General features: G+C 43.7%; 119 protein-coding genes, 1 pseudogene and 2 riboswitches (2 of these 122 running past the window's edge). Of the genes and pseudogenes, 87 read left to right on the plus strand and 33 right to left on the minus strand.

The window, feature by feature from the left end:
- Positions 1 to 735, plus strand: the 3' portion of a protein-coding gene (locus DH10bf12_RS07025; RefSeq protein ID WP_471737803.1) for an EAL domain-containing protein. It extends 147 nt beyond the left edge of the window; 735 of the gene's 882 nt are visible here — the last part of the coding sequence; its start codon lies off the left edge, out of view; the stop codon is at positions 733 to 735.
- A gap of 47 nt (positions 736 to 782) precedes the next feature.
- Here DH10bf12_RS07025 and DH10bf12_RS07030 read toward each other — a convergent pair whose 3' ends face one another.
- The gene (locus DH10bf12_RS07030; protein ID WP_471737804.1) at positions 783 to 1,127 is read right to left on the minus strand and encodes a DUF3307 domain-containing protein; all 345 of its coding nucleotides are present in this window, start codon (positions 1,125 to 1,127) and stop codon (positions 783 to 785) included.
- Between the two features lie 105 nt (positions 1,128 to 1,232).
- Between DH10bf12_RS07030 and DH10bf12_RS07035 the strand changes: the two genes are divergently transcribed.
- The 7 genes from DH10bf12_RS07035 (at position 1,233) to DH10bf12_RS07065 (ending at position 10,237) form a co-directional block, all read left to right on the plus strand.
- Positions 1,233 to 2,366 (plus strand): HD domain-containing phosphohydrolase, encoded by a 1,134-nt coding sequence (locus DH10bf12_RS07035; protein WP_471737805.1) that lies wholly within the window; start codon positions 1,233 to 1,235, stop codon positions 2,364 to 2,366.
- A gap of 11 nt (positions 2,367 to 2,377) precedes the next feature.
- The gene (locus DH10bf12_RS07040; RefSeq protein ID WP_471737806.1) at positions 2,378 to 4,231 is read left to right on the plus strand and encodes an adenylate/guanylate cyclase domain-containing protein; all 1,854 of its coding nucleotides are present in this window, start codon (positions 2,378 to 2,380) and stop codon (positions 4,229 to 4,231) included.
- Entirely contained in the window at positions 4,228 to 4,596 is a 369-nt protein-coding gene (locus tag DH10bf12_RS07045; protein WP_471737807.1) for a response regulator transcription factor, read from the plus strand. The genes DH10bf12_RS07040 and DH10bf12_RS07045 overlap by 4 nt, the downstream gene beginning before the upstream one ends.
- A gap of 4 nt (positions 4,597 to 4,600) precedes the next feature.
- Entirely contained in the window at positions 4,601 to 7,360 is a 2,760-nt protein-coding gene (locus tag DH10bf12_RS07050) for an ATP-binding protein (RefSeq protein ID WP_471737808.1), read from the plus strand.
- A 123-nt stretch (positions 7,361 to 7,483) separates the two neighbouring features.
- A complete protein-coding gene (locus DH10bf12_RS07055) occupies positions 7,484 to 8,446 on the plus strand; it encodes an acetamidase/formamidase family protein (protein ID WP_471737809.1) in 963 nt (320 codons plus the stop codon).
- A 27-nt stretch (positions 8,447 to 8,473) separates the two neighbouring features.
- Positions 8,474 to 9,280, plus strand: a complete 807-nt coding sequence (locus DH10bf12_RS07060; RefSeq protein ID WP_471737810.1) for a GNAT family N-acetyltransferase — start codon at positions 8,474 to 8,476, stop codon at positions 9,278 to 9,280.
- Positions 9,281 to 10,237 (plus strand): Gfo/Idh/MocA family protein, encoded by a 957-nt coding sequence (locus tag DH10bf12_RS07065; RefSeq protein ID WP_471737811.1) that lies wholly within the window; start codon positions 9,281 to 9,283, stop codon positions 10,235 to 10,237.
- Positions 10,238 to 10,255: 18 nt separating this feature from the next.
- On the opposite strand, the gene DH10bf12_RS07070 is transcribed toward DH10bf12_RS07065, so the two are convergent.
- Positions 10,256 to 11,128, minus strand: a complete 873-nt coding sequence (locus tag DH10bf12_RS07070) for an EamA family transporter (protein WP_471738204.1) — start codon at positions 11,126 to 11,128, stop codon at positions 10,256 to 10,258.
- Between the two features lie 69 nt (positions 11,129 to 11,197).
- Here DH10bf12_RS07070 and DH10bf12_RS07075 point away from each other — a divergent pair, with 69 nt between their 5' ends.
- Positions 11,198 to 11,737, plus strand: a complete 540-nt coding sequence (locus DH10bf12_RS07075; protein WP_471737812.1) for a GNAT family N-acetyltransferase — start codon at positions 11,198 to 11,200, stop codon at positions 11,735 to 11,737.
- An 8-nt stretch (positions 11,738 to 11,745) separates the two neighbouring features.
- Here the strand turns inward: DH10bf12_RS07075 and DH10bf12_RS07080 are convergent, their stop codons facing one another.
- The gene (locus DH10bf12_RS07080; protein WP_471737813.1) at positions 11,746 to 12,120 is read right to left on the minus strand and encodes a hypothetical protein; all 375 of its coding nucleotides are present in this window, start codon (positions 12,118 to 12,120) and stop codon (positions 11,746 to 11,748) included.
- A gap of 130 nt (positions 12,121 to 12,250) precedes the next feature.
- Here DH10bf12_RS07080 and DH10bf12_RS07085 point away from each other — a divergent pair, with 130 nt between their 5' ends.
- Both DH10bf12_RS07085 and DH10bf12_RS07090 read left to right on the plus strand, forming a co-directional pair.
- Positions 12,251 to 12,622, plus strand: a complete 372-nt coding sequence (locus DH10bf12_RS07085; RefSeq protein ID WP_471737814.1) for a sulfurtransferase — start codon at positions 12,251 to 12,253, stop codon at positions 12,620 to 12,622.
- A 1-nt stretch (position 12,623) separates the two neighbouring features.
- The gene (locus tag DH10bf12_RS07090; RefSeq protein WP_471737815.1) at positions 12,624 to 12,920 is read left to right on the plus strand and encodes a rhodanese-like domain-containing protein; all 297 of its coding nucleotides are present in this window, start codon (positions 12,624 to 12,626) and stop codon (positions 12,918 to 12,920) included.
- Between the two features lie 226 nt (positions 12,921 to 13,146).
- Here the strand turns inward: DH10bf12_RS07090 and DH10bf12_RS07095 are convergent, their stop codons facing one another.
- Both DH10bf12_RS07095 and DH10bf12_RS07100 read right to left on the minus strand, forming a co-directional pair.
- Positions 13,147 to 14,103 carry a D-2-hydroxyacid dehydrogenase gene (locus tag DH10bf12_RS07095; protein WP_471737816.1) on the minus strand — a complete coding sequence of 319 codons (957 nt, stop codon included), beginning with the start codon at positions 14,101 to 14,103 and terminating at the stop codon, positions 13,147 to 13,149.
- A 2-nt stretch (positions 14,104 to 14,105) separates the two neighbouring features.
- The gene (locus DH10bf12_RS07100; RefSeq protein ID WP_471737817.1) at positions 14,106 to 14,612 is read right to left on the minus strand and encodes a metallophosphoesterase family protein; all 507 of its coding nucleotides are present in this window, start codon (positions 14,610 to 14,612) and stop codon (positions 14,106 to 14,108) included.
- An 82-nt stretch (positions 14,613 to 14,694) separates the two neighbouring features.
- On the opposite strand from DH10bf12_RS07100, the gene DH10bf12_RS07105 reads away from it, so the two are divergent.
- Both DH10bf12_RS07105 and DH10bf12_RS07110 read left to right on the plus strand, forming a co-directional pair.
- Entirely contained in the window at positions 14,695 to 15,414 is a 720-nt protein-coding gene (locus tag DH10bf12_RS07105; protein ID WP_471737818.1) for a GNAT family N-acetyltransferase, read from the plus strand.
- A 68-nt stretch (positions 15,415 to 15,482) separates the two neighbouring features.
- A complete protein-coding gene (locus DH10bf12_RS07110) occupies positions 15,483 to 16,031 on the plus strand; it encodes a YtxH domain-containing protein (protein WP_471737819.1) in 549 nt (182 codons plus the stop codon).
- A gap of 128 nt (positions 16,032 to 16,159) precedes the next feature.
- On the opposite strand, the gene chrA is transcribed toward DH10bf12_RS07110, so the two are convergent.
- The 3 genes from chrA to DH10bf12_RS07125 all read right to left on the minus strand — a co-directional run bounded on the left by chrA (position 16,160) and on the right by DH10bf12_RS07125 (position 18,308).
- Positions 16,160 to 17,329: a chromate efflux transporter gene (chrA, locus tag DH10bf12_RS07115; RefSeq protein WP_471737820.1), complete on the minus strand. Its 1,170-nt coding sequence runs from the start codon at positions 17,327 to 17,329 to the stop codon at positions 16,160 to 16,162.
- Positions 17,330 to 17,342: 13 nt separating this feature from the next.
- Positions 17,343 to 17,651, minus strand: a complete 309-nt coding sequence (locus DH10bf12_RS07120; RefSeq protein WP_404407344.1) for a PadR family transcriptional regulator — start codon at positions 17,649 to 17,651, stop codon at positions 17,343 to 17,345.
- A gap of 348 nt (positions 17,652 to 17,999) precedes the next feature.
- A complete protein-coding gene (locus tag DH10bf12_RS07125; RefSeq protein ID WP_471737821.1) occupies positions 18,000 to 18,308 on the minus strand; it encodes a DUF3243 family protein in 309 nt (102 codons plus the stop codon).
- 176 nt (positions 18,309 to 18,484) lie between these two features.
- On the opposite strand from DH10bf12_RS07125, the gene DH10bf12_RS07130 reads away from it, so the two are divergent.
- A complete protein-coding gene (locus DH10bf12_RS07130; protein WP_471737822.1) occupies positions 18,485 to 19,507 on the plus strand; it encodes a ThiF family adenylyltransferase in 1,023 nt (340 codons plus the stop codon).
- A 131-nt stretch (positions 19,508 to 19,638) separates the two neighbouring features.
- Positions 19,639 to 20,766: an MFS transporter gene (locus tag DH10bf12_RS07135; RefSeq protein WP_471737823.1), complete on the plus strand. Its 1,128-nt coding sequence runs from the start codon at positions 19,639 to 19,641 to the stop codon at positions 20,764 to 20,766.
- On the opposite strand, the gene moaC is transcribed toward DH10bf12_RS07135, so the two are convergent.
- The gene (gene moaC / locus DH10bf12_RS07140) at positions 20,763 to 21,263 is read right to left on the minus strand and encodes a cyclic pyranopterin monophosphate synthase MoaC (RefSeq protein ID WP_471737824.1); all 501 of its coding nucleotides are present in this window, start codon (positions 21,261 to 21,263) and stop codon (positions 20,763 to 20,765) included. The genes DH10bf12_RS07135 and moaC overlap by 4 nt on opposite strands.
- Positions 21,264 to 21,323: 60 nt before the next feature.
- On the opposite strand from moaC, the gene DH10bf12_RS07145 reads away from it, so the two are divergent.
- The 11 genes from DH10bf12_RS07145 to fdhD all read left to right on the plus strand — a co-directional run bounded on the left by DH10bf12_RS07145 (position 21,324) and on the right by fdhD (position 32,293).
- The gene (locus DH10bf12_RS07145) at positions 21,324 to 22,580 is read left to right on the plus strand and encodes a molybdopterin molybdotransferase MoeA (protein WP_471737825.1); all 1,257 of its coding nucleotides are present in this window, start codon (positions 21,324 to 21,326) and stop codon (positions 22,578 to 22,580) included.
- Entirely contained in the window at positions 22,574 to 23,089 is a 516-nt protein-coding gene (gene mobB / locus DH10bf12_RS07150) for a molybdopterin-guanine dinucleotide biosynthesis protein B (protein WP_471737826.1), read from the plus strand. The genes DH10bf12_RS07145 and mobB overlap by 7 nt, the downstream gene beginning before the upstream one ends.
- Complete coding sequence (locus DH10bf12_RS07155; RefSeq protein WP_471737827.1) at positions 23,082 to 23,531, plus strand: molybdenum cofactor biosynthesis protein MoaE; 450 nt, start codon at positions 23,082 to 23,084, stop codon at positions 23,529 to 23,531. Before mobB ends, DH10bf12_RS07155 begins: the two co-directional genes overlap by 8 nt.
- Positions 23,528 to 23,758: a MoaD/ThiS family protein gene (locus DH10bf12_RS07160; RefSeq protein ID WP_471737828.1), complete on the plus strand. Its 231-nt coding sequence runs from the start codon at positions 23,528 to 23,530 to the stop codon at positions 23,756 to 23,758. Before DH10bf12_RS07155 ends, DH10bf12_RS07160 begins: the two co-directional genes overlap by 4 nt.
- Entirely contained in the window at positions 23,755 to 24,363 is a 609-nt protein-coding gene (gene mobA, locus DH10bf12_RS07165) for a molybdenum cofactor guanylyltransferase (RefSeq protein ID WP_471737829.1), read from the plus strand. Before DH10bf12_RS07160 ends, mobA begins: the two co-directional genes overlap by 4 nt.
- Positions 24,350 to 25,357 carry a GTP 3',8-cyclase MoaA gene (gene moaA / locus DH10bf12_RS07170; protein WP_471737830.1) on the plus strand — a complete coding sequence of 336 codons (1,008 nt, stop codon included), beginning with the start codon at positions 24,350 to 24,352 and terminating at the stop codon, positions 25,355 to 25,357. The genes mobA and moaA overlap by 14 nt, the downstream gene beginning before the upstream one ends.
- Positions 25,358 to 25,372: 15 nt before the next feature.
- Positions 25,373 to 25,879 carry a MogA/MoaB family molybdenum cofactor biosynthesis protein gene (locus tag DH10bf12_RS07175; protein WP_471737831.1) on the plus strand — a complete coding sequence of 169 codons (507 nt, stop codon included), beginning with the start codon at positions 25,373 to 25,375 and terminating at the stop codon, positions 25,877 to 25,879.
- 552 nt (positions 25,880 to 26,431) lie between these two features.
- A complete protein-coding gene (gene fdhF, locus DH10bf12_RS07180; protein ID WP_471737832.1) occupies positions 26,432 to 29,395 on the plus strand; it encodes a formate dehydrogenase subunit alpha in 2,964 nt (987 codons plus the stop codon).
- Positions 29,388 to 30,095 carry a helical membrane plugin domain-containing protein gene (locus tag DH10bf12_RS07185; protein WP_471737833.1) on the plus strand — a complete coding sequence of 236 codons (708 nt, stop codon included), beginning with the start codon at positions 29,388 to 29,390 and terminating at the stop codon, positions 30,093 to 30,095. Before fdhF ends, DH10bf12_RS07185 begins: the two co-directional genes overlap by 8 nt.
- A 52-nt stretch (positions 30,096 to 30,147) precedes the next feature.
- The gene (locus DH10bf12_RS07190) at positions 30,148 to 31,422 is read left to right on the plus strand and encodes an L-lactate MFS transporter (RefSeq protein ID WP_471737834.1); all 1,275 of its coding nucleotides are present in this window, start codon (positions 30,148 to 30,150) and stop codon (positions 31,420 to 31,422) included.
- Positions 31,423 to 31,480: 58 nt separating this feature from the next.
- On the plus strand, positions 31,481 to 32,293 hold the full coding sequence (gene fdhD, locus DH10bf12_RS07195; RefSeq protein WP_471737835.1) for a formate dehydrogenase accessory sulfurtransferase FdhD: 813 nt from the start codon (positions 31,481 to 31,483) through the stop codon (positions 32,291 to 32,293).
- Between the two features lie 225 nt (positions 32,294 to 32,518).
- Here fdhD and DH10bf12_RS07200 read toward each other — a convergent pair whose 3' ends face one another.
- On the minus strand, positions 32,519 to 32,905 hold the full coding sequence (locus DH10bf12_RS07200; RefSeq protein WP_471737836.1) for a sporulation protein: 387 nt from the start codon (positions 32,903 to 32,905) through the stop codon (positions 32,519 to 32,521).
- A 47-nt stretch (positions 32,906 to 32,952) separates the two neighbouring features.
- Positions 32,953 to 34,170, minus strand: a complete 1,218-nt coding sequence (locus DH10bf12_RS07205; RefSeq protein WP_471737837.1) for an MFS transporter — start codon at positions 34,168 to 34,170, stop codon at positions 32,953 to 32,955.
- Positions 34,171 to 34,317: 147 nt separating this feature from the next.
- On the opposite strand from DH10bf12_RS07205, the gene DH10bf12_RS07210 reads away from it, so the two are divergent.
- From DH10bf12_RS07210 to asnB, 8 genes are all read left to right on the plus strand, one after another.
- Complete coding sequence (locus tag DH10bf12_RS07210) at positions 34,318 to 35,130, plus strand: STAS domain-containing protein (protein WP_471737838.1); 813 nt, start codon at positions 34,318 to 34,320, stop codon at positions 35,128 to 35,130.
- Between the two features lie 328 nt (positions 35,131 to 35,458).
- Entirely contained in the window at positions 35,459 to 35,722 is a 264-nt protein-coding gene (locus tag DH10bf12_RS07215; protein WP_471737839.1) for a metal-sensitive transcriptional regulator, read from the plus strand.
- Between the two features lie 57 nt (positions 35,723 to 35,779).
- Positions 35,780 to 36,256, plus strand: a complete 477-nt coding sequence (locus DH10bf12_RS07220; RefSeq protein ID WP_471737840.1) for a DsrE/DsrF/DrsH-like family protein — start codon at positions 35,780 to 35,782, stop codon at positions 36,254 to 36,256.
- A 30-nt stretch (positions 36,257 to 36,286) separates the two neighbouring features.
- Positions 36,287 to 37,066, plus strand: a complete 780-nt coding sequence (locus tag DH10bf12_RS07225) for a sulfite exporter TauE/SafE family protein (protein ID WP_471737841.1) — start codon at positions 36,287 to 36,289, stop codon at positions 37,064 to 37,066.
- A 467-nt stretch (positions 37,067 to 37,533) separates the two neighbouring features.
- Positions 37,534 to 39,099, plus strand: a complete 1,566-nt coding sequence (gene abc-f / locus DH10bf12_RS07230) for a ribosomal protection-like ABC-F family protein (protein WP_471737842.1) — start codon at positions 37,534 to 37,536, stop codon at positions 39,097 to 39,099.
- 58 nt (positions 39,100 to 39,157) lie between these two features.
- Entirely contained in the window at positions 39,158 to 39,541 is a 384-nt protein-coding gene (locus DH10bf12_RS07235) for a DUF302 domain-containing protein (protein WP_471737843.1), read from the plus strand.
- 63 nt (positions 39,542 to 39,604) lie between these two features.
- Positions 39,605 to 40,051, plus strand: coding sequence for a GNAT family N-acetyltransferase (locus DH10bf12_RS07240; protein WP_471737844.1), 447 nt, complete (start codon positions 39,605 to 39,607; stop codon positions 40,049 to 40,051).
- 47 nt (positions 40,052 to 40,098) lie between these two features.
- Positions 40,099 to 41,934, plus strand: coding sequence for an asparagine synthase (glutamine-hydrolyzing) (asnB, locus tag DH10bf12_RS07245; protein ID WP_471737845.1), 1,836 nt, complete (start codon positions 40,099 to 40,101; stop codon positions 41,932 to 41,934).
- Positions 41,935 to 42,247: 313 nt separating this feature from the next.
- Here asnB and DH10bf12_RS07250 read toward each other — a convergent pair whose 3' ends face one another.
- Entirely contained in the window at positions 42,248 to 42,739 is a 492-nt protein-coding gene (locus tag DH10bf12_RS07250; protein ID WP_471737846.1) for a GNAT family N-acetyltransferase, read from the minus strand.
- A gap of 124 nt (positions 42,740 to 42,863) precedes the next feature.
- Here DH10bf12_RS07250 and DH10bf12_RS07255 point away from each other — a divergent pair, with 124 nt between their 5' ends.
- The 3 genes from DH10bf12_RS07255 (at position 42,864) to DH10bf12_RS07265 (ending at position 45,599) form a co-directional block, all read left to right on the plus strand.
- Entirely contained in the window at positions 42,864 to 43,229 is a 366-nt protein-coding gene (locus tag DH10bf12_RS07255; RefSeq protein ID WP_471737847.1) for a VOC family protein, read from the plus strand.
- A gap of 114 nt (positions 43,230 to 43,343) precedes the next feature.
- Positions 43,344 to 44,858 (plus strand): UDP-N-acetylmuramoyl-L-alanyl-D-glutamate--2,6-diaminopimelate ligase, encoded by a 1,515-nt coding sequence (locus DH10bf12_RS07260; RefSeq protein WP_471737848.1) that lies wholly within the window; start codon positions 43,344 to 43,346, stop codon positions 44,856 to 44,858.
- A 108-nt stretch (positions 44,859 to 44,966) separates the two neighbouring features.
- Positions 44,967 to 45,599, plus strand: coding sequence for an HAD family hydrolase (locus tag DH10bf12_RS07265; protein ID WP_471737849.1), 633 nt, complete (start codon positions 44,967 to 44,969; stop codon positions 45,597 to 45,599).
- Positions 45,600 to 45,920: 321 nt separating this feature from the next.
- On the opposite strand, the gene DH10bf12_RS07270 is transcribed toward DH10bf12_RS07265, so the two are convergent.
- From DH10bf12_RS07270 to DH10bf12_RS07280, 3 genes are read right to left on the minus strand one after another with little or no spacing between them, the layout of a single operon-like run.
- Complete coding sequence (locus tag DH10bf12_RS07270; RefSeq protein WP_471737850.1) at positions 45,921 to 46,460, minus strand: M15 family metallopeptidase; 540 nt, start codon at positions 46,458 to 46,460, stop codon at positions 45,921 to 45,923.
- Positions 46,457 to 47,290 carry an endonuclease VIII gene (nei, locus tag DH10bf12_RS07275; protein WP_471737851.1) on the minus strand — a complete coding sequence of 278 codons (834 nt, stop codon included), beginning with the start codon at positions 47,288 to 47,290 and terminating at the stop codon, positions 46,457 to 46,459. The genes DH10bf12_RS07270 and nei overlap by 4 nt, the downstream gene beginning before the upstream one ends.
- Positions 47,291 to 47,320: 30 nt before the next feature.
- Positions 47,321 to 47,800 carry a hypothetical protein gene (locus DH10bf12_RS07280; protein WP_471737852.1) on the minus strand — a complete coding sequence of 160 codons (480 nt, stop codon included), beginning with the start codon at positions 47,798 to 47,800 and terminating at the stop codon, positions 47,321 to 47,323.
- Between the two features lie 148 nt (positions 47,801 to 47,948).
- On the opposite strand from DH10bf12_RS07280, the gene DH10bf12_RS07285 reads away from it, so the two are divergent.
- From DH10bf12_RS07285 to DH10bf12_RS07310, 6 genes are all read left to right on the plus strand, one after another.
- Positions 47,949 to 48,875, plus strand: a complete 927-nt coding sequence (locus DH10bf12_RS07285) for an AEC family transporter (RefSeq protein WP_471737853.1) — start codon at positions 47,949 to 47,951, stop codon at positions 48,873 to 48,875.
- A gap of 59 nt (positions 48,876 to 48,934) precedes the next feature.
- A complete protein-coding gene (locus DH10bf12_RS07290) occupies positions 48,935 to 49,963 on the plus strand; it encodes a lactonase family protein (protein WP_471737854.1) in 1,029 nt (342 codons plus the stop codon).
- A 400-nt stretch (positions 49,964 to 50,363) separates the two neighbouring features.
- Positions 50,364 to 50,744 carry a hypothetical protein gene (locus DH10bf12_RS07295; RefSeq protein ID WP_471737855.1) on the plus strand — a complete coding sequence of 127 codons (381 nt, stop codon included), beginning with the start codon at positions 50,364 to 50,366 and terminating at the stop codon, positions 50,742 to 50,744.
- Between the two features lie 536 nt (positions 50,745 to 51,280).
- On the plus strand, positions 51,281 to 52,216 hold the full coding sequence (locus tag DH10bf12_RS07300; protein ID WP_471737856.1) for a manganese-dependent inorganic pyrophosphatase: 936 nt from the start codon (positions 51,281 to 51,283) through the stop codon (positions 52,214 to 52,216).
- Positions 52,217 to 52,385: 169 nt separating this feature from the next.
- Positions 52,386 to 53,048, plus strand: a complete 663-nt coding sequence (locus tag DH10bf12_RS07305) for a uracil-DNA glycosylase (RefSeq protein ID WP_471737857.1) — start codon at positions 52,386 to 52,388, stop codon at positions 53,046 to 53,048.
- Positions 53,049 to 53,284: 236 nt separating this feature from the next.
- Positions 53,285 to 54,286, plus strand: coding sequence for a sodium:calcium antiporter (locus tag DH10bf12_RS07310; RefSeq protein ID WP_471737858.1), 1,002 nt, complete (start codon positions 53,285 to 53,287; stop codon positions 54,284 to 54,286).
- Positions 54,287 to 54,322: 36 nt separating this feature from the next.
- Here the strand turns inward: DH10bf12_RS07310 and DH10bf12_RS07315 are convergent, their stop codons facing one another.
- The 3 genes from DH10bf12_RS07315 to DH10bf12_RS07325 form a co-directional block, all read right to left on the minus strand.
- Complete coding sequence (locus DH10bf12_RS07315) at positions 54,323 to 55,000, minus strand: amino acid ABC transporter permease (protein ID WP_471737859.1); 678 nt, start codon at positions 54,998 to 55,000, stop codon at positions 54,323 to 54,325.
- A gap of 28 nt (positions 55,001 to 55,028) precedes the next feature.
- A complete protein-coding gene (locus DH10bf12_RS07320; RefSeq protein ID WP_471738205.1) occupies positions 55,029 to 55,868 on the minus strand; it encodes a transporter substrate-binding domain-containing protein in 840 nt (279 codons plus the stop codon).
- A 444-nt stretch (positions 55,869 to 56,312) separates the two neighbouring features.
- Complete coding sequence (locus DH10bf12_RS07325) at positions 56,313 to 57,293, minus strand: Gfo/Idh/MocA family protein (protein WP_471737860.1); 981 nt, start codon at positions 57,291 to 57,293, stop codon at positions 56,313 to 56,315.
- Between the two features lie 192 nt (positions 57,294 to 57,485).
- Here DH10bf12_RS07325 and DH10bf12_RS07330 point away from each other — a divergent pair, with 192 nt between their 5' ends.
- From DH10bf12_RS07330 to DH10bf12_RS07410, 17 genes are all read left to right on the plus strand, one after another.
- Positions 57,486 to 58,121 carry a FusB/FusC family EF-G-binding protein gene (locus DH10bf12_RS07330; protein ID WP_471737861.1) on the plus strand — a complete coding sequence of 212 codons (636 nt, stop codon included), beginning with the start codon at positions 57,486 to 57,488 and terminating at the stop codon, positions 58,119 to 58,121.
- Between the two features lie 34 nt (positions 58,122 to 58,155).
- Entirely contained in the window at positions 58,156 to 59,145 is a 990-nt protein-coding gene (locus DH10bf12_RS07335) for a DUF4003 family protein (protein ID WP_471737862.1), read from the plus strand.
- Positions 59,146 to 59,176: 31 nt separating this feature from the next.
- On the plus strand, positions 59,177 to 59,881 hold the full coding sequence (locus tag DH10bf12_RS07340; protein WP_471737863.1) for a type 1 glutamine amidotransferase: 705 nt from the start codon (positions 59,177 to 59,179) through the stop codon (positions 59,879 to 59,881).
- A gap of 404 nt (positions 59,882 to 60,285) precedes the next feature.
- A riboswitch (SAM riboswitch) is annotated at positions 60,286 to 60,383 on the plus strand.
- 77 nt (positions 60,384 to 60,460) lie between these two features.
- Complete coding sequence (locus tag DH10bf12_RS07345; RefSeq protein WP_471737864.1) at positions 60,461 to 61,576, plus strand: methionine biosynthesis PLP-dependent protein; 1,116 nt, start codon at positions 60,461 to 60,463, stop codon at positions 61,574 to 61,576.
- Positions 61,573 to 62,742, plus strand: coding sequence for a cystathionine beta-lyase (gene metC / locus DH10bf12_RS07350; protein WP_471737865.1), 1,170 nt, complete (start codon positions 61,573 to 61,575; stop codon positions 62,740 to 62,742). The genes DH10bf12_RS07345 and metC overlap by 4 nt, the downstream gene beginning before the upstream one ends.
- Before the next feature lie 94 nt (positions 62,743 to 62,836).
- The gene (locus DH10bf12_RS07355; RefSeq protein WP_471737866.1) at positions 62,837 to 63,634 is read left to right on the plus strand and encodes an SDR family NAD(P)-dependent oxidoreductase; all 798 of its coding nucleotides are present in this window, start codon (positions 62,837 to 62,839) and stop codon (positions 63,632 to 63,634) included.
- A gap of 13 nt (positions 63,635 to 63,647) precedes the next feature.
- Positions 63,648 to 64,835, plus strand: coding sequence for a cation:proton antiporter (locus DH10bf12_RS07360; RefSeq protein WP_471737867.1), 1,188 nt, complete (start codon positions 63,648 to 63,650; stop codon positions 64,833 to 64,835).
- Positions 64,836 to 65,088: 253 nt separating this feature from the next.
- Positions 65,089 to 65,472, plus strand: coding sequence for a GntR family transcriptional regulator (locus DH10bf12_RS07365; protein WP_471737868.1), 384 nt, complete (start codon positions 65,089 to 65,091; stop codon positions 65,470 to 65,472).
- Positions 65,469 to 66,374 (plus strand): ATP-binding cassette domain-containing protein, encoded by a 906-nt coding sequence (locus DH10bf12_RS07370; RefSeq protein WP_471737869.1) that lies wholly within the window; start codon positions 65,469 to 65,471, stop codon positions 66,372 to 66,374. The genes DH10bf12_RS07365 and DH10bf12_RS07370 overlap by 4 nt, the downstream gene beginning before the upstream one ends.
- Positions 66,346 to 67,089, plus strand: coding sequence for a hypothetical protein (locus DH10bf12_RS07375; protein WP_471737870.1), 744 nt, complete (start codon positions 66,346 to 66,348; stop codon positions 67,087 to 67,089). The genes DH10bf12_RS07370 and DH10bf12_RS07375 overlap by 29 nt, the downstream gene beginning before the upstream one ends.
- The gene (locus tag DH10bf12_RS07380; RefSeq protein ID WP_471737871.1) at positions 67,086 to 67,817 is read left to right on the plus strand and encodes a hypothetical protein; all 732 of its coding nucleotides are present in this window, start codon (positions 67,086 to 67,088) and stop codon (positions 67,815 to 67,817) included. Before DH10bf12_RS07375 ends, DH10bf12_RS07380 begins: the two co-directional genes overlap by 4 nt.
- Positions 67,818 to 67,909: 92 nt before the next feature.
- Positions 67,910 to 68,028, plus strand: a riboswitch (SAM riboswitch).
- A 114-nt stretch (positions 68,029 to 68,142) separates the two neighbouring features.
- Positions 68,143 to 69,444 (plus strand): O-acetylhomoserine aminocarboxypropyltransferase/cysteine synthase family protein, encoded by a 1,302-nt coding sequence (locus tag DH10bf12_RS07385; protein WP_471737872.1) that lies wholly within the window; start codon positions 68,143 to 68,145, stop codon positions 69,442 to 69,444.
- Between the two features lie 13 nt (positions 69,445 to 69,457).
- Positions 69,458 to 70,528 carry a homoserine O-acetyltransferase MetX gene (gene metX, locus DH10bf12_RS07390; RefSeq protein WP_471737873.1) on the plus strand — a complete coding sequence of 357 codons (1,071 nt, stop codon included), beginning with the start codon at positions 69,458 to 69,460 and terminating at the stop codon, positions 70,526 to 70,528.
- 52 nt (positions 70,529 to 70,580) lie between these two features.
- Positions 70,581 to 71,555, plus strand: coding sequence for an aliphatic sulfonate ABC transporter substrate-binding protein (locus DH10bf12_RS07395; protein ID WP_471737874.1), 975 nt, complete (start codon positions 70,581 to 70,583; stop codon positions 71,553 to 71,555).
- 13 nt (positions 71,556 to 71,568) lie between these two features.
- Positions 71,569 to 72,342: an ABC transporter permease gene (locus DH10bf12_RS07400; protein WP_471737875.1), complete on the plus strand. Its 774-nt coding sequence runs from the start codon at positions 71,569 to 71,571 to the stop codon at positions 72,340 to 72,342.
- Positions 72,343 to 72,356: 14 nt separating this feature from the next.
- Complete coding sequence (locus tag DH10bf12_RS07405) at positions 72,357 to 73,094, plus strand: ABC transporter ATP-binding protein (protein WP_471737876.1); 738 nt, start codon at positions 72,357 to 72,359, stop codon at positions 73,092 to 73,094.
- A gap of 78 nt (positions 73,095 to 73,172) precedes the next feature.
- Positions 73,173 to 74,048: a dimethylarginine dimethylaminohydrolase family protein gene (locus DH10bf12_RS07410; protein WP_471737877.1), complete on the plus strand. Its 876-nt coding sequence runs from the start codon at positions 73,173 to 73,175 to the stop codon at positions 74,046 to 74,048.
- Between the two features lie 145 nt (positions 74,049 to 74,193).
- On the opposite strand, the gene DH10bf12_RS07415 is transcribed toward DH10bf12_RS07410, so the two are convergent.
- A complete protein-coding gene (locus DH10bf12_RS07415; protein ID WP_471737878.1) occupies positions 74,194 to 74,328 on the minus strand; it encodes a hypothetical protein in 135 nt (44 codons plus the stop codon).
- A gap of 434 nt (positions 74,329 to 74,762) precedes the next feature.
- Here DH10bf12_RS07415 and DH10bf12_RS07420 point away from each other — a divergent pair, with 434 nt between their 5' ends.
- Positions 74,763 to 76,346 carry a long-chain-fatty-acid--CoA ligase gene (locus DH10bf12_RS07420; RefSeq protein WP_471737879.1) on the plus strand — a complete coding sequence of 528 codons (1,584 nt, stop codon included), beginning with the start codon at positions 74,763 to 74,765 and terminating at the stop codon, positions 76,344 to 76,346.
- A 993-nt stretch (positions 76,347 to 77,339) separates the two neighbouring features.
- Here DH10bf12_RS07420 and DH10bf12_RS07425 read toward each other — a convergent pair.
- Positions 77,340 to 77,879, minus strand: coding sequence for a YceI family protein (locus DH10bf12_RS07425; protein ID WP_471737880.1), 540 nt, complete (start codon positions 77,877 to 77,879; stop codon positions 77,340 to 77,342).
- Positions 77,880 to 78,111: 232 nt separating this feature from the next.
- Here DH10bf12_RS07425 and DH10bf12_RS07430 point away from each other — a divergent pair, with 232 nt between their 5' ends.
- Positions 78,112 to 79,218 carry an FxLYD domain-containing protein gene (locus DH10bf12_RS07430; protein WP_471737881.1) on the plus strand — a complete coding sequence of 369 codons (1,107 nt, stop codon included), beginning with the start codon at positions 78,112 to 78,114 and terminating at the stop codon, positions 79,216 to 79,218.
- 9 nt (positions 79,219 to 79,227) lie between these two features.
- Positions 79,228 to 80,373: a S1C family serine protease gene (locus DH10bf12_RS07435; RefSeq protein WP_471737882.1), complete on the plus strand. Its 1,146-nt coding sequence runs from the start codon at positions 79,228 to 79,230 to the stop codon at positions 80,371 to 80,373.
- 86 nt (positions 80,374 to 80,459) lie between these two features.
- On the opposite strand, the gene DH10bf12_RS07440 is transcribed toward DH10bf12_RS07435, so the two are convergent.
- Together DH10bf12_RS07440 and DH10bf12_RS07445 are read right to left on the minus strand one after the other, a co-directional pair.
- Positions 80,460 to 80,774 (minus strand): winged helix-turn-helix transcriptional regulator, encoded by a 315-nt coding sequence (locus DH10bf12_RS07440; RefSeq protein WP_471737883.1) that lies wholly within the window; start codon positions 80,772 to 80,774, stop codon positions 80,460 to 80,462.
- A 66-nt stretch (positions 80,775 to 80,840) separates the two neighbouring features.
- Entirely contained in the window at positions 80,841 to 81,755 is a 915-nt protein-coding gene (locus DH10bf12_RS07445) for a ketopantoate reductase family protein (RefSeq protein ID WP_471737884.1), read from the minus strand.
- 240 nt (positions 81,756 to 81,995) lie between these two features.
- Here DH10bf12_RS07445 and DH10bf12_RS07450 point away from each other — a divergent pair, with 240 nt between their 5' ends.
- Positions 81,996 to 82,934, plus strand: a complete 939-nt coding sequence (locus tag DH10bf12_RS07450) for a DUF1002 domain-containing protein (protein WP_471737885.1) — start codon at positions 81,996 to 81,998, stop codon at positions 82,932 to 82,934.
- 59 nt (positions 82,935 to 82,993) lie between these two features.
- Here DH10bf12_RS07450 and DH10bf12_RS07455 read toward each other — a convergent pair.
- Positions 82,994 to 84,154 (minus strand): annotated as a pseudogene (locus tag DH10bf12_RS07455) (IS3 family transposase).
- Positions 84,155 to 84,667: 513 nt separating this feature from the next.
- Here DH10bf12_RS07455 and DH10bf12_RS07460 point away from each other — a divergent pair.
- The 5 genes from DH10bf12_RS07460 (at position 84,668) to DH10bf12_RS07480 (ending at position 90,579) form a co-directional block, all read left to right on the plus strand.
- Positions 84,668 to 85,687 carry an ABC transporter ATP-binding protein gene (locus DH10bf12_RS07460; RefSeq protein WP_471737886.1) on the plus strand — a complete coding sequence of 340 codons (1,020 nt, stop codon included), beginning with the start codon at positions 84,668 to 84,670 and terminating at the stop codon, positions 85,685 to 85,687.
- Positions 85,659 to 86,687, plus strand: a complete 1,029-nt coding sequence (locus DH10bf12_RS07465; RefSeq protein WP_471737887.1) for an ABC transporter ATP-binding protein — start codon at positions 85,659 to 85,661, stop codon at positions 86,685 to 86,687. The genes DH10bf12_RS07460 and DH10bf12_RS07465 overlap by 29 nt, the downstream gene beginning before the upstream one ends.
- The gene (locus DH10bf12_RS07470) at positions 86,680 to 88,311 is read left to right on the plus strand and encodes an ABC transporter substrate-binding protein (RefSeq protein WP_471737888.1); all 1,632 of its coding nucleotides are present in this window, start codon (positions 86,680 to 86,682) and stop codon (positions 88,309 to 88,311) included. Before DH10bf12_RS07465 ends, DH10bf12_RS07470 begins: the two co-directional genes overlap by 8 nt.
- Before the next feature lie 335 nt (positions 88,312 to 88,646).
- A complete protein-coding gene (locus DH10bf12_RS07475; RefSeq protein WP_471737889.1) occupies positions 88,647 to 89,651 on the plus strand; it encodes an ABC transporter permease in 1,005 nt (334 codons plus the stop codon).
- A 31-nt stretch (positions 89,652 to 89,682) separates the two neighbouring features.
- Positions 89,683 to 90,579, plus strand: a complete 897-nt coding sequence (locus DH10bf12_RS07480; RefSeq protein ID WP_471737890.1) for an ABC transporter permease — start codon at positions 89,683 to 89,685, stop codon at positions 90,577 to 90,579.
- A gap of 36 nt (positions 90,580 to 90,615) precedes the next feature.
- Here the strand turns inward: DH10bf12_RS07480 and mscL are convergent, their stop codons facing one another.
- The 3 genes from mscL to DH10bf12_RS07495 all read right to left on the minus strand — a co-directional run bounded on the left by mscL (position 90,616) and on the right by DH10bf12_RS07495 (position 92,292).
- Positions 90,616 to 90,996: a large-conductance mechanosensitive channel protein MscL gene (gene mscL / locus DH10bf12_RS07485; RefSeq protein WP_471738206.1), complete on the minus strand. Its 381-nt coding sequence runs from the start codon at positions 90,994 to 90,996 to the stop codon at positions 90,616 to 90,618.
- 89 nt (positions 90,997 to 91,085) lie between these two features.
- Positions 91,086 to 91,880, minus strand: a complete 795-nt coding sequence (locus tag DH10bf12_RS07490; protein ID WP_471737891.1) for an alpha/beta fold hydrolase — start codon at positions 91,878 to 91,880, stop codon at positions 91,086 to 91,088.
- A 67-nt stretch (positions 91,881 to 91,947) separates the two neighbouring features.
- Positions 91,948 to 92,292, minus strand: coding sequence for a CHY zinc finger protein (locus DH10bf12_RS07495; RefSeq protein WP_471737892.1), 345 nt, complete (start codon positions 92,290 to 92,292; stop codon positions 91,948 to 91,950).
- 119 nt (positions 92,293 to 92,411) lie between these two features.
- On the opposite strand from DH10bf12_RS07495, the gene DH10bf12_RS07500 reads away from it, so the two are divergent.
- The 7 genes from DH10bf12_RS07500 to DH10bf12_RS07530 all read left to right on the plus strand — a co-directional run bounded on the left by DH10bf12_RS07500 (position 92,412) and on the right by DH10bf12_RS07530 (position 99,798).
- Entirely contained in the window at positions 92,412 to 92,549 is a 138-nt protein-coding gene (locus DH10bf12_RS07500; RefSeq protein ID WP_471737893.1) for a hypothetical protein, read from the plus strand.
- Positions 92,550 to 92,674: 125 nt separating this feature from the next.
- Positions 92,675 to 94,435 (plus strand): LytS/YhcK type 5TM receptor domain-containing protein, encoded by a 1,761-nt coding sequence (locus DH10bf12_RS07505; protein WP_471737894.1) that lies wholly within the window; start codon positions 92,675 to 92,677, stop codon positions 94,433 to 94,435.
- 2 nt (positions 94,436 to 94,437) lie between these two features.
- Positions 94,438 to 95,157: a LytR/AlgR family response regulator transcription factor gene (locus DH10bf12_RS07510; protein WP_471737895.1), complete on the plus strand. Its 720-nt coding sequence runs from the start codon at positions 94,438 to 94,440 to the stop codon at positions 95,155 to 95,157.
- A 138-nt stretch (positions 95,158 to 95,295) separates the two neighbouring features.
- A complete protein-coding gene (locus DH10bf12_RS07515) occupies positions 95,296 to 96,753 on the plus strand; it encodes a carbon starvation CstA family protein (protein ID WP_471737896.1) in 1,458 nt (485 codons plus the stop codon).
- A gap of 338 nt (positions 96,754 to 97,091) precedes the next feature.
- Positions 97,092 to 97,646, plus strand: coding sequence for a methyltransferase family protein (locus DH10bf12_RS07520; RefSeq protein WP_471737897.1), 555 nt, complete (start codon positions 97,092 to 97,094; stop codon positions 97,644 to 97,646).
- Between the two features lie 19 nt (positions 97,647 to 97,665).
- A complete protein-coding gene (locus DH10bf12_RS07525) occupies positions 97,666 to 99,165 on the plus strand; it encodes a phytoene desaturase family protein (RefSeq protein WP_471737898.1) in 1,500 nt (499 codons plus the stop codon).
- A gap of 150 nt (positions 99,166 to 99,315) precedes the next feature.
- Positions 99,316 to 99,798, plus strand: a complete 483-nt coding sequence (locus tag DH10bf12_RS07530) for a hypothetical protein (RefSeq protein ID WP_471737899.1) — start codon at positions 99,316 to 99,318, stop codon at positions 99,796 to 99,798.
- A gap of 48 nt (positions 99,799 to 99,846) precedes the next feature.
- Here DH10bf12_RS07530 and DH10bf12_RS07535 read toward each other — a convergent pair whose 3' ends face one another.
- Entirely contained in the window at positions 99,847 to 101,412 is a 1,566-nt protein-coding gene (locus DH10bf12_RS07535; RefSeq protein ID WP_471737900.1) for a BCCT family transporter, read from the minus strand.
- A 150-nt stretch (positions 101,413 to 101,562) separates the two neighbouring features.
- Here DH10bf12_RS07535 and DH10bf12_RS07540 point away from each other — a divergent pair, with 150 nt between their 5' ends.
- Positions 101,563 to 102,171 (plus strand): class I SAM-dependent methyltransferase, encoded by a 609-nt coding sequence (locus DH10bf12_RS07540; RefSeq protein ID WP_471737901.1) that lies wholly within the window; start codon positions 101,563 to 101,565, stop codon positions 102,169 to 102,171.
- Here DH10bf12_RS07540 and DH10bf12_RS07545 read toward each other — a convergent pair.
- Complete coding sequence (locus DH10bf12_RS07545; protein ID WP_471737902.1) at positions 102,149 to 102,658, minus strand: P-loop NTPase family protein; 510 nt, start codon at positions 102,656 to 102,658, stop codon at positions 102,149 to 102,151. The genes DH10bf12_RS07540 and DH10bf12_RS07545 overlap by 23 nt on opposite strands.
- Positions 102,659 to 103,117: 459 nt before the next feature.
- Here DH10bf12_RS07545 and rsgA point away from each other — a divergent pair, with 459 nt between their 5' ends.
- Positions 103,118 to 104,170, plus strand: coding sequence for a ribosome small subunit-dependent GTPase A (gene rsgA, locus DH10bf12_RS07550; RefSeq protein WP_471737903.1), 1,053 nt, complete (start codon positions 103,118 to 103,120; stop codon positions 104,168 to 104,170).
- A gap of 122 nt (positions 104,171 to 104,292) precedes the next feature.
- On the plus strand, positions 104,293 to 104,931 hold the full coding sequence (locus tag DH10bf12_RS07555) for a DUF4166 domain-containing protein (protein WP_471737904.1): 639 nt from the start codon (positions 104,293 to 104,295) through the stop codon (positions 104,929 to 104,931).
- Between the two features lie 233 nt (positions 104,932 to 105,164).
- Here DH10bf12_RS07555 and DH10bf12_RS07560 read toward each other — a convergent pair whose 3' ends face one another.
- The 3 genes from DH10bf12_RS07560 to DH10bf12_RS07570 are packed head-to-tail and all read right to left on the minus strand — an operon-like array spanning position 105,165 to position 107,546.
- A complete protein-coding gene (locus tag DH10bf12_RS07560) occupies positions 105,165 to 105,746 on the minus strand; it encodes a sulfurtransferase TusA family protein (protein WP_471737905.1) in 582 nt (193 codons plus the stop codon).
- A 20-nt stretch (positions 105,747 to 105,766) separates the two neighbouring features.
- Positions 105,767 to 106,114 carry a rhodanese-like domain-containing protein gene (locus DH10bf12_RS07565; RefSeq protein WP_471737906.1) on the minus strand — a complete coding sequence of 116 codons (348 nt, stop codon included), beginning with the start codon at positions 106,112 to 106,114 and terminating at the stop codon, positions 105,767 to 105,769.
- Between the two features lie 19 nt (positions 106,115 to 106,133).
- Positions 106,134 to 107,546 (minus strand): MBL fold metallo-hydrolase, encoded by a 1,413-nt coding sequence (locus DH10bf12_RS07570; protein WP_471737907.1) that lies wholly within the window; start codon positions 107,544 to 107,546, stop codon positions 106,134 to 106,136.
- A 188-nt stretch (positions 107,547 to 107,734) separates the two neighbouring features.
- Here DH10bf12_RS07570 and DH10bf12_RS07575 point away from each other — a divergent pair, with 188 nt between their 5' ends.
- From DH10bf12_RS07575 to DH10bf12_RS07595, 5 genes are all read left to right on the plus strand, one after another.
- Positions 107,735 to 108,532 (plus strand): amino acid ABC transporter substrate-binding protein, encoded by a 798-nt coding sequence (locus DH10bf12_RS07575; RefSeq protein ID WP_471737908.1) that lies wholly within the window; start codon positions 107,735 to 107,737, stop codon positions 108,530 to 108,532.
- The gene (locus DH10bf12_RS07580) at positions 108,519 to 109,220 is read left to right on the plus strand and encodes an amino acid ABC transporter permease (protein WP_471738207.1); all 702 of its coding nucleotides are present in this window, start codon (positions 108,519 to 108,521) and stop codon (positions 109,218 to 109,220) included. Before DH10bf12_RS07575 ends, DH10bf12_RS07580 begins: the two co-directional genes overlap by 14 nt.
- Before the next feature lie 12 nt (positions 109,221 to 109,232).
- On the plus strand, positions 109,233 to 109,982 hold the full coding sequence (locus tag DH10bf12_RS07585) for an amino acid ABC transporter ATP-binding protein (RefSeq protein WP_471737909.1): 750 nt from the start codon (positions 109,233 to 109,235) through the stop codon (positions 109,980 to 109,982).
- A 282-nt stretch (positions 109,983 to 110,264) separates the two neighbouring features.
- Entirely contained in the window at positions 110,265 to 111,044 is a 780-nt protein-coding gene (locus DH10bf12_RS07590) for an HAD family hydrolase (protein WP_471737910.1), read from the plus strand.
- An 82-nt stretch (positions 111,045 to 111,126) separates the two neighbouring features.
- A complete protein-coding gene (locus tag DH10bf12_RS07595; protein ID WP_471737911.1) occupies positions 111,127 to 111,588 on the plus strand; it encodes a DUF4064 domain-containing protein in 462 nt (153 codons plus the stop codon).
- 41 nt (positions 111,589 to 111,629) lie between these two features.
- On the opposite strand, the gene DH10bf12_RS07600 is transcribed toward DH10bf12_RS07595, so the two are convergent.
- Positions 111,630 to 112,343, minus strand: a complete 714-nt coding sequence (locus DH10bf12_RS07600; RefSeq protein WP_471737912.1) for a hypothetical protein — start codon at positions 112,341 to 112,343, stop codon at positions 111,630 to 111,632.
- Positions 112,344 to 112,594: 251 nt separating this feature from the next.
- Between DH10bf12_RS07600 and DH10bf12_RS07605 the strand changes: the two genes are divergently transcribed.
- The gene (locus tag DH10bf12_RS07605; RefSeq protein WP_471737913.1) at positions 112,595 to 113,020 is read left to right on the plus strand and encodes a pyridoxamine 5'-phosphate oxidase family protein; all 426 of its coding nucleotides are present in this window, start codon (positions 112,595 to 112,597) and stop codon (positions 113,018 to 113,020) included.
- Positions 113,021 to 113,029: 9 nt separating this feature from the next.
- On the opposite strand, the gene DH10bf12_RS07610 is transcribed toward DH10bf12_RS07605, so the two are convergent.
- Complete coding sequence (locus tag DH10bf12_RS07610; protein ID WP_471737914.1) at positions 113,030 to 113,158, minus strand: hypothetical protein; 129 nt, start codon at positions 113,156 to 113,158, stop codon at positions 113,030 to 113,032.
- 87 nt (positions 113,159 to 113,245) lie between these two features.
- Between DH10bf12_RS07610 and DH10bf12_RS07615 the strand changes: the two genes are divergently transcribed.
- Both DH10bf12_RS07615 and DH10bf12_RS07620 read left to right on the plus strand, forming a co-directional pair.
- The gene (locus DH10bf12_RS07615; protein ID WP_471737915.1) at positions 113,246 to 113,704 is read left to right on the plus strand and encodes a GNAT family N-acetyltransferase; all 459 of its coding nucleotides are present in this window, start codon (positions 113,246 to 113,248) and stop codon (positions 113,702 to 113,704) included.
- A 5-nt stretch (positions 113,705 to 113,709) separates the two neighbouring features.
- Positions 113,710 to 113,819, plus strand: partial view of a hypothetical protein gene (locus DH10bf12_RS07620; RefSeq protein WP_471737916.1) — the 5' portion only. The gene runs 52 nt beyond the window's last position; the window shows 110 of its 162 coding nt (coding positions 1-110); the start codon lies at positions 113,710 to 113,712; its stop codon lies beyond the right edge, outside the window.

Below are 113,819 nucleotides of genomic sequence, written 5' to 3' on the forward strand. Positions count from 1 at the left end.
ATAAGGGCCAATGAATTTAAGTTGTACTATCAGCCTCAGATTGATATTAACACCGGTGAAATAGTTGGAGCTGAAGCGTTGATCAGATGGGAGCATCCGGAAAGGGGAATGTTACTTCCGGAAAGCTTTATCCCGCAGGCAGAATATAGCGGACAAATCATAGACATTGAACGCTGGACGCTCAGTCGTCTGTTCAGACAACAGTCAGAATGGCAGGAGCAGGGAAGAAAACTTAAAAATATTGCACTGAATATTTCAGGGAACCATTTTTTGCAGGGTTCTCTGGTCACTGAAACGGCTCACTTATTGCATAGCTATCAGATAGATCCGGGTTGTATCACAATGGAACTGACAGAAAGGATCACCACAGACCTTGAAGTGTGGGTATCCCAGGTGAGTATGCTTCAGGACATGGGCGTAAAGATATCAATTGATGATTTTGGTTCAGGGTTTAATACAATTGCTCATTTATTAGATGTTGAAGTGGATTTTTTAAAGATTGATCAATCTTTTATGGAGAAAATGGTTCAGGACAATAGAGCATATAAGGTTGTTCAATCGCTTGTGAATATGGCAGATATACTTGGAGCCATTCCGATTGCTGAAGGGATTGAATCGGGTGAAACTCTTAATCTCTATAAGCAGACAGGCGGAAGGATAGTCCAGGGGCACCATTACAGTGCAGCGCTGCCGGCAGATGTATTTTTGTCCAAATATCTGACATACGAAAAATAACGTTTCTGCCACCGAAGCAGAAACGTTATTTTTATTCAACTGCCACATTATATATATAAAGCAATTCCCAATACAATCAGATGAAATATCTGGTCTACTACAATAGTCAGCCACTTCTGCTCACTTGCAGGTGGTTTCATTACATTCTGTACCCACCATTGCACGATATATTGCTTATCAATGACCACGTGCGTAACAAAGATAAATAAAATAGCAAACAGGGAAAGGCCGCCGAATGCAAAGAATGCAATACATGAAACCGTTAAGGTGTAGATAAAACAGTGAGTAAGCAAAGCTGTCCACCTATCTTTTTTATAAGCAGCCATCCAACTCGTTTGAAATAAATAGTCTCCGATCAAATGTGAGAGAAATAAAAATGAAAATGGTGTCATCTTTCACCTCTTGTAGTTCTTTAGTTCTATTCTTTAATTTGATATAATTAATATATCATATATTACTAAGGGATTATGAAAAATCATTTAAAGGGGACAGTAGGTATGGAAAAATATGCTGGGTCATCAGTTGACATCCCTGCAGAAGAACTATTGAAAATTATTTTTGACTTTGCTTCTAAGCTTGCCCATGAAAATGATCTGAACAAGCTTCATTTATTGATGGCAGAGATGGGGCGAAGCCTGACACTGGCTGATCGCTGTACATTATGGATTGCAGATACGGCAGAACAGAAATTGTGGACAAAAATCGCTCATGGAATCGATAAAGTTCAAATCCCAATTGACTCCGGCCTGGTAGGGGCTGCGTACCATTCTGGGGAAGCGATTTTAATTGATGATGCATACAACGACAGCCGTTTTAATCCGGAGGTCGATCAGAAGACGGGCTACCGGACTAAATCGATATTATGTATACCAATCCGTAACGATGAGCAAGAGGTTGTCGGTGTATATCAGGCCGTCAACAAACAGACCTCCCCATCACGTTTTACTGAAAAGGATGTCACCTACTTATCCCTTGCCGCCACCTATACCGGTCAATCAATGGAAAAAGCAATTCTTTATTCTGAACTGATCGAATCCCAAAAAGAAATGATTCTCACAATGGGGAATATCGGTGAAAGCCGATCCCGTGAAACCGGGCAGCATGTAAAAAGAGTAGCTGCATATTCATACCTGATCGCGAAGGGCTGCGGTCTATCTGAAGAAGAAGCACGTCTGATTGAACTTGCAAGTCCCATGCATGATATAGGAAAAGTTGCTGTCCCTGATGCTATTCTAAATAAACCTGGAAAATTAACCGATATAGAGTTTAATAAGATGAAAGAACATGCTGAAATTGGCTACAGTATTTTTCGTAAATCAAAGAGGAGAATTCTGCAGGCTGCAGCACTGATTGCAAGAGATCATCATGAAAAGTGGGATGGATCCGGTTACCCTGCAGGCCGCAGCGGAACAGATATTCATCTTTACGGCAGAATTGTTGCAATTGCTGATGTGTTTGATGCTTTAGGTTCAGAAAGACCTTATAAAGCTGCATGGCCGCTTGAAAAAATCCTGGAGCTTTTCCGCTATGAAAAAGGAAAGCATTTTGACCCTGTTCTGGTAGATGTGTTTTTTGAGAATCTGACTGCAATCAACGGAATAAGACATGATTACGCTGATGAAACTGGCTGAGGGGATGTTATATGAGAGAGCAACGCTACGTGTTTAAAAGGGAATATCCAATTCCAAAACAGAAGGCATGGGAACTTTTATCCGATACTGAACATCTGAACCGTGTATCAGGTTTATTTCCCGTGGAATTTTCAGATCCTGCCTTTGAAGGTCAGAAAATGTTTCGCTATGCCCGTGCAAAAGCACTTGGAATTGTTCCGCTGAAATGGAGAGAATACCCATTCGAATGGGTGAAAGAAGAAGTCTATTCAGTGGAACGCCGTTATGAAAGCGGACCAATTAAATTACTGCTATGGGAAATCAGCCTGAAAGATTCCACACTCCGGCTTCCTGACGGACAGCATGGTACAGAGATGACAGGGACGGCAATATTTATACCTGCAAACCTTCTCGGCTTCGCAGCGATTCCGACATTTGGTCTTAAGTCAATCAAAGAGATTATGAATTATCTGGATAAGTACATTAAAGCTAACCGTCATAAAAGCAGTGAAACACTGCCTGTAAAATCAGTTCCTGAGGTTGATCATAGACACCTGGAAAAACTGTCAGAAAAAATATCACGATTAAATCCAGATCCCGATCAGTTGAGCCGCCTGTGCCATCATCTTGAATCAGCCGGAGATGATGAAGTTCTTCATATGAAGCCTTATGTGCTTGCTGACAGATGGCGGTTTCCACGAAAAGATATACTCACCTTGTTTTTACATGCAGTGAAAGAAGGGATGCTGGTGCAGGAGTGGCATCTGATGTGTCCGAATTGCCGAGTGTCAAAGACAACGTCGTCTTCCATGCGGGGAATAAAAGACCAGGTTCACTGTGATCTTTGCGGTATCAATTATGAAATGAGCTTTGATCAATATATTCAAATGCAGTTTTCTGTACACCCTTCAGTCCGTCATGCATCTGACCAGACATTTTGCCTGACTGGACCTGCAAGATCTGAACACATTCTTGCACAAAAAAGAATTCCCCCAGGTGAGGAGTTGAAACTGACATACCCACCTTCTGAAGGGCGTACGAGAATAAGGCTGTTAAAGCACAATGCAGTCATGGAACAGAACGAATCCGGCACAAGTCAAACCTACAGTTTTGATGGACAGCAATGGAACAGCCCTATAGCTGCTGCAAGCCCATCTGGTGGTGAATTGTCCATTGCGAATAGGTCGCCAGAGGAAATAGTTGTTGTATATGAACTGACAGATTGGAGTAACCAGGCTGTTACGGCTGCAGAAATTACTTCACTTCAATTATACAGGGACCTGTTTTCATCAGAAGTACTTGCACCGGATCAGCAGATTGGTGTGCAGTCTATGACTGTGCTTTTCAGTGATCTGAAATCTTCAACTGCCCTTTATGAAAAGCAGGGTGATGCGTCAGCTTATTTTCAGGTAAGTGAGCATTTCAGATATTTGAAAAAACACATTCAGACTCATGATGGCACTATAGTGAAAACAATTGGTGATGCAGTAATGGCTGTTTTTTTCAGAGAAGAAGATGCTTTATTAGCAGCGTTCTGTATACAGGAAGGGCTAAGTGCATTCAACAGAGAGAAGAATCTACAGTTCACAATCAAACTCGGTTTGAATACAGGTCCAGTCATCGCAGTAAACGCAAATGATCTGCTTGATTATTTTGGCAGAACGGTTAACCTGGCAGCCAGAATTCAACAAAAAAGTAATGGTCATGATCTTGTCATGCTTCATGAAGATTTTATGAAGATTAAAGATCAGGTACAAGGATTTTCCTATCAGGAAGAGCGTGAGTCTGCAGAACTTGCAGGTACAGTAAATCTGCACCAGCTTGTCAGGCTGACCGGAATCAGTAAACAACAAATTTATCAATCCGAAGGAGGTAATATCAGTTGAATAAATTATTAATAGCAGATGACGAAGAAATTCTGAGAATGCTGATTGAAGATACACTAGAAGACCTGGAGATTGATATTGAAACAGCCGTTGATGGAAATGATGCTTTTCGAAAGCTGAACAGCGGTGAATATCATGTTGTGATTCTGGACTATATGATGCCTGGTCTTTCGGGGCGTGAGGTGCTTGAGCAGTTAAGTCCGGCAATCAAAAATGATTTGAAGATACTAATGCTCACAGCTAAAACCCAAAAAGAAGATCAGGAAGTCTTGAAGGCTGCAGGTGCTGAATTTTTTATGGCGAAGCCTTTCAGCCCTGTAGAGCTGTATGACTTTATAGAAAATTTGCTGAAGTCGGATGGTTGATCTGATGAACACAATGCGAAAAAAATACCTGCTGCTTTCAGCTACAGTCATTGGAGTCATTGCCATCATCTATGTTTCACTTTTCATCATTAACGAAAATCAGCAGCAAACACTCATTGAAAGTCAGAGTGAAAGCTTTGAAAAGCAAGTCGCAGCTTCTGAACTGTCAGATGCATTAAACAATGTGTTTTTCCGAGCCAGAGGGGTTTATGCATTTCAGGCTGAATTAGAGTATCAATGGCTGGAAGAGGCTTTACAGGATTATGATGGTGCTTATGAACGTTTTACGCAATTAGATCTTTCAGATGAAGAAAGACAACTCGCAGATGATCTTGGAACCTTCATGGAATTATATGAAAATGAGCTTTTACCTACAGCACTGGGTTTTGCAGAATCAGGAGACTATGAAGGGTTACAGGAATATTCCAGTACAGGTATTAACACAACAGTTAATGAGTTTTTGACATTTACTAAAAATATTGAACAGGAATCTGAAGCAGTCAGGGATGAAGCTTTCAGGAATTCAGTAGATGAAATATCACGCTCATTGACAATCTCAAGTATGATGACGTTTATCCTGATGGGCGTATTAATGCTGTTTTTGTGGCGTTTAATTGATTCGATTCTAAAACCGATAGAAAAACTTCATGTAGCAGCCGTAGACATTCAGCGTGGCATGACACCTCATATAGAGCAATCAAGCCGTAAAGACGAGATCGGAACCTTAACTTCCAGCTTTATTAGCATGACGAGTTATTTACAAAAAAATGAAGAAGAACTTCAGGCGCAAAATGAGGAACTGATGGCTCAACAGGAAGCCATGTACGATCAGCAGGAGCAGCTTGCGGCAACATTGATGGAGACAGAGGTGACGAAAAATCGCCTCGAACTATTTAATGATCTGAACCGTGTTTTATCAACAACTGCGAACCGCTATAAATTCTTAGATGAAATGGTTCAGTACATGGATCATCTATATAACTTTGATAAAATTATGCTTTATATGGCTGATAAATCAGCTTATTCTGCACTGAATGTGTCAACAGATAAAATAAATGAAATCCTGAATTTGCATATTCATTCTGATGAAAGAGGAATCAGAGTGAGTAAGAGACTTGCCAGACCGGAAGAGGATAGTCTGGATGTAAGAGCAAGCTATGTATATGATTTAACTGCAGAAATTATCAGCGGTTCAGGAGATACGATTGGTGTTTTTAAAGCAACCCGCTATGGAAGACCATTTGATGAACGTGAGTGCGAAGAGATCGAGGGATTAATCCAGCGTATGTCAATTGCATTTGAAAGACTCTTAGCATTCGATGAGATTAAATTCTCCAAAGAATTGACTCAGGATATGCTTGATAATATGACTGAAGGCATACAGTTAATTGATCAGAATAAATGTATGGTTCAGCATAATCAGGCATTATGCAAATTACTTGGTGTAGAAGACGCTGTACCGGATAAAGTTGAATGTAAAGATTGGCTTTCAAGAATCGGAGAAAGGGTTAATGAAGAAGGTCAATTGACGGCATTTTTTGAAGAGGCGATCAAAGCCTCATTTGAAGGAACCCGTTCAATCAGGTACACCTTAAATACAAACAATGATTTGTTGAAGGTTTTTGATGTTTACGGAATGTCTGTGTATAGAAATAACCAATGGACAGGCACTGTGTTTGTCCACCGTGATATCACAAAAGATTATGAAGTTGATAAAATGAAATCTGAGCTCGTCAGTACTGTCAGTCATGAGCTTAGAACACCTCTTTCAAGCGTACTTGGATTCGCAGAGCTTCTATTAACGAAGGAAATGAAGCCAGAGAAACAGAAAAAATATATTCAGACGATTCATAAAGAAGCAAAAAGATTAACCAATCTGATTAATGATTTCCTTGATTTGCAGCGAATGGAATCAGGTAGACAGGAATATCATATGCAGGAAGTTAAATTAAACGAATTAATCATGGAAGTGATTGAAAACATCAGCATTCCCAACTCTCATGCAGTCATTTTAAGAGATGAGATGGAGAATAATATTATTAGAGGTGACCGGGAAAGGCTGACTCAGGTCATGACTAACCTGCTGAACAATGCAGTTAAATTTTCACCGGATGGCGGCGATATTACAATCAGCCTGAAAAATCAAGATGGCAAAGCAATTGTGACCGTCAGAGATCAGGGGATCGGCATTCCTCAAAATGAAGTCGGAAGTTTATTTCAAAAGTTTAAGCGGATTGACAATGGTGAAAGCCGTAAAATTGGTGGTACAGGTCTCGGGCTTGCGATTTGTAAAGAGATCGTCGATAAACACGGGGGGATGATCTCAGTCGAAAGTGAACTGGCTAACGGGTCTGCATTTAAATTTGAATTGCCGCTTTTAAGAGAAAATGAGAGCACAGCTGTGATTGGAGACCATAAAATTATGGTGTTGGAGGATGATCAGAGTCTGGCGCTGCTCATTGCAGACGAACTGAAATCTAATGGCTTCTCCGTGGTACATCATTATCATCCTGAGCGGGCGGTTGAAGAATTAACTCATCAATCATTCTCAGGTATGGTTGTTGACATTATGCTCGGAGATAAGCTGAGTGGATGGGATGTCATTGAACGTGTCCGTCAGCATGAAGGGAATACAGAGTTGCCAATTGTTGTATCGTCTGCATTAGACGAAGACATTGAAAAGGTGCGTAAATATGACGTGAGTGCATATTTAACGAAGCCTTATCCTCCTGAAAAGCTGTCCGGTATCTTTAAACGGCTATAAAAAATAAAAATGTCCCTGCGGAAGCATTCAGCAGGGACATTTTTTATGAATATTCTATATACTTTTTTCAATTCCTGACTGTTTGACGTACAATGAAAGAAACGGACAGCTGGAGGGGATTTCATGGCAACGCATTACATAGAAGCATCAGACAGCGTACTTCACGGTTCGTTCAGCCCGGAACATAAGCCGGTCCTGACGATTGAAAACGGAGACAGTGTAACACTAAACACAATTGGACTTGAATGGGAACTGAAAAATAAAGATGGGAGTTCAGTGAAATTCCGCTCACGGACAAAAGAAAAAAAGCCGGGTCATCCGCTTGTCGGACCAATTTACATAAACGGCGCTCAGCCTGGCATGATGATTGCAGTCAGAATTAATAAAATTGTACCCGGATGGTATGGGTGGAATGTTGGAGGCGGAACTGAATCCTGGCAAAATGAACAGGCAGAGATCTCACTTGAAGAGAAGGTGCTTTTACATTGGGAATTGGACGCTGAAGCAATGACCGGCAAAACAACGATCGGCTCAAGAGAATTTCAGGTGCCCCTTTCTCCATTTATGGGCGTAATGGCAACTGCCCCTGCTGAAAAAGGGCTTCATTCTACAATACCGCCACGCTATTGCGGTGGTAATATTGACTGCAAAGAGCTTGTTGAAGGAAGTACAATTTATTTGCCGGTTACTGTAGAAGGTGCGCTATTTTCAACAGGAGACGGGCATGCAGCACAGGGGGACGGTGAAATTTCAGGCACAGCGATTGAATGTCCAATGGATGAAGTAAGTCTGACATTCACGCTATTTGAAAATCAGACACTAACCGGACCGCGTGCAGACACACCGTCGGGATGGCTGACATTCGGTTTTGATGAAGACTTAAATAAAGCTGCCGGCATCGCACTGAAAGAAATGGTGGACCTGATGCAGGAACGCTTTCAGCTAAGCAGGGAAGAGGCGATTGCGCTTGGCAGTACAGTCGTTGATTTACGGATTACTCAGGTTGTTAACCAGGTGAAGGGTGTCCATGCAGTGCTGCCACATGGTGTATTAGATGTGAAAACAAGTGATCACGCAATTAAATAACGGTTTTTGAGAAAAAGGGGAATGACGATGCAGATCAGGCAAATGGGAGAAAATGAATTTGAATTCTTTTTGGACATGCTGTATGAGTCGATTTATATTCTGTCAGATAAACCTTCACAAGAGGCACTGTTATCTTCAGACGACATGAAAAAATATCACGAGAATTGGGGAAGACCAGGGGATGAAGTGCTGGTCGCAGAGGAAGACGGCGAGTTGCTTGGTGCAGTCTGGTACCGTCAGTTCACTCAAGAAAATCCGGGCTACGGTTTTGTGAGTGCTGAAGTACCTGAGATTGGGATGGCGGTTAAAGCATCTGCAAGAGGGAAAGGGATTGGCAGAAAGCTGCTTGAAGAAGTGATTGCACATGCGATGGCACAGGGGTATGAGGCTTTGTCACTCAGTGTAGACCCGTTTAATCATGCGGCTTACAAGCTTTATAGAAACGTTGGTTTTTATAAAACAGGCACATCCGGTACATCTGTCACGATGCAGGTTCCTTTAACAGTAGCGGATCAGAAAGTCAGAGGGCTGACCACTGCAGCCGCAATGAATCATAATATGTCAGAAGGACAGAAGCAGTCAAGAAAAAATAAGCTGCTTATTGGTGTTGTCAGCCTGTTCTCCGGGATTTTACTGCTTGCTGCTTCCTGGATTACTTCAGCGATTTATGCTTCAGGTGTTACTGAGTGGTATACAAGCTACGGAAGGTTTTATACAGCTATGCTCGAAACAAGTATCATCCCGCTTATACTGAGTCTGATCCTTTTATTATTTGGAATTGTGATGATCGCCGGTGAACGGGAAATCTGGCAGGCAGAGAAAGGGGAATATTAAATGATAAAAGTAGCAATGTTAAGCCGCTGGCACGTTCATGCGGATGATTACATAAAAGAAGCACTGCAGCATCCTGGTATAGAAGTGACAGCTATTTGGGATGAAGATCGTAAAAGAGGCGAAGTCTGGGCAAGTGAACAGGGCATTCCGTTTGTTGCGGAACTGGAAGACGTATTAGGTGATCAGGAGATTCATGGTGTCATTGTAGACACCCCGACTACGATGCATAAAGAGATCATTGAAAAAGCAGCGGCACATGGAAAACACATTTTTTCAGAAAAAGTGCTTGGTCTGACAGAACGGGAATGTGAAGAGATTTTTCGTGCAGTTGACGGGGCGGGTGTTCACCTGATGCTATCTCTGCCAAGACTTTCAGCAGATTATTATCTTTTTGGCCAGCAGCTCGCTGACGAAGGAAAGCTTGGAAGAATCTCATCAGTCAGATGCCGCGTTGCACATGATGGAGCTGTACCGAAAGATGGTGGACAGGGCTGGCTGCCGTCTCATTTCTTAAAGCGGGAAGGAACGGCCGGCGGTTCACTCATTGACCTCGGCGCTCATCCGATTTATCTTGCGAACCGCATGTGCGGAGAGCCAGTTGAAGTGAAAGCAATGTTTCAACACGTATATGGTCATGAAGTGGATGATCAGTCAGCGGTGTTAGTGAAATATGAAAGCGGCCAGATGGCGGTACTTGAAACGGGATTTGTGACAAGTGGATTATTCCAGCTGGAGATACATGGCTCAGAAGGTGTTTATCTGGTAGAGGATAAAGCAGCACGGTATAAAAATCTTGAGACAGGCGGTCATTGGAAAGATGCAGTGTTACCTGAAGGACTGCCGAGTGCTATGGAACAGTGGGTGAATCAGATAGAAAAAGGTCAGGCGCCATTTATCACAAGACAGGATATGCGCAGGCTGACAAAAGTAAATGAACTTGCCTATCAGCAGAATTAATCAAAACAGAAGCAAGGTTTACGACATCCTTGCTTCTGTTTTGCGTTTGAACGATAGGATGACAATGGACATCATTAACAGTAAAACGCCTGTCCATGATAGCGATGACAGCGTTTCTCCGACAAGCATGACACCCAAAAGAGCTGCTGTCATTGGTTCTGCGAGAGACAGCGTTACTGCAGTGGATGATTTAATCCCTGTCAGTCCTCTTGCAAACAGCAGGTAAGCGACTGCTGTTGCAATGATTCCAATATAAAGACCTGTTCCAATACCTGCCGGCGTTGCAATCCAGCTCAGGTCAAAGAATAGGAGGGCTGGTGCAAGAATGCTTGCAGCAAGCGTGAACACAACTGCAGTAACAGTGTCAGGCGGGTGAGTATTCAGCAGTTCTTTGCTGACGATTGTGTAAGTCGCAAATGCGGTTCCTGCACCGAGTGCAAGCAGCATACCAATCGGATCAACCGTAATCGCATCAGGATTTGCAAATAATAAAACACATCCTGTAATGGCAGTTATTGTAGCAATCCACCACTTCCGGTCAGGAATTCTTTTATATAAAACCCATTCCAGCAATCCGGCAATCACTGGTGCAGAGCCGATTGCAGTCACAGTTCCGACTGCGACACCAGTCATCAGCACCGCGGAGAAGAAGAAGGGCTGATAAAAAGCCATGCACAATGCAGCAGCAATTAATGGCTGCAGCGGCCAGCCGGACAAAGAAAAATTTTTCTGCAGGAATGAAAATAATAGCAGTGCCGCGCCCCCAATACATAACCTGAAAGCGCCAAAGGCAACGGGATGCGTACCTTCAGGCGCAAACGACTGTGCTGTCCCGGTCGTTCCCCAGAGAACAGCAGCCAGTAGTACTAATAAAATAGAAGCAGATCGCATGTAACTCACCCGGATTTCCTTTTCTTCTCAGTATACGGGACATTGAGCCGATCTGTAAGAGGTGATGACATGAAAATTGAGATGGAAAGAATCACATTAAGACCACTTGAAAAAGAAGATTTTGCAGAGTATAAAAAGCAGATCAGCAGCAGGAAGCCTGCTCAGCATCAATACGATGAGGGCTATATAGATCTGACAGGCTTTACAGCTGATCAATATGAAGAAAAAATTGACCGCTTTAATAAATGGGCAGGAGACGATCATATTTACGTTTTTGCGGTTGTAAGAAAAGAAGACCAGGCGCTATTAGGTCATGTAGATATGCTGATTTTGCAGCGTGATGATACACAGTGGGCGTCAGGCGGTTACGCATTGCATAACCAGTTTTGGGGACAGGGTTATGGAGTTGAGAGTCTCAGAGGACTGATCCGCATGGCTTTTGAAAAGCTGAACCTGCACAGGCTTGAAGCGCAGATTAATCTGGATAACACAGCATCAGTTAAGACAGCTAAAAGAGCAGGAATGGAATATGAATGCACGCGAAAAAAGTTTATTCATGAGAACGGTGAATGGACGGATCATTTGATTTACGTCATCTATGCAAATTAAAAAAGCGCCTACGCGGCGCTTTTTTCTCTGTCTTTTTTATTTTTTCGTGTTCTTTTAATATCAAGCCAGATCCCAAGGGCAATTGCAATCCACAAAAATGGCTGGTCAATGCTGAGCGGGGTATCGGTTTCTCCGCCGATCAGCTGCAAGAAGACAACCAGCACTGAAAAGTAGATCGTGACCGGCAGACCGACCAGTTCATCACGCTTTGAAGCTTTTGGATCAAAGGTTACAATAGATACGGCTAAAAAGATAAAGAATAAAATAAACAGCAGTCCCGTTGTAAAAAACGGGGTAACATCCGGAAAGAAAAATCGCACAAATACCATTGTAAGTGCAGCAAGTGCGAGAATTGAGCTCATTCGGTTCATCCATAATTTCATCGTTCATCCTCCTAGCATTTCTGTATTTAGTATAGAAGAAAAAAGGGTCAATACGCAAAAACTTTCCGCTTGACTATATGCCCCTGGGGGTATAATATAATCAATGTAAACTTTAAGAGGTGGTGTTGGAGTGGAATTTTTACTCATTGCAGCAATTGTCATTGCACTTATTTCAATTTATAAACGCTATGCCCCGGTAGGCGGTGTTGAATGTGTACCTGAAGAACAGATGGATCAGTCAGAACTCATCGTGGATCTGAGACCATACAACGATTCAACTGTAAAAAGATACTCGCCGTTTCAGCATATTCCTTATGCTTATCTGAAACGATTTTATAAAGAATTGCCAAAAGAAAATATTTATGTCATCGCTTCAGACCAGGTAGACCTGAAGCTTGGCATCCGGTTTTTAAAAAGTAAAGGCTACCAGGTAAATAAAATGACATTACTTCAACAGTCTCAGGCTGGAATGATCAAATTAAAAAAATGTGGAGGTTACTAAAATGAAATCAATTATGCCAACAGAAGTGGAACAAAAGTTGAATGGAAACGAAGAACTTCAAATTCTGGATGTAAGAGAAGCGGAAGAAGTGAAGGGTGGTAAAATCCCTGGCGCAATGAATATTCCACTCGGCCTGCTGGAATTCCGTAAGCAGGAGCTGGATAAATCTAAAGACTATATCGTAGTTTGTGCATCAGGCGGCCGCAGCACAATGGGTACGCAGTATCTTGAAGGACAGGGTTATAACGTAACGAATATGTCAGGCGGAATGATGAACTGGCAGGGGAAGACTGAATAATTTTGATTAAAAGCCCGAGACAAATGTTTTGGGCTTTTTTATCGTTTCACTGCGCTTCAGGCGGACGCTTTCCGCGGCCGGGCGGTGAGCCCCTCCGGCTTCGCCGTATGGTCTCACCTGTCTCTTTCCGCCGCAGGAGTCGCCGCCTTCCGCTCCGTTACACTAAAGTTAATTCATTAAGCGGTATTCAATTTCGATCATAAGGTTTTAACGATATTAATCGTTTTTAATACCCTTTTTGATAATCCACTTCATTCACACTCAGTTTTTTATCTTTTGTAAAGGACTTCAGGTTAGGAATCAGGATCTCCTTAATCACGCGGTCATTATAATATTCAGTCGATCCGGCCGTATGCGGTGTGATGATGACGTTGTCCATTTCCCATAGCGGGCTTTCTTCAGGGAGTGGCTCTGTTGCAAATACGTCGAGTCCGGCACCGGCGATTTTTCCATCTTTCAGCGCATGAATCATCGCTTCTTCATCGATAATTTCACCGCGTCCGATATTGACGAGAAAGCTTTCAGATTTCATCTTGTTAAAAGTTTCTTTAATAAAGAGATTGTTCGTTTCTTTTGTCAGAGGCAGTGTGATGACTACATAGTCTGCTTCAGGCAAAATGTCATGAAGCTGATCAAGCTTATACATCTGATCAAAGTACTGTTCTTGTTCACCGCTCCTGCGGAATCCTGCAACTTCCATTCCAAATGCTTTGGCGATTTTCGCTGTTTCTTTTCCGATAGCACCGGCACCTAAAAGGGCAAGCTTCTTTCCGTGCAATTCAAGTTTTAGGCCTGCGTGATGCCATTTTTTCTCCTGCTGCTGACGTGTGTATGTATGAATATGTCTCGTCCAGCCAAGCATCAAGGCAAAGATCGTTTCAGCAATCGGGAAAGCGTGTACGCCGTTTGCACTGGTCAGTTTAATCTTGTGCTTTTCAAAATCTTCAAGTGGATGGCTGTCTATGCCTGCACTCCATGATTGAACCCATTCAAGGTTTTCAGCATGATCAAGGTAAGGGGTCATCGCTTTTTTCCACCCTGCCACAACGGATGCATCCTTCATATGAGGACCCCATTGTTCTTCATCTTTTCCTGTTACAATTTCCCAGCCTGGTGCGGCATCTTTTGCTGCACTTAGCAACTCGTCTTCAAGGTCATGCGCAATAATCATCTTTTTTTCCATGTTCATTCCTCCTGTATTTTACTGTCATAATAGATAAATTCCACATTTAATGTCTCTTCAATCGTTAATACAACAAAAGAAAACTGTTGTTGCCTCCTTTTATCTGTGGGAGAGCCCGGGTTTAATACATAAAGTCCATCGATTGTTTTAAAAGACGGGATATGAGAATGCCCATAGATGAGCAGATCAATCTGTTCATTTGAGAAAGCATCAATCGCTCTTTTTTCAGTGGTGTTTCCTTTACCGTGTCCGTGAACCAGGCCGATTTTATATTTCCCCGCTTTGATGATCTGCTTTTCGGATAGCATTCGGATGACATCTTCATGATCTGCGTTACCGTATACACCTCTGACCGGAGCAAACTGTTCGAGTTCATGGATAACGTCGATTGTGTTAAAGTCCCCTGTATGAAGAATCAGCTCAGCAGACACTAATTCTTTTAATAGACGGGGTGGAAGGGACTTAGCCATCCTGGGCATGTGTGTATCTGAGAGAACAATGATTTTCAAATCTTTCACACCTTTGATTTTTACGTGTTAAACTAACATTAATTATCAATCAATTCAGAAGGAACGTAAAGGAGATCAACTTATGGAGCTATATCAGGGAGAAGCTGTTCGGAAATCTGACAACGTGAAAATAAATTACGTGATGCGACAGCTGACAGACAATCAATTTGATGAATTTAAATCTTTTCAGCATAAAATTGTAGCAGGTCTTGAAGATCAGGTAACACTTCAGCCGCTGACAGATGAAGAAATTCAATATGTCCTGGGTGAAGGGGGCATTCTGATCGGGGTATATGTGGAAGAACAGCTGATTGCTGTTCGTGCATTGCTGTTCCCTGGAGATGATGAAGAGAATCTCGGCCGGGATCTTGGTCTTTCATATGAAGAGCAGATGAAGGTCGTCCATCAGGAAATATCACTGGTGGATCCGGATTACCGGGGCAATGGTCTCCAGCAGACAATGGCTAAAGTGATTATGCAGGAACTTAAATTCACTAGTCCATTTTTTGAGCACATCTGCTGTACAGTCTCACCAGCAAACCTTCCGAGCATGCGCGATAAGTTCAAACAGGAAATGATTGTTGCTGATGTGAAAAATAAGTATGGCAACATGCCACGTTATATTTTCTACAAACCGCTTAAACACAAGCTGTTTGTCGATAAAGATTCCTATATTTTTGTCAGAACCGATAAAGTTGAACGACAGAAAGATTTCATGGCTTCAGGCTACGTGGGCGTTGGAATCAGCAGGACTCCACTTGGTGTGTGGCTTGCAATGGCAAGACTAAAAGAATCAGTCTGAATGTTTAAATGAATATCAGAAGGGTAGAATCCTAAATATACAAAACATCATTAGGAGGCTATTAAATCATGGCGCAAAATTACAATTCTAAAAATGAAGGCAGCAGCAAATTATTAATGGGCGTTTTAGTCGGAGCAGCAGTTGGTGCAGCAATCGCACTACTGGACACAAATACAAGAGATCAGGTGAAAACAGGAAGTAAAAACATCGGGTCATCTACGGGCGGCTTCGTACGCAACGTAAAAGACAATCCTGGAGAATTCAAAAATGATCTTTCAGGTCGTTTCCAATCAGCTGTTTCAACTTTAAAAAATGCAATGACTGAAGCACAGTCATTATATGAAAAAGTAAACGAAGACGTTGTGCCACAAGTGGAATCAATCCGCGAAAGTGCATCTGAAATCGTTGATACAGCGAAAGAAGCGACTGAAGACGCTAGAGATATCGGCGGGCAGGTTGCAGATGCAGGATCTGAAGTTAAAGAAGGCGTTTCTTCACAGGCAGGATCAACTGACTCTTCAAACGACTCAGTTGTCCAGCTAAATAAAAAGAGTCAAAATACAGTGGATGCATCACCTCAGGGAGATATTCCGGGTGAGCTAGGCCGCGATAAATAATCATTAAAAAAGGAATCGCTCAGGCGATTCCTTTTTTTAGGCGTTAAAGTAGAGACAGAGTTCAGTGCATCACATTTAGCATCATTACAAAAATGAATCAGTTAACTCTGTCCCCGATGTGTCGCTCTTTATAGAAACAACAACCCTGCAATAGCACCGGTCAACACAACAACCCAGGGTGGAAGCTTCCAAAATACTAGCATACTGAAAAGGAAAGCAGCTAGTACAAAGTGAATCGGCTCTAAAATAGAGCTTGTCCAGATCGGGAAGTAGAAGGCTGAGATTAAAATGCCGACTACTGCTGCGTTAACGCCCATGAAGGCTGCTTTCATTTTCGGGTTTGTTCTGAGGGCATTCCAGAATGGAAGTGCTCCTAAGATTAACAGGAACGCTGGAAGGAAGATGGCTGCTGTTGCGAGCAACCCGCCCTGCCAGCCGCCGATGACTGCACCGATATAAGCAGCAAATGTGAACAATGGACCTGGAACTGCCTGCGCAGCACCATAACCAGCAAGAAATTCTTCTTCAGTCAGCCAGCCTGTCGGAACAAATTCCCGTTCAAGTAAAGGCAGAACCACGTGTCCCCCGCCGAATACGAGTGAGCCTGAACGGTAAAAGCTGTCGAACATTGCAATCCAATTTGCTGTCGTTATTTCCCGGGCAATAGGGAGAACAGCAAGTAAAACAAAGAACAGCGTCAGAAAGACTGCACCAAGCTTTTTAGATACAGGGAAAGTAAATGACGGATTTTTTTCTGATGTATCACCTTTGAACAGGAAGAACCCTGCAATACCGGCAATGACAATGACAACTACCTGACTGATTGTTGTCTGCCACAGTAATGTAACTGAAAGGGCAAGCAGTGCCATTGCTTTACGCTGAAGATCAGGCGTCAGGTTCTTTGCCATGCCCATAATGGCATGCGCTACAACTGCTACGGCAACAATTTTCAGTCCCTGCAGCCAGCCTGCATCTGCAACGTCAAAGCTTGATACAATCATGGCAAAAATGATCAGTACAATAACGGATGGCATCGTAAACCCGATAAAGGAAACGAGTCCTCCGAGCAGTCCGCCCCTCATCACGCCAATACCGATTCCAACCTGTGAGCTTGCAGGCCCAGGGAGAAATTGACTGAGTGCGACCAGGTCGGCATAGGTTTTATCTGACATCCATTTTCTTCTTTCGATATATTCATCTCTGAAATAACCAAGGTGAGCAATCGGCCCGCCGAAAGAGGTTAATCCGAGACGGAGTGAAACAAGTAAGATTTCAAGTAATGATCCTTGTCTTTTCATTTGAATCTCCCTTCTAATCTTTGATTTCCTTAAAGAGTTCGTACGCTTTGCTGCGCGCTTCTTTCAACACTTCTTCACCACGGGCAGTAGCGGTATAGTATTTTCTAATATGACCGTCGACTTTCCGCTCTTCTTTTAGCAGAAGGCCGTCTGCTTCCATTGAATGAAGAATAGGATAGAGTGTGCCGGCACTGATTTCATAGCCGTGCTCACGCAGTTCTTCTGTCATCCAGGCGCCGTAAATCGGGTGCTCTAGCGCGTGATGAAGAATATGAATTTGTATAAAACCAAGAAAAAGTTTACGCAGTATTTTGTCATCCATACACATATCCCCTTTATTGAAATCGCAAACCGATATCGGAAATCGATACCGTCATTCTAGCAGGGGGATGAGCGGTTGTGAAGGGATGGATATGGATCTTAACATTAACTTTACAAAGTAGTGTTTTGACTTGTGTGGGAAAGGTGGAATGTGTTTTGAGGTATATATGTAACAGGAAATGCGGAGAAGCGATTCACCACCCCCGGGAATTGGTCCACCTCCAGGCTTTATTAAATCACTAATCCATCTAATTAAACGCTGCCATCAGCCTGCAGTCGGGCTGTTGGGCAGGAAGTCAGCATAAAAAAGCCCCCCGCACTTCACATGCGGGGGGACCTGCATTCTTACTTAGTTGGTTGATTGCGCCAGTCTTACTAGTAAATGCGCGAGCTGGTGACGCTGTTCTTTATCGCCAAGCTTCCATAGTTCCTGAAGAAGCTTTTCTTCACGGTTACGGGGTTCTTCATTTTTAGCCAGGTAATCTCCGACTCTTTCAGCACCTTTTGCAAGTGCTTCTTCGCCGAGGCCCAGTTTTTCGCCTTTGGATACCTGATCGCCTAAGTAATCTTTAAAGCGGTCGAAGCTCTGTAAAATTTCTTCTTTCTTTTCAGGCTCTGTATGACGTGCTTCTTTTTCTACTTTGTTTTCGATATCCATGATAAAACCTCCTGTAAAAATTTACTTAATGTTCTAGTAGATGGTTTCCCGGGTCACATTCTTTTAAACATCCTTAAAAATAAGAATTATATGAATTCTTAAGCCGTTACCTTGTCGTAACATGCAATAACTGCTATCTTAGTAAAAAACTAATTTAAATGAAGGGGGCGGATCAGTTGCAGCAGGACCGATATTCACGACAGGAGCTTTTCAAGCCAATCGGGTCTCCGGGCCAGGAAGAACTCAGCCGGAAGCATGTACTCGTTATCGGCGCTGGTGCGCTCGGAACAGGGGCTTCAGAAGCGCTGGTAAGAGCCGGTGTTGGAAAAATAACCATTATCGACAGAGACTACGTTGAATGGAGTAACCTTCAGCGACAGTCTTTATATAGCGAAGAAGATGCGCGCAGGAAAATGCCTAAAGCGATTGCTGCTAAATACAGGCTTGAGCAGGTGAACAGCTATGTGGAGATCCAGGCAATCGTAGCAGACATTACGTATGAGGATCTGCTGAAATATGCAGAGAAAAGCAATTTAATGATCGATGCAACCGATAACTTTGAAACGAGGTTTGTCATTAATGACGTTGCACAAAAGTTGGCACTTCCGTGGATTTATGGTGCCTGTGTCGGCAGTACGGGGATGAGCTTTACTGTCGTACCTGGTATTACGCCATGCTTTAACTGTCTGTGGGAAACCACGCCTCCAACAGGACAGACATGTGATACTGCTGGCATTATCAGTCCGGCTGTGATGATGGTGACGGCGCACCAGACAGCGGATGCACTGAAAATCCTGACAGGGAATGCTGACGCACTCAGCGGAAAGCTCGTGACATTTGATGTCTGGCAGAACGATTATCAGGCTGTCGGCGTGTCGAGGCTAAAAAAAGCAGAGTGTCCTTCTTGCGGGGAAAACCCTACCTATCCATATTTATCAATGGAAACAGCAATGAAAACAGCTGTATTATGCGGAAGGGATACCGTACAGATCAGACCAGCTGAAAAAAAGAGTGTAGATCTAGGGGATTTACATACGATCTTTTCAACACAGGGACTTCCTGTTCAATACAACCAATTTTTAATCAGTATCACTTTTGATCCTTACAGAATGGTGATCTTTAAGGATGGTCGTGTACTGATTCATGGTACGAGTGATAAGAAAGAAGCTAAAAAAGTCTATCATAAAGTCTTTAACTGAAAAAAGCGGATTCCTAAATGTAACCAGGGGGATCCGCTTTTTATAATGGTTTTAAAAGTGCTGAGTTTTCACAAACTGATTAAGGGAATGGTAAGATTAACTCATAGTAAAAGCAGAAAGAAGATATGACCATGACAAAGATCATTTACTTTATCATTATCGTGACATTTATCGATACATTTATTCAGCTTCCGGTGATGACACCTTACGCAATCAGTCTTGGTGCTTCTGAGACGATGGCAGGGCTGATTATTGCTGTTTATTCAGCATTGAATGTCGTTGGAAATATAGCAGGCGGTTATGCAGTGGACCGATATGGCAGAAAGCCAATTCTGGTGATTGGTACAGTGCTTTCTGCGGCAGTTCTTTTATTTTATCCATTGGCGCAGGATGCAGGACAGCTACTTATCGTCAGAGCAGTTCATGGTGTGGTCAGCGGTCTGTTGATCCCATGTGTATTTGCAATTGCAGGTGACTACGCTGCGAAAAGAAGCACAAAACCGATGGCCTATATAGGTGCCGGAATTGGCAGCGCGGCAATTTTGGGGCCTGCAGCAGGCGGCATTCTTGCAGCTAACGGTTTAACGGATGCTGTGTTCTATTCAGTAGCGGTTCTTTTTACAATCTGTATCTGGCTCACCGTGAAGTATGTATCAGAGTCTTTCAGGGAAAGAGAGAGAAGAATTGTTACAGGGGCGCCGATCATGGAGCTCCTGAAGCATAAAAAGCTTCAGCAGGCATCACTTGCGGCGTTTGCTTTGATGGTCAGTAACGGTACACTGGCATTCGCATTACCATTGAAAGCGGAGGATCTCGGGCTGACACAGGCCTCCGCCGGCATCTGGTTAAGTGTGTTTGGTATCACTGCAGTGATTATTTTCGTGACAAAGCTGAATAAGATTTATGACCTTTATACGTCAGAAAAACTGACAGCAACAGGGCTGATTACAATTGGTCTGATCCTCGGCCTGATTCAATGGATCACGCTGCCTGTGGTTATTCCGGTGCTGATGTTTGTTTACGGGATTGGGTTTGCTTTGATCTTCCCATCAATGAATCAGATGGTGACGGATATGTCTAATAAGGCAACAAGAGGGAAGGCGTTCGGTATTTTTTATTCCTTCTTCTCAGGAGGTGTAGTTGCGGGATCGAGTTTAGCGGGTTTTGTCAGTGAAAGAGCAGGCCTCCCATTTACAGGCGGCGCTGCTTTGATTCTGACAGTCAGCCTGATCTTCATTGCGATTGGCAGACTGCGTTAAAGTTTCATCTCAGGGCTTCTGTCACGCTTGAAGTCACCGTTTTTTCCACCGGTCTTCTCAGCAAGGAAGGTTGGTCCGATCACCATTCCCTTATCAGAAGCTTTACACATATCATAAATCGTCAGTGCACACACTGAAGCAGCTGTGAGTGCTTCCATTTCAACGCCTGTGCTGCCTTTTGTTTTGACTGATGCTGAAATCTTCAGCTCATAGCGGGAAGTAAGATCCCATTCAAAGGACAGGTCAATCCCGCTCAAAGAAAGCGGGTGGCACATCGGAATAATCGTTGACGTCTGCTTGGCAGCCATAATGCCGGCTACCTGAGCAACTGCAAGGACATCACCTTTTTTTGAGGTGCCATTTTGAATATGCTGATAGATCTCTTCATTTACAATGATGCTTGAATGCGCTATTGCGATTCTGGCAGTTTCCTGCTTTTCAGAAATATCGACCATTCTGGCGCGGCCCTGGTCATTAAAATGTGTTAAATCTGACACTACAATCACCTCATACGATTAATATATCCATTGTAGCATGACATGAAAGGAGCGGATAACATGATAGAACAACGAAAACCAATTACCGTTGCTGAAGCAGTGCAGCGCGTCATTGAAAAAAAAGTCTTTTCCAAAACTGAAAAAGTACATATTGATAAAGCGCTTGGCAGAAGGCTGGCAGAGGATTTAATCGCCACACATCCGGTACCCCCTTTTGATCGTTCTCCGTATGACGGATTTGCGGTCCGCTCAGCAGATACCGAAAATGCTTCAAGAGAGAACCCGCTTGATTTCAAAGTGACTGAAACAATTGGTGCAGGGGCTGTGCAAAGTGTAGCGGTCGGAGAATTTGAAGCCGCACGCATTATGACAGGCGCGATGATGCCTGCTGAATGTGATGCAGTAGTCATGCTTGAACTGACGTCAGAACCTGAACCGGGTGTGGTGAGGCTCAAACGTACGTTTAAAAAGGGCGATAATATTTCGTTTCAGGGTGAAGATGCCGAAGAAGGGACAGTGCTTGTTGAAAAAGGAGCTGTCATTAATCCGGGTACGATTGCACTGCTTGCGACCTTTGGATATGAATACATAACTGTAGCGGCTAAACCGGTTGTCGGCGTACTTGCGACCGGGTCTGAGCTGCTTGAAGTAAATGAACCGCTTGAGCCCGGGAAAATCAGAAACAGCAATGCACTGATGTCAGCCGCTCAAATCGAAAGAGCCGGAGCGGAAGTGAAAATGCTCGGTAAACTTTCCGATGACCTTGAAGCCTGCTTTGAATCAGTAAAAGCAGCGCTGAGTGAAGTGGATATTCTGATCACAACAGGCGGCGTATCTGTCGGGGACTTCGATTTTCTGCCGGAAGTCTATAAGCGGCTTGAAGCAGAGGTGTTGTTTAATAAAGTAGCGATGCGCCCCGGGAGTGTAACGACGGTTGCCCATAAAGACGGTCAGTTTTTATTCGGACTCTCTGGAAACCCTTCCGCTTGCTACGTCGGCTTTGAACTCTTCACAAGACCGGTGATTCAGCAAATGCTTGGGAATCCAAAGCCACACCTGCCTTTAGAAGATGCCGTGCTCGGAGCAGATTTTACAAAACCGAATCCCTTTACGCGTTTTGTAAGGGGAGCGCTCACGATTAAAAATGGCCGGCTTGAAGCGAGTCCATCCGGGTTTAATAAATCAAGTGCGGTCAGTTCACTTGCTGCAACAAGCTGTCTGATCGTTCTGCCTGGTGGAACGAGAGGTTTTACAGCAGGGGACCATGTGAAAGTAGCGCTTCTTGAAACGTCTGAAAGCAGTGACCTGCCTTGGTAGCACCTGTATTGCAGGTCGTTGGCTATCAGAACAGCGGGAAGACGACGGTGATTAACCATTTAGTGAAGGCAGCTGCAGAGAGCGGTTTGAAAGCAGGTACGATTAAACATCACGGTCACGGCGGTGCGCCTGACTATCAAAATTCTGAAAAAGACAGCAGCCGGCACTTTCAGGCAGGTGCTGCAATCAGCGCAGTAGAGGGCGATGGAGCAGTTGTGATAGAGTCGGATAGCGGGTTGTCAGATTTAGAGAATCTGCTCACTTTTTACAGTACCCTCCCCCTTCATGTTATCCTTGTAGAAGGCTATAAAAGAGAGTCTTACAATAAAATCATTGTCATTCGAAATGAAAAAGAATTCGCACTGCTTGATCAGTGCAATCATATAAAAGCCGTTATTACCGGTGTGCCAATTGACCGTCCGGATCTGCAGGTATTTACATTTCAGGACGTATCGGGATATACAGGCTGGTTTAGAAACTGGTTAAAGGAGGGACAAGCCGATGTTTGAAGTTACATCTGAGCCGTTATCGATTGAAGCGGTTTCACAGAAAGTAGTGCGTCCTGAGGCAGGAGCAGTCGTAACATTTACAGGAACAGTCCGGGAGTTTACAAAAGGAAAACGTACGCTTTACCTGACCTATGAAGCCTATGCCTCTATGGCAGAAAAGCAGCTTAAGAGAATTGGAGATGAAATCGCTTCACGCTGGCCTGATGCTGTAACAGCGATCTCGCATAGAACCGGAAAACTCGGAATCTCTGACATAGCAGTCGTGATCGCGGTTTCCACACCTCACAGAAAAGATGCATATGAAGCAAATGAATATGCGATTGAACGTATTAAACAGATCGTGCCTATCTGGAAGAAAGAAAAGTGGGAAGACGGTGAGGAGTGGATAGGTGATCAGCTCGAAACCAATGCCGGGATCCCTCATAAGGAGGAAATCAAATGATTAAAGTAAACTGCTTTGCTCACCTGAAAGAGCTTGCAGGTGGTAACCATATAGAAATTGACCGTCAGGAAATGACAGTAAAAGAACTGCTCGAAGAAGTGCAGAATCAGTATCAGATTCAGTCTGACAGTATTCTAGTGGCAATCAATGAAGAATATGCGCTCCCTGAAGACCAGGTGACAGAGCGTGACACAGTGGCCCTGATCCCTCCGGTAAGCGGGGGATGAAGGTACTTGGAGCTGTCATGGCCGGTGGGGAGTCACGGCGATTTGGCCGTCCGAAAGCCTTAGCCACCTGGGAGGACAGCCGTTTTTATGAAAGAGCTGTGAATGCCCTTGAGTCTGTCTGTGATGAAGTTGTGCTGTCTGTCAGAGAAGATCAGCTGAATGATTTTCATGACTTTACCGGGAGACTTGTGACAGATCTTGCGCCATATCAATCGTGCGGACCGTTAGGCGGATTGTATGCCCTCATGTCACAAACCGATGCTGACATCTTAGTCACGCTGCCATGTGATATGCCGTTATTTGAGAAAAAGGACGCTGAAAGACTGCTGGGTGCTTTTAGTCAGCATCAGGCACTTGTTCCATCAGTGGGTGGCAGACTGCAGCCGCTATCAGCCATTTACTCCTATAGCTGTCTGCCAGTGATTAAAGCGCAGCTTGAAGAAGGAAACTTCCGTATGAGAAGCTTTTATGATCAGATTGACTGGTCGGAAGTTCCGCATCACAAACTCGGAATCAGTGAAGAAGCCTTCAGTAACATTAATGACCAGGAGGCTTACAGGCAACTAGTTCACGCACAGAGGAGGACAACGGATGGAACCGATTAAAGATTTTTATCAGCGGCCGCTGCATGATATCCGGATTTCCGTTACAGACCAGTGTAACTTCCGGTGCGGATACTGTATGCCGGCAGAAATATTCGGCCCGGACTTTGCTTTTATGCCAAAAGAGCAGTATCTGACTTTTGAAGAGATTGAGAAGCTTGTCAGAGCCATGAGTGAAATGGGCGTTGAAAAGGTAAGGCTGACTGGAGGAGAACCGCTCCTCAGAAAAGATCTGCACGAACTGATTGAAAAGCTCACTGCAATTGAAGGCATTAAGGATATCGCACTCACTACAAATGCAATGATGCTGCCAAAGCTTGCAGGAAAGCTCAAGGCTGCCGGACTGCAGCGTGTGAATATCAGTATGGATGCGATTGAAGAAGACGTATTTAAAAAAATGAATGGCAGAAACGTCAGCACAAAGCCTGTGATTAGAGGAATCGATGCAGCACTTGAAGCAGGACTTGAAGTGAAGATTAATATGGTCGTGCAAAAAGGTGTAAACGATGATCAGATTCTTCCAATGGCGCGCTACTTTAAAAAGCGGGGCATTATGCTCAGGTTCATTGAATTTATGGACGTCGGCAGCACAAATGGTTGGAAAATGTCATCTGTCGTCACAAAAAAAGAAATCATTCATCTGTTAAATGAAGAATTCGAAGTAGAGCCTGCTGATCCGAATTATTACGGTGAAGTGGCTGACCGCTATATTTATAAAGGAACGGATACCAACGTTGGCGTGATTTCTTCTGTGTCTGACTCATTCTGCTCAACCTGTACACGTGCAAGGCTGTCAGCAGACGGTAAAATGTATACGTGTCTGTTTGCAACAGAAGGGCACGACCTGAAAGAAGCGGTACAGACGAAAAATCACCCTGAACTGGTTGAAGCTGTATCTTCAATCTGGCGTGTACGGAAAGACCGCTACTCTGACGAAAGAACTGAAGAAACAGCGAAAAACCGTCCAAAGATTGAGATGTCTTATATCGGCGGCTAAAGGAGCTGAAATCATTTGCATGAAGAACATAAAAAACAGGCACCACGCTCAGTTGCCTGTAAAGTCATCACAGTGAGTGATACGAGAACAGAAGAAACAGATAAAAGCGGTAAAAAAATGAAAGAGATGCTTCAGGCATCCGGTCACGAAATTGCTGCTTATGAAATCGTCACAGACGAAATCATCCTGATTCAGCAGGCGGTCAAAGCCGGTCTGATGGATGAAGGGATCCAGGCAGTGCTCATTAATGGAGGAACCGGATTAGCTGCACGGGATGTCACGATTGAAGCGGTGACGCCATTATTTGAAAAAGAGATTCCTGGATTTGGCGAGTTATTCAGGTTTTTAAGTTACACAGAGGATATTGGTTCAGCGGCAATGATGTCACGTGCTGTAGCCGGTGTTGCCGGCAAAACAGCCGTCTTCTCAACGCCAGGGTCAACAGGCGCAGTGAAGCTTGCCATGGAGAAGCTGATTCTGCCTGAGCTCGGACATGTAATGCGTGAATTGAATAAGGATTAGCATGGAACCGTGGCCCTGGGCCGCGGTTTTTCTTTTTGGCCGGGGGAAGTTGTCGATGTTTCGTGCTGAGATGTTTCTATTCCCGTCTGAGTTGTTGCGATCCCCCAGGAAGTTGTACCAATCCCCCGGGCGTGCGGTAGCAATCCAGACTGAAGTTGTACCAATCTGCCCCAATCTTCTGTATGCTTCACAAGCATAATGATCGCACGCACTCTCTTCATGCCCTTAAGAAACAAAAGACTTTTACTTAAGGGCATGAAAAGGGATTCGTTTTGTGCAGATGTCGGTGTTTCATGCCGAGTTGTCGCAATACCCCGGGGATTTGTACCATTCCCCCCGGGCGTGCGGTAGCAATCCCCACCGGCTGTGTGTCAATCTTCAACGCTCTACTCCTGCACCCGCCACCAAAAAATTTGTCGAAAATATGTCTTTTTTTAGAGAATCTAGTTTTACGAAAGATTCAAAAGGGTATTTATGACCAGGTGCGAAAACTGAATATTGTTATAAGAAGCTGTTTTCTCAGCAGAAATCCATTACGGGGGAGAGATCGATGTGTCAGGTCAAATTAACGTAACGATTAACGGCAAAACGGCTGTAATCAGTGAACATTTGTCTGCAATGCAGGCATTAGAGGATCACCAGACTGAAGTACCGTCTGTTTGTTATCACCCAAGTCTCGGAGCGATTGAGACGTGTGATACGTGTATTGTGAAAGTGAATGGTGAGTTTGTCCGTTCATGCTCTACACAATTGAAAGAAGGGGACGCAATTGATGGCGTGTCAGCAGATGTAAAAGAGGCACAGGTCGTAGGGATGGACAGGATTCTCAGAAATCACGAGCTGTATTGTACAGTTTGTGATTATAACAATGGTACGTGCGAAATACATAACACCGTCAAGGATATGAAAGTCAATCACCAGAGCATGCCATTTGAAGACAAGCCTTATGAAGTAGACGATTCAAACCCGTTTTACCGCTATGATCCGGACCAGTGTATTTTATGCGGACGTTGTGTTGAAGCGTGTCAGGACGTTCAGGTAACAGAGACACTGACAATTGACTGGACACTGAAAAAGCCCCGTGTCATCTGGGATAAAAACTCCAAGATTAATGAATCTTCCTGTGTGTCATGCGGCCACTGTTCGACAGTCTGCCCATGTAACGCAATGATGGAAAAAGGAATGGAAGGAGAAGCAGGATTCCTGACGGGTCTTGCGAAAAACACCCTCCGTCCGATGATAGAAATTACGAAAAATGTCGAAACCGGTTATGGTTCAATCCTTGCAATTTCTGATGCGGAATCAGCTATGCGTGAAGACCGTATTAAAAAGACGAAAACAGTCTGCACTTACTGTGGAGTCGGCTGCAGCTTTGATATCTGGACAAAGGACCGTAAAATCCTTAAGGTCGAGCCTTCAGTTGATGCACCTGCAAACGGAATTTCTACGTGTGTGAAAGGTAAATTCGGATGGGATTTCGTCAACAGCGAATCAAGAATTACGAAACCTTTAATCCGTGAAGGCGATGCATTCAGAGAAGCTGAGTGGGATGAAGCGCTGAATTTGGTTGCTTCAAAAATGAAAGAAAATAAGAAAAAGAATGGTGCAGATTCAATGGCATTTATCAGTTCTTCAAAATGTACAAATGAAGAATCATATGTGATGCAGAAGCTTGCGCGAGGTGTAGTTGGTACAAATAACGTAGATAACTGTTCAAGATACTGTCAGACACCGGCAACAATGGGTCTATTCAGAACGGTTGGTCACGGCGGAGATTCAGGCTCAATTACTGATATTGCGCAGGCTGGACTTGTACTGATCGTCGGATCGAATACATCTGAATCCCACCCGGTTCTTGCTACACGTGTAAAACGTGCCCATAAGCTGCATGGTCAGCGTTTACTCGTTTCTGATATCAGAAAGCATGAAATGGCAGAACGCGCGGATCTGTTTTTCCAGCCAAAGCCGGGATCTGATCTTGTCTGGCTGTCAGCTGTAACGAAATATATCGTTGATCAGGGCTGGGCGGACGAAACATTTCTGAATAACCGTGTGAATGGACTGCAGGAATACGTCGACAGTCTTGAGAAATTCACACTGGATTACGCTTCAGAAGCAACCGGTCTATCAAAAGAAACGCTGATTCAGATTGCTGAAGAAGTGCACAATGCAAAAACCACATCAGTCCTTTGGGCAATGGGTGTAACGCAGCACTCAGGCGGAAGTGACACGAGTACAGCGATCTCCAACCTGCTCTTAATTACAGGTAACTACGGGAAGCCTGGCGCAGGAAGCTATCCGCTGCGCGGTCACAATAACGTTCAGGGAGCAAGTGACTTCGGCAGTATGCCTGACCGCTTCCCTGGCTATGAAAAAGTGGCTGATGATGAAGTCAGAGCGAAATACGAAAAAGCATGGAATTCAACAATCCCTGCTGAACCTGGTTTAAACAATCACGAAATGATAGATGCAATCCATGACGGCAACCTGAAGATGATGTATCTGAAGGGTGAAGACATGGGGATTGTTGATTCTAATATCAACTATGTGCACGAAGCATTTGAAAAGCTTGATTTCTTCGTCGTACAGGATATCTTCCTTTCAAAAACAGCTGAGTTCGCAGACGTTGTACTGCCGGCAAGTCCAAGTCTTGAAAAAGATGGCACATTTACAAACACTGAAAGACGTGTACAGCGTCTGTATCAGGCACTTGAGCCGCTTGGCGATTCAAGACCTGACTGGGAGATTATTCAGGATCTTGCAAACCGTCTTGGTGCAGATTGGAATTACACGCACCCGGGTGAAATCATGGAAGAGGCTGCATCACTTGCACCACTTTATGCGGGTGTTACGTACGAGCGTCTTGAGGGCTATAAGAGTCTTCAGTGGCCGGTCGCTGCTGATGGCACTGACTCACCGCTTCTGTTCCTAGAAGACTTCCCGTTCCCGGATGGAAAGGCAAGGTTGTTCCCTGTGGACTGGACAAAGCCGCTTGAATTTGACGAAGAATATGATATTCATGTCAACAATGGCCGTCTGCTGGAGCATTTTCATGAAGGAAATATGACATACAAGTCAGAAGGAATTGCTTCTAAGACACCTAACGTCTTCCTGGAAGTATCTGAAGAGCTGGCAAAAGAAAGAGGTCTGGAGGATGGCACACTTGTCAGACTGACCTCTCCATATGGTGCAGTGAAGGTTGAATGTCTCGTGACGGATCGTGTGAAAGGCAAAGAAGTTTATCTGCCAATGAATGATAACAGTGAAGGTGCGATTAACTTCCTTACCAGCTCACAGGCTGATAAAGACACAGATACGCCTGCATATAAGGAAATCAGCGCAAAAATGGAAGTGCTGAAGGTGAAAGGTGAGAGGCCAATTCCAAGAACGAATCATAGAAACGGAAATCCTCAGCCGCAGCTTGGCGTCAGAGTAGATAAAAAGTGGGCGCGTAAAGATTATGTGTTCCCTGGAGACCTTGTTAAACTTCGGAAGGAGGCGTCTAAGCGTGGCTAAAGCGACGAAAGTCATTCACCGTATGGAAATCAGCGAAGAGGAAATCCGTCAGCGTGATTTAGAGGAAATCAAAACAAGACTTCTTGAAAATAAGACAGCAATTCATGAGATTTTTGACTTGATTGAGCACCTGCAAAAAAGAGGAGTGCTTGATATGGGCACCTCACTATTCGCACAGGGTGACAAAGTCCTTGATGTGATCGTGAAAACACTTGATTCTAAGGAAACAACAAACAGCATTAAAAATCTCCTGCTGATGGTTGGTACACTTGGCACACTGAATGTTCAGCAGCTCGAACCACTGATTCTGAAAGTGAATGCGGGTATTGCCAAGGTAGCAGAGCTGGATGAAAAGCGTGAACAGGAAGGGTACTTTACCCTCCTGCGCTCGCTGAATGATCCGGAAGTAAAGCGTGCAATGGCAGTAGGAGCGGCATTTTTAAAAGGGCTTGGTGTAAAGCAGGATGATTATGAAAGAACGACGCAGAAGCCTGAGGATCAAAAAATGGAAGAAGATAATGAATCAAAAGAAAACGAAGACTGGAACGGTGATATTTTCACGACTGAATATCACGAGCTTAATGGCGGCCCTTCTCCTGTCAAAAAAGAGTCGCGTTCCTCCGTTAAGAGCAGCTGGCTTGTACCGGCAGGACTTGCGCTGGCCGCAATTCCGCTCTACTTCTTAAACAAAAAATCATAATTCAAAACCCCGGGTACTCAAGCCCCGGGGTACAAACTGAGGGGGAACAACAATGGCTGAAAAAAAGCTTAAAAACCGCTGGCTGATTGCTGCGTCAGCGGTAGGTATTCATATTTCAATCGGATCTGTTTATTCATGGAGTGTATTTTCCAACCCGCTAAATGAAAAGCATGGATGGGCAGCGAGTGATATCGCTCTAATCTTTAGTATTGCAATCTTATTTTTAGGTCTTTCAGCTGCTTTCATGGGGCACTTTGTTGAAAAGCATGGTCCAAGAAAATCAGGGATGATTGCAGCGATCAGTTTTGGGATCGGGATGATCGGTTCCGGGTTTGCAGATGGAATCGGAAACTTATACCTGCTGTATTTCTTTTATGGTGTACTTGGCGGTATTGGCCTTGGAATTGGTTATATTACGCCGGTTTCAACACTCGTTAAATGGTTCCCGGACAGAAGGGGACTTGCAACAGGTCTTGCCATCATGGGATTTGGTTTTGCATCAATGATCGCAAGCCCTGTAATGGAAGCATTAATCAATAACATCGGGATTTCGGGAACGTTTTACTTACTTGGAGCCATTTACTTTGTATTAATGTTCAGCTCTTCTCTCTATCTTGAAAAGCCGCCTGCGGATTATGTACCAAAGGGTATGACGCAGGAGGAAAAGAAAGAAAAGCAGGAAAACAAAGATACCGGAGACCTTGCTCAGCTGACAGCAAACGAAGCTGTTAAAACTGTTCGCTTTTGGGCGCTTTGGATCATGCTCTTTATCAATGTGACATGTGGTATTGCTATTATCTCGGTTGCTTCTCCAATGGCACAGTCAGTTGCAGGAATGACTGCGGGCGCTGCAGCAGTGATGGTCGGAATTATGGGTGTATTTAACGGACTGGGACGTCTAGGCTGGGCTTCCGCTTCAGATTATATCGGTCGTCCAAATACGTATACAGCATTTTTCGTCTTACAAATTGCAGCATTTGTTCTATTGCCAAACGTAACAAATGCGTTACTTTTCCAAATATTAATTTTCGTTATACTATCGTGCTACGGTGGAGGTTTTGCTTCCATACCTGCCTTTATTGGAGACCTTTTTGGTACAAAACAGCTCGGAGCAATCCATGGTTATATCTTAACAGCATGGGCAGCAGCCGGACTTGTTGGACCAAGCGTTGTAACGAGAATTGAGGAAGCAACGAACAGCTATGCACTAACCATGTATATCTTTACAGGGGCATTTGTTGTTGCCCTGATTGTATCTCTATTGATTCGTGTTAACATTAAGAAAGTACGTGAAGAACATACTGCACCGGCTGAAGCAACAAGCTGATGCTGAAAGTCCGGGCTGCCAAAGCCCGGACTTTTCTTACTTGAAAGGGGGAAGCCGGATGAGCGCTGATTCCGTGAAAAAAAGAAAGATTTTAAAAGTAACAGATGGGGAAGCATCATGGGTGGAAGATTCAATTGTCACTGAGCAGGTTCTGACGATCAAATTGAATGGAGAGGAATTTGTCACGGTAGTCTGTTCTCCTGAGTACATGGAGGATCTCGCTGTAGGGTACCTGACAGCAGAGGGTGTCATCCGTTCAGCAAAAGATATCAGCTCGGTCAGGCTGGATCCAAAAGGCGGATTTATTCATATAACAGCTGAACACCTTAATCCGCTCTATGGTTCATTACAAAATAAGCGATATATCACTTCATGTTGCGGGGGAAGTCGTCAGGGGTTTGTCTTTGCGAGTGATGCTATGACGGCGAAAACAATGACGGAGCAAAGTGTGAAGCTTCATCCCGATCAATGCTTCAAGCTGATGCAAAAGCTGCAGCATTCCGCTGACACCTTTAAAGAAACAGGTGGCGTGCATAATGCAGCATTGTGCACTGAAGACGATATTGTCCTGAGCAGGATGGATATCGGTCGTCATAACGCCCTTGATAAAATATACGGCCACTGCCTGCGTAACGATATTTCTGTTAAGAACAAAGTCATCGTCTTTAGCGGCAGACTATCTTCTGAAATCCTTCTTAAGGTTGCAAAGATAGGCTGTGAGATGGTGATCTCAAAATCTGCCCCAACCGAACGCGCACTGGATTTAGCCGAGGAACTAAATATGACCACCGTCGGATTTGTCAGAGGGAATTCTTTTAATGTGTATACATGTCCTGAGAGAATCCGTCTGAAAGAAGCGCCTGTGTATTAAAGAGATATGAAACAAAACAGTCCTATTTTATTAATGGGATATTATATCTATTTGAAAACTTAGTGCAGCGGAGCGTAAGGCGGCGACTCCGGGACGATAAGTTGGAAGCTGAGACCCCGCAGCCGAAGGCGAGGAGGCTCAGCAACAACCGTCCGGAAAGCGTCCGCCTGAAGCGCAGCGGAACGAGTGAAGGGTGAGACATTTATTGTCCCACCCTGTTTTACATTATTCAGCCTTTAATTCATCATGGTCAATATACTGTACCTGATCTTCAAAAATCAGTTTTGTTCTGAAGCGGTAGCGGCACTGATCACTTTTATCTTTTAAATGCTCAGGAATCGTATAAGAAAAAGGGATCTCCCTGAAAAAATCACGGTCAATTTCCTTAGACATATAAATCGTTGTTGCGATCTCAACAGGCTTTTCATTTAAATGTTTCGGGTCAAACGCCATCAGGTCACATTCAAGACGTGATACTTTCTTACGCTTCTTTGGCCCCTGTAAATAAAACGTACCCGTAATAAGAGAACCTGGAATCAGTACATCCTGATCTAATACTAGATCCACTTTTCCCTTACCCGGAGATAACATATTGGTCAGCTTCTTAAACATGGTGTCACATCCTTTGAATACTATACGAATGAGCGGCCTTACAGGTTTCACTTAATCATACCACCGGGTGTTACTGCAAGTTTTTCACTGTTTTGCAGTCTGATAAACCTGAGATAAAATACCCCGGTCATGATGAGTGAGAACAGTCCGAATACAATCACCATATAAGCAAGACCAATTAAATCAAGGAATAGCCCTGTCATCAAAAGGACAACCTGAAAGACGATCCGGTCAAGCATATTTCTGAACGAAAAGAACCTTCCGTGAAATTCTTTTGGGATTCTAGTCTGAAAGATCGTCGCAGCTGTCGGGAAAAAGCAGCCGACTGCAAAGCCGAATATAATAAATGCCAGAATCGTCAGGAACGGAATGTCAGCGAAAAATAAAATCAGCTGGGAAAATCCGATGACGAAAGAAAAAGTAAATAAGATGCTGTAAGGAGAAAAGGCTTCCCCGATCTTCTTGATCACAAATGCACCTGCCATAAATGCAATACCTTCTGCCGTATAAATCCAGCCCTTTATTGCTGAGCTGTCCTGAATTTCACTGATATTAATGACAACCAGATTGAATCCGCCGATAAATAACAGTGGCACGAGTGTTAAAATTAATGTCATCATGACAATGGGCAACCCTTTAATTACCGGGAAAACCTCTTTAAATCCGGCACTCCGCTTCCCTTCAGAAGGAAGCTGCGCCGGCTGATGCTCTTCAATGACAAGCAGCCAGGTTAATCCGAATAAAATGAGATAAGAAACGAGTGATAGAATATAAACATTTGATAAAGGAAGCTGGACGACCAGCACACCTGCGATTGCAGTACCCAGCACTCTGGATAATGTAGCAACATTCATATGAATACCGTTAAGCTGAAGCAGATCTCTCTCCTTCACTACAAGCGGCAATGCTGCCTGGAGTGCAGGGAAATAAAATGCTGCAGCAACCTGTATGAAAATTAAAAAGACAATCATCCAGATAATTGAATCCTGCTGGATGGCAATTAACATAAAAATCACACTGAATGCCCTGACAAATCCAGAAGCGAGCATGACTGTTTTTTTACGCAGCTGATCAATCAATCTTCCCGCAAGAGGGCCAATCAGGATACTTGCTAAGAGCCCCGCCCCCAGAATGAGGGATTTTACAAAATCAGATGGAACCTTTTCCTGCATAAACTCCAGATTTCCAATAATACCAAGCCACAAGCCAACCCCTGCAATAAACTCACCTGCAAGCAGGATCCAGACATTACGATTACGAAGCATAACGAACCTTCTTTCTGATCTTTACCTATGTGAAAAAGTATGGGGTAATTTATTTCGTTTGTCTATATAATAATTAGCATTTACTTTTCAGTTAAAATAAGAGAACATTATATGTAAAGATTCGACAACACCAGGGGGGAAGAGTATATGAAAGCTTATGATCAACTTGGTTCGTACATACTTGAAAAAAGGCACGAATTAGCATTAAAGCTTGATGGGGGAAGCCCTGACTTGTTACTGTCGAAAAATGATGAACAAAAATTGATTGGTCTTCAAAGCGACCTGATTTCTTATATCGGTACAGCGATCAAATATAATGATGCTTCCGGCCTTGAAGAACAGGTCATTGACTGGGCGAGAAAAACAGGAGAGTCGGCTGTTCAAAGAGGCATTGAGCTTGATGACGGTCTTAGTATTCTCTCGCAGCTGAGAATGCTCATATGGGAACTGATGTCAGAAAAGCAAGAAGAATTGAATTTTACAGCTGAGGAAGTTACAGCCATTAATTATAATATTGAGCCTGTGATCGATAAAGCCGGACGCGAATTCTGTATGGCTTACGTAGAAGATTATCGGCAGTATATGAAAAAAGCTCAAAGCAGCGTAATGGAATATTCAGTACCGGTCGTTGGATTAAATGATCATGTTGCAATTTTGCCACTGATCGGGGAACTTGATGATGACCGTGCAAAAATATTAAAGGAAGTCGCACTTCATAAATGCATTGAATTGCGTAATTCCATTTTAATTCTTGATTTGTCAGGTGTTCCAACAGTAGACACCATGGTGGCAAATGAACTGTCCCAGGTTATTGATTCACTCAAACTGATCGGAGTAAAAACAATACTGACCGGACTGCGCCCCGAAATTGCTCAGGCTGTCGTAGAAATTGGAATCAAATTCGAAGGCATGACGATACGTAAAAATTTAAAAACTGCGATAGAAGGATTGTCGATTTAATTTTTGAGAAATGATGAGACTCTAAAAAGTCTGAGGCGTGACGTCTCAGGCTTTTTTTGTTGTCCAGCTTCAGGCGCTAGCTCTTCGGGTCATAAGCCGCGCAGAAAGGTCACCCGTTTTCCGCTCCGCGTCTTATGCCTGTCAGAGCAGACCAGGCGCCTTTCGCATTTCGATTTAGCTTTTCGGAAGATCATGATTGTATTTGCACAGAGGAAATCAACAGTCAAATTTAATCAAAAAACTATAATCACACCTCTTGACTTTATACCCCAATGGGTATATTATGGGTCATGTAATCAATTATGAACAAGCAAGGGAGGTTCACTTCATGGATTACTCAAAACAGTCTATTCACCGGTTAAAAAGAGTAGAAGGTCAGCTTCGCGGCGTGCTTGCAATGATGGAAGAAGAAAAAGATTGTAAGGATGTTATCACACAGCTGTCAGCAATCCGTACAGCTATTGACCGGACAATTGGATTAGTTGTAAGTGAAAACCTGGTATCCTGCGTCAGAGAAGCGAGAGATGACGATGAGCGCGAACCGGATGACGTAATCAGGGAAGCGGTGAACCTGCTTGTGAAAAGCAGGTAATTTTTTTGAAAAATAATATACCCTATAGGGTAATTGATTTTAGGAGGATTTTTATTCATGGAAAAGAAAAGAACAACGATTGTCTTATTCAGCGGTGACTACGATAAAGCGATGGCTGCTTATATTATTGCAAACGGAGCAGCAGCTTACGATCACGAAGTAACGATTTTTCATACATTCTGGGGTCTGAATGCACTTCGTAAAGACGGAGACGTTGAGGTTCAAAAGAGCGGCATGGAAAAAATGTTTGGCAAAATGATGCCTAAAGGCGCAGATAAAATGGGTCTGTCAAGAATGAACTTTGGCGGTCTTGGACAAAAAATGATTAAAGGTGTTATGAAAAAGCACAATGCAATGGAGCTGCCTAACCTGATTGAAATGGCGCAGGAACAGGATGTAAAGCTTGTGGCATGTACAATGACCATGGATCTATTAGGTCTTCACAAAGAAGAGTTGCTTGAAGAAATTGAATATGCAGGCGTTGCAGCTTACCTGGCAGATGCAGAAGACGGTAATGTAAATCTGTTTATCTAATCCTAAAAGGACAGCCGGGAGGTGTAAGGTTTGAGTATTGAATTATTTATTGTATTATTTTTAATTGGATTTGTCGGGTCTTATATTTCCGGAATGCTTGGCATTGGCGGATCAATCATCAAATATCCAATGCTGCTTTATATTCCGCCATTATTTGGTCTTGCAGCTTTTTCTGCGCACGAGGTGGCAGGGATTTCTGCAGTTCAGGTGTTCTTCGCTACAATTGGTGGCGTGTGGGCCTATCGTAAAGGTGGATATCTGAACAAAACACTTATCACTTATATGGGAATCAGTGTACTGATTGGAAGTCTGATTGGCGGATTCGGCTCAGATTCGATGTCTGAAGCAACGATCAACACAGTGTATGGAGTACTCGCATTGATTGCAGCAGTGATGATGTTTGTACCTAAAAAGGGCCGGGAAGATACTCCATTTGATCAGATTACTTTTAACAAATGGCTTGCAGCAATTTTAGCATTTATCGTGGGTGTCAGTGCAGGGATTGTTGGTGCTGCTGGTGCGTTTTTACTTGTACCGATTATGCTGGTTGTACTGAAGATTCCAACGCGCGTGACGATTGCTTCTTCACTTGCAATCACGTTTATTGCATCAATCGGAACGACAATTGGTAAAGTGACAACAGGTCAGGTTGATTATGTGCCTGCACTTGTTATGGTTGTAGCCAGTCTGATCGCAGCGCCTCTTGGTGCAAAACTGGGTAAAAATATGAATACAAAAATACTGCAGATTCTGCTGGCGCTGATCATTTTAGCGACTGCCATCAAAATCTGGCTGGATATTTTACTGTAAAACGGTCTGGTGATCCTGGAATTTTATTTTCCGGGGGATCCGGATTTTTTTATTGTAATTGATGTAGATCAAATTACATGATTTCATGAACCACGCTGTTAATCTCAGGGACCACTGTTGAAATCTCCTGAACCCCAGCCATCCGTCACTACCCCAAAATCGCTTGACAGAAAATAACTGCTTCACATAAGATAAAGCTAACAAACAACGGAAGGGTGACCCGGGAGAATGTGGAACTAATTCTATTTTTGAAAACAAAGATGAATGCAGTGATAAAAGACAAACGCAACCAGTCTGTCTTCGTACTGATCATCCGTTTTCCAAATAGGATTAGGCATTTCTCATCGGGTTCATACGTATCGCGGCAGCTGCCGTGGTCTATTTGCGTACACCTATGCCTCCTATTCGGTAAACGGATAGGGGGCATTTTTTTGTCCCCGTCATGATGAAAAACAGGGGATGATTTTATGACAATACTTTGCAACGTCAAAGACGTCAGCTATTCAGTAAGAGAAAGAGAGCTTTTTCATATTAATGAACTTGAGATCAGGAAAGGAGACCGTATTGGATTAGTGGGGAAAAATGGATCAGGCAAATCGACACTTCTCCATCTAATCAGTGGAGAGCTTAAGCCGGACACAGGTGAGATTTTCAGAAATGGCCATATCACCTTGCTTCCACAGTTGAAAAATACGGATACATTTCAAAGCGGTGGAGAAGTAACGCAGGATTATATTAATCAGGCATTTGCAGAGGACCCTGAATTACTGCTTGCTGATGAACCAACTACAAACCTTGATGTGGAACACGTGCAGACGCTCGAGCAGCACTTGAAACGCTTCAAGGGATCGATGGTACTGGTCTCACATGACCGGACATTTCTGGACCTGCTTTGTACGAGGATCTGGGAAATCAGCGACGGCATCCTGAAGGAGTATAAAGGAAATTATCAGGATTATGCTGACCAGAAGCAGCTTGAAGTACGCCAGGCAGAAGCTGCGCATGAGCAGTATGAGCGGAAGAAAAAACAGCTGGAAGATGCGATCGAAGAAAAAGAGAAGCGGGCAAAACGAGCAACAAAAAAACCGACAGATGGAACAGCATCTGAACATAAAAATACGAAGCCTTACTTTGCAAAAAAACAGAAAAAGCTGAGACAGACTGCAAAAGCGCTTGAAACAAGGCTTGGACAGATGGAAAAAGTGGAACGTCCGAAAGAAGCGCCGCCGATTAAAATGACGCTGCCGAATGAATCTGATATGAAAGGCAGGCCCATTATCAGATTTGAAGAACAAACTGTGAAAGTCGGCAGCAAAACACTATTTGAACTGCAGCCCTTTTATCTGAAAGGTGGTCAGAAAACAGCGCTGATCGGCGGTAATGGAACAGGTAAGACGACGCTGATTAAATCGATTCTTGCAAGGCGTGAAGGGATCACAGTTTCACCGGCAGTTAAATTCGGTTACTTCAGTCAGAACCTTGATATTCTGAGTCCTGATAAAACCATTCTTGAAAATGTGATGGAGGATGCCATCCAGACAGAAGACATCGTCAGAACGATTCTTGCCCGTCTTCACTTTTACGGAGATGATGTCTTTAAGCCTGTTCACGTACTTTCAGGCGGAGAGCGGGTAAAGGTCGCGTTTGCCAAAATCTTTGTCAGTGATTTGAATGTACTAATCATGGATGAGCCGACCAATTTTCTTGATATTGATGCGGTGGAAGCGCTTGAAGGCCTGTTAAAGGAGTATCGGGGAACGGTGTTATTTATTTCCCATGACCGGAAAATGGTTGCAAAGCTAGCAGAGAGAGTGCTGGAAATTAAAAACGGAAAACTTACGGTTTTTGATGGGAACTTGCAGGCATACGCTCAGCATGAACCGAAAGAACAGAATGATACTGCAGATGAATTGTTAAAGGTAGAAACAAAAATGTCTGAAGTGTTAAGCCGTCTCAGTATAGAGCCGACTGAAGAGCTGGACCTTGAATTTCAGCAGCTGCTGCGTAAAAAACGTGCCCTTATTTCTGATTAATGGAATACTCATCAGGGTATTGTAGGGGTGTGACTTACATTCAGAAAGGGGACATATCATGTTTCATTACACAGTGGAAACAAAGCAGTCAGTTGAAGAAGCAATGACAACACTTGAGAACAATCTGAAAGAGGAACAATTCGGGGTTCTATGGCAGTTTGACATTAAAAATAAGCTGCAGGAAAAAGGGCTGGATTTTGACCAGACGTTCCATGTGCTTGAAGTGTGTAACCCGAAAGAAGCAAAGAATGTACTTGAAAAGAACCTGCTCGCAGGCTATTTTCTGCCATGTAAAATGGTCGTCTATGATGAAAATGGCACAACGAAAATAGGGATGCCAAAACCGACCTCCCTGATCCAGATGGTAGAGGATGAAGACATTAAAGCACTAGCAGCCGATATTGAAGAAAGACTGATCGGTTGTATGGATAAGAGTGTGTAATAACAGAACAAAGGGACGGCAGCGCTCTTTTGCGCTGCCTATTTTAATGGGGGAATGATAACAATGGTCTACCTTAAAAAAATCGATAAAGACAATTGGCTCCAGGCAATCAGTCTCAAAGTAAGAGAAGATCAGCAAACCTTTGTTGCATCCAATGCAGTGTCACTGGCACAGCTGAATTTTCTGTCCGACTGTTTTCACGCACAGGGCATCTACGCGGATAATGAGATGGTTGGATTCACGCTGTACGGCATTGATGAAGATGACAGTGAATACTGGATGTACAGAATGATGATCGATGCAAAACATCAGGGGAAGGGCTATGGCAAAGCAGCGATTGAGCGGGTCATTGAAGAGATCAGGCAGCATAAAGAAGAGCGTCATGCAACGCTTACGCTTTCTTATGAGCCTGAAAATACATTTGCCAGAGACCTGTATACAAAAATGGGCTTCAAAGAGGTGCCAGGCTTTATGGTTGATGGCGAGCAAGTAGCCCGCTACACGTTCTAATCCGTTTTTTAAGGGCATATAATGCCTGGTGAAAGGCGGTGGGGTTTATGTGTGGCATTACTGGCTGGATCAGCTGGAAACGTCCGCTGACAAGCGAATGGGAAACGATTGAAAAGATGGTCAGGACCCTTCACAAAAGAGGTCCTGATGCTTTTGGCATCAAATCCATGCATCATGCTTTATTCGGTCACACCCGGCTGACGGTAATTGATCCAGCAGGTGGGGCACAGCCGATGAATATTAGAACAGAGTCGGGAGAATACACATTAATTTACAACGGTGAGCTATACAACACAGATGAGATCAGAGATGAATTGAAAAGGAGGGGTCACTCGTTTTCAACGAGGTCTGATACGGAGGTTGTATTGAGATCTTATATTGAGTGGAGAGAGGGCTGTCCGGAACGCTTTAACGGTATATTTGCATTTGCGGTTTGGGATCACAAGCGTGAAGAGTGCTTTGGTGCACGTGACAGACTTGGGGTAAAGCCGTTTTTTTATGCGGAAAAAGAAGGAGAGCTGATCTTTGGCTCAGAATTGAAAGCCATCCTCGCACACCCTGATCAGCAGGCAGTGATCACACTTGAAGGGCTGCAGGAATTATTAAGTATGGGGCCATCCCGTAAACCTGGAAGTGGTGTCTTTAAAGGAATTGATGAACTCAGACCGGCTTATGCATTTAAATACACCAGGTCCGGCTTTAAAAAGTGGCGATATTGGAACGTGAAAAGTGAGAATCACCCGCACAACGAGCAGGAAACTGCTGTTTACTTACGTGATCTTTTTGAAGATACAGTCAGCAGGCAGCTTGTTTCTGATAAGCCGATCTGTACGTTTTTATCAGGCGGGGTAGATTCAAGTGCCATAAGCGCTGCAGCCACTCCGCAGTTAAGTGAAAAGCTTCATACCTGCTCGATCAGCTATGAGGAAAATGATCTGCATTACGAGCCGGATCTTTTTAAGCCAAGTGATGATGGGCCATGGATTCAAAAAATGTCAGCACATCTTTCTTCTATTCACCATGATCATATCATTTCCCAGGCGGAGCTTGCCGGCAGACTGAAGGATGCAGTGCATGCCCGTGATCTTCCGGGTATGGCAGATATTGATTCGTCCTTACTGTGGTTTTGCGAGCAGATCAAAAAGGACTTTACGGTTGCGCTCAGCGGGGAATGCGCAGACGAAATCTTTGGCGGGTACCCGTGGTTTCAGCAGGAAAAGCTTCTCACGCAGGAAGGTTTTCCATGGATCACTTCTGTAAAAGAAAGAGAGGCGTTCATGCTCCCGGTATGGCATAAGAAGCTTGAACTGGAGCAATACCTGCTCGAACAAAGCCGCGCCATCAGAACAGAAACACCACAGCTGGACGGGGAAACAGCACTCACACAGAAGCGCAGGGAAATGGCTTATCTGAACATGATCAGTTTTATGACCACGCTGCTCGACCGGAAAGACCGTATGAGTATGGCGGCCGGACTTGAAGTACGTGTTCCGTTCGCCGACCATAGAATTGTTGAATATGCCTGGAATATTCCGTGGCGTATGAAGCAGCTCGGTGGCCGGGAAAAAGGAATTCTGCGTAAAGCGCTCGAAGGCCTGTTACCTGACGAAGTACTCTACCGTAAAAAGAGCCCTTATCCAAAAACATATCACCCTGCTTATACAGAAGCAGTGAAGCAGTTGCTCAGGGATCGTATTGCCAAAAGCAGTTCTGTCCTGCCTGAACTGTTCGAGCGCAGTAAGCTGGAGGAGCTGATCCGGACAGACGGTGCTTCATTTAAGGTGCCTTGGTTTGGCCAGCTGATGAAAGGGCCTCAGCTGATCGCTTATCTCGTACAGCTTGATGAGTGGTTTGAGATGTATGGAGTGAAAATTGATGTATAAACATGTGAAAAGCGGAAGCCTGGTGCTTCCGCTTTTTTTGTTGAATCGAATAGGCGAAGCGATGGGCTGCACGTGTTGAATTAAGGTGAAAGGTGATGGAATACATTTGATTGATGATAGAATTATACGGATTTGTGCAGTAATTATCTGCTTCCGGTCGCACGTAGCGCGAATTCAGTTAAAAGGTGTCGCAATCATCACCGTATCCAATAGATAAAACTCAAAAGGTGATCGAATTAACCGGGCGACCCCCCTATGATGTCAGCTTCAGCTGCACCACCGATAAGCAGCCCAACTGATATTGCGCCAGACTTTATTTCAAAATCAGCTGATAAAAATGCACATCCTGCCATTCCCCGAACTTATATCCAACTTCTTTAAAATTCCCTACAAACTCAAAGCCGAATCGTTCGTGAAGGCGTACACTGACTTCGTTTCCACCTGTGATTCCGCTGATAATGGTATGAAACCCGCGTTTTTTCCCATCCTCAATTAACACATTCATCATTTTCTTTCCCAGTCCATTACCCTGAAAGCGTGGAGATAAGTAAATAGATAGCTCAACCGTGTCTTTATAAGCCTCTTTATCGCGAAATGGACTCAGGCTGCCATAGCCCGCAACTTCACCATCGATCTCTGCTGCAAAGAGCGGATAGCGGTCCTGGTAGCGGCTGAACCACTCTGTACGCTGCTCAATCGTGTGTGGATTCAAATCAAAGGTTGCGACGGTTTCAAGTACCGCCTGGTTGTAAATGTCGTTCATTGCCGGAATATCGGCTTCATTTGCTTTTCTGATGACTGTCATAATACCCTCCGAAAATTCACTTTTTTATCTATCTTAAAACACTTCACGGAAATTTAACAGAGAGGGAGGACAAACGAATTCCTGTAAGGAAGTGGTATTGGAAAAGCATAAAGGAGGAACACATATGAAAAACCCGATTCAGCCCAAAATTGGTGCAACATTTATTCCAGTAAAAGATGTCAAAGCAGCCCGTGACTGGTATTGCGGATTGCTGAGTATTGAACCGGCAGAAGACATCGTGAACGGACATCTCTACGTGCTCAGACTGCAGGATGGACACAATATTGTACTTGATCAGAAAATTTATCAAAAGCACCGCAAACACCGTGCTCCATTATTTCACTTTAATACAACTGATATTCAGGAAAGCTATACGTATGTACAGGACTTTGAAGCAGATAATATAGGGGAAATCGAATTTGGGGGTTTCTTTACGTTTGAAGATCCGGATGGAAATGTGCTCATGGTATGTGAGTGTGATAATAACTGACAACTAAAAGTTCACATTCAGCGTATTCAGAGAATTAATTATAAGCAAACATGCATTTTTTGTCGAAATTAGGGGAAAGGAAAAGGTATAATTGAAAGAGACAGGAGATGACACATGCTTATTCATTTAAATGAATTGATGTTTATAACTGCTTATTATAATGACCCGGTAAAGCAGGTTACACATATTAGTTACGATTCCAGGCAGGCGGTAAAGGACAGCGTTTTTTTCTGTCTGGAAGGTGAAAATACAAATGGTCACGATCATTGGGAAGAAGCTGTGACAAATGGCGCTTCTGTAGTGATTGGAACAGATGGAGAGCTGATAAAACGTGCAGCGGCACGCTATCCGGATTGCTCATTTGCAGTAGTTGCAGATGATCGTGAAGCGCTGGCTCAGTTTGCGATTCATTTTTATGGTCAGCCTGACCGTAAAATCAAAACGATTGGTGTGACAGGTACAAATGGAAAAACAACTGTTGCTGCATTTGTAAAATCACTGCTGACGCAATGCGGAATCAAGACCGGTTCGATTGGCACCAACGGCATTTTTGCGGCTCATGAAGAAATTATCTATAAAAAGAGCACACCCACCACACCCGAAGCATCAGATCTGCACGCTATTTTTAATGAGCTCATTAAAAGACAGGATGATGCAGTGGTCATGGAGGTTTCTTCAATCGCCATTGATCAGAAGAGAGTGGCGGGAATAGAATTTGATACAGCCATTCACACGAATATCTCCTCTGAGCACCTTGAATATCATAAAACCTTCGCAAACTACAAAGAAGCAAAAATGAAGCTGTTTGATCAGGCGCGTACAGCCGTTGTCAATATCGATGATGAAATGGGGAGGGATCTTGTCGAAAGGTTTAAAGGAGACCTGATCACCTGCAGTCTGGACCGTCATTCAGGAGCCGATCTGATTGCTGACAATTGCCACGTGTCTGAGGAAGGAACGATGTTTGAGCTGATCGTAAATGGTCAGTCTTATTTAGTGAATTCATCTGTCTACGGTAATTACAACGTGCACAATCTGCTGAGCGCAATCGGTACAGCGCTTCATCATGGGCTGCAGCTCGATCAGGTGATTCCTGTACTGAAAAGGATCGAAAATCCAAAGGGACGTTTCCAGGTGATCGAAGAATATGGCGGCCGTAAAATTATTATTGATTACGCCCACACCCCGGTAGCTTTAAACAGCTTACTGATCGAGGCGAAAAAGCTGCCGCATAACAAACTGATCGCGATGATCGCAGGAATTGGTATACGTGACTTTAATAAAATGCCTAAAATGGCTGAAACGACAGAAGGACAGGCTGACAGCATTGTTGTAACCGTTGATCACCCGGGTGAACATGATCCGAAAAAGGTAGTCAATCAGGTGATGACCGGCTTCAAAAACCCACACGATGAGTCAATAAACACCTCGTTAACGAGAAAAGAAGGTGTATTAAAAGCACTTTCCCTATCAGAAGAAGGTGATCTGATTTTGTTAACGAGCGGTTGTATTAATGGCGCTCAAATCGTAAAAGGTGAATATATTCCTCACTCGGATGAAGACATTATCCGTGATTATTTTAAACGATTGAAAAAAACAAAAGCTCCGGGAATGGAGCAGTGTAAATAATCAGATCAAATGAAATCGGAAAGTATTGTGAACATTCGCTCATTTTTTTCCTTCTCAGCAAAAGTATGTAATAATAATGATAAATGACTTAAACAGGAGGATAAAAATGTGGCGCTGATATTATTTGATCTTGATGGCACGATCATCGATTCAACAGACTATTTACTTCAGGCCCTGCATCTGGCAGTAGAAGATATGCCTCATATCCAGGAGCCGTCTAAAGAAACACTTCAGTCTGCTTACGGTCTGACTGGAAATGCTTTTTGGGCGAAAGTTGTGCCTGACGCTTCTCCTCAGGAAATTACGATCATCAGACGGAGGAGAAGCGAATTCCTTGATCAGCTGGTAAAGGGAAAAGACCTTTTATTCCCGGGCGTTAAAGAAACGCTGCAGCAGCTGAAAGAAGATGGACATACGCTATCGACAGCTTCAAACTGCGGTACGCACTACCTTGATATGGTCCTCGATTCGCAGGGTCTCAGACAATACTTTTCAGAACCGATTTGTCTGGGCACAATCCATGGGGAGAAAAAGGGTGACATCCTGGCTGTCCACTTTGAGAAGTTTGGAAAATCAGAAGCAGCCTATCTGGTAGGAGATCGTTATTCTGATATAGAAGCTGCAAAGGAACACAACATTCCTGTTATTTATTGTACATACGGATTTGGCACAGAAGAAGAAGCAGCTCAGGCGGATTACCGCATTAGCAGCATTGACGAAGTTCGTACAATTATCAGTTAAAAAAAGTGGTCACTCCTGATATGGAGTGACCACTTTTTTAGTTTGGTTATTGGTTAGAGGCGGGTGGATAGATGGCGCTGTGGTTTAGGTGTGATGCGGGTGTCTGGCCGGGATTGATGAGCTATTTACGGCACCTTTTTCGGTTTATCTATCACCAATTGGATTAATAACGTCACCTTTTTTATGATTCAGACGTCTGGCTGGATCGGCCCGATATATCGATCAGCTTTGTGATTATATCTATGGCCTTTCAGCATAATTCCGTCACCTTTTTACTTTTTCAAGCGCCATGACCATGTCGTCGCTCCAAGCGGTTCCTATTTAATAAACGACCGGTCCCTCATCTGGACGTTCCCCACGCTTCAACTCACGGATCGATAACCCAAACCGCATTTCGAAATGGGGATAGTCTTTAAATCCTCTGAAGTCACCGCCCCAGGTAAAGCCGAGCTCTTTCGCAATGTCAACTACTTCCATCCAGTCTGACTCACCGTTGCCGTTGCCGTCATACTCCAGATCCCAAATGACATCGTCCTCAGTCTGCAGGGCAAAATCAATAGCGAGACCGTAGTTATGATAAGACTCACCGCCTTGTGCATATGACACGATATTCCCTTCACGCGTTCTGCCCTGTGCGTATATTTCATCCTGCTCCTCAAAAGATCTGAATCCATCTGTAATAACAATCTGGATATTCTGTTCAGACGCTCTCTGAACCAGTTCATCGCTTTTTTCCTGAACAACCGGGTGTAATCCCTGAGGCAGGGGGCGGTTGCGTAATTCCGCGCGGTGCTCGAGTTCTTTATAGATCAGCCATCCGCCGACCGCTGCAATAAACAAAAATAAAATAAGTTTTTTCAATGCGTATCCTCAATCCTTTGACAGGTTGGACAATAATAGAGTCTTCTTGAAGCTGCAGTAATCTTTTCGATCGGGGTCCCATCAATCCGGCAGAACTGACCTGCACGGTTAAATACCCAGTGTCTGTACTGGGGGCGTTTTTTCCCTTCAGCTTTCAGACGGTTTGCAAGTTCAATGTCATTTGTAATCCCGCCTGTCTCATACGATTGAACAGTCAGCTGGATAATCGCTTCAGCCGCCGCTTGTATTTGCTCCTCTGAACAGTCTTTTGGGCGGAGAGAAGGATGTATCCCTGCCTTAAATAAAATTTCGCTGCGCAGATAATTGCCGTTACCTGCGACAAATCCCTGATCAAGTAAAAGGGCTGTCCATCTTCTGCCGCTGAATTTCTTACTGCTGATGCGTTCAACCAGCTGCTCAGGCGTCACTGAATCATTCAATACATCAGGCCCTGCACGCTGAATAAACGGATGCAGATGCACTTCCTCATCCCGCATCACTTCAATATCTGATGAACTGTATAGCAGCGCGGATTTCTTTTCGTTGTGTACGGAAAATCTGAGCTGTCTGTTCGTCTTTGGATAGTTGTAGGCGTTTCTGATCACCCATTTACCGTAAAGCTGATTGTGGCTGTAAACGGTATATCCGTTTGAAAAGCGGATCAGCATCGCTTTACCGACTGTATCTACTTTTAGTACGTCAGCCCCTGTGAAAAAATCTTCATAATCCTTCAAATGTTCAAAAGCAAAATGAACTTCCATGACTTTTCGATCTGTTAATGCTTTTTCAACCTGATCGGCTGCACGTCTGATTTCAGGACCTTCCGGCATAGTGCATCTTCCTTTTTAAATATAGATTCGTTAGTTCTCCAGTTGTAATTCTTCCCCGTACCTTATAATACGGTAGGCGGCATAGCCATCGCTGTATTTTCCGTTGCCAAAGTTGACGGGCAGAAGTGAAAAGGCAGCGAAGTATAGTGAGAAATAAGAGTATTGATAAAAGAATATATCCGGTCCGATGAGATCCTGCATAATGGAGATATTGATCAGGAAAATAGAACCGAAATTAAAAATAACGCCCCCGAGATGGACAAGGGTATTGGTGAAGCGATTATTATATTTCAATGACGTATATTTACAAAATGAATCGAGAAAGTAAATACTGTGAATACTGATTCCGCCGAATTTAACCAGGCATTTGCCTCTTCCTAACGCAAAATTAGATGTTCCGCCAAAAATTCTGGCAAAAAACGCATGCCCCAGCTGATGTACAAGAGAAACGGTTGGAAACACAATTAAGAATGACCACAAAAAGGTCCATATATCTTTAAGTTGAAACATTTTAGCACCTCTAACATTATTTTTCATGTATTGTCTAGACATGTTTCCCGGGATATGCTTCAGTAAACCTAAATTGAAAAATCAATTGGACAGAAAGACAGCTGTAGCGTACGATTGAAAAAATTGAATGTTAAAGGAAGATTTAGGAATGGACATCCAAACTGTTGTTTCCACGATTATTGTGATGGGGCTGATGATCGCAACTGGTTCGTTATTTGCGCTCAGAGTCAATGTTACAAGTGAAGTGAAATCAGTACTCATACTATTAATATTAAATATTGCGGTTCCGGCTGTCATCTTAAATGGTGTTTTCAGTGTGGACCTCACAGGAGACGCCTTGGCGGAAGCCGGTTTAATTTTTGGTATATCTATTGTTTACCATATTGGTGCGCTGATTTTCGTTAAAATCCTTACTGTTCTATTAAAAATACGTTCGATGTTCGGAAAAAAAATGATGATTCTTGGTGCACTTGGGAATACGGGATTTCTCGGCATTCCGCTGGCTGCAACAATTTTTGGTCCGGCAGGAGGATTTCTTGCAGCAATTTTTGACGCGGGATTATCACTGACGGTTTATACAGTTGTCATTTATCTGCTGCAGGCAGAAGGGAAATTTCATATCAGTCAGCTGAAGGCTGTCATAAACATGCCTGTTCTTTCAATCGTCATTGGTATAATCGTAGCGCTCAGCGGATTCAGACCGACCGGCATGATGATTCAGTTTGTTGAAATGCTTGCAGCACTTGCAGCCCCAATGGCTATGCTTTATGTTGGAATGCTGCTGCCTCCATTGATTAAAAGAGGAAGGAAAGTACTCTTTCCGATGCTATGGTTTCCGGTTACCGTCAGACTGCTGGTCATTCCACTGATCGTTATGTTTATCTTATCTCTGTTTTCATTTACAGGATGGACCGCCCAGTTAATTGTCCTGCAAACGGCAATGCCAGCAGCAATGATCACAGCCGTACTATTTTCTAAATTTACGAGTGAAGAAGAAACGGCAATCGTCACAATCTTCGCTTCAACACTGCTGAGTCTGGTGACAATCCCATTCATCGCATGGCTCTTAATTTGATTTTTGGGTTTCTCTCATTGAAAATAAGGAAAGATACTACTATGAGAGGAGCGATGATGATGACAAAATATAAAGGTTTTATTGGTACATATACCAAAAAGTCCAGCAAAGGTGTATATGAGATTGAACTTGATACTGAAAAGGAAGAATTGACGGTTAAAGGGGTGGCTGCTGAGAGTAAAAGCCCTACCTATGTCAATATGGATGCGGAACAGGAACACCTGTATACAGTTGCACCAGGTGGCATAGCGTCATATACAATTGGGGATTCTTTATCCTCTATTGCTCACGTTGACGCAAGGGATGGATCACCTTGTCACGTAAGCGTCAGTCCGGACGGTGAATTTGCGGCATCAGCTACTTACCTTGACGGTACGATTGCGTTATTCAAACGTGATAAAGAGACTGGTAAAGTGACTGAGCAGCTTTCATTGATCCAGCATGAAGGCGGAGGACCGCATGAGCGTCAGGATGCAGCCCATGCACATTTCAGCGGTTTTACACCGGATGGTAAATACTTAGTCGCAGTTGATCTCGGAACAGATGAAATTATTTCCTACAATTATCAGAGTGGTGAATTAAAGCAGGCTTCTGTTTTTAATGCGGAGCCGGGAGCGGGACCAAGACATCTGACATTCCACCCGGAAAAGCCCCTTGCGTACGTAATGACGGAGCTGAGTAATGAAGTGCTTGTACTGGCTTATGATAGCTCTAACGGCGCTTTTAGACAGCTTCAGTCGATTCCTGCGATCCCGGGGGACTTTAACGAGAACAGTCAGGGCAGTGCCATTCATATTTCTTCTGACGGCCGCTTTGTTTATGCCGGTAACAGAGGCCACAATTCAATCGCTGTCTTTGCAGCAGATGAAGATAATGGTGAGCTGACGCATATTGAATATGTGGAGACGGAAGGGAACTGGCCGAGAGATTTTGTGCTTGACCCATCTGAATCATTTGTTGTTGCAGCCAATCAGGAAAGCGACACGCTTGTACTGTTCAAACGTGATAAAGAAACCGGCCGCCTGATTAGTACAGGTGTAAAAGTAGAAGTGCCAGAGCCAGTCTGTGTAAAATTTAAATCAAAGTAAATTGAATAGGTATAAAAAAACTGCAGCCTGTGAAGAGCTGCAGTTTTTCAATGTGACCGTTCTTATGAATTCAAAAAACCAACATTTAATCTCGAATCAAAGATGTATAAAAATAGTTCTTTCTATAATATGTGACTAATTATAGATGACAGTTTGTAAATTTCTTCGTTACGCGAAGAAAAAGATTGAAAAATTGAAAAAAAAATATATATAATAAAATCCTATTGGGATAAGGAATTCAGGCAATTTTAGCGTTTGTGGATAAACTTTCTAATTGACAAAACTACCCTTGTATACATTATACTGAAAAAGTCCTCTGAACTTTTCATTTTATTGGTAATGAATGGATCTGAGTAGAAAAATATACATATAGAACAAGAGAGAGAGGGTCTGCAAAAGAATGAGGATTACAATTGACCTTAAAGTAGTTCATGTAAAACCCCGGGTTAAATCACATTTGTCTAACGTTGTTCATTTCGTTGATTCTGCGAATAATCGTTTTATCTGGACGACTGCTGTCGATAAAGGATTGGCAGAAGGCGAAAAAGTAAAAGCACAAATCAGTGTGAACGAAGAGCTTTACGATGAAGACGGAAAATATGTCAGAATCAGTCATGTAGCCATTCTGGAGAGTATTTCCGACCTTAGCGCAACCACTTACACCAAGAAGCCATTCAGCATCATGGACCGTCCTGCTAAAAAAGAGGAAAAGAAAAAGGTGCCAGATCAGGAACTGCTAAATAATATCGAGAAGACACTAGAGCTGCTAAGAAAAAAATAACGGCTATTTTTTTGTTGTTACATTTAGCAAATCGAAAGAAAAAAGGGCGCCGGTGCGCTCTTTTTTGCGTTGTGTGATGGACGTTTTATCAATATAGAACTTCATTTCGTCTAGCGCCTCTTAAAGTGAATAGTGTAAACTCTTGTGGAAAAGGATCAATAAGGACCGCGGAGGGTAGCGGTCTGAGGAAGGTCTAGTGGTTTCTGAAGGGGAATGTCTTGGCTGTGGTGTGTGAAAAAGTAAAAAGGTGATGGAATGATTTCGAAAGGTCATAGATATAATCGCAAAGCTGATCGATATATCCGTCCAATCCGCACAAATGGTTGAAACATATAAAAGGTGACGTTATTAATCCAATTGGTGATAGATAAAACGAGAAAGATAATGTAAATACCCCAGCACCCCCGCAACCCCCACAGCGAGAAACGGCGGTCATGATATTTGCAGCGCAGGTTTTGAATAACACTTCAATCATTGAAGTAAAATTGATAGAATAGAAGAGGCGTTTAAAATCACTCGAATAAAGGAGTAATCTTATGACTAAAGCATTGGTTTTTGGACATAAAAGTCCTGATACAGATACAATTACAGCGGCAATTGCCTATGCACATTTGAAAAATGAAATTGGGGTGGAAGCTGAGGCGGTTCGCCTTGGTGAGATTAACGGAGAAACTGCCTACGCACTTGAGCAGTTCAACGCAGAAGCACCGCGTCTGATCGAAAAAGCGGCTGGAGAAACAGACCGTGTCATTCTTGTGGACCATAACGAACGTCAGCAGAGCGTAGATGATATTGATGATGTAAGAGTGATTGAAGTCATCGACCATCACAGAATCGCTAACTTTGAAACAAGTGATCCTATCTATTTCCGTGCAGAACCGGTTGGCTGTACAGCGACAATTTTACTCAAGCTTTATAAAGAGCACGGCGTAGAGATTCCAAAAAACATTGCCGGCTTAATGCTTTCTGCAATTATCTCAGACTCACTTCTGTTCAAATCACCAACTTGTACAGAAGAAGACGTAAAAGCGGCTAAGGAGCTTGAAGCCATTGCAGGCGTTAATGCTGCGGAATATGGTCTTGAAATGCTGAAAGCCGGAGCCGACTTAAGTGGTAAAACCGCTGAAGAGCTGATTGCACTTGATGCGAAAGTATTCGAAATGGGCGGTCAGCACGTTAAGATTGCACAGGTGAATGCAGTAGACCCACAGGATATTCTGAGTCGTCAGGAAGAGATCGAGAAGGCAGTTGAAGCTGCAATCGAAGAAGAAAAACTGGCGTTGTTCACAGTGGCAGTGACTGATATCCTGAACAGTAACTCTACGATTATCGTAAAAGGCTCACATGTGTCACTTGCTGAAAAAGCATTTAACGTAACATTTACAAACCACACAGCGCTCCTTGAAGGTGTTGTATCACGTAAAAAACAAATCGTCCCTGTTCTGACAGAGACATTTAACGAAGAAATTTAATATGATTGAAGTAGCCTGGGATGATTCATCTCAGGCTGTTTTTATACGCTTCACCCGGGTGCGGAAAGCGCAGCCCTTACCGGAAATAGCAGTGGTGATTAAAAACCCTTATATTAACGGTTTTGAAAAGAAACCTCCAGGGGAATGAAAAAGCATGGAGGTGCTTTTCATGAGAATACCTGAATCACTCGCACAACAGGGTAAAGAACGCATCAAAGACTACCCCGTAGAAGGCTTTGTCTACGGCGAAGGACCGGATCGTCCTGTCATCATGCTCGTTGGTGAAGCACCGGGGGAAACCGAAATACATAATGGGATTCCATTTAGCGGGCGGGCAGGAAAAGAACTGATGCAGTCACTTGAGTTCCTTGGACTGACGAGGGATGACGTCTATATTACGAGTGCTGTCAGAAGCCGTCCGTACAAATGGGGTCAAAAAAAAGACCGTAGCAGCGGGGAGATGGTCGATAGAAAGTATAACCGCACACCGACTGCCAGGGAGATCATCGCGCATGCGCCAATATTGGATTATGAAATAAAAAATGTAAACGCACCGCTGATTGTGACGCTTGGAAATATTGGACTTCAAAGACTGGCCGGTAAAGATAAAAAGGTTACTCAGGTTCATGGTCAGCTTTTTAAGCAGCAGGTTCAATATTTGGAGAGTCCGGAAGATACCAATTTTAAGTGGACAGAAGCAGAATATGAGATCTTTCCGACCTTTCATCCGGCAGCGATCTTCTATAATCGAAGCCTGGAAGAAAAGCTGAAAGAAGATTTAGAGAAGCTGAAGAAATTGATTGAAGAGCGGGGACTGAAGCAAAAGAATTAGCTTAACGGGTTTCAAAATATGCAAGCTATGGTATATTAGTAGAAACGAATAAGTCCCTAAAAAGGGGAGTAGCGACCTTAACGGGTCAATGAATCGTCATTACGGCAGGATTTCTGCTCGGTTCATTGAGCTCTGTATACAAAACAGAGTACGCAAGACCTTTTTATGAGTACTCAAATTGATGAGCGCTCATAAAAAGGTCTTTTTTCGTTAACAGTATTTGAGGAGGAATTTCTTTGGTTTTTGTATGGTTTTTATTAGCTGCAGTCGTAACCGTATATGCGGCAATTAAATTATCGACTTATGCAGATGTGATCAGTACGAAGACAGCGATGGGTGGTATGCTTGTCGGAACGCTGCTTTTAGCTGGTGCCACATCTTTACCGGAAGTGACGACGAGTTTATCTGCTGTTGTCATTGATAACCCGGATATTGCAATCGGAAATATGCTTGGGTCAAACCTGTTCAACTTGTTTATTATCGCAAGCTTTGATTTGTTTTTCCGTAAAAAGCGCCTGTTTTTAGATGCGAGTAACAGCCATCTGCACACAGCCAGTCTTGGGTTGCTGCTGACTTCACTGACACTGGTTGCACTTTATCTGAGAATTGATACCACGTTTTTAGGTATTGGACTGGATGCATTTATCATTGCAGGTGCTTACGTGATTGGGATGATCATTATCAGTAAGCTGCCTGAAAATAGTAGCGGTGCTGCGCCTGCAATCCCGGTTGAAGAAGATAAAGAAGTGGCAGCAAGCTTTTCAATGAGTGTAAAGCATGCTGTGATTGGATTTATCATTGCTGCACTTGTCATTATGGGTGCGGGTACTGTGCTTTCTATTATGGGTGATGAAATTGCTGTAGTGACAGGACTTGGATCAAGTTTTGTAGGGAGCTTTCTGATCGCGGCGACCACTTCACTGCCAGAAGCAGTTGCTGTATTTGTTGCGCTGCGTCTGAAGAATGTGAACCTGGCACTTGGATCTATTCTCGGAAGTAACATTTTCAACATGCTCATCATCGCAGGGTCGGATATTTTCTACCGCGGTGGATCCATTCTATCAGCTGTTTCAGATTCGCATATTTTCACTGCGATCGGCGTGACGGTTCTATCAATCATTGTCATGTTCTCAGTCATTAAGAAAAAAGCGAGTTCTACGTTTACGTATATTCTGCCTTCACTGTTAATTGTCATTGGATACTTTGTCGTATCTTATCTGATTTTTACCGGATCATGAAAAAAGCTCGCTGGATCAAATCCAGCGAGCTTTTTTCTATAAGTACTCTTCATAACGTTTTTCAAGATAGTTTTGAAATACTGTCATCAATGAACAAATTCCCCAGTAAATCAGCGCGACCACAATATACATCGTCATAAAATCGAATTCACGGCCACCGACAATACGGGCACGCTGAAAAATATCAGGTACAGTAATAATGGCTGCAAGTGAAGTCGCCTTGATAATATCAACATATACATTTCCGAGAGGTGGTATGGCAATTCTGACTGACTGTGGAAGGATCACTCCATACATCGTCTGCCAGTATGTCAGACCTAACGCTTTTGAGGATTCCCACTGCCCTTTATCCACTGAAGATAAAGCAGATCTGATAATTTCAGCAATATAGGCTGCACTATTAATACTGAATGCAATTAAAGCAGCATTGACTGCTGGAATCTGCACGCCAATCACTGGCATACCAAAGTATAAAAGAAATAAGATAACAAGAATTGGTACGCCGCGCATGAATGAGATATACGTTCGAGCAGGCCAACTCAAGATTTTAAATTTCGAAGTCCTCATCAGTGCAATAAAAAAGCCAAGAACCAGACCGGCCGCCATACTGACAATGGAAATCAGCAGTGTATAACCGATCCCCGACATGACGAAGGGGAGGGATTCCCAGGCCAGCTGAGGGTCAAATAGTAAGTCCCAGCGGATTTCGTCCATAGCGACCGCTCCTTTCTTCAATTAATGACTATTCTTCAAAATCAATATCAGGCTGCTGCGTAACATCCTCACCAGCGAAGAACTGTCCTGAAATCTCAGAGATCGTTCCATCTTCAAGCATTTCTTCAAGTGTAGTGTTCACTTGTTCAACAAGCTCATCATTTTCATTACTCATGACAAGGCCTACTTCAGATGGGCTGTACTGAAGATCAGGGTGAATCACAATTCCTAAGTCAGGAAATGCCTGAAGTGCAAGTGTCTGCAGGTAATAGTCATTTAAAATAACATCCGTGTTACCTACTGATACATCACGAAGGTACTGCTCGTTTGTCGCATTGTCATAGATGACTTCTTCAGCACCGTATTCACGTGCAAGATCCATATAAACTGAAGTAGCTGCACCTGCAGCACGTTTGCCTTCAAGGTCTTCGAATGTTTCAATTCCTGAAAGGTCATCTTCACGTACGATGGCTGTGCCGTATGAATACTTAATTGGTGTAGAAAAAGCGAACTGTTCAGCTCTTTCTTCAGTGATTTCGATATCATTAGACGCAAGGTCAACCTGACCTGTATTAACAGCTGTCAGCATGCCATCAAATCCGATTTCTTCCCACTCAACTTCAAGATCGAGACGGTTCGCAAGCTCTTTCACAACTTCCACTTCAAAGCCAGTCAGCTCATCGGTTTCATCGTCATAATATGAAGTCGGGAAAAGTGTTCCTGAAGTAGCAACCTTTAGTACGCCTTCCTCCTGAATGTCATCCCATGCAGTTGTTTCTTCCGTTGATGAATCATCAGAACCACAACCTGCTAGAACTGCTGCAGCTAAAAGACCGATAGAAACGGTACGAATATTTAACTTTTTTATATTCACGTTAATAATCCTCCTTAAAATTAATCCTTTAAAAACATAGCATTTTAACAATTATGACACAAGGGTTAAATCGGCAGGGAATATTCGGATAGCGCTTACATGGTGGGGGTATCTGGATTAGCGTAGTTGGGGTATGGAAGGGGTTGTGAATATTGTTACAGTAAAGTTGCGGGAGTGGGGGTCATTAAGCGGACGTGAACAGGGTGTGGAATAATCAAAAAGGTGAATGAATAAAGCTGAAAGCTGATGTAAAAATGAGAAAGGTGTCAGAAATAATGCTGCCCAAGCGAAAGGTGATTCAATTGATTCGGAAGGTCATCGAATGAGTCAAAAGGTGAGTGAATCAACCCTATACGTGTCGGAATTAAATCCATGTGCAGCTCCCCTCCCAATAAAAAAGCAATGAACGTCTCCGCTCACTGCTTCTCAAAAAACCATTTATTCACGATCAAGCGGATAAACAACCCCCTGCTGCTTTCTGATCTGTTCCATCAGCCCGACAGTTTGAAGGGAAATCTGATGCGTATTGATGTCCGACTCGATTTTACCGGCATGCGCTGTTTTCATAAACTCTTCAATTTCATAAGACATTGAAGGCTTTGACTGCTCAACTGAATAATCTACGGCACCATCTCTCGTCATAAGCGTCACTTTACCCGGTGAGCTGATGTGGTCGATGTGAATCGCGCCTTTTTCACCGGCGATTTCACTCGGAAGAAAGCTGTCAGCAATTTTGGAGTAGCCTGCTGTGACGTTCATTCCTTCATAAGATAAAAGGACTGCGCCCTGGCCATCGACTCCAGTATGAAGCACCGTGCTGTCTGACTGGACAGCATCAGGTGATCCGAAAAGTGAAATGATCGGATAAAGAGTATAAACGCCAAGATCCATTAAAGATCCATTTGCCATATCAGGCTTAAACGCATTCAGGATCTCTCCAGCTTTAAATTTGTCATAGCGTGAAGAATACTGACCATACTGAAAGCGGACCTGTCTGATAGTGCCGATCTCAGGCAGCAATTCTTTTACACGCTGAAAGTTAGGCATTGATGTCGATTTCATTGCTTCCATCAGCAATACCTGATGTGTTTTTGACGCTTCAATCATTTTTTCAGCAAGCACCTTTGTGGCAGTCAGCGGCTTTTCGCAAAGGACCGGAATCCCTTTTTCAAGGCAGGTGATGACCTGTTCGTGATGAACTGCATTAGGTGTCGCAAGGTAAACTGCATCGATTTCTCCGCTTTCACACATTTCCTCAAGTGATGTATATGTATGGGGAAGCCCGTGTTTCTCAGCATAAGCCAGTGCAGTTTCGTTTTTTCGTGAGCAGACGGCCGTGATCTCAGCCCCTTCTGCTGCCATTGCAGCTTCAATAAAAGTATCTGTAATCCAGTTCGTTCCTGTTACGCCAAATCTCATTATGCTTCAATCCTTTTCATATCGTTTGTCCCAAGTGTACATACTAAAAGAAGAATATGCCAGTACGTAAAGAATGAGTCAAATTGTCCGAAATGGGGTATATGCATAAAGAAGTAAGTGAATCGTGAAACATTTTCAATATGGATCCAGTATATAAAGTATAAGTTCAATTGAAGTAAAGGGGCTTTTCAAATGGAGCAATTTATCTCTAATGAACAATTTAACGTGATAAAATCTCAGATTATCGGGATGCAGAGGCAGGCGAATGTGACATCGGATGAAGGTGTGAAAACTGCTGTGAAGGAAGCGGCAGAAGCGAAGGTATATGACGTGTTTGATCAGTTAACACAGGATCAGGAGCAGCTGATTTCAGGTGTTGCCTCACTTGATACAGAAGAAGAACGGACAAAATTCCTGATGGACCTGACACCTTACAGAAAATCATTCCCGGAAGTGACGCCCGCTGATTTGCGTGGACTTTTTCCAAAGGTGAAAAAGCTTCAGGTCCCGAACCTTGAATCATTTGATTTCAGAGCGCTGACCTATCTCGGATGGAAAGATATTGGGCAAAGTAAGCAGTATTTTGTCTATGTGCGGAACGGTGAATTAACAGGCGTTCAGGGCAGGTATGTGATCTCGGCGCGTAAAGGCATCTGCAGTCTATGCAACCGCTACGGTGATGTGGCGATGACCAGCATTCAGAATAGACCGAGGGAATCCGAAGGTTTAAGATCCTACGGACAGTATATCTGTTATGACAGTAAAGAGTGCAACCAGGCGATTCAGGACTCATCGCAGCTCGAAGCCTTTCTTGGGCAGGTAAGATGAAAAAAGGACAGAATAAGTCAAAAGGGTGATTTGTATGGACACAAATGAACAAATCGAAAAATATCTCACAATGTATGAACAGCTCAGAAAGAAATACCGGTGGCGTGTGAATAGTACGTCTCTGATGATGCTGGCGGGGCAACTTACAACTGCTGAAAAGCCGTTTGAATTGAGCAGACTGATCTCTTTGAATGAAATAATTAAGAAAGAATCCAGCCAGTTTTCTTATATTCAGTCAGCAGATCTGAGACTGATGCTGACAGGACTGCTTGTATCAAATTTTGATGAGCCGAAAAAATCGTTTGATGACATGATGCTCGTCTATGAAAAATTGATAGAATCAGGTTTTTCAAGAAGTCCCCATGCTTACATTGCAGCCTACGCTTTATATGTATCGCTCGATTCTGTATCGGAAGAAGAGATAGACGAACATGTAAAACGTGCGAAAAGCATGTACAGCGGAATGAAAAAACAGCACTTCTTCTTAACATCTCATGAAGATTACCCGCTATCTGTGCTTCTGGCTGAAGAAGAGGGGGAAGAAGAAGAACTGCTTGACGATATGGCTTATTACTATGATCAGCTGCATATTGTACTGGCGAAAGGAAATAACCGTCAGTTCTTATCACAGATCCTTACATACGGGCGCCAGGATAACAGACAACTGCTCGTACAAAATACAGTCACTTGGCTGGATGACCTTAAGACAAATAAGATCAAGCTGCGCGGGAATCACTTGCCGATTGTCGGTGTACTGGCCCTCGCCGGAACACCTTCAGCACTGCTCAATGAAGTAAAGGCAACCTATGATCAGCTGATCAGTATTAAAAGTTTTAAATGGCATAAAGACCTGTGCTTTATGACAGCCGTGCGGTTTGTTCTGCAAAAGAAAGTTCAGGAAAATAATGTGCTGGATGTCGGTCTTGCATCAACAATCGAATCGATCCTGCAGGCTCAGCAGGCTGCAGTACTTGCTGCGATGTCAGCCGGAGCTGCTGCATCAGCAAGTTCATCGAATAATTAATGACTAAGGTCATGGGGAAGAGGAATGTAATATGAGATTCATTTGTCTGCAGCATATCTGGTATGACAACGCAGGTTACCTGGAAGAATGGGTGAAAGTCTGGGGCTGTGAGCTTCATTATATTGATGCAAAAAAACCGGATGATTATCCTGTCCTGAAGGATAATGATGTGCTGGTTGTTTTAGGAGGTCCAAACAGCGTACAGGAACTCCCTGAAACGGACTGGATGCAAAAAGAAGTTGATTATATTGAAAAAGCGATCAATGAAAAACGAAAAATCATTGGCATCTGTCTTGGATCGCAAATGATTGCTCATATCCTCGGAACTGAAGTATCATCTTTGCCGAAATATGAAATGGGCTGGGCGGAGCTGAATTGGCATACTTCTTTTCTTGAAGACTTTGACATAGGTCAGCTGAATATCCCTATGTTCCACTGGCACAGTGATATTTACGATCTGTCAAAAGGAACAAAGCCGGTTGGAAAATCTGAGATCACACCGGTTCAGGGGTTTTATACAGATCATATTCTCGCATTTCAATTCCATCCTGAAATGACGGTTGAAGGCATTCAAAACCTGATTGACCATGATGATCAGGAGATTGAAAAACGCGATAAGACGGTCGATATGGAAGGACCGAGAGCGGATCCAGGCTACGTGGAACAAAGTCATAACCGCTTTCAACCAATTCTTGAAAAGTTTTTAGACGTCCATGGTGAAAAAAAGATTGATTAAACACTGGACAAAGATTTGAATTGTGTATACAATAAGAATGAGATTCATTCTCAATTAAAAAATAAAACGTCGCACTTATTATAAATGCCTGTAAACAGTCGTTTCGCACCGGCTTTTTACACAGAAGGCGCACAAGAAAGCGACGCCCCCTCCCTTAGCCGCACGCTGCCTGACACCAGCGTGCGGTTTTTATCTTGACTATAAAGTTAGATCAGATCCGGGAAATGTCAGTTCAGTGACTGAGAAGCCCGGTCCAGATTCCCGGAAACTCCTGTCACATCTACACCCCACCCGCGCCACAGTTGTACATTAACTAACTTTCCAAAATATTTCCTGAAAAATCTTGCACATTTATTCAATATGATGTAGGCTATACAACAACTATTATTTTCAGACAATTCCATAACTTATCAAGAGAAGTGGAGGGACTGGCCCTTTGAAACTTCAGCAACCGGCAGTGCACGGTGCTAATTCCAGCAGGTGATCAGCCTGAAGATAAGAAGAGCGTATTCCAAGACCTTCTCTTATCAGAAGGTCTTTTCCTGTATATACAGAACGATTTTGAAGGAGCTGCATGATATGACATCAATTCAAACCATCCTGGCTCAGCTTGGAAACAGAAGTGAAGAATCGACTGGAACTGTAAACCCGCCCATCTATTTATCAACTGCATACCGGCATGAAGGACTCGGTCAGTCGACCGGCTATGACTATACGAGAACGAAAAATCCAACAAGAGCCATCCTTGAAGAAGGCATTGCAGCACTTGAAGGAGCAGACCAGGGCTTTGCAACAAGCTCAGGGATGGCCGCTGTTCAACTGGTGCTGTCTTTGTATAAACCGGGAGATAAGATTCTTGCCTCTGATGACTTATATGGAGGCACTTACCGCTTATTTGATCATTACAGCGAGCATTACGGCATAGAGTTTGTGTATGTTGATACAAATAATTCTGATGATCTCCAGCATGCCTGTACGGAGCGGGTAAAGGCAGTCTTCGTGGAGACGCCGACAAACCCGCTGATGAAAATAACAGATATCAGACAGGTTGCAGATTTTGCTCATGAAAAAGATATTCATCTGATTGTAGACAATACCTTTTTAACACCTTACCTTCAGCGGCCGATTGAACTCGGGGCAGATATTGTCATTCACAGTGCAACAAAATATCTTGGTGGGCACAATGACGTGCTGGCAGGTCTGGTTGCCGCTAAAGGTGAGTCGATTTGTGAAAAGCTTTTTGCGATTCATAACGGAGCGGGAGCGGTTCTGTCGCCAATGGACTCATGGCTGTTAATCCGTGGAATGAAGACACTTGCGCTCAGGATGGACCGTCACCAGACGAATGCTGCTGCAGTTGCAGCATTCCTTGAAACGCAGCCGCAGGTCACAGACGTCATTTACCCGGGAATCGGCGGGATGGTTTCATTCAGGCTGGAACAAGCGGAGTGGATTGATTCATTTCTAAGATCAATCAATGTCATTTCATTTGCTGAAAGTCTTGGTGGTGTTGAAAGTTTTATTACGTATCCTGCCACCCAGACCCATGCAGATATTCCTGAAGCAGAGCGTGAAGATAAAGGGATCTGCAGCAGGTTACTGCGTTTCTCTGTTGGTATTGAACAGCCTGACGACTTAATCACTGATCTGAAACAGGCGCTTGAAGCAGCCGGAAAAGGAGGAGATCAAGTATGACACATCATTTTGATACAAAACTATTGCATCAGCCCTCATATATCGACAAGCAGACAGGGGCTGTGAATGTACCCTTACACTATTCCTCGACTTACCATCAGCAGTCGATTGATGAATTCGGTCCTTACGATTACAGCCGTTCAGGAAACCCGACACGCGGTGCACTGGAAGATACGATTGCTGATCTTGAAAATGGTCACGCAGGATTTGCTTTTGCATCAGGTATGGCTGCGATCTCTTCTGCATTCATGCTGCTGTCTGCAGGCGATCATGTGCTGGTTTCAAAGGATGTCTACGGCGGGACATACAGAATGATTACAGAAGTGCTGACGCGCTTTAATATCGATCACTCGTTTATTGATATGACCGACCTTGATGAAACAGCGCGTAACGTTCAGCCAAATACAAAAGTCATCTATGTGGAGACGCCGTCCAATCCGACGCTCAATATCACGGACATTGAAGGCGTGGCAAAAGTGGCAAAGGCACATGGGTGTCTGACGTTCGTGGATAACACGTTTATGACGCCGCTATACCAGAAGCCGCTTGATCTTGGCGCGGATGTCGTCCTGCACAGTGCAACAAAGTTTCTGTCAGGTCACAGTGATGTCGTGGCAGGGCTTGCTGCTGTAAAAGATGAAGAGATCGCTGCCCGGCTGAAGTTTATCCAGAATTCATTCGGCTCAATACTGGGCGTTCAGGATAGCTGGTTACTGCTGCGTGGATTAAAAACACTCAGCGTTAGACTCAAGCAATCATCCGATTCTGCAAGGGAAATTGCGCAATATCTTCACCACCACCCGCTGATTGATGAAGTGTTCTATCCAGGTTTTTCATTTCATGCGGGCTACCATATCCACCAGAGACAATCGACCGGAGCGGGAGCTGTGCTGTCTTTCAGGTTACCTGACAAAAAGAGTGCAGGTGTACTTGTTGAAGCAATGAAAATCCCTGTGTTTGCAGTCAGTCTCGGTGCTGTGGAGTCGATCCTGTCCTATCCGGCAACCATGAGCCACGCTGCAATGCCGCAGTCAGAGCGTGAATCACGCGGGATCACATCAGGCCTCCTGCGCCTGTCAGTAGGTCTTGAAGATACTGAAGACCTGCTCGCAGACCTGCGCCAGGCACTCGATAAAGTCGGCGCATACCAGACGCTGCAGGTATAAAAAATGCTACTGCACCTTTAAATCAGGTGCAGTTTTTGTTTGTCCGCAAAAATCAGTGGTAAAGACTTCTAAATACTTTTTAGGAGGATGACCAATGATTTTTTCACAGGATGGAATGAAGGATCAGCATATTTTAGTAACAGGCGCAACTGGAGGGATCGGCTGGCACACAGTCAAAGAAGCGTTGAAGGCAGGTGCCTCAGTCACGGCTGCCGGGCGTAATGAAGATAAACTGGGTGACCTGAAAAAAGAATGCCAGGAAGCAGGAATCGAAGCGAAACTGCTGATTGTCTCAGCAGACCTGAACGAATCTGAAGACAGAGAGAGACTGCTCCAAAAAGCTAAAGAACATGCAGGACCGGTTACCAGACTTGTAAATTCAGCCGGCATTTCAGGCGGGGATACAGTTGAAGAACTGTCTGAAGAGGATATGCGGAAGGTGATGGAGCTGAACTACTTTTCAACAGTCGCACTCACGCAGCTTGTCTACCCTGAAATGAAGGAATCAAAAGCCGGTTCAGTCGTGAATGTATCGTCTCTCTCCGGTCTTAGAGCCACGCACGGTAATACTGCGTATGCCGCATCCAAATTCGCCATCATTGCATTTACGCAGGCATTTGCACATGAGGCAGCAGAACACGGAATCAGGGTAAATGCAGTATGCCCGGGATTTGTCGATACAGAGATGGGACGTAATGCAATCCGTAAAAAAGGCAAAAAGGCCGGTCGTTCATTTGAAGAGCAGCTGAAAATCGTTGAAGAAGGACTGCCGTCCGGGCGTATCACGCAGCCCGATGAAGTAGCGAGAACCATTTTGTTTTTACTGTCTGATGCTGCAGAAAATATCATTGGTGAATCAGTCAAAATTTCAGGTGGAGCAGTCATGAGATAAGGAGGTGGGGCGGATGGAGCCGGTTCAGATTGTCGTTCTATTATTGATCGGCTATATCGTCTTTACAATTGATAAGCTCACGCAGGTATTCCCAAGGCCGCCTGTTTTAGTGGGAATCGGAATGCTGCTTTACTTTGTACCCTTTTTTGGGGGAATTGAGCTGTCTGAAAAAGCCCTTTATGAAATGATACTGCCAGCGTTACTCTTTATTTCAGCATACAAGTTTTCAGTTGGTGCGCTAAAGACAAACAGCTGGGCGATCTCCATTCTGAGTACGGTTGGACTGGTGTTGACGGTGCTCGGGCTCGGTGGGGTCATTTATTTGATAGCAGAGCTTTTTGTGCCCCTTGATTTCACTGAAGCATTATTGATAGCAGCTGTTCTTACGCCAACCGATCCTGTTTCAGTCACGTCGATTCTACATAAGTCTCTTGATAATGAGAAGGTAGGCGATATTGTGGAAGGAGAGTCGCTGATTAATGATGGGACAAGTTATGTCATTTTTGCGACCCTTCTGTCGATTCATCAGGGGCATGAAAGCTTTTCGTTCTTATCATTTATGGGAGAGTTTTTATATGTTGCAATTGGCGGGGCGCTGATTGGTATCGTGTTCGGCTGGCTCGTCAGCCGTGCGGTTCATTTTACACATCATCAGGAGTATCAGGTGATGCTGAGTATCATTATGGCTTACGGCCTGTTTTTACTGGCAGAGTCATTTGGAATTTCGGGCGTGCTTGCCACCGTTGCAGCGGGGTTAATGCTTTCATGGGAATTTAACCGTATTAACAAAGAGGATCACTATAGAGAATCGCTTGACCATTTTTGGGATGTAGTCGAACCGACACTGCTCTCACTTGTCTTTTTACTGATTGGTTTTACAGCAGTCGACTATTTGAAATGGGAGTGGTTTGGTTTTGCCATTCTTGTATTTATTCTATCACTCGTGATCAGAACGCTGATCGTCGTGCTTACTGCTCAGAGCGTGCCGCCGATTAAAAAGAGTTTGTCCTGGAAAGAATCACTGCTGATTTCATTTGGTGGTGTGAAGGGAACGATGTCGGTTGTACTTCTGTTATTGCTTGAAGCATCAGATGCAGGAGATACCGGAACTGTCATGACCATTTCATTTATCGCTGTACTGCTGTCATTATTTATACAGAGTGTCGGTGTTCACCCACTGGCGAAGCTGTTGAAAACGTGAATATGCTCTCTGAAAACTGCACAATTGCTGTGCAGTTTTTTGTTGTGGAAATGAGGTGAGACTTTTGACATGAAGCTGCGAACTATCAATGTTTTTCTAAGAACGCTCCTATATTTTCTCCGAACATGCCTCACCTTTCTAAGGAACACTCCATCAAAATATTCCAAACGCCTATTGCCAAAGATTACAAAATAGTATATAGTACATTACAGCAGTAATGCACTATATCAGATAAAGGGAGGTGACTGAGCTGATGCTGAATGCAGACAGTACGAAACCGATTTATATACAAATTGCCGAATGGCTTGAAACAGAAATTTTACATGAACGATTTAAAGCGCATGAAAAAATGTTTTCGCAATATCAGCTGGCGGATCAGTTCAACATTAATCCGGCGACAGCGGCAAAGGGGCTCACAATACTTGCAGATGCAGGGATTTTATATAAGAAAAGGGGACTTGGCATGTTCGTGACAGAAGAGGCGGCAGAGCAGATCCGCCACAGAAGAATCAATGAAACATTGGCAGCGCTCGTTTCAGACGTCGTAGCGGAAGCAGAGCATCTGAACGTGAAAGAGCAGGACCTGATCCATATGATTCAGCTCGAGCAAAGTCGCCGGAAAGGGGAAACGTCATGACAGTGATTGAATGTAGACATCTTGAAAAAAGATTCAAAAACGGTGCAGGCGTAAAAGATGCTGATTTTACCATTCAGGAAAATACGATTACAGGCATTGTCGGCAGAAACGGATCCGGGAAAACAACGCTCATGAAAACAATTGCCGGCTTTTTGAAAAAGACGGGCGGGGATCTCAATGTGTTTGGAGACCAGCCATTTAATAGCCTGAAGGTATCTGCTAACAGTATGTATCTTGATGAATATACGGTGTTCTCTAATGCGCTGACGACAAAGGATATTCTTCATCACCATGGCCGTTTTTATCCTAATTGGGACGCTGACCTTGCAAAAAAGCTTGCAGATTATTTTGCGATCCCGCTGAATATTGGAACGGATTACCTTTCAAAAGGACAGAAAAACACATTCTACGGCATCCTCGGACTTGCTGCGCGGTGTCCGCTGACGATCTTTGATGAGCCGACGACAGGGATGGATGCTTCAGTCAGAAAAGATTTCTATCGGGCCTTGCTGAAGGATTATCTGGCGCATCCGAGAACGATTCTGATCTCGAGTCACCACCTCGATGAAATTGATGAACTGATTGAGGATCTGCTTCTGATTGACGGGGGACGCTCGATTCTCCACCTTCCAATCGAAGAAGTAAAAGAGTACGCGATGGCCGTTTCCGGTCCGGCAATGCAGGTGGAAAACTGGTCAGATCAGCAGGATGTCATTGCGCATCTTGAAGATAAAGGCGGGTTTTCAACAGTGATTGTGAAGAATCATTTTACAGCAGCTGAGAAGGCCGCTGCACGTGACCTCAGATTTACACCGGTATCTGCAAGTGATTTGTGTGTGTATATGACTTCAAGAAACAAAGGGGGGATTGATGATGTCTTTAGCAACAGTCAGCACGGGTAAGCTCATACGTCAGCAGTTTATTTATAAATGCTATGCGGTCGCTGACCTGTGGAGAAGTCTCGTTGTGATTCAGTTAATTGCGGTTCTATTTTCGGTATTGGGTACTGGTGGGATGAGTACTTCAGATGATATGTTTTCACTCAGGATTTCAACGTTTTCCAATGATACTGTTTTTATGTTTACGATATTTTGGCTAGTCATTATTTCAGCTTTAATAACAACCAAAAATTATCGATATGAAGATTTTTCTTATGTCACAACTAGAAATATCAGTCAGGCTTCTAATGCAATTTTACTTCTGGCTATCGTTTTGTTATCCTCACTTTTTATTGTAATGAGTAATTATGTGATCTACCTTGCGATATTGATTTTCCGTGACACTTCATTTTATCCAGGTATGGCGAGTGTAGGAACTCCGGGAGAAATGTTACTAAGCTTAGGTGCTGTATTTGGATATGCAATAGTGGCTGCAGCGGGAGGTTATTTTATTGGCGTTCTGATTCAGCTTAGTAAGGTATTTATTGCAGTCATTCCTGTTGTGCTTTTTGGGCCTGCAATGATGGGGACATCACTCGCCCTTTATGAATTCTTTTATGAATTCTACGCCCAAGAGGCATCCTTGACCTTATTTCTTGTGAAAATGCTTATTACAGCAGCTATTTTATATCTTGCGGGTGTAAGCATCCTGAATAGAAGGGAGGTAAGAGAACTGTGACAGCTATCATACAGCTTTTGCCTATCGTACTATTGATTCTGATGATTTTTCTGTTTCTAAAAAGTAAAAATAAAAATGTTCCTGAAAAATCTAAGCGGAAGAGGCCTCAAAGGAAGGTTGCACGTATCATTTTCCTGTCTTATGCTGTTTTGCTTGTATTAGCGATGGTGACTTATTATGTCCTGCCAGCTACAAGTAAAGAATTACCTGCAGGAGCTAATCAAGAAGAAGTATCGGATCAGCCAGGGTGGGAGATCTATGAAAAAGCGACTCAAAACCGTTTTAATGATATTGATCCCGCTTACCTTGAAGAACAGAAAGTATTTGAATACAAATACACAAGTCTTGTACTCCCTGACAATCTACCGGACCGTGGGGATTTCCTGATTGTAGCTACCATCGACAATCAGCTATCTGAAGAAATCAAAATGGATATTTACAAAACACCATTTTCAGTAAATGGTGTTGATATTACCGATGAAATCGTTCGGCCAAGTGTAACAATTCAAAACAATCAGCTGTTCATCAGTGATGTTTATGGACAAAATGATTTGCATTACATTCAGTATCTGCCTTCGATGATTGTGCAGCAATTCAACAGTGATGAGGAAAATAATGAGGGCTTTGGTTTTGGGACGAACTATTCATATGGTGTTCAGGTCATTCACCTTTATGTGCCAGAAGATGTTGCAATCATCGGGGAAGTTCGGAAGTTCATCGCACAATAAAATAAATATTCAGAAAAAGGTTGACTTCCTTTTTCAGACTCTTTATAATCCTCAACAAGAGCAAAACAAAACATGTACTTACAACTTTATAACTCTTATCCAGAGTGGCGGAGGGACTAGGCCCTGCGATGCCCGGCAACCAACGTATCAAATCCTGATACGGAAAGGTGCTAATTCCTACAGATCCTTGAAAAGGTCTGAAAGATAAGAGGAGGATATCTAACCCTCTTCTTATGAAGGGGGTTTTTATTTTCCCCTTTCATCTTCATCCAGTACACACTTCACTGAAAAAAATCCATCAGTTCACTAAAGGAGAGATTTGATCATGACAAACAATCAGCCGCAATACAATATTGAGACACTATTACTTCACGGTGCAACAGAATCAGATCCGACAACAAACGCAAGAGCGATTCCGATCTATCAGACAACATCTTATACATTTGACAGCGCTGAGCATGCGCAGAATTTATTCTCGCTTGCTGAAGAAGGAAATATTTATACGCGAATCGGCAATCCGACAGTTGCTGCTTTTGAAAACCGCATTGCCCTTTTAGAAGGCGGAGTAGGTGCAGTAGCAACGGCATCAGGCATGGCAGCGATCACGTATGCAGTGCTGAACCTGGCAAGTGCAGGAGATGAGATTGTAGCAGCTGCAAACCTTTACGGGGGCACATACAACCTTTTTGCCCAGACGCTTCCGAGATACGGCGTGAATGTAAAATTTGTTGACGGTACGGATCCTGAAAACTTCAGAAAAGCAATCGGCCCGAAAACAAAGGCTGTCTTTGCAGAAGTGATTGGAAATCCTAGTCTTCACGTACTTGATACGGAAGGGGTTGCGAAAGTCGCGCATGAAGAAGGCGTGCCGCTGATTGTAGACAGTACGTTTGCGACACCATACCTGAATAAGCCGATTGAGCACGGCGCTGACATTGTCGTTCATTCAGCAACAAAATGGATTGGCGGTCACGGCACAACGATTGGCGGCGTTGTTGTAGACGCAGGCACATTCAATTATGATAACGGACGCTTCCCGGACTTTACAACACCGGACCCGAGCTATAATGGATTACGGTTTGTAGACCTCGAAGCTGCAGCATTTATCGCAAAGCTGCGTGTGAATCTGCTGCGTGATACAGGCGCATGCCTCAGTCCTCAGAATGCATTTTATTTACTGCAGGGACTTGAGACGCTGCACTTGAGAGTGGAACGCCACGTGGAAAATGCATTAAAGGTCGCTGAATATCTGGATCAGCATCCTTCAGTGGATTGGGTGCAGTATCCGGGTCTTGAGAGTCACTCGTCATATGAAGCAGCGAAGAAGTATCTGCCTAAAGGTGCCGGATCGATTATTGTATTTGGCATTAAAGGTGGACGTGAGTCAGGCAGAAAAGTCATTGATCATACGCAGCTCTGGTCACATGTTGCAAACGTTGGTGATGCAAAGTCATTGATTATTCATCCGGCTTCAACAACGCACGCGCAGCTATCAGGTGAAGACCTTGCAGCAGCAGGTGTAAAAGAAGAGCAGATCAGATTATCCGTGGGGATTGAATCAATAGAAGATCTGATTAACGATTTAAATCAGGCAATTGAAAAAGCGGCAGTACCCGCTCATTCGTAAGGGAGGAATCAGGATGGGAGAGACATTAACTGAGAAGGTCATGCATCGTGAAGGGACAGTCGATATCGGTTCTTTGATACTTGAATCCGGAAAAGTGATTGATGATGTCTCTCTCCGCTACGAGCGGTCAGGAGATCCGTCATTACCTGTGATCCTGATCTGTCACGCATTGACCGGCACGCACCAGTCAGTCGGAACAGAGCAGGAACCAGGCTGGTGGCGCGGCTTTGCCGGTGAACATGCGTATATTGATTTAACGAAGTTCCAGGTGATCACATTTAATGTGCTTGGCGGCTGCAGCGGTTCTACCGGTCCTGACTCTCTGAATCCATACGGTGAAAAGTACCGCACTGATTTTCCATTTATCACTGTAAAAGATATGGTCAACGCACAATATCAGGCCTGTCTGAAGCTTGGCATTACGAAGCTTCATGGTGTCATCGGCGGCTCGCTCGGCGGCATGCAGACGCTTGAATGGTGCATCAGCTATCCGGATTTTATGGATAAAGCAGTGCTGCTGGCAGCGACGCCATCATTGAGTGATTACGGCATCGCTTTTAACCGGATCGGGATTCATGCCATTGAAAATGACCCGTCATGGAATAACGGTCTGTATGATAATCCGTCAGATGTAAAAGGATTTGAGGTTGCCAGAATGGTTGGGCTTGTTACTTACAGAAGTCCATATCTGTTTACAGGCAGGTTCAATAGAGAAGAAAAAGAAGTAGAAGAGGAGCAACCATTTTATCAGGTGGAGTCCTATTTAAAATATCAGGGTGAAAAAATCACCAAACGATTTGACCCGAATAGTTATTTGACTCTTTTATATGCAATGAATCATCACGACATCAGCAGGCATCACGGCAGCATCCGGAAAGCGGCTGAGAAAATTAAATCGAAGCTTCTTGGGATCGGGTTTAAGGGAGATTTATTATATCCGCCAAATGCAATTGAGCAATTCGTCAGCTATGTACCTGAAGCTGACTTTCACGAAGTTGATACAGATTTTGGTCATGACGGATTCCTCGTTGAATTTGAAAAATGGGGACAGTACGTCAAACAACATTTTGAAACTGGACAGTAAAAGCTGTCCGTTTCTTTTCACTATAATTCTGAGTAAACAGGGAGGAATAACAATGAATAAAATAAAAGCATTTATCTTATCATCAGCAGCAATCGGGGTCCTCGCTGGATGCTCAGCAAATGCCAGTTCAGATGAACAGCCGGAGAAAATTACACTTGATTATGCTTATTACTCTCCAACGAGTCTGGTACTGAAAGAACAGGGGCTGGTTGAAGAAGCACTGGCGGATGAAGGAATTGAAGTGGAATGGGTGCTCAGTCAGGGAAGTAACAAGGCACTGGAGTTTCTCAATTCCAGAAGTGTCGATTTCGGTTCCACTGCTGGAGCGGCAGCCCTGATCGCTAAATCAAATGGCTCTCCTGTGGAATCAGTTTACTTATACGCAAAGCCTGAATGGACAGCACTTGTAGCGGGAGAAGGGTCAGATATAAAGTCAGTAGAGGACTTAAAGGGAAAGAAAATCGCAGCAACGCTCGGAACCGATCCTTACATATTCCTCCTCCGTGCACTTGAAGAAGCAGGCGTATCTTCAGATGAAGTGGAAATTGTAAATCTTCAGCATCCTGATGGCGCTAATGCATTATCTTCCGGGCAGGTTGACGCATGGGCTGGACTCGATCCGCATATGGCAAGGGCAGAGCTTGATACAAATGCTGAGCTGTTTTACCGTAATCCAGACTTTAATACGTATGGCACGCTGAATGTCAGGTCAGAGTTTGCTGAAGACTACCCTGAGATCGTAGAAGAAGTCATTGCGCAATATGAAGCCGCACGTGAATGGACAATTGCTAATCCGGATGATGCAGCACAAATTCTTGCAGATGAGGCTGAAATGAACCTTGAAGTGGCAAAAGCGAGTCTTGCCCGCAATGACTTTTCAAATCCGGTCATTGGAGATGAGCATACTGAAGCGCTGATTGTAGCGGGTGAAGTACTTCGTCAGGAGGAAGTCATTGATCAGGATGCAGATATTGAAGCACTCGTTGACGAATTATTAAATCCTTCATTTACAGAAAATCTGGAGTAAAGGAGGGAGCGGTATGAAAAATAAATTGAACCTGATTGGACTCGGTCTGATTCTGCCAGTTGTTTTGGTTGCTGTATGGGAAGCAGCTGCCCGGCTTGGGTGGATCGAATCCTATCTGCTGCCGGCTCCGACCGTTGTGGTTGCATCAATTGTTGAAATGGCACAGGAGGGTACGCTTTGGGCCCACGTCTCAATCACGCTATACCGCGTAGGGGCGGGATTTCTAATCGGAACTGCAGCGGCATTGCTGGTAGGTGCAGCGGTCGGCTATTTTAAGCAGGCAGAAAGACTGCTCGATCCGATTCTTCAGGCGTTCAGATCAATCCCGTCACTTGCCTGGGTTCCATTGTTTTTACTTTGGATGGGAATTGGAGAGCCTTCTAAAGTGACGTTGATCGCTGTCGGCGTATTCTTCCCGGTGTATTTAAATATTGTCTCGGGCATTCAGGGTGTCGACAGAAAACTGATTGAGGTTGGTAAAGTGTATCGCTTCAGTTCACTACAGTTAGTCAGAAGAATTATCCTGCCTGCGTCACTGCCTTCATTTATGGTAGGGATCAGAAGCGGCCTCGGCTTAGGCTGGATGTTTGTTGTCGCTGCAGAACTGCTTGGTGCAAGCGAGGGGCTGGGTTATCTGCTGGTGCTCGGACAGAATACATCATCACCTGAATTAATTATCGCAAGCATTATTTTATTTGCCGCACTCGGGAAAGGGACAGATGCTCTGCTCAAAGGAATTGAAGCAAAGTCATTGAAGTGGCAGGATAACCTGCAAAATGCTCAGTAAAAGAGGTGACTGCATTGTTAACAGTTAAAAAAGCATCCCGCCTATTTAAAGATGGGACAGCCGGATTTAAGCATATTTCCTTTACTGTTCAAAAAGGTGAAATAGTCGGTATTCTCGGTACAAGCGGCTGTGGTAAAAGCACGCTGCTGCGTGTGTTGTCAGGACTCGAACAGTCAGACAGCGGGACCATTCATTTAAATGATAGCAGTGGAAAAGGAGCCGGCGTTATTTTTCAGGAACCCCGGCTGATGCCCTGGCTGACAGTTGAAGATAACGTGCTGTTTGGATTTAAGCAACCTGCCAAATACCGTGAACAGGCAGCGCATTACCTGTCGCTCGTGGGATTAAGTGAATTCTCAAAAGCACTTCCACGTGATCTGTCAGGTGGCATGGCGCAACGTACTGCCATTGCACGGGCGCTTGCTGCACAACCTTCTGTACTCTTGCTCGACGAACCATTCAGCGCACTTGATGCATTTACAAAAATGCAGTTGCAGGATCTGCTGCTTGATATCTGGGAAGAAGAAAAAACAACAATGGTGATGGTGACCCATGATATTGATGAAGCGCTGCACGTGTGTGACAGAATACTTGTGCTCAGCGGTCAACCCGGGGAAGTGGCTGCAGAAATCAAAATCAGCCAGCCGAAACCGAGAAGCAGAAGTGACTTAAGCCTTGCTTCTTACAAAGAAAAAATATTTTCGATCCTTGAAAACAGTCATACCGGGCTTCAAAAGTATTCAGTACGGTAATTTGTATAAAAACCTCCGTTTATTTTTGATGTAAAAAAGGAATAACATACAAAAAGAGTAAAAACGGAGGACTGGAGCATGTTAATGGAACGAAAAGAAAATCATAACCAGGCCGGTTGTCAAAATGAATTTGGCGCACTAGAACGTGTACTTGTCTGTCCGCCTGCCTTCATGAAAATTGAAGAGGCAATTAATGAAACACAAAAGCATTTCTTAAAAGATAATATAGATCGTGAAAAAGCAATGGAGCAGCACCGTCATTTCATTCAGCTGCTGCACGAACACGGAGCAGATGTTGTCCAGCTGCCGCCACTTGCCGTGTACCCTGAACAGGTTTTTACCCGTGATATCGGCTTTACCATTGGTGATACAGTTTTTATTTCAACAATGGGAACAGAAATGCGTAGTGGAGAAGATAAGATCTTACAGGAATGGCTGCAGGAATCAAAATTGAAGTTTGAAAAAATTACTTCACCTTCTATAGAAGGTGGCGATGTCATTACAGATGGGAATAAAATCTGGATTGGGATCAGCAGCAGAACAACTGAAGCTGCTGTTGAGGAACTTCGTAAAAACCTTCCTGAACACGATATTACGCCAGTTCCATTTGATTCACAGTATCTGCACCTGGACTGTCTGTTCAATATCATTTCACCCGCAGAAGCGCTCATCTACAGACCTGCTTTTTCTGATGAAATGATTGAAAAGTTTGCAGCGCATTATGAACTGATTGATGTATCAGATGATGAACAGTTCACGATGGGGCCAAACGTTCTCAGCATAGGAAATGAGAAAATCATTAGTCTGCCTATGAACAAAGACATCAACAAAAAGCTGAAAAGAGCCGGTTATGATGTCATTGAGTGTGATATTTCAGAAATTATCAAGTCAGGCGGCTCATTCAGATGCTGCACACTTCCTGTTAATAGAAGAAAAGCGGAAGCAGGCGTTTAGGTCCGACAAGCATAAGGCGCAAAGTGAAAAAGGGTGACCTTTCCCTTTATCACTTTGTGACTTATGACTCGAGGACCTGCCTGCTGGAGCTGGACATCGTTAATAAAAATACCGGGCTGCTCACATTCGAGCAGCCCGGTATTTTTTAATCTTTATCCTTTTCGTCCTTGTCTTCATTATCTTTCTTACGATCCACAGTTCCCTGTTCAAACATATCCTGCATCTTTTCTTCTGCATCATTCTTATTATTTTGTTCTTTCTTATTATCTTTATCTGCCATTTCTATCATCTCCTTAGATCTGTATATTACATATTGTTCCCGCCTGACAATGAATTAATCATTTAAGAGGGTCAGTATCTAACATTTAATGTCTGTGTAATATTACTTGTGTAGCTTTCGAAGAAACTCTCAGCAATTCTAAAATATTTTTATAGATAAGATTTGTTGAAATTCATTAGTTGTACTGCACAGCTGATGATTGAAGTGGAAGGGGGGCGACTCCAGTGGCAGGAAGGGGCCAGTGAGACCGAGCATGGCGAAGCCTGCGGGCTCACCGAACCGGCCACGGAAAGCGTCCCCCTGAAGCGGAAATCCTCAGCCAACTTTTATAAAGCCCAATATAAAATACCTGAAAGTTCTGTCAATAATTGATTTACTTTTTGAAAACGTATACAATACACCCATATTTAAGTTCAAACAAAGGGGATGGAAGCATGCATGTGCCATTGATTTTGACAGATTTTCTGGACCGGGCAGTCACGCTTTACGGAAATAAAACCGCAGTCATTGATGGGGAACGCGAACTCACTTACAAAGAAATTGAAAAGAGAGTGAATCGTCTATCGCGTGGACTAAGAAGTCTGGATATAAAAAAAGGGGATAAAGTCGCTTACTTAACACCAAATTCACTTGAAATGTATGAGGGATTTTACGGAATTTATCAAACTGGCGCCATCATGACCTCACTCAATACGCGTCTCAGACCAGATGATTACCTGTTTATTTTAAATCACAGTGAAAGTAAAGTGCTTTTTGCAGATGCAGAATTATATCGTTTAGTAGAGCCGATCAGGGATCAGCTTGAAAGTGTTCATACGATTATTGTACAGGGAGGCTCAGCTGAAGGCTGTGTTGATTATGAAGAGTGGCTGATGACATTTACAGAGGAGGCGTTTGACAGGGAGCCACTTGAAGAAACGGATATTGCATCATTGCTATATACGAGTGGTACAACCGGTGATCCAAAAGGTGTTCTACTGTCTCACCGTTCAAATTATCTGCATGCGATGTCCACAATGCACCATCTGCGTGTGAGCGACCGTGATACGTTATTGCATGTTTTGCCGATGTTTCACGTGAACGGCTGGGGCTCGCCATTTTACTATACAGCAAACGGGGCCACACAGGTGATGCAGCGAAAGGTTGACCCAAAGCAGATGCTTGAGCGCGTTGAAAAGCACAAAGTCACAATCATGCATATGGCGCCGACTGTGCTAAACATGGTCTTGCAGGAATCACAGCATACACAATCAACATTCGACCATCCGCTCAGAATTGTGATTGCCGGTTCTGCACCACCGCCTGCATTTATCAGAAAGGTGGAAGAGGAACTCGGGTGGGAATTCATCCATGTATATGGGATGACAGAGATCTCCCCGCTTGTCACAACCTCACAGCCGCGGTCCAATACACCGGTTGAAGATGAAAGTGCTTATGCAAGGTTAAAAGCGAAAACCGGTTATGAAATGGTTGGGACGAAGGTTCGTGTCTTTGATGAAAATGGTGAAGAAGTACCGCATGACGGGAAGAGCATTGGGGAAATTGCCGTCCGCTCAAATAATGTGATGGATGGCTACTATAAAAATCCTGAAGCTACATCCGCTACAATTAGGGAAGGCTGGCTGTACACAGGCGATATGGCAGTAATCGATGACCAGGGTTATATGGAAATCGTCGATCGTAAAAAAGACGTGATCATCAGTGGTGGAGAAAATATTTCTTCTATAGAAGTCGAAGCTGCATTATATGACCATCCTGACATTATGGAAGCAGCTGTCATCGCTGTGCCCCATGAAAAATGGGGAGAAGTGCCACACGCGGTTGTGGTTAAGCGGGCTGGTGCTGATCTGACGGAAGAAGACATTGTAGCCTTTGCCAATGAAAAACTTGCCCGTTTTAAAATTCCGAAAAGCTTCAGCTTTGCAGACGAGCTGCCAAAGACTGCTTCGGGTAAAATTCAGAAGGTTGTACTGAGGAAGGAATTTTGGAAGGATAAAGAAGGGAAGATGATTAACTAGTCTGTAGAACCGCTGGAGCCTGGGCTTTGGCGGTTTTTTGTGTGGGTGAGAGCTGGTTGGGGAGTGGCGGGTCAGTACGGATTTTCACTTTTGTCGTAGCACTATACAATTGTGCGCGGCTTTATTCGCTGATCAATGGAGATATATCTATCAGCAATCTGTTTATATCTATCACCTTTTGAATGATTCTGCAGCATGGGGGTGGAAGCTGGATTTTTCAATCATCTATCGAAATAAATCTATCACCTTTTGGGTTTTTCGCTCATGTTTTTTATTATTCAGCCGCTGACCTCCGTACCCGCTCAACTCTGCAAAAACCCGCTGAGCTAGGACTCAGCGGGTCTACTGCATCTATACTATGTCTACTAGCTCCAGCAGGCAGCCCCTCGGTAAACGGGAAAGTTCACCCGTTTTCCGCTCCGCGTCTTATGCCTGTCGGAGCTGACCAAGCGCCTTCCGCTTTTCTATGCTGTCCAGCTCCAACTCGCAACACCTCGAGTCATAAGTCACACTGAGAAAATGGGAAAGTTCACCCATTTCTCTCAGCGCGTCTTATGCTTGTCGGGGCTAATCGCTCGTCTACGCTTTTCTATAATGTCCAGCTCCAGCAGGCAGGGGCTAGTGCGCTTCCCTCAGCTCCTTAAGATAAGTCAACATCAGTTCACTTCGTTCACTGTGTTTCCTATATCTCAATCCGCTTCAGTCCACCGCATACGCCCCTAAACGCCTGCTTCCGCTTTTCTGTAATGTCCAGCTCCAGGCGCTAGCTCCTCGGGACATAAGCCACGAATCGGTAAACGGGAAAGTTCACCCATTTTCCGCTCCGCGTCTTATGCCAGTCGGAGCTGACCAAGCGCCTTCCGCTTTTCTATGCTGTCCAGCTCCGACTCGCAACCCCTCGAGTCATAAGCCACACTGAGAAAATGGGAAAGGTCACCCATTTCTCTCAGTGCGTCTTATGCCTGTCGGGGCTAATCGCTCGTCTCCGCTTTTCTATGCTTCCTGCGCCTGAATCTGGAGATTAATTTTAATATCTTCGCCTACAAGCACGCCACCAGTTTCAAGCGTCTGGTTCCATGTCAGGCCGTAGTTTTTGCGGTTGATTTTGCCGTCTGCTGTGAAGCCGACTTTTTGATTGCCCCATGGATCCTGACCTGAACCTTCATATTCTACCTTGAATGTTTCCTGACGAGTCACATCTTTAATGGTTACGTCACCAGTCATTTCGTACTCATCTTCGCCGGTCTTTTTTACATCAGTAGAACGGAAAGTGATTTCAGGGTAGGTTTCAACCTCGAAGAAATCAGCTGAGCGCAGGTGGTTATCACGGTCCTGGCTGCGTGTATCAATGCTGTTTACTTTGATTGAAAAGTTTATATCTGCGCCAGTCAGGTCCTGTGGATCAGCTGAAACGTCTGCACCAAATTCATGGAAAGTTCCTTTTACTTTGGAAATCATCATGTGCTTAACTGAGAAATCCACGCTTGAGTGTGCTGTATCTACTGCCCATTTTTTTGCTGTTGTGTTTGTCATTATAATATTCCTCCTAATTTAGAGTTACTTTTTGTAACTCGGTTGTTATTTGTAATTAGTTTATCTCGAATTCGAGATAATGTCAACAGCTTATTTCATTTTTTTTCGTCATTAAATTCAATGAAAGATAGCTCGTTTAAAAAAATTTGCAGATTTTTAGCGAATTGTCTCATTTAGAGTGAAATAAAGGAAAAAAGGGTAGTACAATAGATAAGGAAAGGGGAATGCATCGATGAATAATGATCAATCTGAAAACAAAACATCGTCCAGATCTCCTTCTACAGACTTCAGTGAAAGAAAAAGGGTGTTAACACCTTTTCGATTCTTTTTAATTGTTGTGATGGTCAGTATTGTGTCCCTGGGAAGTGTTTTTGGATATGAAACCTGGACGAATCAGAAAGTGACAGAATGGAAATCTGCAGGCGAGAATGCTGCTTTTTATAAAAATTGGGATGAGGCGGAGCAGAATCTTGCGAGAGCTGCGAATGCACGACCAGAATATGATTCATTACGTGATAGTCTGAGAGCGGTCAGACAGGCTGAGTCTTTTGAAAAGCAGATAGGGAAGCTTGAAGATCAGCTTGAAAATGGGAACTATGCAAATATACAGGGTGAAATTGAAAACCTTGCTTTAAAAATGAAAGAAAATCAAAACGAGCTGTTGTTTGCTGAACAGCAGCGCATAATTGATCTAAAAGAAAAAGCACTACTACTTTCAATAAGAGATGATTTGAATGAAGAGCTGTCGATCCAGTCGCTTGCAGGCAAGCTGCTTGAAGTAAGTGAAATTGATGAAGAAGGTGCCTCAGAGCTTGAGAGCCAGATTGTTGATCAGATTGCATCACTGTCCATCAGGGATGCTTCTGAAGAACTTTCGCTTTATCATTTTTCTGAAGCGCTGGATATTGTCGAGATTGGACTTGGCTATGCCCCTGACCATGAGCAGTTACAGTCATTTGAAGAAGAAATTAAAGCACAGCGAAATGCTTATCAGGAAGAAGAATATAACCGCCTTGCTGAAGCGATGAAGGAAGCAGAGAGGCAGGATCACTTTAATCGTACAGAGGCAGTCGCAGTAGAGGACTGGGAAGTGTCTGCAGATGATGAGTTGATCAAGCTGACTGGTGCAGTGAAAAACAATGGTTCAAGGCCAATCAGCTGGATCGAAATTACGTGGAGCGTATTCGATGAAGAAGGTAATATAGTTGCAGAAAGTCTGACGGTTGTTGATCCGGAGTATCTAGTTCCTGAACAAAAGGGAAATTTTACAGATGAAATTGAAGTAAATGATGCATATGAAAAAGTGGAAATCGAATCAATTACATGGTATTTGGAATAGAGGTGAAGTATGACTAAAAAATGGACCATGAGTCTCGTTGCGTCAGTTGTAATAATTGGATTGACGCTTTGGGGCGGAGTGACGCTCAAACAATACGTAACAGGCTCTATTCAAGAGGAGCCTTCTTATTTAATAACAGGAGGGCTGGATGCAGATAAGGAAGATTTCCTCAGTCAGCTTTCAATGACAAGGGAGGAAGCGCTTTTTGATGCCCAGCAAAAGGTGATACAGATTGAGACACCAATTGGCTCGATCGGCTCAGGTTTTATTTATAACAATGAAGGGGCGATCGTGACCAATGCCCATGTTGTTGCCAACGCCTCTGAAGTCACTGTGATCACAGCGGATTCTGCACGATATACAGGCTATGTAAAAGGAATCAGTGATACAACAGATGTTGCGCTGATTCAGGTGGATGAGCTTTCAGGAAGAGAGCCCATGCAGCTTGAAACTGAGAAAGAGGCACAGCTGCTCGACCAGGTACTTGCGCTTGGAAGTCCGCTTGGATTTCAAAATACAGTGACTTCGGGTGTGATTGACGGAACGAATCGTTCATTTGTCATCGAGCCTTTTCAATATGAAAACATTGATCAGTTTACAGCAGCGATTTCCCCGGGGAACAGTGGGGGGCCTCTGATTGATGCGGACTCAATGAAAGTGATCGGGCTAAACTCTGCAGAAGAGCCTGACCAGAATCTCGGCTACAGTATTCCGATCGCAGATGTAGTGGACCTGATTGACGGCTGGATTGCAGAACCGATGGAAGAGCTTCCGACCTTTGCACAATATGCTGACCAGCCTGCCGATGCAGTTACACCTACAATTGAAGAACAGGCGTCATATATCGCCCAGTACTATCTCTCAAGCGTTGAGTTTGGTGATTATGTGACGGCATATTCATTACTAAGTGTTTCAGTGCAGGAAGATTTTACATTTGCGGAATTCAAAGATGAGTTTCAAAATCTATTATCTATTTCGCTGAAATCATCAGAAGCGTTTGTTGTATCAGGTGACGTGGAAGTGAGAGCATCAGTTGAAAAAGAAGAGCTGATTAATAATCAGCCTGAAAAAACCTTATTCAACTACCGCTTCCTGATTACAGAAGAAAATGGACAATACAAAATTAAGAGATTGGAATCGTCAGAAGAAGAATAAGTCGGTTTTTGAACCGTGACATTGAGTTCAGCGGAACGATGATCTCATACAAAAATGCCGGAACAATTAAATGTTCCGGCATTTTACTATTTAGCCATCCACTGGTCAGCCCAATGTTGGATTTCATCTAAAATAGGCGTAAGCGATTCACCCTTATCAGACAATTTATATTCGATCCGCACTGGCGTTTCCGGATATACTTCGCGTATAACAAGACCGTGCTCTTCCAGTTCCTTCAGACGTTCAGTTAAAATTTTATTGCTGATATGAGGGATCGGCTCTGCAATTTCCGAAAAGCGTTTCGGTCCATCAGCAAGTACACGGATAATCACGCCGTTCCAGCGCTTGCCCAGAATTTGAAAAGCCTGCTCGAACTTCGGACATAATGACATCGCAGCCATGACATTCCCTCCTTTTTACTATATAGTCAATCCATTATACAGCAGGATTGTGCAATTCGCCACCGATCAGAATTGCAGAGACTCATAGATCTTCACATGGGCAAACGCTGCTTCAAGTATTGGACTATCAATCCCGTTTTCTTTCCCTTTTTCAAGTAGCCAGCCCTGAAGGTGAGAGGTTTCTGTCTGCAGCCGCTTTTCCATATCACGGAGCATGGAAGATTTCATTCCTTCTTTCATTTCCTGCATCTTCTTCATCTGCATCTCAGGGAGCCCGTCAGCAATTGGGGCATCGATGGATTTCATCACAGCTGAGATTTCATTTAACAGCCTCTCGAGTGTATGTTTTGCAGCGGGAATATTCACTGTCGGGCCGACAGGTGACCTCATTAAAGTCGTAATTCCCGACATCGCAGTGATAAATGAATACTTATGCCACATATCCTGCATGATCTTATCACTGAGTGCAAATCCTGCATTTGCCCCTTCAAAGGCCTCATTCAGCTTGATGATCCGTTCAGATTGACTGCCGTCTCTTTCACCATACACCAGGTCATGAATTGGACTTGACTGAATAATGTGTCCTTCTTCATTCAGCGTGGTTTCGATAAAGCACAGTCCACCAATGACCTGGTCACCGAAGACTTCAACTAATGGGTCCATATGTGCAATCCCGTTTAACAGGGGCAGGATCATGGTGGATTGGTCAGCAAAAGGCTGAATATCTTTTATCACTTCTTCAAGGTGATAGGCTTTCGTTGTAATGATAATCGCATCAAAAGTCTGACCACGATCTTCTTTAGTAATCAGTGCCGGTTTACCTGTGTAATTTCCATGAGGACTTTCAATGACCAGCCCGGTTTTTTCAAGCTGCTGCTTTCTTTGATTCCGGACCAGAAAAGTCACGTTCTGTCCTTTTTCCATCAGCCGGCTACCAAAATATCCGCCAATACCCCCGGCTCCTGCAATCAGAATGTTCATGATATAAACCTCCTCCTGTGTTCTTTTTCTATCATACGTTATCATTCATAAGAATTCGAAAATTGTCCTTATTCAGTTTGAAAATAGTCATGAAATTGCTTCATTTACACAAGCTGTTAAAGATCAGGGGGGCATCTGACTGAAGAACTGAAAAACCTTTTGAAACCTTTTGGAGATTTTTACGTCTATTAGGTGCAGAGGAAATTTCTTCTGAACTGAAAAAAAAGGAGAATGAAGATCATGAAACAGTTTATTGCAGCACTTTTAGCGATCATCTTAATCATTCCGGCATTTGGCACAGCGAGTGCTTCAGACCATAATACAGACGAAGGCATAGATGAAAGATTCGGCCTGCCGATCCTTGTGCTCGGTGGAAATCTTGATGACAATCAAAAGCAGGAAGTAAGAGATATGCTTGGTGTGACTGATCCTGAATCAGTAGAAGAAGTTGTTGTAACGGGTGAAGATCTTGTCAGATATATTGAAGGTGAAGACAGCCGTGCACGCATGTTTTCTTCAGCTAAAATCACTCGTGAAGATGAGGGACATGGACTGATTATTGAAAGAGTCAATCCTGAAAACATTACGCAGGTAACAGATACAATGTATGCAAACGCACTACTGACAGCAGGGATTGAAAATGCCACTGTAGAAATCGCATCACCTGTAAAAGTAAGTGGACACTCTGCGCTTACAGGGATTTATAAAGCATACGAAGTCAGTGGAGAAGAGCTTGATACAGCGCGTCTTGAAGTAGCAAACGATGAATTGAATCTTGCCACTGACCTTGCAGAAGAAGAAGGCATTGATCAGGAAAAAGTGAGTGAGCTGTTGACTGAAATCAAGCAGGCCATTTCAGAGCAAAACCCCGCAACACGTGAAGATGTAGAACAGATTATTGATGAGCAGCTATCTAATCTCGAGATCAATCTGAGTGAAGAAGATCGTCAGCGTCTGACAGATCTGTTTGAACAGATGCGTAACCTGAATATTAACTTTGATAATGTATCTGAGCAGCTGAATGATCTATCAACAGCGATCCAGGACAGGCTGAGTGATGTAGTCAACGATGAAGGCTTCTGGCAGGGTGTCAGAGACTTTTTCCAGGGATTGATTGATGCAATCTCAGGCTTATTTGGAGGATCTGAAGAAGAACCAATTAATGAATCGCAGCAATAATGAGAAAGCTCCCGGACATAGACTGACCTAGTCATATGAGACAGTAATAAAACACCCTCTTAGGCTGCCATTTCACCAAACTCTATTGGTGTATGGTAGCCTAATTTTTCCTGAATACGCTCTTCGTTATAATACTTCATAAACTGATCTATCCGTTCTTTTACGGCTTCTATAGACAACGAATTAAACTTTACATACTGGAATTCTTCTGATTTTAGATTTGAATGGAAAGACTCAATGACTGCGTTATCCCAACAGTTTCCCCTTCGGGACATACTACTGATCAAATGTTTCTCTTTCATTAAATTTTGGTACGCATAAGAAGAATAGACACTTCCTTGGTCTGAATGAATCATGACCCCTGTTGGATAACCTCTCTTTTCTAGTGCCTCATTTAATGTATCAATAACCAAAGGGATTTGCTGGTGTGTATACAACTTATAGGCGACAATTTGATTATTAAACAAGTCCATAATCGTTGATAAATATAAAGTGTCGGATCCATATTGAATGTACGTAATATCCGTTACCCACTTTTGATTCGGTCTGCTTGCGTGAAACGCTCGTTGTAATAAGTTTGGTGCGACAATGACAGACTCACCTTGAGATTTCCACTTTCTTTTCTTTTTCACTCTACATTGAAGATGATGCTTCTGCATCATCCGTTGAACCGTATTCCGATTTAGCTTGATGCGATAGTCGCGTTTTAATAACTCTTTAATTTTACGGTGTCCATATCGGTATTTTTTTTTTCGCATAGGTAGATAATTGTCTTTTCTTCCTTAGATAATGTGACTGGTTCGGCAGATGCCCAGCGGTAATAGGTAGACCTAGGTACGTTTAAGACAGATAGGATAGCTGACACCGTATATTTCTTTCTCAATTTTTGAACTAGTTGGAGGACGATTTCTTTTTCAGCTCCTTTTCGATCTCCAAATACTTTTTAGGATTTCATTCTCCTGAGTGAGGTGCTTCATTTTTCGATCATTTTTCTCTTCTAAACTCGTATCTTCAGGACCAAGACCATACGTATACTGTTTTCCGATAGGCTGGTCGAAGCGATGAATCTGATTTTCACGGTACCATTTCATCCACGTCTTAATTTGAGTCACATTCTTAATCCCATACTTCTCCATGATCTCGCTGTTTGTCAGTTGACCACTCATTTTATCTTTGACTACCGCCCACTTAACCTCATTTGAATACACGTTTTTGCCCATGCAAAAACACCTCCGAATTAGTACTTTGTTCAAGTGTACCATTTCGAAGGTGTTTTATTGTGTCCCATTAATCTAGGTTAGTTTAGACATGCCGGGGGCTTTTTTATATGAGTAAATATGTAATTCAGATAATTGCTTTTATGGAGATGTCAAGAACTAAACAAGATTTTGGTTTCCTGTATAGTCATGGAGAAATTATAAATATACTTAATAACTTATAAAAATAAAGTTATTTAAGTAAAATTTCATCTGAAATGTGAAATGATCAACTGATATAAAACGACTTATAAAACCTTATTCTGCAAAGTGTAAAGACACCTTTTTTAATTCCAATAAAACAGATAGGGATAACAAAAACAAGCCGAAATCACTGCAAATTTATTCAATTTGACTAAAAAATGACGAATAGCTATTGAAATCTTTCTGTAACATCGTATAATAAGTCTTATCAAAATTCAGAAAACTAAGTATATTAGAAAAATAATAGAATGTGTCATTTTGAGGGGGATCACAATGAAGACTCAGGAGAAGGTACTGGATGTGAAAGGTCTCCGCGTCTCGTTTTTTACAGACGAGGGAGAAGTACCTGCAGTAGACGATATTGACTTTTATGTCCGTGAGGGTGAGGTTCTCGGTATTGTAGGAGAATCAGGCTGTGGGAAAAGTGTTACTTCCCTTTCAGTCATGGGGCTCATTCCGAGTCCGCCGGGAAAAATCATCGGCGGTGAGATTAAGTTAAATGGTGAGGAACTGACAACAGCATCTGAAAAAAGAATGAGACAGATCAGGGGAAACGATGTGGCCATGATTTTTCAGGAGCCAATGACGTCACTGAATCCACTGTTTACCATTGGCAGCCAGCTGATGGATGCGATGCTGATACATAAAATGGGTAACAAAAAACAGGCAAAACAGAGATCGATTGAAATGCTTAAGCTCGTTGGACTGCCGCGGGCTGAGGAACTGATGAACGATTATCCTCACCAGCTTTCAGGGGGCATGCGTCAGCGTGTCATGATTGCAATGGCGATGGTATGTAATCCAAGGCTCCTGATTGCAGATGAACCAACAACGGCGCTTGATGTAACGATTCAGGCTCAGATTTTAAAATTGATGAAGGACCTGAATGAAAAGATGAATACAGCAATTATGATGATCACCCATGATCTTGGTGTTGTCGCTGAGACATGTGAACGGATTGTCGTTATGTATGCAGGAAAGGTTGTTGAAACAGGGCCGGTCGTTGAGATTTTTAAAGATCCTCAGCACCCTTATACAAGAGGGCTGATCCAATCTGTCCCTGATATGCGCCATAAAAAACAGCGTCTGTATTCAATTCCGGGGAACGTGCCGAAACCGGGCTCAATTAAACAGGGCTGCCGCTTTGCAGACCGCTGTGAGTTTGCTTTTGACCGGTGCAGACAGGAAGATCCTCCTTTATACAAAACAGCAGAGGGACATTCGACAAGGTGTTTCCTATTTGACGAGAAGGAGGAAACGGTTCATGACAACAGAAACACTGTTAAGAGTTGAAAACCTGAAGAAGCATTTCCCGATCCGGGGCGGTATTCTTGGAAAAGAAGTAGGGTCTGTTAAAGCAGTTGAAGGCGTTTCATTTGAAGTGAAAAAAGGAGAAACGCTTGGCATTGTAGGAGAATCAGGATGCGGTAAATCGACAACCGGTCGCATGCTGCTGAGACTGATCGAACCGACAGACGGCAAAGTGTACTTTGAAGGACAGGATGTTACAAAGCTCAGCACAGGTGATATGAGAAAGCTGAGACGGGATATGCAGATGGTGTTTCAGGATCCTTTTGCATCCTTGAACCCGAGACATACAGTTGAAAAAATTCTTGAAGAGCCTTTAAAGGTTCATGGGATCGGCACGCCAAAAGAACGTAAGCAGAAAGTACGTGAGCTTTTGGAGATTGTCGGATTAAGCAGCTATCATGCAAAGCGTTATCCACACCAGTTCAGTGGCGGTCAGCGTCAGAGAATTGGCATTGCGCGCGCACTCATGACACAGCCTAAATTAATTATCGCAGATGAACCTGTATCAGCACTGGATGTATCCATTCAGTCGCAGGTACTGAACCTGATGCAGGATCTGCAAAAAGAATTCCAGCTGACGTATATCGTGATCGCTCATGATCTCGGTGTCGTTCGCCATATAAGTGACCGTGTAGGCGTGATGTACCTTGGCCGAATGGCTGAGCTGACAGACAGTGAAAAACTGTATGACAAACCGCTTCACCCATATACGCAGGCACTGTTATCAGCAGTTCCGATTCCGGATCCGCTGTATCAGAAAGATGCGGTTGTACTTGAAGGGGATATTCCAAGTCCATCGAATCCGCCATCAGGATGCGCATTTCACACAAGATGTCCTTTTAAAATGGATGTCTGCTCACAAAAAATCCCTGAGTTAAGGGAGCATGAACCTGGACATTACGTTGCCTGCCATTTATATACAGAAGAAGGCAGTGCAGCGGGTCAAAATAAACAACTACTTGAGGAGGGAAAGCATGAATAAGAAAGCCTTGTTATTGTTTTTTGTACTATTACTTACAGTTTCAACAGCATTGTTTGGATGCTCGAGCGATGATGGTTCATCGGAAGACGGGGGTTCAGGTAATGATGGCGGCGATTCAGCTGAAGAATCAGGTCAGGATACATTAGTATTCGGGCGTGGGGGAGACTCTGTAGCTCTTGATCCGATCACGGTGACAGATGGAGAGTCATTCAAAGTAACAAAGAATATTTTTGAACAGCTTGTTGAGTTTGGCGAGCAGGACACTGAAATTAACCCTGGTCTTGCTGAAGAATGGGAAGTAGCAGAAGATGGATTAACTTATACATTTATGCTGCGTGAAGGCGTTACTTTCCATGATGGAGAGCCTTTCAATGCAGATGCAGTTGTAGCAAACTTTGATCGCTGGGCAAGTGGATCAGAAGATAAGTTCTATTACTATAAGTCAATGTTTGGCGGATTTGGTGATGAAGAAGGTCACGTGATCGAATCGGTTGAGGCAGTGGATGAGTCTACTGTTGAAATTAAGCTGAAGCGTCCACAGGCACCATTCCTTAAGAATATTGCAATGAGTCCATTCGCAATCGTTTCACCGAAAGCAATTGCTGATATGAGTGAAGATGAGCTTGCTGAAAACCCTGTAGGTACAGGACCATTCAAGTTTGTTGAGTGGAGAAGAAACGAACGTATTGTTCTTGAAAAGAACGAAGACTACTGGAACTCTGAATTCCCGAAAGTAAATCAGGTGATTTTCCGTTCGATTCCTGAAAACTCTGCACGTCTTAACGCTTTAATCAGTGGTGAGATTGACCTTGCAGATGGAATCAACCCGAGTGACGCTGCACAAATCGAAGGAGATGAAAATCTTCAGCTGTTTGAGCGTCCGTCAATGAACGTTGGGTACCTTGGTCTTACAGCTACACGTGAGCCATTTGATGATCCAAAAGTACGTCAGGCGATGAACCATGCAATTGACCGTCAGGCAATTGTAGATGCATTCTTCGAAGGACGCGCTGAAGTAGCGAAAAATCCAATGCCACCGGTAATCGCTGGTTACAATGATGACATTGAAGGCTATGAGTATGATCCTGAAAAGGCAAAAGAATTGCTTGAAGAAGCAGGACTTGGCGATGGATTTGATATGGAACTTTGGGCAATGCCTGTTCCACGTCCTTACATGCCAGATGGTCAGAAGGTAGCTGAAGCAATTCAGAGCAACCTTGCTGAAGTAGGAATCAATGCTGAAATCGTTACTTATGAGTGGGCGACTTACCTTGAAAAAGCACGTATGGGAGAAGCAGATGCATTCCTTCTTGGATGGACTGGAGATAACGGTGATGCTGATAACTTCCTTTATGTTCTACTTGATCAGGACAACATTGGAAGTAACAACTACACTTACTATGAAAACCAGGAAGTACATGATCTTTTAATCCAAGCACAGTCTGAAACTGATGAAGATACACGTAATCAGCTCTACATGGAAGCACAGGAACTGATTCACCAGGATGCACCATGGGTACCACTTGCACACTCTACGCCTCTAATGGCTGGTAGTGCAAACCTTCAGGGCTTTATGCCTCACCCAACCGGTTCTGACTGGTTACACACAGTTTCATTCGAATAATTTAGTAATACCTTTTGAAGGGGAAGGTGAACATTCGCCTTTCCCTTTTCTTTTTGAGTATTGTTTTAAAAGTTGTGCAGAAGCATTAGCGCTCTCTACCAACATAATTGAAAAAGAAACTGGCTTATAGATTTATTCAGCAGATGGTTGGAGTGCAGGGCGAAGACTCCTGCGGCAGGAAGGGACAGGTGAGACCGAGCATGGCGAAGCCTGCGGGCTCACCGCCCGGCCGCGGAAAGCGAAGCCCTGCACGGAAACCAGCTGCGGTTTTTAAAAAGCAATAATCCGTTTTACATACTAAAAACATCACGTTTAACTTTGAGGGGTGAGTGAAGATGCTCCAGTATATTATCAGACGACTACTGCAGCTAATTCCAGTATTGCTTGGAATGACATTTATCGTATTCCTGATTATCCGTGCAATCCCCGGAGATCCTGCGCTTGTCATTCTTGGACAACAGGCGACTGAAGATGCCGTCGCGGCACTCAGAGAATCTCTGGGACTGGATAATCCATGGTACGTTCAGTACTTTCAATACCTTGGAAATTTAATGACGGGTGATCTTGGGGAATCAATCCGTACAAGAACACCGGTAAATGAAGAAATCTGGCCATATCTGGCTACTACATTTGAGCTTTCGATTTTCGCAATTGTGATTGCTGTCATTGTAGGGGTGAACGCAGGGATTATTTCTGCCTGGTTCCAGAACTCGTGGTTCGACTATACAGCAATGGTGCTGGCGCTTGTTGGTGTATCTATGCCAATCTTCTGGCTTGGTCTGATGATGCAGTATCAGTTTTCACTGCAGTGGGACTGGTTCCCGACGACCGGACGTGAAGATGTACGTAATCCGGTCAATGCGATTACGAATCTTTACTTAATCGATACACTAATTCAGGGACGCTTTGATCAATTTGTTGATGTATTACGTCACCTGATTATGCCGGGAATTGCGCTTGCTACCATTCCGATGGCAATCATTGCACGTATGACACGTTCAAGCATGCTTGAAGTGATGAAATCTGACTACATTCGTACTGCACGTGCGAAGGGTGAGAAAATGTTCTGGGTTGTCTATAAGCACTCTTTAAAAAATGCAGTGATTCCTGTGCTGACGGTTATCGGTCTGCAGACGGGGCTGTTACTCGGAGGAGCGATCCTGACTGAAACGATTTTCGGATTGCCTGGGGTTGGACGTTACATTTATGAAGGTATTTCATCCCGTGATTATCCTGTTATTCAGTCCGGTATCTTAATCGTTGCTTTTATCTTCGTCATGATCAATCTGATTGTAGATATTCTATATTCAGTGATTGATCCGCGGATACGCTATAACTAAGGAATGTTAGACAGGAGAGGAGTGACTGTATATGGGTGAACCGGCTCGTACATTGGAACCGGCTAATAAGCCGCCTCAGGAGGAAACAATTTCCCCGTGGAAAGAGGCCTGGAGAAAATTCAGGAAAAATAAAATTGCACTGGTAGGGACCAGTATTGTCTTTTTCTTTGTTTTAGTAGCGCTTTTTGCACCACTGATTGCACCGCAGGGCATCAATGAACAGGATCTTCCAAACAGACTGCAGCCACCATCAGCAGACTTCTGGTTTGGTACAGACGACTTTGGACGTGATATTTTTTCGCGTGTTGTATACGGTGCAAGGCTGTCATTGACAGTAGGATTTCTTGCAGTAGTAGGTTCAGCAATTGTAGGAAGTATGCTTGGTATCATCGCAGGTTATTACGGTAAATGGGTGGATACAATCATCTCCCGTCTATTCGATATTATGCTTGCTTTTCCTAGTATTCTATTAGCGATTGCAGTTGTATCAATCCTTGGACCTTCACTGCGTAATGCGTTAATTGCGATTGCCATTATTAATATTCCGAACTTCGGACGCCTGATCAGATCGCGTGTATTGAGTGTAAAAGAAGAGGAATATATTATGGCAGCAAAAGCGATTGGGATGAGTGACCGTCGGATTCTATTTTCACATGTTCTGCCTAACTCGATGACACCGATTATCGTTCAGGGCTCGCTCGCAGTTGCGACAGCGATTCTTGAAGCTGCAGCACTTGGCTTCCTCGGACTCGGTGCGCAGATTCCTGAACCTGAGTGGGGCGCCATGCTTGCCGCTTCAAGAGCGCTGCTCGTACAGGCACCATGGACACTGTTCTTCCCGGGACTTGCCATTATGCTGGCTGTACTCGGATTTAACTTAATGGGTGACGGGCTGCGTGATGCACTCGACCCGAAAATGAAAACTTAAAAAAATTCCGCCGGGGATACCGGCGGAATTTTTTCTTTAGATTCTTTCTTTTTTCAGTAGATCCCTAATCTCAGTCAGCAGTTCTGTCTGAGGAGCAACTACAGGTGCAGCTTCCTCTTTCGCTTCTTCCTTCCGCTTAAATCGGTTAATCAGCTTAACAAACAGGAAGATCGCAAAAGCGACAATGATAAAATCAATGACTGCCTGAATGAAGATACCGTATGTAACCTCAGCGTTTCCAACTTTGACAGTAAGTGCTGAAAAGTTGACGCCACCCAGAACAATTCCAACAATCGGCATAATAATATTTTCTACAAGAGCAGTAACAATTTTTCCGAAAGCGGCACCTAGGACAACTGCGATCGCAAGCTCGAGAACATTTCCACGCATGGCAAACTCTCTGAATTCCTTCATCATATTACTCATTTTTTGTTCACCTGCCTTTTTCGCTTATTATATCTCAACAGCTGATAGAGTGATAGATAAAGAAAAAACCGGCTGAACCATCAGCCGGTTACAGAAAATATTTCTTCCTGTTGTTTGATATATTCGATTGTGCGTTCATTAAATTCCTGTGGCTGGTCAATATTACATACGTGACCGGATTTACGGATTGTTACATAGTTCAGTGAAGGATCTCTTTTCACCAGTTCTTCCACAGGTGCTCTGAACAGGTAATCCTCCTGACCCATTACAAAGAACGTAGGGACGCCTTTATGATCAAGCTGTAATTTTGCCAGATAAGGATTGATCATTCTGGTTAATGAGAACCACTTAATAAATTCCTTCTGACACATTTTTTTTGCTGAATTCACAAAAGCCAGGCGTGATTCTTCATGGTCTCTGTTCGGCATGATGATCCATGCAAACAGCTTATAAAGCAGCATATAAGGAACAAAACGCTTAGCCGTGCGCCCGACCCAAAGTAAGAACTTTGTGCGGATATCAAGCTGGATAATCGCACCGCATAAAGTCTGGGAGCGCACATATTGCGTATATTCACTGGTAATTGTCTGAACCACGATTGTACCGAGTGAAATACCGATAAAGTGAGAGTGCTTAATGCCTTCTGCATCGAGCACATCAATTACTTCTCTTGCAATATCTTTAAATGTATCACCTTTTCTCCAGCGTCCGCGCTCAGACTGACCGTGTCCGCGGAGGTCAATAACCAGTACATTAAAATGTTTTCTATATTCTTTAACTTGTTTGAACCATATACTTGAACTGCCTCCCGCTCCGTGAATGAATGTCACCCAGGGGAGGGACTGCTGTGAAAAATATGTTCGATAATGTAGCAAAGGGGCAACTCCTCTACAGGCTTTTTCTTCTATAATATAAACACACTATTAGTCTTACAATCAACCATTAAAAGGTTTCGAAGTATAAGTGTTTGTGCAGGTCGCATCCTGGATTGAAGGCTGAAAGGCAGGATGGACACCGGGAATGTGACGAGAGATATTCATGAATCGTCAGCTCGACTCCACATTTTCCGCACAGAATTGCTTTTTCATCAAAACGTTCTGCCGGCCACACCTGTCTATTACCGCAGCCACTTTCCTCATGGCAGCTTACACATGGGAAGTATTGACCGCAGCAGTAAAATTTGATTGCTATAATATCTCTTTCACTATGATAATGTGAACATCTTGTCTCAGAATCTGTGAGCGCACCGTACACTTTATGACCGTGAATAAATTGTGTCGGATTCATATTTTCACCTCGATGACTTTAGCTTACCATATTCATCAATCTATTTTTATAAGCTTTATGGAAATTGGCTGCTGCATACATAAAAGTGTGTCTTTCATAAAGCGGTAGTGGCAGAGATAATGAAGGAATTGTTTGCAGAGTTGATTGAATTGACTGGATGGATGAAGGGAATCTGTATCTGTATGAAAGAATTAGGCTCTGCCGGACGACTGCTGAAGGAATTAATGTCGATTTTGAAGGAATCATTTCAGGATTGAGTGAATCAGTAGAGGATCCTGAAGGAATTATTCTCAAATTGAAGGAATTCTTCATTAATATGAAAAAAGCTAAGTCCCCAAAAAGGTGATATGATAGCGTTAACAAAAATTCAGAAGGTGATTTTATGCTTGTACTCGCAATGCTTGAGAGACTTGGTATCATTGTAACTGTTGCCTTCCTGCTGACAAGACTGCCGTTTTTCAGAAAACTGTTTGATGCGCAGCTGCAGATTAACTTCAGGCAACGGCTGCTTTTAGTGATCGTATTCGGCTGTTTCGGTATTATCGGCACGTATACAGGGATTGTTGTAAACCCGATAGATGATTCAATGTATAGGTGGACAACTGTATTAGGTGAAGACGAGGCGCTTGCCAACTCCAGGGTGCTCGGTGTTGTAGTAGCGGGGCTTCTTGGAGGCTGGAGAATCGGTGTAGGAGCAGGCCTGATCGCTGGCGTTCACCGCTTTTTCCTTGGTGGCTTTACAGGTTTAGCATGTGGTCTCGCAACCATTGTTGCCGGAGCAATCGCCGGTATGATTTCTAAAAAACAGAAAAAGAACCGGATTGTCACGCCTCAGGTGGCATTTATTGTAGGAGCATCTGCAGAAGCGGTTCAGATGCTGATCATTCTTGGTATAGCGCGTCCATTTGACCTGGCTTTTGCGCTTGTGCAGGATATTGGCCTGCCGATGATTATTGCAAATGGAATTGGAACAGCATTATTTGTCCTGATTATTAGAAGTGTCATTCAGGAAGAGGAACGTATGGGAGCTGTTCAATCGCAAAAGGCACTTAGAGTCGCGAATCTTACACTGACGCATATGAGAAAAGGATTAACGCCTGTGTCAGCTGGAGAAGTATGCGCCATTTTATATAAGGAAATCCCGTCTTTAGCTGTTGCAATTACGGACAGGAATAAGATTCTATCTCATATTGGGAATGGTCTTGATCATCACGGAACAGGTGAAGAGATCCGAACCGAAGCAACAAAATACGTTATTGAATCCGGTCAGGGTGTTACTGTCGGAAAAGAGTCCATTCAGTGTGATAATCCGGATTGTATGCTGCAGGCAGCCGTCATTGCTCCCTTAAAAAGGAAAGATCAGACGATTGGAACATTAAAGGTCTATTTCTCTTCAGAGCGGATGATCTCGCCAATTATGCTTGAACTGATCCGTGGATTATCAACGCTGCTTAGTCATCAGCTTGAAATTGCAGACGGAGAAAAACATAAAGAACTTGCTAGGGAATCGGAAATTAAAATGCTCCAGGCCCAGGTCAGCCCTCATTTCTTATTTAATGCGCTTAATACAATCGTATCTTTAATCAGAACGAATCCTGACCATGCAAGGAAGCTGTTAATTTCCCTGTCAGCATTCTTCAGGCAGAACTTAGCAGGCACCACGCGGCAGGTTTCAACACTGAGTGAAGAGGTCGAGCACGTGAAATCCTATTTATCGATTGAAGAAGCAAGATTTTATGACCGGCTGGATGTATATTATGCCATTGCAGATGAAGCTCTTTTAGCGTCAGTACCTCCACTAACACTTCAACCGCTTGTTGAAAATGCAGTCAAGCATGGGTTGAAGGGGAAGAGCGAGGATGGCAGGTTAATTGTCAGAGCCAATAAAGAGGAAAATAGAATTAAAATAGAGGTTGAGGATAACGGAGAAGGAATTGATTCAGACAGAATTGCTTCCCTTCTAGAAAGCCCGGTTGCTTCTGAAAAAGGCACAGGAATCGGTCTGTATAATCTGAATGAGCGTCTGGTTAAAATGATAGATGAAAAGTCCAGGCTGTCGATCCACTCAGAAAAAGGGAAAGGAACTGTTATCAGTTTTTCAGTTCCAGATCCGAACGCGAAGCGTCTGGAAGAGGTGATGTAACAATGGAGATACGCGCAGTGATTATTGATGATGAGCCACTGAGCAGACAGGAACTGCTCCATCTTTTATCTGAGTATCCTGATATTCTGGTGATTGGTGAAGCACCGTCTGCTGAAAAGGCAATGGAAATCATTCTGACGAAAGAGCCGGATGTATTGTTTCTGGATATTGAAATGACCGGCATGAATGGTGTTGAGCTTGCAGAAACACTTCAGCATATGAAAAAGCCGCCGGCCATTATTTTTGCGACAGCCTATCAGGATTATGCTGTTAAAGCGTTCCGGGTCGAAGCAGTGGATTATCTATTAAAACCATTTGATGAACAGCAGCTGATGCAGGCAGTCAATCGCCTTAAAACCAGACTGCAGCCTCCGGAATCTAAGCCGCCGTCTGCAGGGAGACTGGCTGTTCAGAGTGAAGATCGCATTATATACCTTGAGCCGGAAGAACTTCTTTATGTGTACAGGGAGGGTCGCGATACGTTTCTGGTCAGTGAAAAAGGGACGTATCAAACAAAACTATCGCTTAAAGAACTTGAGCAGAAATTAAAGCACCACTCATTTTTCCGGGTACATAAAGGCTACCTGGTGAATATTAAAAAAGTGGAAGAGCTCGTCTCATGGAGTACCAATGTATTTGAATTGAAAGTAAGAAATAGTCAAAAGCTGATTCCAGTCAGTAGAAATTATGTAAAAGAGTTACGGGAAACGCTTGAACTGTGAAGAATCTCTTCATACAGTTCAGGCGTTTATTTTTACTTTTCAGCCAGAATTATTGTCATGTTGACCAAAACTTGTCCAAAAAATGAACGGAGGCGATAGAATGTAAGCGGATACAAAATAGATGAGGGGGAAACATCAATGGTTACATTTCTCGTCGCAATTGCCATCTTAATTATTGGGTATTTTACGTACGGAAAGTTTGTAGAGAAAGTATTCGGGGTGAAAGAAGAGCGTATGACACCAGCTTATGCTAATGCAGATGGTGTGGATTATGTGCCAATGGATACGAAGAGAAATTCAATGATTCAATTACTGAATATTGCAGGCGTCGGTCCGATCTTTGGTCCGATTATGGGGGCGCTTTACGGACCGGTTGCGTTTTTATGGATTGTGTTCGGATGCATTTTTGCCGGAGCGGTTCACGACTATTTAACAGGTATGATCTCAATCAGAAACAAAGGAGCGCATCTTCCTGAACTTGCAGGGAAATTTCTCGGAAAAGCATTCAGACATGTCGTTAATGCATTTTCCATTCTTTTGCTGGTGCTTGTCGGGACAGTATTTGTTACAGCGCCGGCAGCACTGATCGCTGATATTTCACCTGCATGGGTGACACTTGGTGCGATTATTGTCTGTATTTTCCTTTATTATATTGTGGCCACACTGCTTCCGGTTGATAAAATTATCGGACGCCTTTATCCGATCTTTGGCGCATTGCTGGTGGTCAGTGCAATTGGGATTGGTGGTGCACTGGTTGTTCAGGGACATCCGATTCCAGAGATGACTTTTGAAAATATGCATCCTGCAGGACTTGCTGTATTCCCACTGCTATTTTTAACGATTTCTTGTGGTGCACTGTCAGGTTTCCATGCTACACAATCACCAATCATTTCAAGAACGACACAAAAAGAGGGTCAAGGCAGAAAAATCTTTTATGGCATGATGATCTTAGAAGGGGTTATTGCGATGATCTGGGCGGCAGCTGGAATGGCACTGTTCAATGGAGCAGACCTGAATGAAATTCTGGCTGCAGGCGGACCTGCTGCAGTTGTAAGAGAAGTATCAATTACAACGCTTGGTGCAATTGGTGGAACACTTGCGATCATCGGGGTCATTATTCTACCAATTACATCAGGAGACACAGCTTTCAGAAGTGCACGTATGATTATCGCGGATTATATTAGAATCGGTCAAAAGAAAATCTCAAATCGTCTATGGATTGCATTACCACTCTTTGTGATTTCAATTGTACTGACACAGGTTGATTTTAATCTGCTGTGGAGGTATTTCTCATGGGCCAATCAGTCAACGGCAATGATCGCTTTGTGGGTAGGCGCGATGTACCTGGCACTGCAGCGTAAAAATTTCTGGATCGCAGCAGTTCCGGCAGCATTCATCACGATGGCAACCTTTACTTATATTTTAAATGCAGAAATCGGTTTCCGTCTGCCGATAGAATGGGCATATGCAGGTGCTGCGCTCATTACAGCAGCCTCCATTGCAGCCTTTTTCTATACAGTCAAAGCACGTCTTGCTGCAAGTGATTCAGGTCTCCGTCCAATCGTAGTGGATGAGGAACTTGAGCAGTCAGCATAAATGACAGCAAACATCTAAAATAATTCATTAAAGCCGATCATTGTACATGCACACCTGATCATTGGAGCGTAAGGGGGCGACTCCTGCGGGAAAACGGTCGAGACCCCGGAAGACAGTGCTCTTCTGCCTGAGCGTTCGTCCGCGGAAAGCGTCCCCCTGAAGCGGAAATTATCAGGCATAGTATAACCATTATCGAAGAAAACCTTCTTTTATCAATAAGAAGGTTTTTTTCTGTTCAAAATAGGAAATAACAGCTATATAAGTGCCTATTAATCATTGTTTTAGTTCAGAAAATTCTATATATTTAAAAGGAGCAATGAAAGCGGAAGGAGAATCCAATGTCTCTAGCTGAATGGATATTTATTATTGTGAGTATTGCATGGATTGGGGAATTTATATTCTTCCGCAATCGCGGCACCGGAGAAGGCGATCCGCTTGAGCAGAAATCCTTTTACTACATTCTCCTGAGCCTCCTTGGCATGATCGGACTTGCGCTGATCCTGCAGGAACTGAGAGGAACCGGGGCAGAAGCTATTGTGACCTGGACAGGGCTCATCCTGTTTGCTGCAGGTGTTGGTCTCAGATACTGGGGCATTCTGCATCTGAAAGCTCAGTTCACACGTCATGTGACGGTGAGGGAAGGTGACCAGATTGTCAGCACAGGTCCTTACAGTAAATTGCGTCATCCGCTTTATACCGGTCTTTTTTTTATTGGGACAGGCATGACGTTATTTTTTTCCAGCATCATCGCAACGCTTGCAGGCGCAGTTCTTCTGACGATCACGCTGTTAATACGGATCCGTTATGAAGAGAAACTGCTGATTTCAAAGTTTGGACCGGAATACGAAGAATGGATGAAGCACAGATACAGGCTGATTCCGTTTATATACTGATAAAAAAGGGAGTGGAAGTATGAAGAAAAAAGCAATCGTAGTTGGAGCAGGACTTGCTGGCATGTCAGCAGCAATTCGCCTTGCAGGAGATGGGTATGATGTAAAGATCCTTGAGAAAAACAGTAATGTAGGTGGGAAGCTGAATAAAAGAGAAGGAAAAGGATTCAGCTTTGATACAGGGCCATCAATTTTAACAATGCCATGGGTACTTGAACAGCTGTTTTCAAGCGTTCACAGAAGAGTTGAGGATTACATAACAATTGAAAGAGTCGAGCCACAGTGGCGCACCTTCTTTGAAGATGGAACGAAAATCGATGTGACAAGCGACCTGCCTGATATGCTCGAAGAAATGAAAAAGGTATCCGGAGACACATCTGCTAAGCTGACTGAGCTGATTCATTATGCTGAAAATATGTATGAGCTTTGCATGAAGAGTTTCTACAAATACAGCATTGCTGATTTAAAGGATCTGAAGCAGCACCATACATTAAAAGAACTAATGGCGATGGATCCTTTAAGTACTGTGGCAGGTGGGACGAATAAGCGTCTGAATAACAAATATCTTGAACAGATGTTCAATTTCTTCGTCATGTATGTAGGATCTAATCCATACCAGGCACCGGCGATCTTAAATCAGCTGATCTATGTACAGCTTGGACTTGGTATTCATTATGTAAAAGGCGGCATGTATAATATCGCTGAAGGTATGAAGAAACTGTTGAATGAACTGCGTGTAGACATTCAGCTGAATACGCCTGTTGATCACCTTGTGATTGAGGGCAAGGAAGTAACAGGAATCCGTACAGCAGACGGTACGCTTCATGAAGCGGATATTGTCGTATCCAACCTTGAAGCCATCCCTGCCTACCGCAACCTTGTACCGCATAAGGAAGGGAAAAAGGAAGCGAAGAAGCTGAATAAGAAGTTCGTACCGAGTGTATCAGGACTTGTTCTGCTGCTTGGTGTGGACCGTGAGTTTACAGACCTGAAGCATCATAACTTCTTCTTCTCGGAAAACCCTGAGAAAGAATTCCATGATATTTTTGAAAAGGGTATCCCATCAGATGACCCAACAGTCTATATTGGCATTTCTGCACGCTCAGATGAAACGCAGGCGCCAAAAGGGAAGGACAACCTGTTCGTTCTGACGCACGTTCCACCTTTAAAAGAAGGAGATCAGGGCAAATATGACTGGGCAGAATATCGTGAACTTGTCCTTGATAAGCTTGAGAGAAACGGTATGAAGGGACTCAGAGACTCAATTGAATTCGAATACCGTTTTACACCTGAAGACCTTGAAGAGCTGTACGGACCAAATGGCGGCTCAATCTATGGTGTCGCTTCAGATAAGAAAAAGAACGGCGGCTTTAAGATTCCGGCTAAAAGTGAGCTTTATGACAACCTCTACTTTGTCGGAGGCTCGACTCACCCGGGCGGCGGCGTACCAATGGTAACACTATCAGGTCAGCTGACAGCAGATCTGATCAAGGAACATGAAACGCAAAAGCAGCCTTCATAAGCAGCTCAAATTGAAAAACTGTCTGTCGTATCAGTGAAAACTGATACGCAGGCAGTTTTTTTGCGGATCAGAAAATTTTTCAATAGTTAAACAGGATTTTCCAAACGGTTGGAGAATATAAGAGAAAAGGGCTTAGGGGATGATCCAGACATGAGATTAAAAAAATCTGCCAAAATCGGACTAACCGTCATTTCACTCACAACCGCAGCGATTATAGCTGTGAATATCATTGCTACAATCCCTGAGTACAATGCTAACAGCGCTTCTGCCTACTTAAAAAAAGAACTTGCTTATGTGAACAATCAGGGTGAAGTAACTGATTCTTTCAAAGTATACGGTGGAAATGAAGAAGAACTGTATGTCTGGTATGCCTTTGAAGAGTTTCTGCCAGAAGAAAACGAGACGGGATCAGGCGCATCGCTTGCTGTGAAATTGCTGATGGAAAATGGGAAAGTAACAGGATACGAAGTGCCTGAGGAAGGGGAACTTTATGAGGAGAGTATGAAGGAGTTATTTCCGTGGCACGTCAGATGGCGTATGCCCCGTGGTGACGTCCCTTTATCAATAGAGCAGGAGATTGATATTAAGCAGGCACGCATGCTGGCAGCGCAGGAGGAAGCTGAAGAAGAATAATGATCAAAGAAAAACTGCCGGGGAAGATGTCCCCGGCAGTTTTGAAAATTAATTTTCTTCACGTGCTTTTCTTTCCGCCTTCAATTGTTTAGCTGTCTTTAATTTAGGACGCGGAAATTCTTTTCGCAGTAAGCTGAATAGCGTAAAGATCATAAACAGCAGAATCACTGTAAATGGTAAAGCAGAGACGAGCGAGGCTGTCTGCAAGCCTTCAAGTCCGCTGGCTACTAGCAACACAGCTGCAATAGAGCCAAGCAGTAAGCCCCAGATAATACGTACAACTAAAGGTGGATTGAGTCCGCCGCTAGTTGTCATGCTGCTGATAATGTATGTCGCTGAATCGGCTGAAGTGATCAGGAATGTCAGAATCAGCAGAATCGATAATACAGATAGCACTGTTGATAACGGTAATTGATCAAAAGTTGAGAACAATGCACTTGTTAAATCATTATTAACTGCTTCTGCAATCGAAGTGCCCTGGAACAAATCAAGGTGCAGTGCAGTACCGCCAAATACAGCAATCCATAAGATTGCAATGGCTGGAGGAACAATCAGTACGCCGACAACAAACTCACGGATCGTACGTCCTCTTGATACACGTGCAATAAATGCGCCGACAAATGGCGACCATGCAATTGCCCATGCCCAGTAGAAGATTGTCCAGTCACGAACCCAGGTACCCTCTACATACGGCTGAAGACGCAGGCTGTATCGGACAAAGTTTGTAATATAGTCTCCAAGACCGAGTACAAAAGTTTCAAGAATAAAGACTGTTGGTCCAACAAAGAATACAAAAATCATTAGTAGTAGTGCTACACCAAGGTTGATATTACTCAGCCATTTAATCCCCTTATCAATACCAGTTGTAGTTGATAGCAGGAATAGTGCAGTTAACACTAATGTGATCATCACCTGTACAAAGGCGTTATTTGGAATATCAAGTACACTGTTCAGACCGCCATTGATCTGCAGAATACCCAGTCCAAGAGATGTTGCAACCCCCATTACCGTTGCAATGACTGCAAGGATATCGATTGTCTGGCTAAGAGGCTGTTTCATTTTTCCTTCTTTGATAATTGGTGAAAGGCTGGTTGAAATTAAACCATTCGTTTTTCTGCGGAACTGGAAGTATGCAATGATCAAGCCGACAATGGCGAACGTTGCCCACTGACTGACTCCCCAGTGGAAAAATGAATAAGCCATTGAAAGTCTGGCACCTTCTTCAGTGAATGGCTCAACTCCAGCTTCAGGTGAAGTGTAAAAGTGGCTCATTGGCTCTGCAATTCCCCAGAATACAAGACTTACACCAAATCCTGCTGAGAATAACATCCCGATCCAGGTGAAAACCGGATAATCCGGGCGCTCGTCATCCCCGCCAAGTCTGACACGTCCATACCTGCTTAAGGCAATAAAAATAAGAAATAATACAAAGAAGAACACAGCTAATAAATATAGCCACCCAAACGATTGGGTTGTGAATCCGAACGCAGCATTCGCACCCGCGGCAAACTGGTTAGGTAGGAATGCTCCAATCAGCACAAGTGTAGCAATGATTGCAGCGGATATGTAAAATACTCTGCCAAGCGGTTTTTTCTCTTTTTTCTCTTTTTTCATGTTGTCTCCTTTCTGATGTCCTGGTTATTTTGATCCACCTTAGTGCTTAATTCCCTATATGTAAAATGACTAAACAGCTTATTGGAAAGTTTAGAATAGTGAAAAACAGTAAAAAGTAACTGTACAACATAAACGAGGCAGGTGCGAAAAATGACAGTTCCATTTTTTAAGCAGTTCAGCCACCCGGAGGGAAAAGCAGGAAAAGTGGCTGGTTTCATCATGTCAAAAGAAAACCGAAAACTCAACCGTTGGGCATCAGGTTGTCTGGATCTCCATCCCGGTGAACACGTACTTGAAATCGGATTTGGTCCAGGGGTGTGTCTTGAGAACCTGTTGAAAAAAGGAGTCACAGTAGACGGGCTGGATGCCTCAGCAGCTATGGCTCAGCTTGCTGAAAAAAGGCTCAAAAAACAGCTTGAAAATGGAAAAGTAAGAATCATGCAGGGGAAAGCAGAGCATATCAATCTGCCTGAAAAATATTATGATAAAATTCTTTCAGTTAATAACTTTACGATATGGGAAGACCCGGACAAGGCACTTGAAAAATTATATTCAGCATTAAAAGATGACGGGCGTATTGTCATTACCATGCAGCCAAGAGAAGAAACAGCAAGCCCGAACCTGACAAGAATGATGGGAAATGATATGTACCACCGCCTGGAGAAAGCAGGGTTTGAACACGTAACACTTACTTACCGGAACTTCTGGCCGGAGATGGCAGTCACTGCTGTCGGATTCAAAAAGAAGAGACAGAGCTAATCCATTTTGCTGTTTTAGCAGGGGAATTCAAAATAATGATGTTTTCTATGTCTGATAGACGCAGCTTCTCAAGTGTGTCAGGAACATGCCGGTCGTTATAAAAATAAATCCATTTCAAAAAGTCCAGATCAATCTTTTCATTACAGCCTTCCGTCATATCCGGACGGCTTTTTCCATGATACATCAGTCTTCGTTTAACTGCGCGACGCAGGCAGGTCCATCTTGAATAGTGAAGAAAAATCACCGTGTCACACTTCTGAAGTCTGCTATCAAGCGTACCTCTGAAGTTACCATCCATAATCCACTCTTCATCTTGCATCACTACCTCCACTTCAGCCCGGAACGTTTCCCGGTCAGTAGGTGTCCATCCAGGTTTCCAGAAAATCGTATCAAGATGATGTACCGGAATAGAAAGTCTCCTGCCCAATTGCTTAGCAAGCGTCGACTTCCCTGCACCGCCAGAACCGATAATTAGAATTTTTTTCATTGTAAAACCTCCCTGGGTAAGATTTAGAATTACTGAAATCCATCAATCTATCTGCACAGCTAATGATTGAAGCGCAAGGGGGCGACTCCTGCGGAAAAACGATCGTGAAAGACCCCGGAAGGCAGTGCTATTCTGCCTGGCCTGAGCGTTCGTCCGCGGAAAGCGTTCCCCTGAAGTGAAAATCGTCAGCCAAAATAAGAAATTTAATTGAATTCTTAAAAACCGCTAGTCAATCATAGCGCTTTCAATTATAATGAACAAGAAGTATTTGGAAAGGGCGTGATGTACGATGAGAAACCTTAAAAAGATCATTGTTTCAATTGTACACAACCCGTTTGCCCATTTAGAGGCTTCCAACTAAGGAATAGGATCTTTCTGTTTAAACACCAGAAGTCCGCGGGTTTGTGTACACACACAAATCAGCGGACTTTTTTATTTGAAAAACAGGAGGAACCAACATTGAATACATTAACGAAATTAGGATGGAACAAAAAATGGCAGGAGAAAGCAGGTCAATCAGACCTCACACCTGCAAGAATCATTACTGAATATAAAAATCTGTACAAAATACAAACAGACACCTCAATCCATTTAGCAGAAGTCACAGGGAAATACCGTCACCAGGCAGCTGTAAGAGAAGATTATCCTGCCGTTGGTGACTGGGTAATGGCCTCCCTGCCTTCAGGTGAGGGACATGCGATGATTCACCAGGTGCTTGAGCGGACATCTAAATTCTCCAGAAAAGCAGCAGGTGAGGTCACACATGAACAAATTGTCGCTGCCAATATTGATATTGCCTTTTTGGTCATGTCACTTAACCATGATTTTAATCTGCGAAGACTGGAAAGGTATCTGATTGCCGCATGGGAAAGCGGTGCGAATCCGGTTGTTGTTTTATCAAAAGCTGACCTCTGTGATGATAGCGAAGAAAAAGCAGCAGAAGCAGAGGCCGCTGCAATGGGCGTGCCTGTTCTCGTCACCAGTGCTCACACCGGAGCCGGGCTCGATGCATTAAAGGATCATATCACTGAAGGCATGACGGTCGCTGTGATGGGCTCATCAGGTGTAGGGAAGTCGTCGATCATCAACGCGCTGATCGGCGAAGAAAAAATGATGGTCAATGACATACGGGAAGACGACAGCAAGGGAAAGCATACGACGACACATAGAGAACTGATTATGCTTCCTGATAAGGGTGTGATCATTGACACGCCGGGAATGAGGGAGCTGCAGCTATGGGAGTCAGACAGCGGTCTCTCACAGGGTTTTCAGGATATCGAAACGCTGGCTGAAGCATGCCAGTTCAGAGATTGCAGTCATGAAACAGAGCCAGGTTGTGCAATACAAGCAGCCATTGAAAATGGGGAGCTTGAGCAGGATCGTTATAACAGTTACGTAAAGCTGCAAAAAGAACTCGCTTACCTTGATAGAAAATCAAACAGACGTGAACAAATTTTAGAAAAGAAGAAATGGAAAAAGATCTCCCAGTATCAGAAACAGATTCACAAATAACGGCAACATTCAGCGCCACTCATCAGGTTGATGAGTGGCGCTTTTGCAGACCGGATCAGGGAATGGATCGCGTTCCGTGATATAATGAATGTGTATAGTAAGCCCAAAGGAGGCGTGTCCGGATGAAATCGATGTTTCAAAAAGCAATGGGTGCGGAGTTTGAAAAGATGCATCCAGGTCTTCAACAAAAATATGCGCTGAACAGTTCATCTGACTATAAAGTAATTACTAAGGGAACGATGCACGAAATCAAAGGCGGTTCTAAACTTGTGCGGAAAGTGTCCCACTTAGGTGTGAAAATGAATTTCGCTTTTCCTGAAAGGGGAGAGGAAATCCCTTTTTATATGGAGAATGCTGCATACCGCGACAGGCACGGCCGGGAAACAATGTCATGGAGACGCAGCTTTACATTCCCGGAAACCGTCCGCTGCTTTTATGACAAAATGAAAGAAGGGGAAGCGCCGAACTCGGTCGATAACTTCACTGACCAGTGGGGGATCGCTCGGCTGCCACTTAATCTGAAAGCAACACAGACAGGTGGAATGCTGTTAACTTCGCGTGATATGACTCTTCATTTCGGCAGGAAATACTGGAAGATTCCGCGACTGCTTGGTGTAAGAGCTACAGTGCTCGAGGAATATAATGATCAGACAGAACTTTTTGATGTTCATATTCATATTTATCAGCCTTTGTTCGGGACGATTTTGTCTTATAAAGGATCTGTGGAGATGTTATTTCCAACAATTGATGCCGGAGAGTAGAAGGTACTCTCCGGTTTTTTCGTGTTGCCGGTGTAGGTCAAATTACACTTTTCTAAGAACCATGGCGATTATTCTATGAACCACCAGTGTTATTCTCCGAACATGACATATTATTCTTTGAACCACGCGCCACATTCTCCGAACATCAGCAATCATTCCACGAACCAACAGCCCGCCCCGCAAAAACCACCAAAAAACCCGAAAAGCCTCTGCTTTTCGGGTTCCACATAAATCTATCTAGCACCTGCAGTTGCTGCAAGTGAAGTCGCAATTGGTCCATTCCATTCACTCATACCCGGCGTTACACGGATCAGGTTTTCACGGCCATTTGATCTGATGTTGTCGCATGCAGCCTGACTGCGTTTTCCTGATTTACAAAGCACATAGACTGTTTCTTCCTCAGGAAGTGCTGCAATATAGTTTTCAACCTGAGCAAGCGGAACTGAGTGAGCACCAGGAATATGACCACCTGCATACTCTTCAGGCTCGCGCACATCAAGGATGACTGCAGGCTTTTCAGCGATAATCGCTTCAAGCTCTTCATTTGAAATAGACTTCAGTTCTGTTTTAGGCACATACTGCTTCTTTTCAACGCGCTTAATATAGTGCACCTGTACTTTTCCTTCTTCAGTACCTGACAGGTATTCGTTACCTGTAGACTTACACCATGCTTTCATATCTGCAAGGGAACCCTGATCAGTCGTTGTGATCTCAAGTACTTCACCCTCCTGAAGGTTCGCCATTGATTTCTTTGTACGTACGATTGGCATTGGGCAAGCAAGCCCCTTTGCGTCTAACTTGTGATCTGCATTCATAAAAGTAAAACACTCCTTAGTTAAAGTTGATTCATTCCGCCACGGACATTCGCAACGTTTTTGTATCCTTTTTTCTTTAAGATTTTTGCAGCCTGTGCACTGCGCATACCACTTTGACACAGGACAATCGTTTCTTTTTCAGGGTCAAGCTTTGATGTCTGATTTGGCAGGCTGCCAAGCGGTATATTGTCAAACCCTCTCATATTGCGTGCTTTGAATTCTCCAGGTGTTCTCACATCGATCCACTGGGAATCCTTTGTTTTTTTCATTGATTTTAATTCATCCGGGGAAATGGTGCGTACACCCTTCGCCGGCATCATGCGCCAGACGAAGAAGAGTACGACTGCTCCAATTAAAATCCATTCCATACAGCGTAAGCCCCTTTCTTTAGTTCGTTACAACTTCTTTAGGGCGATTATTAGACCATGCGTTGAATCCGCCATTCAGGTGTGTCACATCGTTAAATCCAAGTGACAGCATCACACTTGCAGCAATTGCCGAGCGTGCACCTGACTGACAGTGGATTAATACAGGCTTATTCTTATCAAGCTCTTTGCCTTCCGTGCGCAGATGGCCAAGCATTTTATGCTCAGTTCCCTCAATGCGGCCACTGTTCCATTCAGAATCATTACGCACATCAACGACCTGATAATCAGTCTGGTCTTTCTGCTTTGCAAATTCTTCAGTATCTACAGACTGATACGTTTCAGTAGCGACTGATGCAATCAGTGAAGGTTCAGCAAGCTTTACGACGTTATCTAAATGGATAGAACGCAGAATTTTCATTGCTTCATCAGCCTGATCCTTTTCAACAATCAGTGCAATGTTTTCATCATAATCTACTAACCAGCCAGCCCAGTTCGGCAGCATTTTGCCAAATGGAATGTTGATTGAACCTGGAACAAGTCCTTTTTCAGCTTCATTAGACTGGCGTGTATCGATTAGCATGTTGCCATCCTGTTTGCTGAAATTAACTACATCTTCAGCATTTTCGAACCACTCAACTGATGGATCTTCAACAATTGCAGGTCCAAGCTTATTTACTTTCTTCATCTGGGCAAAATACTTAGGTGCCTCAGGCTGATCCTTCAGCAGTTCTTCAATAAATTTCTGCTCATTATCTTCATTCAGTGCCCAGTTGAACTGCTTTTCATAACCGACCGTTGACTGTGGCACAGCGCCAAGCGATTTACCGCAGGCACTGCCTGCGCCATGACCAGGCCATACCATCATGTGATCAGGCAGCTCCTTGAAGCGCTTAAGTGATTTGAACATTGATTTAGCACCTGTTTCAGCAGTACCTGCAGCACCAGCAGCTTTTTCAAGTAAATCAGGACGGCCGATATCACCAACAAAGACAAAGTCTCCTGTAAAGATACCCATTGGCTTATCAGCACCGCCGCCAAGGTCAGTTAACACAAACGAGATACTCTCGGGCGTATGCCCCGGTGTATGCATCACTTCAAATTTAATGTTACCAACCTTGAATTCATCACCATCCGTCAGTGGCTGAACATTCAGGTTGTCTGTATATTGATATTTCCAGTCATTGTCGCCTTCATCTGAAAGGTAAAGTTTTACGCCGTGCTTTTCAGCAAGCTGACGTGCACCGGAAACGAAGTCTGCGTGAATATGCGTTTCAGTCGCAGTTGAAACGTTCAGCCCTTCTTTTTTAGCATCTGCAAGAATTGGCTCTACGTCGCGTGGTGGATCAATCAGGATTGCTTCACCTGTACGCTGGCATCCTACCAGATATGAATATTGTGCGAGTTTTTCATCAAAATAAGAACGGAATAACATGTATAACTCCTCCTTGATCGTTTCACAGAGATTTTATTAATACCCTGTGGGGTATATTTGTATTAAATCATCTCCCGAATATAAATGCAACCCTCTAAGCTTAAAAAATTTAATTGTTTACAATTTACCCGAATCGACGTACAATCATGCTTATGACATAATTCCGATAAGAATAGGTGGTTTTTAATATGAAGAAAACATTAGCAGCATCATTACTATTAACAGGTGTTCTTGCAGGTTGCGGATCTTCAGAGGAAGAAAGCAGCAGCTCAGCGGGCGATCAAAACCTTCTTGAGTCAATTCAGGAAGAAGGCGTCATTACAGTAGGGACTGAAGGCACATATGCACCATTCACTTTCCATGATGAGTCAGATGCCCTGACAGGCTATGATGTCGAAGTCATGAATGAAATTGCAGAACGCATGGGCGTAGAAGTTGAGTACAATGAAACGCAGTGGGATTCAATGTTTGAAGGGCTGAACTCAGAGCGTTTCGATGTCATTGCCAACCAGGTTGGTATTAATGATGAGCGCCTTGAGACGTATGATTTCTCAGAGCCATACACACTTTCATCAGCAGTCGTTGTAGTACCTGAAGACAATAGTGATGTCACTTCATTTGAAGATATCGAAGGGAAGCAGTCAGCACAGTCACTGACAAGTAACTATGCAGATATCGCAACAGAGTACGGTGCAGAGCTTGTACAGGTTGAAGGACTTGCCCAGGCAATTGAACTGATTAAAACAGGCCGTGCAGAAGTAACAGTTAATGATAAGCTTGCAATTCTTGATTTCGAACAGCAACAGCCGAATGCAGGTATTAAAATTGCTGCAGAAGAAAGCGACGTATCTGAAAGTGCATTTATGTTCCGTCAGGGTCACGAAGAACTTGTGGAAGAATTCAATAAGCATCTTGCAGACATGAAGGAAGACGGTACACTCTCAGAAATCTCTGAAGAATGGTTTGGCGAAGATGTTTCTCAGTAATTTCATATTAGGAGCAGCTGATCCACTGATAGACTGGGAGCTGTTTTGGTCTTCAATTGGACCAATGGTGGAGGGCGGAATCAAAAATACGATTCCGCTTACTCTTTTCTCTTTTACTTTTGGTCTGATTTTAGCATTACTCACAGCTTTAGCCCGGCTTTCAGGTAACAAAATCCTGTCGGGCATTGCAAGAGTATACGTCTCAGCCATCCGGGGTACACCGCTGCTTGTTCAGTTGTTTATTGTCTTTTATGGTTTGCCGGACCTTGGTGTAACATTAGAACCTTTTCCAAGTGCTGTCATTGCCTTCTCTTTAAATGTGGGGGCATATGCATCTGAGATTCTCCGTGCGTCAATCCTCTCAGTACCTAAAGGTCAATGGGAGGCAGGGTATACAATTGGTATGACTTACCCGCAGACGCTGCGCAGAATCATCTTACCGCAGGCAACACGTGTCTCAATTCCACCGCTGTCAAATTCATTTATCAGCCTGGTAAAAGATACATCACTTGCCTCACAGATTTTAGTCGTAGAGCTCTTTCGGAAATCACAGGAAATCGCAGCCAGGACCTACGATTTCCTTCAGTTATACATCACAGCGGCCATCCTCTACTGGATTGTCTGCTTCATCCTGTCAATTGTCCAGGGCCGGATCGAGAAAAAACTGGATCGCTACGTCGCGAAGTAAGGAGTGGAACAGATGCAGATTCAAGTAAAAAATCTTCATAAATCATTTGGAAAGCTCGAGGTACTCCGCGGGATCGACCTGGAAGTGCCTAAAGGAAATGTTGTTGCGATTATCGGCCCATCCGGCTCAGGTAAAACGACTTTTCTGCGCTGTCTGAACGCGCTTGAAATGCCGAATCAGGGATTATTCGAATTCTCTGATGGCTTCAAACTCGATTTCTCAAAGCAGCCAAAGAAAAATGAAATCCTGAAGCTTCGACGTAAATCAGGAATGGTCTTTCAATCCTATAACCTTTTCCCTCACAAAACAGCGCTTGAAAATGTAATGGAAGGGCCTGTCATTGTGCAGGGGCTTAAAAAAGAAGAAGTACGTAATAAAGCAGTCGCTTTACTTGAAAAGGTAGGGCTGGGTGAGAAAATGGACCTGTACCCTCATCAGCTATCAGGCGGTCAGCAGCAGCGCGTCGGCATTGCACGTGCACTTGCGATTCAGCCGGAACTGATGCTGTTTGATGAACCAACCTCAGCGCTGGACCCTGAGCTCGTAGGCGAAGTACTGAGCGTTATGAGAGAACTTGCAAGAGAAGGCCAGACAATGGTGGTCGTCACCCACGAACTGAAATTCGCAGAAGACGTCGCCGATCACGTTATGTTCATTGACGGTGGTGTCGTTGTTGAACAGGGCCCGCCAAAAGAAATTTTAAAAGCCCCGAAAGAAGCGAGAACGAAGCAGTTTCTGGACCGGGTGCTGAATCCGTCATAATGATAGGTGAAACCCTCGCGGCTGCGGGGGTTTTATTTTTGTCGAGAGTGGTGTGCAGGGGTAGGTCAAATTACACTTTTCTACGAACCAGCCCGATTTTTCTCCGAACCACCCGGTTTATTCTCCGAACATAACGTGCGATTCTGCGAACCACCCGGATCATTCCACGAACCACAGCTTGTATTCTACGAACAACATCACCACCCCAACCAAAAATTCCAATTGCTTTATCCATCGAATTTTGTGACAATATTACAATCTAACAGAACAGGAGCTGAGACGATGCCATCTGCAATCTTTTTCGATCTTGACGACACGCTTTTATGGGATAAAAAAAGCATTGAAACTGCACTTGAGAAAACAGTAAGCGACGCGGAGGAGCTGTACGGAACCGACCCGGAACAGTTGCTTGCCGCCGTAACGGAAGCAGCCCCACGCCTTTATCAGGAATATGCCTTTTACGATTTCACAAAAATGATCGGGATCAACCCTTTTGAAGGTCTGTGGGGACAGTTTGGCGATCCAGTCCATCATACATTCAGGGAAATGGGCGCTGAGATAGCGGACTACCAAGGGCGTGTCTGGCAGGAGGCGCTCAAATCACTGGGAGTTACACAATCAGGCGACACGCTGAGAGAGAAATTTATCTCCCACAGAAAAAACTCACCATTTTTATATGAAGAAACGCTCGAGGTGCTGGATAAACTTAAAGCGCATTATCAGCTTGTCGTGGTCACAAACGGGGCCCCGTCACTGCAGCTTGAAAAACTGCGGATTACACCTGAACTTGTGCCTTACTTTGATCATATCGTCATCTCAGGAAACATTGGTGAAGGGAAACCGGGACAGGCCATTTTCGAACATGCATTAAGAGTGTCAGGGAAATCTGCGGAGGACGTATGGATGGTGGGGGATAATCTGAAAACGGATATTCTCGGAGCAAACGGAGCTGGGATTCACAGCGTCTGGATTCAGCATGACGTATCAAAAGCACCTGGTGAAGGGGATGGAACGCCTGATAAAACAATCAGCCGCTTGAAAGAAATTTTAAATCTGCTGTGAAATTTTGAAACCTTTATGTGTAAGTTTCCGTAAAGTAGGGGATAAGGAAATCATACATATTACATTACTGGGAGGTAATCAGATGAAAAGAACAGCAGAAGGCGTGTTGACGATTATAGGAATCGTTGTCAACTTACTGATGATCGTAGGTGTATTTTTACTTACTGCACTATTCGACGATCCTGCAATGCAGGCGGAGTTTGAAAGAGAACTGCAGAATGATCCTGCACTTGCAGACTCGGGGATTGACCCGACAATGATCACGGATATGTTTGCAGGATTGGGCATGTTTTTCAATGTAGTTGTTATTATCAGTACAATTTTAAGTTTAATCGCAGTATTTGCTATGAAGCGTAATAAGAAGCCAAAGCTTGCAGGCGGTTTACTAATTGCGAGTGCGCTTGTTGTGGGACTTGGAACAGTATTTATCGGCTGGCTGCCGGCACTATTATTCCTTATCGCAGGTATCATGTGCTTTGCGCGCAAACCAAAAGTAGTGGAAGATCCATATCAGCATCCAGATGATGATATGAGACCTCTATAATAAAAACGCGCTGCTCCCATAAAGGGGCAGCGCGTTTTTCGTTATTCTTTTATCAGACAGCAGGTCCGGCAGTTCTTTTTGCCGGGCAGCATATATTTGTAGCAGCATGTACTTCTGACGCGTGCATCCTCAAGCTGACGCTTCGCCTTAAAGTGCTCCAGGTGTGTAAATGGATTCGGCTCATTACCGCCGAAGAAATCTTCTGAGATGATTTGTTCCCAATGAGCGTCCCAGTCATGTTGTTCAAGACCTTTCAATTCAGGTGCCAGACTTTTATAAAACCCTCTGAGGTAAATGAAGAAGTTTTCCCAGAGTACGATTTGTTTGATTTTACCGGCTTTTTCAACTGATTCAATGAGCGGCTTTGCCCAGTCATAAAAGAGGTTGCGCAGGAGTTCATCCCATTCTGTCTGTTCCTCGTAGCTATGAATATCACTTAAGTGAACGCCAATTTGAAGAGGCGCATCCGGATCATGAACAAGCCTGACATCTGATGCTGCAAGGTTCCATGCTGCACCGCTTTTATAATGGGCGAGTAATACACTGACGACAGTAAATGCAGCGCGCTTCATTGAAAGTGAGGAAGCAACCATCAAACGGGGAGCCTCCTGCAGTCTTTGAATATGTGCAAGATCTTCAGCAGCTGTCTCAGGATCAAACCACTCTGAAAGTTTCCATTCAGTACCAAGTTCAGTTTCGGTAAATCTGACCGGATAAGCGTCCTCTATATATAAAAACAGACTTTGCTGACTCATTGGTTCTGCCTCCAATCATGAATATACGGTAGATGCTGTTAGATAAAGTGTAAATCAGTTTGAATGGGTATGTAAAGCAGCCTGCACACTGGGGACGGAGTTGTGTGCACCACTTTTAGAATCATTACAAAAATGGCTCGCTTACCTCCGTCCCCGCTGTGCCGCCCAAAATAAAAACACCTCCAAATGTTTTTTATTCCCCATTTCGTGGAAATACTAATACCATGACCGAAAAAAGGAGTGGAGCATTCATGAATCAAAAAGAATTAAAAGACCATATTTTAAATGTACTTGAAAATAATAAGACAGGAACGCTTGCAACGGTAAAGGATAATCGTCCGCATTCGCGTTATATGACTTTTTATAATGAGGGGTATGTGCTGCATACGCCGACGAGTATAGATACGCATAAAGCGGAGGAAGTGGATGAAAATCCGTTTGTCCACGTACTGCTTGGCTACGAGGGAGACGGCTATGCAGATTCTTATGTAGAAGTGGAAGGAACTGCTGTGATTCGTGATTCTAAGGAGATTAAGGAAAAGCTTTGGAATGACCGCTTCAAGAACTGGTTTGAAGGACCGGATGATCCCAAGTATGTGGTGCTTGAAATTGAGCCGACGTCGATCCGCCTGATGAATTCAGGGGAAGAGCCGCAGTCACTTGATCTGGATAAGTAATAGCAGGCTCTAATCGTCTTTTGGGCGGTTAGAGTTCTTTTTTTGTAATAGCAGCATCATCACAATGCCGAAGCTGATGATAAATAGAATGCCAACGCCAAAAAGCACCTGAAATACCCAATCGAGTGCACTTTCCATCTTTAACCCTCCAATGATGTGAAATTTACTTCTCATTCTAATATAATGAGAAGAGATGATAAAGCAGAAAACGGGGGGACGTACATAATGGAATGGAAAGTGAATCGCTTTGATGAACTGACGGCAAGAGAACTGCATGATATTTTAAAAGCACGTGTCGATATTTTCGTGGTTGAACAGAATTGTGCTTATCACGAGGTGGATGGGTATGACCCTGAGTCCTGGCATCTGCAGCTGAGGATTGATGGGAAGCTTGCTGCTTACGCGAGGCTGATGAAGGCAGGGACTAAATACAATAAAGCATCGATCGGAAGAATTATTGTACTTGAGCAGTTCAGAAGCCGCAAGCTTGGCCGTCAGCTTGTGCAGAAGTCGATTGATGTGATGAAAGAGTGGGGCACAGAAGAGATCATGCTTCAGGGGCAGACGTATTTAAGAGATTTCTATCGTTCATTCGGATTTGAGGAAGTGTCCGGAGAATACCTTGATGACGGTATCCCGCACGTTGATATGCTGCTGACAATACATTCTAAAGAAAAGAGTTGAGATCAATGAGTGGTAAAAAAAGCGTAATAGCCATTGTTGCACTGGTTGTTGTCATGATTATCCTGATTTTTATTCTGATGCTTAATTTTGATCCTGAACAATACGCATCATCAGC

Source organism: Jeotgalibacillus sp. 10bf12 (assembly GCF_055597105.1).

Coding starts and splice junctions, on each gene's coding strand:
- DH10bf12_RS07105 (WP_471737818.1), top strand. CDS start 14,695: ATGGAGCTATATCAGGGAGAAGCTGTTCGGAAATCTGACAACGTGAAA.
- DH10bf12_RS07570 (WP_471737907.1), bottom strand. CDS start 107,546: ATGTTATTCCGTTCTTATTTTGATGAAAAACTCGCACAATATTCATAT.
- DH10bf12_RS07190 (WP_471737834.1), top strand. CDS start 30,148: ATGGCTGAAAAAAAGCTTAAAAACCGCTGGCTGATTGCTGCGTCAGCG.
- DH10bf12_RS07065 (WP_471737811.1), top strand. CDS start 9,281: ATGATAAAAGTAGCAATGTTAAGCCGCTGGCACGTTCATGCGGATGAT.
- DH10bf12_RS07590 (WP_471737910.1), top strand. CDS start 110,265: ATGCCATCTGCAATCTTTTTCGATCTTGACGACACGCTTTTATGGGAT.
- DH10bf12_RS07510 (WP_471737895.1), top strand. CDS start 94,438: ATGGAGATACGCGCAGTGATTATTGATGATGAGCCACTGAGCAGACAG.
- DH10bf12_RS07340 (WP_471737863.1), top strand. CDS start 59,177: ATGAGATTCATTTGTCTGCAGCATATCTGGTATGACAACGCAGGTTAC.
- DH10bf12_RS07525 (WP_471737898.1), top strand. CDS start 97,666: ATGAAGAAAAAAGCAATCGTAGTTGGAGCAGGACTTGCTGGCATGTCA.
- DH10bf12_RS07470 (WP_471737888.1), top strand. CDS start 86,680: ATGAATAAGAAAGCCTTGTTATTGTTTTTTGTACTATTACTTACAGTT.
- DH10bf12_RS07600 (WP_471737912.1), bottom strand. CDS start 112,343: ATGAGTCAGCAAAGTCTGTTTTTATATATAGAGGACGCTTATCCGGTC.
- DH10bf12_RS07580 (WP_471738207.1), top strand. CDS start 108,519: ATGTTTCTCAGTAATTTCATATTAGGAGCAGCTGATCCACTGATAGAC.
- DH10bf12_RS07110 (WP_471737819.1), top strand. CDS start 15,483: ATGGCGCAAAATTACAATTCTAAAAATGAAGGCAGCAGCAAATTATTA.
- DH10bf12_RS07530 (WP_471737899.1), top strand. CDS start 99,316: ATGAGATTAAAAAAATCTGCCAAAATCGGACTAACCGTCATTTCACTC.
- DH10bf12_RS07330 (WP_471737861.1), top strand. CDS start 57,486: ATGGAGCAATTTATCTCTAATGAACAATTTAACGTGATAAAATCTCAG.
- DH10bf12_RS07460 (WP_471737886.1), top strand. CDS start 84,668: ATGAAGACTCAGGAGAAGGTACTGGATGTGAAAGGTCTCCGCGTCTCG.
- DH10bf12_RS07565 (WP_471737906.1), bottom strand. CDS start 106,114: ATGGAATGGATTTTAATTGGAGCAGTCGTACTCTTCTTCGTCTGGCGC.
- DH10bf12_RS07125 (WP_471737821.1), bottom strand. CDS start 18,308: ATGGATATCGAAAACAAAGTAGAAAAAGAAGCACGTCATACAGAGCCT.
- DH10bf12_RS07260 (WP_471737848.1), top strand. CDS start 43,344: ATGCTTATTCATTTAAATGAATTGATGTTTATAACTGCTTATTATAAT.
- DH10bf12_RS07385 (WP_471737872.1), top strand. CDS start 68,143: ATGACAAACAATCAGCCGCAATACAATATTGAGACACTATTACTTCAC.
- DH10bf12_RS07075 (WP_471737812.1), top strand. CDS start 11,198: ATGAAAATTGAGATGGAAAGAATCACATTAAGACCACTTGAAAAAGAA.
- DH10bf12_RS07425 (WP_471737880.1), bottom strand. CDS start 77,879: ATGACAAACACAACAGCAAAAAAATGGGCAGTAGATACAGCACACTCA.
- DH10bf12_RS07540 (WP_471737901.1), top strand. CDS start 101,563: ATGACAGTTCCATTTTTTAAGCAGTTCAGCCACCCGGAGGGAAAAGCA.
- asnB (WP_471737845.1), top strand. CDS start 40,099: ATGTGTGGCATTACTGGCTGGATCAGCTGGAAACGTCCGCTGACAAGC.
- DH10bf12_RS07430 (WP_471737881.1), top strand. CDS start 78,112: ATGAATAATGATCAATCTGAAAACAAAACATCGTCCAGATCTCCTTCT.
- DH10bf12_RS07300 (WP_471737856.1), top strand. CDS start 51,281: ATGACTAAAGCATTGGTTTTTGGACATAAAAGTCCTGATACAGATACA.
- fdhD (WP_471737835.1), top strand. CDS start 31,481: ATGAGCGCTGATTCCGTGAAAAAAAGAAAGATTTTAAAAGTAACAGAT.
- DH10bf12_RS07475 (WP_471737889.1), top strand. CDS start 88,647: ATGCTCCAGTATATTATCAGACGACTACTGCAGCTAATTCCAGTATTG.
- DH10bf12_RS07280 (WP_471737852.1), bottom strand. CDS start 47,800: ATGTTTCAACTTAAAGATATATGGACCTTTTTGTGGTCATTCTTAATT.
- DH10bf12_RS07585 (WP_471737909.1), top strand. CDS start 109,233: ATGCAGATTCAAGTAAAAAATCTTCATAAATCATTTGGAAAGCTCGAG.
- DH10bf12_RS07575 (WP_471737908.1), top strand. CDS start 107,735: ATGAAGAAAACATTAGCAGCATCATTACTATTAACAGGTGTTCTTGCA.
- DH10bf12_RS07610 (WP_471737914.1), bottom strand. CDS start 113,158: ATGGAAAGTGCACTCGATTGGGTATTTCAGGTGCTTTTTGGCGTTGGC.
- DH10bf12_RS07095 (WP_471737816.1), bottom strand. CDS start 14,103: ATGGAAAAAAAGATGATTATTGCGCATGACCTTGAAGACGAGTTGCTA.
- DH10bf12_RS07255 (WP_471737847.1), top strand. CDS start 42,864: ATGAAAAACCCGATTCAGCCCAAAATTGGTGCAACATTTATTCCAGTA.
- DH10bf12_RS07355 (WP_471737866.1), top strand. CDS start 62,837: ATGATTTTTTCACAGGATGGAATGAAGGATCAGCATATTTTAGTAACA.
- DH10bf12_RS07555 (WP_471737904.1), top strand. CDS start 104,293: ATGAAATCGATGTTTCAAAAAGCAATGGGTGCGGAGTTTGAAAAGATG.
- DH10bf12_RS07040 (WP_471737806.1), top strand. CDS start 2,378: ATGAGAGAGCAACGCTACGTGTTTAAAAGGGAATATCCAATTCCAAAA.
- DH10bf12_RS07560 (WP_471737905.1), bottom strand. CDS start 105,746: ATGAATGCAGATCACAAGTTAGACGCAAAGGGGCTTGCTTGCCCAATG.
- DH10bf12_RS07605 (WP_471737913.1), top strand. CDS start 112,595: ATGAATCAAAAAGAATTAAAAGACCATATTTTAAATGTACTTGAAAAT.
- chrA (WP_471737820.1), bottom strand. CDS start 17,329: ATGAAAAGACAAGGATCATTACTTGAAATCTTACTTGTTTCACTCCGT.
- DH10bf12_RS07240 (WP_471737844.1), top strand. CDS start 39,605: ATGGTCTACCTTAAAAAAATCGATAAAGACAATTGGCTCCAGGCAATC.
- DH10bf12_RS07285 (WP_471737853.1), top strand. CDS start 47,949: ATGGACATCCAAACTGTTGTTTCCACGATTATTGTGATGGGGCTGATG.
- DH10bf12_RS07055 (WP_471737809.1), top strand. CDS start 7,484: ATGGCAACGCATTACATAGAAGCATCAGACAGCGTACTTCACGGTTCG.
- metC (WP_471737865.1), top strand. CDS start 61,573: ATGACACATCATTTTGATACAAAACTATTGCATCAGCCCTCATATATC.
- DH10bf12_RS07465 (WP_471737887.1), top strand. CDS start 85,659: ATGACAACAGAAACACTGTTAAGAGTTGAAAACCTGAAGAAGCATTTC.
- DH10bf12_RS07290 (WP_471737854.1), top strand. CDS start 48,935: ATGACAAAATATAAAGGTTTTATTGGTACATATACCAAAAAGTCCAGC.
- abc-f (WP_471737842.1), top strand. CDS start 37,534: ATGACAATACTTTGCAACGTCAAAGACGTCAGCTATTCAGTAAGAGAA.
- metX (WP_471737873.1), top strand. CDS start 69,458: ATGGGAGAGACATTAACTGAGAAGGTCATGCATCGTGAAGGGACAGTC.
- DH10bf12_RS07050 (WP_471737808.1), top strand. CDS start 4,601: ATGAACACAATGCGAAAAAAATACCTGCTGCTTTCAGCTACAGTCATT.
- DH10bf12_RS07595 (WP_471737911.1), top strand. CDS start 111,127: ATGAAAAGAACAGCAGAAGGCGTGTTGACGATTATAGGAATCGTTGTC.
- DH10bf12_RS07515 (WP_471737896.1), top strand. CDS start 95,296: ATGGTTACATTTCTCGTCGCAATTGCCATCTTAATTATTGGGTATTTT.
- DH10bf12_RS07535 (WP_471737900.1), bottom strand. CDS start 101,412: ATGAAAAAAGAGAAAAAAGAGAAAAAACCGCTTGGCAGAGTATTTTAC.
- DH10bf12_RS07135 (WP_471737823.1), top strand. CDS start 19,639: ATGACAAAGATCATTTACTTTATCATTATCGTGACATTTATCGATACA.
- nei (WP_471737851.1), bottom strand. CDS start 47,290: ATGCCGGAAGGTCCTGAAATCAGACGTGCAGCCGATCAGGTTGAAAAA.
- DH10bf12_RS07205 (WP_471737837.1), bottom strand. CDS start 34,170: ATGCTTCGTAATCGTAATGTCTGGATCCTGCTTGCAGGTGAGTTTATT.
- DH10bf12_RS07495 (WP_471737892.1), bottom strand. CDS start 92,292: ATGAATCCGACACAATTTATTCACGGTCATAAAGTGTACGGTGCGCTC.
- DH10bf12_RS07480 (WP_471737890.1), top strand. CDS start 89,683: ATGGGTGAACCGGCTCGTACATTGGAACCGGCTAATAAGCCGCCTCAG.
- DH10bf12_RS07070 (WP_471738204.1), bottom strand. CDS start 11,128: ATGCGATCTGCTTCTATTTTATTAGTACTACTGGCTGCTGTTCTCTGG.
- DH10bf12_RS07615 (WP_471737915.1), top strand. CDS start 113,246: ATGGAATGGAAAGTGAATCGCTTTGATGAACTGACGGCAAGAGAACTG.
- DH10bf12_RS07315 (WP_471737859.1), bottom strand. CDS start 55,000: ATGGACGAAATCCGCTGGGACTTACTATTTGACCCTCAGCTGGCCTGG.
- DH10bf12_RS07345 (WP_471737864.1), top strand. CDS start 60,461: ATGACATCAATTCAAACCATCCTGGCTCAGCTTGGAAACAGAAGTGAA.
- DH10bf12_RS07090 (WP_471737815.1), top strand. CDS start 12,624: ATGAAATCAATTATGCCAACAGAAGTGGAACAAAAGTTGAATGGAAAC.
- moaA (WP_471737830.1), top strand. CDS start 24,350: ATGGAACCGATTAAAGATTTTTATCAGCGGCCGCTGCATGATATCCGG.
- DH10bf12_RS07210 (WP_471737838.1), top strand. CDS start 34,318: ATGAAAGCTTATGATCAACTTGGTTCGTACATACTTGAAAAAAGGCAC.
- DH10bf12_RS07415 (WP_471737878.1), bottom strand. CDS start 74,328: ATGGCAGATAAAGATAATAAGAAAGAACAAAATAATAAGAATGATGCA.
- DH10bf12_RS07080 (WP_471737813.1), bottom strand. CDS start 12,120: ATGAAATTATGGATGAACCGAATGAGCTCAATTCTCGCACTTGCTGCA.
- DH10bf12_RS07435 (WP_471737882.1), top strand. CDS start 79,228: ATGACTAAAAAATGGACCATGAGTCTCGTTGCGTCAGTTGTAATAATT.
- DH10bf12_RS07035 (WP_471737805.1), top strand. CDS start 1,233: ATGGAAAAATATGCTGGGTCATCAGTTGACATCCCTGCAGAAGAACTA.
- DH10bf12_RS07545 (WP_471737902.1), bottom strand. CDS start 102,658: ATGAAAAAAATTCTAATTATCGGTTCTGGCGGTGCAGGGAAGTCGACG.
- DH10bf12_RS07235 (WP_471737843.1), top strand. CDS start 39,158: ATGTTTCATTACACAGTGGAAACAAAGCAGTCAGTTGAAGAAGCAATG.
- DH10bf12_RS07445 (WP_471737884.1), bottom strand. CDS start 81,755: ATGAACATTCTGATTGCAGGAGCCGGGGGTATTGGCGGATATTTTGGT.
- DH10bf12_RS07295 (WP_471737855.1), top strand. CDS start 50,364: ATGAGGATTACAATTGACCTTAAAGTAGTTCATGTAAAACCCCGGGTT.
- DH10bf12_RS07305 (WP_471737857.1), top strand. CDS start 52,386: ATGAGAATACCTGAATCACTCGCACAACAGGGTAAAGAACGCATCAAA.
- DH10bf12_RS07410 (WP_471737877.1), top strand. CDS start 73,173: ATGTTAATGGAACGAAAAGAAAATCATAACCAGGCCGGTTGTCAAAAT.
- DH10bf12_RS07200 (WP_471737836.1), bottom strand. CDS start 32,905: ATGTTTAAGAAGCTGACCAATATGTTATCTCCGGGTAAGGGAAAAGTG.
- DH10bf12_RS07360 (WP_471737867.1), top strand. CDS start 63,648: ATGGAGCCGGTTCAGATTGTCGTTCTATTATTGATCGGCTATATCGTC.
- DH10bf12_RS07365 (WP_471737868.1), top strand. CDS start 65,089: ATGCTGAATGCAGACAGTACGAAACCGATTTATATACAAATTGCCGAA.
- DH10bf12_RS07500 (WP_471737893.1), top strand. CDS start 92,412: ATGAAGGAATTGTTTGCAGAGTTGATTGAATTGACTGGATGGATGAAG.
- DH10bf12_RS07325 (WP_471737860.1), bottom strand. CDS start 57,293: ATGAGATTTGGCGTAACAGGAACGAACTGGATTACAGATACTTTTATT.
- DH10bf12_RS07250 (WP_471737846.1), bottom strand. CDS start 42,739: ATGACAGTCATCAGAAAAGCAAATGAAGCCGATATTCCGGCAATGAAC.
- DH10bf12_RS07145 (WP_471737825.1), top strand. CDS start 21,324: ATGATAGAACAACGAAAACCAATTACCGTTGCTGAAGCAGTGCAGCGC.
- DH10bf12_RS07400 (WP_471737875.1), top strand. CDS start 71,569: ATGAAAAATAAATTGAACCTGATTGGACTCGGTCTGATTCTGCCAGTT.
- DH10bf12_RS07120 (WP_404407344.1), bottom strand. CDS start 17,651: ATGGATGACAAAATACTGCGTAAACTTTTTCTTGGTTTTATACAAATT.
- DH10bf12_RS07370 (WP_471737869.1), top strand. CDS start 65,469: ATGACAGTGATTGAATGTAGACATCTTGAAAAAAGATTCAAAAACGGT.
- DH10bf12_RS07395 (WP_471737874.1), top strand. CDS start 70,581: ATGAATAAAATAAAAGCATTTATCTTATCATCAGCAGCAATCGGGGTC.
- mscL (WP_471738206.1), bottom strand. CDS start 90,996: ATGATGAAGGAATTCAGAGAGTTTGCCATGCGTGGAAATGTTCTCGAG.
- DH10bf12_RS07335 (WP_471737862.1), top strand. CDS start 58,156: ATGGACACAAATGAACAAATCGAAAAATATCTCACAATGTATGAACAG.
- mobA (WP_471737829.1), top strand. CDS start 23,755: ATGAAGGTACTTGGAGCTGTCATGGCCGGTGGGGAGTCACGGCGATTT.
- DH10bf12_RS07440 (WP_471737883.1), bottom strand. CDS start 80,774: ATGGCTGCGATGTCATTATGTCCGAAGTTCGAGCAGGCTTTTCAAATT.
- DH10bf12_RS07220 (WP_471737840.1), top strand. CDS start 35,780: ATGGAAAAGAAAAGAACAACGATTGTCTTATTCAGCGGTGACTACGAT.
- DH10bf12_RS07215 (WP_471737839.1), top strand. CDS start 35,459: ATGGATTACTCAAAACAGTCTATTCACCGGTTAAAAAGAGTAGAAGGT.
- DH10bf12_RS07030 (WP_471737804.1), bottom strand. CDS start 1,127: ATGACACCATTTTCATTTTTATTTCTCTCACATTTGATCGGAGACTAT.
- DH10bf12_RS07060 (WP_471737810.1), top strand. CDS start 8,474: ATGCAGATCAGGCAAATGGGAGAAAATGAATTTGAATTCTTTTTGGAC.
- DH10bf12_RS07160 (WP_471737828.1), top strand. CDS start 23,528: ATGATTAAAGTAAACTGCTTTGCTCACCTGAAAGAGCTTGCAGGTGGT.
- DH10bf12_RS07375 (WP_471737870.1), top strand. CDS start 66,346: ATGTCTTTAGCAACAGTCAGCACGGGTAAGCTCATACGTCAGCAGTTT.
- DH10bf12_RS07450 (WP_471737885.1), top strand. CDS start 81,996: ATGAAACAGTTTATTGCAGCACTTTTAGCGATCATCTTAATCATTCCG.
- DH10bf12_RS07155 (WP_471737827.1), top strand. CDS start 23,082: ATGTTTGAAGTTACATCTGAGCCGTTATCGATTGAAGCGGTTTCACAG.
- DH10bf12_RS07420 (WP_471737879.1), top strand. CDS start 74,763: ATGCATGTGCCATTGATTTTGACAGATTTTCTGGACCGGGCAGTCACG.
- DH10bf12_RS07520 (WP_471737897.1), top strand. CDS start 97,092: ATGTCTCTAGCTGAATGGATATTTATTATTGTGAGTATTGCATGGATT.
- DH10bf12_RS07505 (WP_471737894.1), top strand. CDS start 92,675: ATGCTTGTACTCGCAATGCTTGAGAGACTTGGTATCATTGTAACTGTT.